Raw genomic sequence first — 115,343 nt, 5'->3', positions numbered from 1 at the left:
TTGACCTTTTTCCTCTTAATCGCATCCGCAATAGCTATTAACAAGGCGCTAAAGATTAAGGAAAAATACCTAGACAAGGTTATAGGCCTTGATGAGGATTCTAAAAAAGAAGGTGCTAAAGATGAAACTAAAAATTGACAATCCCATACCTGTCAAAACTCGTCTGAAAGAGCTGATTGGAGACTGGCTCTTCATCTCAGGCTACCTCATTTCTCTTTTTTTACTAGCTATGGGCTTTTACAATCTGGTTCTAGGAGGCATTCCTGTATTCACTGAAGCTCAGAGCCAGCTTCTGGCTTTTTCTAGCTCAGTCCTGCCTCTAACTATCATCTTTGCTTGGCTAGACTATAGAAAAGGCAGTTTTGGCAAGCGTTGGGCAGGTTTACAATTGGTTTACAAACATAGGAGCCTTTCCCACAGCCTTTTGCGCTCTACTATCAAGCTTTTCCCTTGGCAGCTGGGGCATATGGGAGCTATCCGTAGTGCTTATCAAGCAGATGCTTTGTCAATTTTCTTGTCAACTTCAGCAGGGATTCTCTTCTTGATCTTTCTGCTGATGGGACTACTTCGCAAGGACAAACGCCATCCAGCTGATTTGCTTGCTGGAACGCAAGTTCAGCTCAAAAATTCAAAACAGCTCTAGTTCTATGACTAGGGCTGTTTGATCTTCTATAGAGTTTAGTATTTCCCCAACTCCCGCAGGCTAGTATGATTTTCCTGAATGCGGCGGAACATTTTTTCCATATCCGACTTGGTAAAGTTGACTAAGACCGGTCGGCCGTGTGGGCAGTTGTAGGGATTGTCACACTGGGACAGCTGAAAGAGCAAGTCACGCGCAGAGTAGTCATCCAGACTGTGATTGGCCTTGATGGAGCGTTTGCAGCTCATCATAATAGCTAGCTCTGCTCGATATTTCTTGATGGAAACTTCCTTGGTCAGGAGAAGCATATCACACATCTCATAGATGCCTGCCTCAATCTCCTCTTCCTTGAACCAAATGGGATGCTCACGGAGGATAAACTGATTGGCTCCATACTCTTCTAAAAAGATGCCAGCGTCTTCTAACAGCTCTATCCGCTGCTTGATCCGCAGCATATCGTCCGCTGGAAATTCAAAAATATAGGGCACTAAGAGCTGCTGCTGGCTATTGTCCACATCTCCAATCTTCTCCCGATAATACTCATACTTGACCCGCTCTTGGGCAGCATGCTGGTCAATAATGTAAAGACCACCCTTGCCCTGAGCAAAGAGATAAGTGCCATGCATCTGGCCGAAATATTCTAACTCTGGGAAGCTTGACTTCTCTTCCTGCTTCAACTTATCCACAGCCCGCTCCAGACTGGCCTGGTCTAGCTCTGGATGGTCTAGTTGGTCATAGCTAACTGGCTTTCTCTCTGCAAATTTGACCGAAGTTGATTGCGGTTCTACCTTTTCATCTGTCGCTTCATGAACAGGCTTTGCTGACTCTTCGAAGGATAACTGCTGCTCGGCCACCTGTGGCTTGAGGAAGAAGTCATTCTGCTCCTTATCGTAGTAGAGGCGATTTTCTTTCAGCGGGAGGCTGGTCTGTTCGGGCTTAGTCGCACGCTTAACAGTTGATTTGGCTAGATTTTCCAAAGCATCCGGGATAAGATCCTGCTCCTTGAGACTGGTTGCAATGGCTTGCGAAATCAAGGCCATGAGTTCCCGCTCTTTAGAAATCCGCACCTCTTGCTTGGTCGGATGGACATTGACATCGGCCAGATAGGGATCAATCTGAATATTGATGACCGCGAGTGGAAAGCGTCCTACCATCAGCTTGCTGCCGTAGCCATCCAAAATAGCACGATTGAGCAGGAAATTCTTAATATAGCGGCCATTAATGAGGATCGTAATATAATTCCGATTGGCGCGAGTCAGCTCAGGCAAGCTGACATAGCCGCTCACCTCAAAGTCCAGATCTGAAGCAGAAATTTCCACCATTTTCTTGGCTGTTGCCAGACCATAGATTCCTGCAATAGCCTGACGCAGATTGCCACTGCCGGCAGTCCGTGTCATTTCGCGGCCGTCACTGATAAGGGTGAAAGCCACTTCCGGATGAGCCAGACTGAGCCGATTAATCACATCAACGATATGGGACAGCTCTGCCTGCTGGCTCTTCATATACTTGAGACGAGCCGGAGTATTGAAGAAGAGATCTTCTATCTTGATTTTCGTTCCTAGCGGACTGCTAGTAGGCTCGTGCTCTTCTATCTCACCGCCTTGGGCAACCAGTAGAGTCCCGTGCTGGCCGGCTTCAGTCGCTGTCTCAATGGTAAAACGCGAGACAGAAGCAATGGAAGGAATGGCCTCACCACGAAAACCCAGTGTTCGAATCCGAAAGAGATCCGCCTGCTTCTTGATTTTACTGGTAGCATGGCGTCGAAGGGCCAGAGGGACATCTTCGTGGTCTATGCCTTCACCATTATCTGTCACCTGAATACTCTTGAGTCCGGCCTCCTCGATTTCGATGGTAATCTGACTTGCACCCGCATCAATTGAATTTTCCACCAGCTCCTTGACCACGCTGCTAGGCCGCTCAATGACTTCACCGGCCGCAATCTGATTGGCCAGAATTTCTGGAAGTTCGATAATTTTTGACATCATTTTCTCCGTAGTTGTTCTGCTATCTATTATAACACATTGGGCTCTTTCTATCAGAGGGCAGCATTTTCTTGACCATTCTGTCCGCCAGCCAAACCATATAGACACAAATAGCTGCCACATAGGCAAAAGGGCTTGTTTTCTTTGCCTGGTTGCGGTTTAATAAAGGTGAAAGGAGGAAGTTATGAAAGTTAAGCTAAGAATCGATTCTCAAGTCACCGAAGACTCCGTCAGCATTGAGGCTCGCCTCATGACAGAAAGCATTCAGGAATTGGTCCACTTTGCTCAACATCTAGGCAAAGAAGACAAGATTCATGTCAAGAAAGAGGACGACATCTATCTGCTGGATGCTAAAGAAATCCAGCGAATCTATACAGAAAATCGCCAGATCCGAGTCCGAACAGCAAAAGACAGCTATCGAGCTCAACAACCTCTTTATCAATTGCTGCAGATCCTGCCGGACTATTTCCTGCAGATTTCTCAATCGGAGATTATCAATAGCCAACAAATCAGCCACCTCAAGCTGACTCCAAATGGTCTGATTCAAATATTTCTGAAAAACGGCGATCAGACATACTCGTCCCGCCGCTATCTCAAATCCATTAAAGAAAGGTTGCAATTATGAAAACTCGTCTTAAAGAACTCTTTTTCGGAGGGATTGGAGGGATTTTCATCGGTCTCTTCTTCTCCATGATTGTTTCTTATTTTTACAACCCAGCTTATCTACCGCTTCACCCTCGCTCTCCTATCGGCCACTTCTTTTTGAGCCAGCATGTTCATGTTTCCCTCATCATGCTCTACTGCCTGCTTATCTGGTTTATCATGGGAGCTATTTTCAGATGGAGTGGAAGCTTCTTCCAAAGAGACTGGAGCATCCTGCGCTCCATTGTCAGCCACTATGGTGTGATGATTCTGACCTTTGCACTTTTAGCTAACCTAGCTGGATTTTTCCCAAGAGAAAAAATACTCAGCCTGACACTGACCGCCGTCGGGGAATTCACCCTTATCTATCTAATCATTTCAGGCGTCATTTACTACCACACCTACCGCAACATTCAAAAAATCAATAGCGGTTTGTCTAGCAAATCGTGAGAAATAAAAAGAGCAGACTTGAGGCATTAACAAGTCTGTTCTTTATTTTTACAACTTCTTCTTGAGCTCGGCTACCGCCGCCATGACTTCCAGGGGAGTCATATTATAGATGTCCAAGTCTCGTAGTTCAGTCAGGACTGGATTTTCCGTTCCTTCTGCGAAAAGAGACATCTGCTCAGCCACTTGTGACTGCTTCGGTCTGGATGCAGCATGAAGCTCTGAGCCTAGTGCTGTATCCTGACTCTCCAAATGACTCAAAATGCTATCCGCCCGCTCCAGTAATTTCTCAGGAAGTCCGGCAATCTTAGCCACATGGATCCCGTAGGACTTGTCAGCCGGACCCGGCTCAATCTTATGCAGGAAAGTCACCTGTCCGTCCTTCTCCAAGGTTGCCACATGGACATTTTCCAAATGCTCCAAGCTATCCTCTAAGGCTGTCAGCTCATGATAGTGAGTGGCAAAGAGGGTCTTGGCTCCAGTATAATGATGAATGTGCTCGATAATAGCCTGAGCCAGCGCCATCCCATCATAAGTCGCCGTCCCACGGCCCAACTCATCAAAGAGAATGAGCGAACGCTCGCTGGCCTGCCGAATGGCACGATTGGCCTCCATCATCTCCACCATAAAAGTGGACTGGCCAGACACCAGATCATCCGCTGCACCGATGCGAGTGAAAATCGCATCGAATAAAGGCAGACTGGCAGACTGAGCAGGCACATAAGAACCCATCTGTGCCATAATGACGATGATAGCCAGCTGGCGCATATAAGTCGATTTCCCGCTCATATTCGGCCCGGTAATCAGCTGGATGTCCGTTTCCTGGTCCAGCAGAATACTATTTGGAATGTAACTCTGGGCTCCCATGACCTTTTCCACAACAGCATGCCGACCTTTTTCAATCTGCAGACGGCGCTCCCCAGTAAAGATAGGGCGCACCAAATGCTGCTGTTCTGCCACCGCAGCAAAGCTCTGCAACACATCTACAGCTGCCAACGTTTGTGCCAAGGCCTGCAAGCGCTGGATGTATTTGCCAGCTTCCTCGCGAATCCGCATGAAAATTTCGTATTCCAGATTAGCAGATTTTTCACGCGCCTCCAACATCTCTCCCTCAATCCGAGCTAGCTCCTCCGTTCCAAAACGCTCCGAATTTTTCAGGGTCGCCTTGCGGAAGAAATGACTAGGCACATGAGCCAGCTGGGAATTGGTCACGTGGAAGTAGTAACCATCTTTTTTGTTGTAATCAATCTTTAAATTGCTGATGCCGCAATTGGCACGTTCTTTAACTTCCAGCTCCGCAATCCATCCGGTCCCCTCCCTCAGCACAAGCCGATACTGATCTAAAGTCTCATCAAAACCTGTCTGAATGATATTGCCCTCAGTGATGATATGGGGTGCATCCGGCGAAATAGCTGAGCTAATCAAGCCCGCCAACTCTGGAATAGGATCCAAGCCCTCAATCAAACGAGCTAGATGCGGACTGCCAATTCCTTGCAAAATAGCCTTAATCTGAGGCACATTGCCCAATGTAGCTGCCAGCTGCAGCAGATCCTTGGGATTGGTCTTGCCAAAAGAAACCCGACTAGCAAGCCGCTCGATATCGTAGACTCCCTTGAGGCTCTCCGTCAAATCACTACGCTCAAAGAAATAATCCAGAAAAACCTCGACGACATTCTGCCGCTGGCTAATTCGCGCTTCATCAATCAGCGGACGCTGAATCCAAGAGCGCAGCATACGGCCGCCCATGGCTGTCTTGGTCTCGTCCATCAGCCAATAAAGACTGCCGTGCTTCTTGCCCGAGCGAGCATTTTCTGTCAAATCCAGACTCGCCTTGGTGGCATAATCCATTTGCAGAAAGTCCTTGATTTCATAATGATGGGCCTTCTTCAAATGGCTGAGCTCCCTCATCTGGGTCCGGTGCACATACTCCAGCAATTTCCCCGCTGCCTGACGCTCCATAGGAGACAGTTCCTCTCCCAGCAGCTGTACATCTTCCAAAGCCGTCTGTACATAGGACAGCAAAAGGTTCATCTGTCCAGCCAAGACCTGCTCCTCAGCTTCTGGTAAGGCATAGCCCAGCACCACTTCCCTAGCTTTCAAATTGCGGATTTCCCCGCAGACCAAGGCAAAGTCCTCTAGACTGGTCACCTGAAACTCACCGGTCACCAAGTCCATATAAGCCAGACCATAGAGGCCGTCTGAGTAATCCAAAGCCACCAGAAAGTTATTCGCAGAGTCCGGCTTACTGGAATCCACCACCGTCCCCGGTGTGATAACCTGAACGACCTCCCGCTTAACAACGCCCTTGGCTTCCTTGGGATCTTCCATCTGCTCCGCAATCGCTACCTTATAGCCTGACTCGACCAAAACATCAATATACTGCTGTGCCGAATGATAGGGAACTCCAGCCATGGGAATGGGATTTTCTGCATTTTTATTGCGGCTGGTGAGGGAAATCTCTAAAATCTGGGCGGCATTGACCGCATCATCATAAAACAACTCATAGAAATCCCCCATCCGAAAGAGCAAGAAAGCATCTGGATAGTCCTTTTTGATATCCAAATACTGCTGCATGCCTGGCGATAACTTTTCTACTGCCATCTCTATCCTTTCTAAAAACAAACGAGGTCAGGACTTCCGTCTCAAACCTCTCCATTTTTTTCCTGAAAAAACTGTGATTCTTACATTACTTCCTGTATTTGCTCCTCAATCTCCTGAGCAGCTGCCTGATCTCGGCAAACCACTAAAAGAGTATTAGCACCCGCAACGGTTCCCAGAATGCGGCTATCGAACGAGCTATCCACGACATTGGCCAGCACTGTTGCCTCTCCCAGGCCTGTACGAAGAACCAGACTAAACTCTGCCCTGGCTACACTCTCCACATGCTTGGCTAAAAACTCTATAAAATCAATCTCTTCAGTCTCATGCGCCAAAACATAATAAGTCAGCCCCTTCTTCTTAACTTTAGTCAGGCCGATTTCACGGAGGTCACGCGACAGGGTAGTCTGTGTTACATAAACCCCTTGCGCTTCCAGACGATCCTGAATCTCCTTTTGCGTTCCTAGCTTTTCTTCCTTAATCATCGTTTTGACTAACTGATGACGGTCATTCTTTCTCATTTTTACCTCATTATTGAATAATTAGAAGCTGCATTCATGAAGGGCACTTCATCCGATCAAAGGCTGCTTCTCCATCAATCTAGGCAAAGATTTGCAGGAATACTGAGAATAAACAAAAAACTTTAACCAAGAGTGTCAGGGAAGGAAGCATTTAGATGGAAAACTCATCTATAAATACAGGTTCTTATCCCTCTTATTATATCAGAAAAATTCCTATTAGCCCAAAAATTATTCCCAAAAAAATTGAAGATTCCTTGAAAAATGTGATAAAATAATAACAAAAGACACAAAGGAGCAAATATGGATAACAAACAGTTGATTGCCGGCGAATTGGCCAAGGTTATTGACAGCCTTGATCAAGACGCTATTTTAAATTTATTGGAGCAGCCAAAGAGCTCTGAACTTGGTGATATCGCCTTCCCAGCCTTTTCTCTGGCAAAGACTGAGCGCAAAGCTCCTCAAATCATCGCTGCTGATATCGCTGAAAAGATTGATACAGCGCATTTTGATAAAGTCGTTGCGACTGGTCCTTATGTCAACTTTTTCCTCAGCAAGGCTGAAATTTCTGGCCAAGTCATCAAAGAAGTCATCAAAGATGGAGCTGACTATGGCCAGCAAAACGAAGGAAATAATCAGAATATCACCATTGATCTATCAAGCCCAAACATTGCCAAGCCTTTCTCAGTCGGCCACTTGCGCTCTACTGTTATCGGTGATGCTCTTTCCAACATCTTCCGCAAGATTGGCTACAACACCATCAAAATCAACCACTTGGGAGACTGGGGCAAACAGTTTGGCCTCTTGATGGTAGCTTATAAGAAGTGGGGAAGCCAGGAAGCTGTTGAAGCTAACCCTATTGACGAGCTCCTCAAACTCTACGTGCGTATCAATGCCGAGATTGAAAACGACCCATCTCTGGATGAAGAAGGCCGCCTTTGGTTCAAGAAGCTGGAAGATGGCGACCCAGAAGCAACTGAGCTCTGGCAATGGTTCCGCGACGAAAGTCTGACAGAATTCAACCGTATCTACGAACTCCTAGGTGTCGAGTTTGACAGCCTAAATGGTGAAGCTTTCTACAATGACAAGATGGACGAAGGGATTCAAATCCTCGAAGAAAAAGGTCTTTTACAGGAATCAAAAGGAGCTAGCATTGTAGACTTGGAAGACTTTAACCTTCCGCCTGCTATGATTAAAAAATCAGACGGTGCTACCCTCTACATCACACGGGATATTGCAACAGCCATCTACAGGGCTCGCACATACAACTTTGTCAAAAATGTCTATGTTGTAGGTCAAGAGCAGGCCAACCACTTTAGACAGCTTAAGGCCGTTCTGAAAAAGATGGGCTTTGACTGGAGCGACGACATGATTCATGTTGACTTCGGTCTAGTGACTAAGAACCGTCAAAAACTGTCTACACGTAAAGGAAACATCATCCTCCTCGAACCAACTCTGCTGGAAGCTATCAGCCGGGCTAAGAGCCAGATTGAAGCTAAAAACCCAGATTTGGAAAACAAGGAAGCTGTTGCTCGCGCAGTTGGGGTCGGAGCAGTTAAGTTCTACGACCTCAAAACTGACCGCCGCAATGGTTACGACTTTGATCTGGAAGCTATGGTTTCCTTCGAGGGAGAAACAGGCCCTTACATCCAGTATGCCTATGCTCGTGTCCAGTCTATCCTGCGCAAGGCGAACTTCCAGCCAGATGCAGAGGCTACGTACAGCCTGAACGATCCAGAAAGCTGGGAAATTATCAAGCTGCTCCAAGACTTCGGTCGCGTTGTCAAGCGTGCTGCTGATAACTATGAGCCATCTCTGATTGCCAAATACGCTATCAGCTTGGCTCAAGCCTTTAACAAATACTATGCACACACACGGATTCTGGACGAAAGCCCTGAGCGTGACAGCCGTCTGGCTCTCAGCTACTCAACAGCTGTTGTCCTCAAAGAAGCTCTGCGTTTGCTGGGAGTAGAAGCACCAGAAAAGATGTAAGCTTGATTTAGAACATCAAAAAAACGAAAACCTCACTGGTTTTCGTTTTTTTCAATGTGATAGAGCTCCTCAATAATTCCTGCAACCTTCTTAATGTCTCCCAACATGCCGCGCATTTCAAAATCGGCCAAAACCGGAAATCCGAAGCGCTCTGAATATTGCTTGGCTGTCAGACAGTATTGGTTGTTAAAGTTACGATTGCCACTGCCAATGACGCCCAGGCACTTGCTGGCATTCTGACCATAGGCAATAAAGTCCCCCACATCGGTTGTCAGAATTTCTACATCGCCATTGTCCACACCATTGCCGCCCTCCAAATAAGTCGGCAGAAAAGCTACGAAAGGATTGTCCATTTCAAAAAAGGGCTGCCCTTCCTTTACCATGTCTTTGATATGAATCTTCTCCACTTCTAGGCTTGGATGCTGCTCCAGCAAATAGTCTGTCAGCCGACGGACGAAACTCTCTGTATTGCCGCTCAGGCTGATGTAAACCAAGGAAACCTTTGTCATTTTACTCTCCATTCTAAAAAATAACAGATATTGCTTCTTAAAATTGTAAGCACTTATCTGTTATTTGTCAAATTTTATTCCTTTGCAGCTAGTTCCGCTTTTTCAGCCTCTTTTTGCTGCTGGATTAGCTTAAAGACGACGATGGAAAGATAAATTAAACTGATAATAAAGCCCAGCACTGTTCCTAAAAGAAGACTGTTTGAATGCGTTGCAATGTTCTCAGGGCTTGTAAATACCTTGCCAACAATCCCTTTCGATGAAATATAGACGTAAACTTGAGATAACAAACTGACTAGTATATAAACGATATAGCTAATATTAGCCATCTGCAGATTTTTTCTAACCAAAAAGACGATAGATGCTATTAACAGAGCCGTCATAACGAAAAAAATCATCATATTCATTCCATTACGAAGAAATTCAAAATAAAGTTTATTAAACTGATTTGTCTGATCACTCAATTCTTTTGAGAAACCGATTTGTGTATAATCTACCTCAGAAAACTTTGAGAAAAAACGGCTCCATACTCCCAGTAAAGTTCCGATTGCTGACAAGACCAGCAAAACATAAAGATAAATTGGTTTCTTTTTCATGAACGCCTCCTGTAAAGAAATATTTTCACTTATTATACACCGAAAAGAAAAAGCTGACAAGACCAAGAAGCTTTCACCTTTTCAGAAGCCCGCACAACAGCTAAATCCTCATTCATTTCTTCGACTAAAAAATCAAAGCCGAAACACTGCTGTCTCGGCTTTTTTGATTCAAAGAATATTAGCTATTCAAGTGCCATACTTCTTCTTCGTATTGAGCGATAGTACGGTCGGATGAGAAGAAGCCAGCTTTGGCGATATTGACGATGACTTTGTCCATCCAAGCATCGCGGTCTTCATAGTCAGCCAGCATACGCTCTTTCACTTGGATATAGTCTTCCAGATCCAGCAAGGTCATGAACCAGTCCTTGGTGATCAGTTCATTGTAAAGACGTTTCAAGCGTTCAGCTTTACCAACTGCCAATACTTCATCGCTGACGATAAAGTCAACCAATGGCTTGATAGCTTCGCGCGCATAGTACTCACTAGACTTGTAAGCAGATTTTGCGTAGAGGTCAATAACAGTCTCAGAATCTTCACCGAAGATGTAGATGTTGTCTTCGCCGACCAACTCTGCAATCTCAACGTTCGCTCCGTCCATAGTACCAAGAGTCAAGGCACCGTTAAGCATGAACTTCATGTTACCAGTACCAGATGCTTCCTTAGAGGCCAGGGAAATCTGCTCAGAAATATCACCCGCCGCAATCAAGAAGCTAGATGCTGTAACATTGTAGTTTTCTACCATAACTACTTGCAGGTGTGGAGCCACTTGAGGGTCATTAGCAATCACTTCTGACAAGCAAAGGATAAGGTGAATGATGTCCTGTGCAATTGTATAAGCAGGAGCAGCCTTACCACCGAAGAAGACAGTGATTGGACGAGCAGGGATGTTACCAGCCTTGATGTCCAGATACTTGTGGATAACGTACAAAGCGTTCATTTGTTGGCGCTTATACTCATGCAGACGCTTGATTTGGATATCAAAGATAGAGTCTGGATTGATTTCCACACCTTGTGCTTCCTTCAAGTGACGAGCCAATTTACGCTTGTTGTGAGCCTTGATACCTTCCAATTTTTCTTTAACATTTGCAGCGCCAGTGAATTCCAACAAGCCTTCGAGCTTAGTTGCGTCATGGTGCCAGTCGCGGCCCAGCAACTCATCCAGATAATGAGACAGACGCGGGTTGGCATGCATGAGCCAGCGGCGGAAAGTAATACCGTTGGTCTTGTTATTGAATTTTTCAGGGTAGATATCGTAGAAGGCTTTAAGCTCAGAGTTTTTCAGGATTTCTGTATGCAGAGCAGCAACCCCATTGACACTGTATCCGTAGTGGATATCCATGTGAGCCATGTGCACACGATCGTGCTCATCAATGATTTGCACTGCTGGATCTGCGTATTTAGCTTTCACGCGCTTGTCAAGCTCTTTGATGATTGGTACCAGATGCGGCACTACTTCTTTCAAGAATTCCAGAGGCCATTTTTCAAGAGCTTCTGCCAGAATCGTGTGATTTGTATAAGCAGTCATCTTCTGTACGATGGCAATTGCTTCATCCAGATCCAAACCACGCTCTGTCAAGAGACGAATCATTTCTGGGATAACCAGAGATGGGTGGGTATCATTGATTTGGATGACAGCGTAGTCTGCCAAATCATGCAGGTTGCTGCCTTTTTCAATCGCTTCGTCAATAATCAGCTGAGCACCATTTGAAACCATGAAATACTGTTGGAAGATACGGAGCAATTCCCCTTGCTTGTCACTATCATCTGGATAGAGGAAGAGGGTCAAGTTGCGGGCAATATCTGTCTTATCAAAGTCAATACCGTCTGTGATGATATCCGCATCCACTGAGTCCAAATCAAAGAGACGAAGACGGTTCTTAGTTTCTGTCTTGTAGCCTGGCACATCAATATCATAAAGAGTAGATGTCAAAGTGAAGTGAGCAAATGGCACTTGGTAGCTGCGGCTAGAGCGAACCAACCAGTTTTGCTCAGTCAGCCAGAAGTTAGGAATTGTTGTCTGTTCGTTGTTTTTCAAAACCTGTTGGAAGAGACCAAAGTGGTAGTTCAGTCCTACACCATCACCATTAAGACCCAAGGTCGCAATAGAGTCTAAGAAGCAGGCAGCCAAACGTCCCAAACCTCCGTTACCCAGAGACGGCTCCAACTCAACTTCTTCTACCTCGATCAAGTCTTTACCAGCATCTGCCAATTCTTGCTTCACATCATCGTAAAGTCCAAGGTTGATCAAGTTGTTAGACAAGAGTTTACCAATCAGGAATTCAGCTGAGATGTAGTAGAGTTTTTTCTTACCAGTGTTGACCGGCTTTTGAGCGCTGGCTAATTTAGTGTAGTTTAAAAGAGCCAGATAGAGTTCTTCGTTGCTGCAATCAGCAAGATTTTTTGAATAAGTATTTTTGATATAAGTTTGTAAGTTTGACATGATTAATCCCTTCAAGCCTGATTCGGCTGTTCTTTATTCGTTAATTAAATCGGTATTCATACGACGGTATGTCTTGGTCAAGCTGTAAAGCTCACCTTCGACGATTGGATTCAGCTCTTCAGCTGTCATCCGCCAAGTCCAGTTGCCACCAATTGTGGATGGATAGTTCATCCGTGCTGCACTATCTAATTCCAGCAGGTCTTGCATAGTCGCAATGGCCATAAAGCTGACTGAAGCAAAGATTGTGCGCAGCATTGCATGAGGTACTGTTTCGTACTCCTTACGGTTGGTGTACTGAGCCATGTACTGGCGAGTAGCGTCGTCAATCTCATCCTTGTACCAGCCCAGAACAGTATTGTTATCATGGGTTCCGGTATACATGACTGAGTTGTTTGGCGCCAGATGCGGGCTATCGATGCTTTCATCATCAGGATTGAAGGCGAATTGCAAGATCTTCATTCCTGGGAAACCAGTGCGCTCGCGCAGCTCGATCACTTCGTCCGTCATAAAGCCTAGGTCTTCTGCGATGATATTCAAATCACCCAAGGCTTCCTTAACCGCTGCAAAGAGCTTGTAGTCAGGACCTTTGACCCACTTACCAGAAGCAGATGTTTCTGAGCCAGCAGGTACTTCCCAGTAAGACTCAAAGCCGCGGAAGTGGTCGATACGGACAATGTCGTAAATCTTGAAGCTTTCACGCAGACGCTCAATCCACCAAGCATAACCATCCTTATCCATAGCTTCCCAGTCATAGATAGGATTGCCCCAAAGCTGGCCAGTTTCTGAAAATTCATCTGGCGGACAGCCTGCCACACAAGTTGGCTTGCCAACAGCATCTGTCTTAAAGAAGTGCGGCTGTGCCCACACATCAGCACTGTCAGCTGCCACATAGATTGGCATATCACCGACAATCTCGATGTGATGTTCATTAGCATAGGCTTTTAATCTTAACCACTGCTTAAAGAAGAGATACTGGGTCACACGATGGTAGGTCAGCTTGTCAGCCAGATTCTCACGGTATGAAGCGAGACTAGCAGCCTCACGGCGACGAATAGCTTCATCCGGCCACTCTGTCCAAGCTAGATTATCAAAATGTTCCTTGATAGCCATGTACTCAGCGAAAACTTCCAACCAAGCTGCATTTTGCTCTACAAAGCTCTCATAGTCAGACAGATCGTCTGCTTTCAAGAAGCGAGCTACTGCTTTTTCCATGATTGGACGGCGAGCGTCAAAAATCTTTGCATAATCCACTTTTCTAGGATCATCTCCAAAATCAGCTCCCTTGACATCTGCCTCGTTCAGCAGTCCTTCTTCTATCAGAATATCAAAATCGATAAAGTAGGTATTCCCCGCGAAAGCAGAGAAAGACTGATAAGGAGAATCACCATAACTGGTCGTTCCCAGTGGCAAAATCTGCCAATAGCGCTGCTTGGTGCGAACCAAGAAGTCTACAAAATCATAAGCACTTTGGCCAAAAGATCCGATACCGTACTTGCCCGGAAGGGATGAAATGTGCATGAGCACACCGCTTTGACGTTTTTTCATTTTGTCACCTCGTTATTTTTCCTCTACGCCTTTTCATTTTTACTTAATGCAAACGTTTGCGTCGACTTGATTATAACCTATTTTTTTTTTTAGTGCAAGGGGTTTTTGAGATTTTTTTCAATTTATTGATTAATGGATATAATGCTCTTTTAGGACTCTCCTACTGCCCCAATTGTTTACCGTTTTTCTCTTCTTGCAAGCGTTCTCTTTTTGTGTTAAAATGTTCTTACAAACAGAAAACGTTTGCGTTTGTGGAGAATCCGCCTCATACTTGCTTTTTTGACCACAATAGTTAGGCAAAATCACTGTCGCTGCCAGCTATTTTCGGCACAGGTTTGCATTCCTTATAGAAAGCGAGTGGCTCTACTAGTTTTCAAATAGTTCATGTTATCGTAAGGATTTCCAGCAAATGCAGGCCTTTAGGAGGTTTTTATGCGAGTTACTATCAAAGAAGTCGCAAAACTAGCAGGCGTGTCGCCCTCTACTGTGACCCGTGTCGTGCAAAACAAATCAACCATTAGTGAAGAAACCAAAAAACGGGTCCGTGCTGCTATGAAGGAACTGGACTATCATCCCAATCTCAATGCCAGAAGTCTGGTCAGTCAATCCAGCCAGGTCATCGGCTTGGTCCTACCGGACGACTCAGATGTCTTCTATCAAAACCCTTTTTTCCCAACTGTATTGCGGGGGATTTCTCAGATTGCTTCTGACTATGACTATGCCATCCAGATCAGCACTGGGCAAGATGAAGAGCATCGCTTGGAAAATCTGAAGCAAATGATTTTAGGAAAACGAGTAGATGGACTGATTTTCCTTTATTCTAAGCAGGACGATCCTTTGGTCGACTTTGCAGTCAGGAACAACTTCCCTTTCCTTATCCTAGGGAAAGCTGTCTCACCTTTCATCTCTCTGGTGGACAATGACAATATTAAGGCTGGTTACGACGCGACCAGATATTTCTTAGACAAAGGCTATCGGAAAATCGCCTTTCTAGCCGGGAATAAGGAGCTGGTCGTTTCTCAAGATCGTTACACAGGCTACAAGCAAGCTCTGAATGAAGCAGAACGGCCTTTGGATGAACGCATTATCAAATTTGCCTTCGGTTTCCTTCTGGAAGATAACAGTTACAAGATTATGGAGGAGCTGCCGCTGGATGAGATTGAAGCTATCGTGACATCTGATACCTTGGTAGCAGAAGGAGCCCTGCACTATCTCAAAGATCAGGACTACCAGATTCCCATTATCACCTTTGATTCTCTCAAACCGCGCATTGATGTGGATGCCTATATCGATATCAATGCCCTCGAGCTTGGGAAAGAGTCTTTCCGGACCCTCTTCCAAATCATCAAGGACAATAAAGAAGATAAGCAGATCTGCTATCGCCAGCTGATTCCGCATAGCATCAGTACTCGCTAATCCGAGTGCTTTTACTCATTTATCAAAGATTCACAGAACGGCCTTTTCCTAAACCAGAGAAGAGCCTGAACTTAAAAGCAATTACCCGAAGAGAAAATGACAAAGAAAGAGGAAAAACATGGCCTTTCGTATTTTTCAAGCCTATTTAGATGACGAAAATATCATCACCATCGAACTGGAAAAGAGCTTTGAAGCCTACTCCATCCACTTTACACTGGAAGACAAGCACAGCTCTAGCCCCTTAACCATCAAAAATATCAACAATCAGGAAGAGCGGATCATCTACACCGTGTCAGCTAATGAGCCCATTGACCTGACGCAGTCCTACAAGGTCTATGACCAAGATCGCAATCATACCGACCTGCAGTACCGCCATATCGTGAAAAAGCCTATTTTCGATGAGATTTTTGACTATGTAGGCGACGATTTGGGAGCTCAGTACAACCCCCAAGCCACCGACTTCAGACTCTGGGCACCTATTTCTGAAAAAGTCCTCCTGCATCTGAAAGACCAGGTTCACCATCTCAAACGTCTGGATAAGGGAGTCTGGCATACCCGGATTGAGGGAGATTTAGAGGGAGCGCCCTATTCTTATCTCCATAAGATCAATGGCAAGTGGGTAGAAGTCCATGATCCCTACGCCCTATCCTCAGATGTCAATTCAGGCAACAGCTATGTCATCGATCTAGACAAGATTAAAAAGCCTATCAAACGAGCGAAAACACAGTTGAATCCGACAGAAGCCGTCATTTATGAAATGAGCGTCCGTGATTTCTCTATGCAGAAAGAAGCTGGCTTCTCCTGTCCTGGGAAGTTTGCCTCGTTGAGCGAATCTCCAGTCGTCCACGGTCAGAAGTTCGGTCTGGACTATCTGAAAGAGCTAGGTATCAGCCACGTACAGCTCATGCCTGTCTACGACTTTGGCAGCGTTGATGAAAAGCATCCTGAGCTCGTCTACAACTGGGGCTACGACCCTGTCCAGTATAATGTCCCAGATGGCAGTTTTGCCAGCAATCCACGAAACCCTTATGCCCGCATCTTAGAGCTGCAGGCAGCCATTACTGCCTACCACAATGCTGATATCAGCGTTATCATGGACGTGGTCTACAATCATGTCTATGATGCCAACAGCTATGCTTTTGAAAAAATCGTGCCCGGCTATTTTTTCCGACTCAATGACATGGGTTACCGGACCAACGGAACCTTCTGCGGCAATGATGTGGCCAGTGAGAAGGCCATGGTTCGCCGCTATATCAAGCAGTCGGTCAAGCAATGGGTCAGCCTCTATGGTTTTGACGGTTTCCGCTTTGATCTGATGGGGATTTTAGATATCCAAACCATGCAGCAGATAGCTGACGAACTCAAGACGCTCTATCCTAACATCTACCTCTACGGCGAAGGCTGGCAGATGGATACTGGACTGGCAAGTGAACGTTTGGCTCATCAGTACAATGCTGCCCAGCTTCCGGATTATGGATTTTTCAGCGACCATTTCCGTGACAGTCTCAAGCAGACCATCGCCCAAGGCCGGCAAATCGAGAGCAAGACTCCTGCCAGTCAGCTTGAAAATGTCCTGACGGCCAATGTCGGTCTAAAAGGTGAGGCTCACTTCATAGCGCCTCAGCAAGCTATTAATTATGTCGAGTGCCATGATAATGCAACGGTTTTTGATTACTTTGATATCGTCAATCCTGCTATCACCCTGCGGGATCGGCTGACCAATTCACGGCTGGCTCTCCATCTCGTACTGCTGGCCCAGGGTGTGCCCTTTATCCACAGCGGTCAGGAATTTTTCCGGACTAAAAATCTGATTGACAACACCTACAATATGCCTGATGAGATTAACAAACTAGACTGGCTGCGCTCCCTGCATTACACAGAGGATATTGATTTTGTTAAACAACTGATTGCTTTTCGCAGGGCACATCCGCTGTTGCATCTAAAGACCAGCACCGCTATCAAGCAAGCCTGTCAGGTCAACTGGCTGACAGACAGTCTATTGGAGTACAAAATTCAAGACAGCAAAGAGAGTATGACCATCGTCATCAACTTTGGCAACCAAGAGGCTTTCTACGAAAACAAAAACAAGCAAAGATTGCATCTCCAGTATCCAGACATTGATGCCAAAAAACCAATTTCACTGCTAGCTGACAGTTACAGCCTAGCTGGTAAGCAGTTGATTGTTTTGAAATAGATTATAAAACATCAGCCAATGAATAAGCTGATGTTTTTGTTTTTTATAATCCCAAATAATCTTCGACTGCTGCCTGCATTTGGTCTGCAGCAACCGTCGTTTTGTGGCGCACTGGGGCTGTTTCTAAGCCGTCCACAGCTGGTGGCAGAGCTACGCCAGAAAGTTCGTGCAGTTGCTCCAAAGCCTCGAAGTCACTAAGTCCTGACTGACCAGTCACAGCCTCAACAGCCACGACTGGGAATTTATAAGGACTAGCGGTAGACGCGATAACAGTCTTACGCTGATCACCTGTCTCTGCCAGATATTTTTGATAGACAGCAGACGCAACGGCAGTATGAGGGTCTTCGATGTAGTCAGATTCTTGATAGACCCGCTTGATTTCAGCTGCTGTTTCTTGCTCTGTCGCATAATCAGCCGCAAAGAGCTCTAAAATCTCAGCGTCAAAGTCCGTCAGTTCATACTGTCCATGCTCATTCAGGGCCGCCATCAAGGCAGCTGTTTTCTCAGCGCTGTTACCAGACAGGTGGAAAATCAAACGCTCCAAGTTAGAGGAAACCAGAATATCCATGGATGGACTAGATGTCACCTTGAAGCTCCGCTTCTTGTCATAAACCTGAGTCTTGAAGAAGTCCGTCAGGACATTGTTCTCATTCGATGCGCAGATCAGCTTGCCAACTGGCAGACCGATTTGCTTGGCATAGTAGGCTGCCAAGATATTACCAAAGTTCCCTGTCGGAACGGTAAAGTTGACCTTGTCTCCTGCTGTGATTTCTCCCGTCTTCACTAGCTGAGCATAAGCATAGACATAGTAGACAATCTGAGGCACCAAACGGCCGATATTCATGGAATTAGCTGATGAAAACTGGAGTTTGTGCTCCAAGAGACGAGCTCGTAGGTCTGTGTCATTGAACATGTGCTTGACATTAGTCTGGGCATCGTCAAAGTTGCCGTCAATGGCAACAACATGCGTATTGGCACCTGTCTGCGTCGTCATTTGCAGCTCTTGGACCTTGCTGACACCGTCTTTCGGATAGAAGACGATGATTTCAGTCCCAGGAACATCCGCAAAACCTGCCATAGCCGCCTTGCCTGTGTCACCAGAAGTCGCTGTCAAAATGACAATTTTGTTTTCCAAGCCGTGCTTTTTAGCTGCAGTTGTCATCAAGTGAGGCAGGATAGACAAAGCCATGTCCTTGAAGGCAATGGTCGCTCCGTGGAAAAGCTCTAGATTGTACTGACCATCCAGCTTGACCAAGGGAGCAATAGCCGCATTATCAAACTTGCTGTCATAGGCATGGTTGATACAGTAGTCCAGCTCTGCTTCAGAAAAATCGTCCAAAAATGCAGACAAAACCAGCTTGGCTACTTCCTGATAAGAAGCGTCTTTGAGCTTGGCAAAGTCCAAATCGACCTGCGGATAGGTAATGGGCGTAAAGAGCCCGCCGTCTGTCGCCAAACCTTGCAGAATCGCCTGGCTGGCTGTTACTCTATTCTTTTCGTCGCGTGTTGATTGATAAACTAAGGTCATTCTCTCTCATCCTTTATCTGTAGTTCGCTTTATTATACCAAAATTTATCAGAAAATTCTCGCTTTTTCACAGAGAATATCAGAAAAAGCCCATTTCTGGGCTTGTATTCATCTTATTCATTCATAGATACGTGAACGTGGTCGTAGTGATTTTCAGTTACACTACCACGGTCTGGCATTTGGTTCCAAGTATTAGCTGGTCCATAGATGCTTTCAAATGGTGCATAGAACTGTTGCTGCCAGATAACGTAAGAGATTCCTCTTTCAGTCATGTTAGAAGTAACATCGGCAGCAACCCGGTTTCCTAATTCAGTATTGTCACCAACGATAAAGTCAGCTGCCAAGCCCTTACCATGATCTCCGCTATCACCTGGACGGTAAAGACTAAATTCTGTAATGCCATATTTAGCTGCTATCTCTTCTTTCAGAGCAGCAGTCTGTGGCTGAAGACCTTCATTAGCAGGATTGTTAGTTGTCACGCTAGCAGCGTCTGTTACAGCTGGAGCATTGTAAGTTGTTGGCTCAACAGCGGCAGTTGCTTGACTAACTTGGTCTTGGCCTAATTCAGTCACTTCTGGAGCTGCCTCTGCTGGTGCTTCTGGACTTGCAGCAACTACTGGTTGTGGAGCTGCCTCTACTGGAGCTGCTGCATTTTCTTCCGCAGCTGGCACTGCTTCACTTGCAACTTCTGCTACTGGGGCAGGAGCTTCTTCAACAGGCGCTGGTGCTTGGTCTGCTGGAGCTGCAACAGCTTCCTCAACAGCCGGAGCTGGAGTTTCTGCTGCTTGAGCCGGTGCCGCTGGAGCGGCTTGTTCAGTACCAAAAATCTCGCTAGCCGTATAATCTTCCGTTACCAATCCTGCATTATTTCCTGCTTGGTAGCTTTGGATTTCTACAGAGGTAATTTCGTTATGTCCATTTGTTGTAATAGTCAAAACAGTTCCTGGGAAAATCAAGTCTGCATTGGCAATTTGGTTGATTTTAGCCAATTCAACAAGGTCAATGTTCATCGCTTGAGCGATATTGCCTAAAGTGTCTCCATATTGAACAGTGTAAGTTTGTTGGTTTTCATTGCTCGTAATATCCGCTTTAATTTGCTCAACTGTTCTGGCAGTCCAGTTTTGTGGCTGCTCCTCAGCTTTTGTTGTAAACAAAGGCAATGCTGACAAAGCAACAGTTGAAGCCAAAAGTAATTTCTTATTCATTTTCATATGCAAAATGCACCTTCCTAATCATTCATGATACGAAAACCATCTTACCATAAATCTTCTAAGAAAAAAGCCTTTTTCGACCTATTTAACAAAACTGTCTGCCCCCTGTAATATGGAGATTTGTTTGTAACATATAAAAACAGGCAACAAGCAAAAGAACCCCATTTGGAGAGGTTCTGTTTTTTCTTTTGGGCTTATTTGAATTTTTTCTACTCTGGTAAACTAAACCCGACCTAAGCTCTTGGCAAAAAAGAGAAAATCCCTAGAAGCTATCGCTTCTTCGTCTATTTTGGCTATGAATAAATCTATTCAGTCTAGGTTAGCCTAGCTAAATCGAGCTTCGGCTAAAAACTCGGAAAAAAGAGAACTGGGCTTGAATTCATCGAATCCATCGTCCAGTTCCTATTTTTCATTCGTTTTTTAACGCCTACACATCTTATTTCACCTTCATCATTCGGACGAGGCTGGCCCGTTCGGCTTCTTCCAGCTTCATCTCGATGTAGTAGATGGTTTCTTTGAGGTCAGGGATGGTAGCATACTCTAGTCCGTTGACCCGGCGGCGGGTTTTCTCGATTTCATCCGCCATGAGCTGGCAGCTTTTCTCAATTTCAGCCAGTCGCAGCAGGTCAGGGAGCAGATCGCTCATGCTTTCAATGGTTTCATCCATCTGGCTATTAGACGCCACATAGCTATAAACCACGTCTCCCTCGTCATCAGTATGCGGATTGTCAATATGGGCGTACATCTTGGGCACGCGCACACTCATGATATTATCAGTCTCCACATGCAGATTGACCTCCCGCGTGGGCACAGCAAAAATCTCCTCGACCATGAGGTCGCTCTCCAGCGCCTTGGCCATGACAAAATCCTGCAGATGACCAACCAGAGCGGATTCGACCTTTTGGCGGAGCTGATTGTTCTCACGGACAGACTCAATGAAGCGCCGCATCAGCTCATCCCGCTTGTCCTTGAGCAGTTTATGCCCGCGGACAGCCGTTTTGAGACGGGCTTTTAAGTTATTCAGCTCCATCCGAGTCGGCTTGACATTGAGTCGCGTCATCTTTCTTCCTCCTTGGTCTGCGGCAGGTATTGGTCAATCATATCGTCCTTGATCCGCTTAAGTTCTGTTCTTGGCAAGATGGACAGGAGTTCCCAGCCCAGATCCAAGCTTTCCTCAATGGTTCGATTGGTCTGGAAACCTTGATTGATGTATTCCTGCTCAAAGCGGTCGGTAAAGCGCACATAAAGCTTGTCCGTTTCGGACAGGGCGGATTCCCCCAGAACGACAGCCAGCTCCTTGGCCTGCTTGCCTTGCGCATAGGCGGCAAATAGCTGGTTCATGGTTGCAGCATGGTCTCCTCTGGTCTTGCCCTCACCTGAACCCTTGTCCTTGAGACGAGACAGGGATGGGAGGACATTAATGGGCGGACGATAGCCACTGTTGTAAAGGTCGCGCGAAAGGATAATCTGACCTTCCGTAATATAACCTGTCAAGTCTGGAATCGGATGGGTAATGTCATCCTCTGGCATGGACAGAATCGGAATTTGCGTCACCGAGCCTTTCTTACCGACCAGACGACCAGCCCGCTCATAGAGGGTGGATAGGTTAGTATAGAGGTAACCCGGATACCCACGGCGGCCCGGCACCTCACGACGAGCTGCGGAAACTTCCCGCAGGGCTTCACAGTAGTTGGTCATGTCAGTCATGATAACCAGAACGTGCATATCCTTTTCATAAGCCAGGTACTCAGCTGCTGTCAGGGCAATCCGTGGCGTCGCAATCCGCTCGATAGCCGGATCATTAGCCAGATTGATAAAGAGCACCGAACGGTCAATGGCTCCTGTCTCCCGGAGGTCATTCATGAAGAACTCGGCTTCTTCAAAGGTAATCCCCATAGCCGCAAAGACCACGGCGAAGTTTTCATCAGAATTAAGCACGGTAGCCTGACGGGCGATTTGAGCAGCTAATTCCTTGTGGGGCAGACCAGATCCGGAAAACACTGGCAGTTTTTGCCCCCTAACCAAGGTATTGAGGTGGTCGATGGCCGAAATACCGGTCTGGATAAATTCATCCGGATAGTCGCGAGCTACTGGATTGATAGCTTGACCGTCAATATCCAGATATTTTTCTGGCAAGATAGCTGGGCCGCCATCAATTGGCTTGCCCATGCCATTGAAAATCCGTCCCACCATGTCTTCTGACACTGGCAGCTCTAACGGACGGCCGGTAAAGCGGACCTTGGCTTTTTCCAGATTGATTCCGCTAGATCCCTCAAAAAGCTGGACCATAGCCTTGTCTTCTTGGACTTCCAGAACCTGGCCCTGACGCTTGCTGCCGTCATGAAGCTGGATTTCTACCAATTCATTGAAATGCACACCAGCGACTTGGTCGACAATCATTAGAGGGCCGACGACTTCACTGACGGTGCGGTATTCTTTAATGACGCTCATTGTCTAGTCCTCCTTGGGCAAGAATCTGGTGCAGGGTTTCCTCGATAGTCTGACTCAGGGCCTGAATGTTTTCTAACTGGTCTTCATCAATAAACTTACTGCGGGCAATTCGGTCACGCAACTCCACCGTTCCTTCCATGATTTCCCGGAAATAAGCTCCCAGCTCCAAGGCACGATTGGCCTCCGCATCAAAGGTCAGGATATTGCTCAATAAAGCTACCTGTTTTTTGAAAGAAGTATAGGTGTCAACATCATCAAAGGCATTCTGCTGCAGGTAGTCCTCGCGGATCATCTTGGCTGCATTCATAGTCAGCCGGTCCTTTTCAGACAAGGAATCCAAGCCAACCAAACGCACGATTTCCTGCAGTTCGCTTTCCTTTTGCAGGATATTCATGGCCTTGGTGACTTTCTCAGCCCAAGGAATCTTCTCATGCTGGTCGATATATGCTCCCACTTCGTCTAGGTAGAGCGAGTAGGAGCTCAGCCAGTTGATAGCTGGAAAATGTCGGCGTTGAGCCAGCTGGGCATCCAAGCCCCAGAAGACCTTGACAATCCGCAGGGTATTTTGCGTCACCGGCTCAGAAATATCGCCACCCGGAGGTGATACGGCTCCGATAGCAGTAATAGAGCCTTCACGCGCAGTCGAACCGAGTGTCTTGACCCGGCCAGCTCGCTCGTAATACTCAGCAATCCGGCTGCCAAGATAGGCTGGATAGCCTTCGTCACCCGGCATTTCTTCCAGACGGCCAGACATTTCCCGCAGGGCTTCTGCCCAGCGAGAGGTTGAGTCCGCCATGATGGCCACGGAATAACCCATGTCACGGAAGTATTCTGCGATCGTAATCCCTGTGTAAATCGACGCTTCCCGAGCTGCTACTGGCATATTGGAGGTGTTGGCAATCAGCACCGTCCGCTGCATGATGGACTGGCCAGTTGCTGGGTCAATTAGTTCTGGAAATTCATTGAGTACGTCGGTCATCTCATTGCCACGCTCACCACAGCCGACATAGATAACGATGTCAACATTGGCAAACTTGGCCACCTGGTGCTGAACGACAGTCTTACCAGCCCCGAATGGTCCTGGTACGGCTGCTGCTCCGCCCTTGGTTACTGGGAAGAAAGTATCGATGACCCGCTGACCTGTCACCAAAGGCTCAACCGGAATCAGCTTCTGAGCAAAAGGACGCCCACGACGGACCGGCCATTTTTGCATCAAAGTCCCTTTAAAGACAGACCCGTCCGCCTGCTCAATCTCGTAAACAGTCTCTTCAACAGTGAAACTACCCGCTGAGATGTTGGCCAAGCGTCCACTGACGCCGACTGGCACCATGATGCGGTGCTCCACCAGATTGGTCTCCTGAACCGTTCCCAGAATATCGCCAGCCTCAACTGCATCGCCAACAGACAGACTTGGAACAAAATCCCACTTAGTCTCTCGGTCTAGATTTGGCAATTGGACACCGCGGACGAGGAAGTCGCTCTCCGTGATGGTCTGGAAACGCTCCAAAGGCCGCTGAATCCCGTCAAACATCTGGGAAATCAGACCTGGCCCCAGTTCAACGGAAAGAGGACTTCCAGTCGTGATGACCGGCTCTCCCGGACCCAAGCCAGAAGTTTCTTCATAAACCTGAATAGAAGCTTGGTCCCGCCGCATTTCAATAATTTCACCGATTAGCCCCAAATCGCCAACCCGGCAGATATCCTGAATATTCGCTTCCTGCATCCCTGATGCCAGCACCAGAGGACCAGAAACTTTGATAATCTTTCCTTGACTCACAATCTTCCTCCATTCTTGGGAGATTTTTGTTGTTTCTCAATGAAAATCAAAGAGCAAACTAAGTAACAGTTTGAATTCCATTTCCAAAGAGTATTTTTTGATTCTTGCCGCGAGTTTGAAATCTTTCTTAGCTAACTCTAGGGCAAGTATTGTTTCTTTTTATTTTAACAATCAGATAAGGCTTTTATTTGCTGCCCCTTTTCGTCGAAATTGTCTGGGCTTAGCCATTTTTCTAGACGGCTCTTGACGGCCGGCCAATCCTTGTCAATCATAGACAGCCAGTCAGTATCTCGGTTGCGCCCCTTATATACAACAGCCTGACGAAACCTGCCTTCGTAGGTGAAACCAAGCCGCTCTGCTGCCCGCCTTGAAGGCTGATTGAGGGCATCGCATTTCCATTCATAGCGGCGATACTCCAGCTCTTCAAAGACATAGCGTGCCAGCAAGTACTGAGCTTCAGTAGCCAGTCTGGTGCGCTTCAGCTCGGGCGAATAGGTCACAGCTCCCACTTCGATAACGCGGTTATTTCGGTCAATCCTCATCAAGGCAAAAGTTCCTAGAGCCTTACCGCTCTCCTTGTCCACAATGGCATAGTGGAAACGATCCTGTGCTACCAGCATCTGATCTAGCTTCTGGGACCATTCTTCCTGACTTTGGGCAGGATTTTGAAAAAGATAGGTCCACATATCCGCAGGAGAATCCGGACCATACACTTCATATAAATCCGCCCCATGCTTGTCCTTGGACAAACGCTCGATAATAACATACTGACCTTCGATTCGCTCCAGATTGGGCAAGTCTCCCGGTTGATAATCCGGCAGAGCATCCCCAATGGGTTGACCTAGTTGATTGATTCGCATAAAAACCTCACAATATATCTTGTCCTACAGCCTTTTCGACATTTTCATGGATCCGTGAAAGAGCCAGACCCGTGCTCCCCTTATGGGTAGGAATGAGCACAAGAGCAGGAATCTCCAGCTGGTCATAGTAGGCCAGGGTTTCTGGAATATCCGCAGCCATATCCTCCGTCAGATAGATAATGCCAAAATCTTCGCGGGCGAGCCGACGCAGGGTATTGATCGTCTCCTGAGCTTCCTTCACTGGAAAGGTCTGAAAACCAATCAGCTTAAAAGGGAGAATGGTATCGCGATTCCCCACGACCGCAATCTTGTAGCTAGTCTTGTCCATAAATCGGTCGCATCCTTTCTCTGATAAGCTCTACGGGCAGCTGATTGTCCATTCCGGTCAAAATCAACCGCAGATTCTTGACTTCCAGCTCCTTACCCAGCAGATAGCGGGCGAGAGGGAGCGGACCATCTGTCTCAAACTGACCAGCCGCAAGCAACTTAGCCTGCAAGAGGTCCGCCAGATATTCTAGCTCTACTGTCGTCAAGGTCTGGTTCCGCATTTTCTCCTCATAGGAGCGCAGATCCAGATCGTAGCCACAGGGATTGACCTGGCTAAACCAAGTCAAGAAATCCTCCTGCTCTGCCATGGCAATCCAGTTGGCAGCAGAAAGACTTCCTTCATCAGACAGGAGCTGCCTCATAAAGCTGTGCGGTTTGCCCAAACCAACAGCCCGCTTGACGGTGATGGCATTGTAAAAATCAATAGTCAGATTCACCAGCTGCAGCAGGCTCTCATCTTCCAACTCCTGTGTCAGGCGCTTGAGATGCTGGAAATAAGCCATATCCATGCCAATCTCCAGCACGCGCACATCCTGATAATCCTGATATTCCTGCCAGGTCGCAAGCACCTCGTCCAGCATGAAATCTGGACAATACTCAGCTGAAAAGGCCATGACTAGGTGCTCTAAAACCTCCAGCGAATAGGTCCCCACCGGCATCAGCAAATGCTCCAAGGACTGACCTGTCGCCCGGCCCTTGAGAAAAACCTTGAGATTATGGTAAGTGTAGCGGAGTGTGAAAATCTCCACCAGCTCCTTACTAGGACTAATCTCAAGCGCCCAATTATAGACGGAATACAAATGCTTCATCAGTACTTGCTCAATGGCATTGAGATCCTTGATAGCTTCAGCATCCATGGCATAGACCGTTCCCTGCAGAAGAGCCGAACGGCTGGCAGCATCGTCAGTCTGCAGCAACTGTTCATATTGCTGGGGCGTCAAAAAGGAAGCCTCTTGCACACTAATGGCTGTATTGACTTGAGAGAAGCTTGTTTCACTCATGGTCCGCCTCCTATTCTGCCTGGTCTTTGAAAATATCCTGAGCCAGTCTGTAGCTTTCCTCCTGCCAGACAGAGTCCAGCAAGTCACGATAGAGATAACTATCATCCACTCGTCCTTGGCTCAGCACAAAACCTGCCTGACCGACTATGGACTGGTCTGAAAAGTGCACTTGCGGAAAGGCTTTTTTCAAGTCTTCTAACTGGCTGAAGCTGAATTTCTCAGCTGATAGAGCACCGAAAACCAGTGTCATCTCTTCCTCTGGATATTTAGCCAGGACACTCTTCAGAAAATGTTCCTCTTCAGCTGATGACCATGCCGCCATCTGAGCATAAGCCTCTTCAAAAAGCTCTCTGAGAACCCGCTGCTTGATAACCAAAGTAGACTGGCGCTTTTGATTTTCCAGCTGCTGAATATCGCGCTGACTGCGCCGGCTGATTTCTTTCAGCTGCTGCTCCCGCTGTCCAAGCTTTTGCCGAACCAGCTGGGTCTCACGTTCTTTGGCTTCCTGCTCTATTTTCTCAGTAGCCTCGGCCAAAAGCAGACGCCCCTTTTCGTGAGCCTGCTCCAAGACAGAAGCTTTGAGATCTGATATGTCAGACATAAAAGCCTCCTTACTTCACATTCAGAACCATGATGAAGGATACAACGAAGGCCAAGATGGCGTAGGTTTCAACCATGGCCGCTAGGATAACCCCTTTCATGACCTCTTCCGGACGCTTGGCCAAAATCTGAATACCAGCGGTCGCTACTCGCCCTTGATGCTTGGCTGAAAAGTAACCAACAATCGCAACTGGCAAAGCAGCTAGGAAATAAGCTACGCCTGATTGCAGAGCCAATTCTGGCTTGATATTAAAGAAGACGGTAATCCCGATAACAAAGCCGTAGAGACCTTGGGTACCTGGCAAAAGTTGTAAAATCAGAGCTTGAGCGAATTTTTCTGGTTGCTCTTTCAAGAGGGCTGCCGCTGCCTGACCAGTGCTTCCAACACCCAGAGCTGAGCCCATTCCGCTGAGAAAGACTGCCAATGCTACTCCCAGACCTGCAAAAAAGGCGCCGCCGTAAGTTCCAAAATATGATGCTAAATGTTCCATGATTTACTCCTATGAAAATGCTGTAATCGTCGTAAAACCAACAGCTAGTTGAATGAATGTTGCTTGTTTTGATGTTCTAGAAAATGTATTTCAAAAGATGAGTTTCTCATCTCTTACCATAGTCCCTAATCCTTATTTCTTACTTTGCTGAACGTATTTCTCACTAGGCTTGAGCGGAGTGAAAGGCTTGCCGCCACCGTCGTAGAATTTCCCGAAGAATTCCACGAAAATCAAACGCGCTCCGTGCACATAACCGGACAGAAAAGATAGAAACATATTGACCAAATGCAGGGCAATAAAGAGCAGAATGCCAATGCTAAAGCGAGCGACAGGTGGAAAGAGGCTAACAATCAAGTTAAAAGCCGAGCCAATGCTGGCTCCCGAAAGCCCCAAAGCCATCAGACGCGTAAAGCTGACAAGGTCTCCTACATAGCCGCTGACATTGTAGAGATTAAAGAGACCTGACCCTAATCCTGCCAAGCTCTTAGCACTGACAATGGATACTGCCAGTATGCCCAGAGCATTGATGATGGCCAGCCACTGACCAATCGTTGCTGCCAAGGCCAAGGATGGGAAGAAATTTCCCAGTGCCAAGAGTAGCAGCCCCAGCAAAATCAACACCCAAGCAAAGCCTGCATTATAAGCTTCTGCATAATCCTTGATGCGGATATTTTTCAAACCGCTGAGGAAGAGGCCTGCCAGCACCGTAACAAAACCAAAGACGACCGAAATAACCAGAATCGTCATGGCATCAGAGCTGGTACTGATCAGAGCAAAGGGCAGTTCAAAGCCAAAGAAAGAGCCATAAACCAGCCCCCAGATGATGACTGCCACACCCAACAGGCGGAAGAATCGCAGATTCTTAGCCAGTCCCGACTTGACATGCAAGAAGTGCAGCGCCAGACTGGTGCCTACAAAGAGCAAGAGACCGTAGCCGATGTCAGCGACCATCATCCCAAAGAATACAAAATAAAATAGGGAAACGACAGGGGTTGGATCCTTATCACCATATTTAGGCAGGGAATACATCTCCGTCACTAGCTCGAAGGGCTCCACCAAGGCATTGTTTTTAAGCTTGGTCGGAACCTTATCTTCCTCATCCTGTCTAATCTCTCTGGTCTGGATGAGAATGCTCTGGCCAAACTGCTCTGTCAAGCAAGCCTCAAGAGCTTGAACTTGATTGCTTTCGATCCAGCCTTCCAAGGCCGCCAGATTTTTCGTGCTGGCTAACTGGTTCTTACTTTCTTGACGAGAGGAGAGATTGCAGAGATAGTCCAGCTGAACCTTGAGCTGATCCAGTTCATTCTTGGAAGCTGCCAGACTCTTGGTCATAGCATCGGCCACAGCCTCCTGCTGTCGGATATTGGCCTTGAGCTGGGCTATCCGCTCAGCAGGCAACTCTGCATGGTCATACTCAAAAGGCTTAAAGCCATACTCTTTCAAGATTTTGCGAATTTCTTCCAGAGAGCCTGCCTTGTAAAAAATAAGAACCCCATGCTCGGTATCATCGGTAAAGACTTCCTGAAACTTCAGGTCATGATGTGCTCCCAGAGTCAGGCGCAGAGCATCGTCGTCGGTATTGGGAATCGTCCCAATCAACGCTCCCAGATGACTGAAAGTCGCAGCTGCTTGCGGTGTTAGCTCCAGCGGCTCCCACTTCTCCAGCGCAGCCACTTCCAAGCGGTCAGCTTCTATCTGAGCTTTGGCCTCTTGCAAGACCTTAAGCTGCTTACTGATTCCTTCCAGCAGCGCCTCCTCATCTCGGGCCTTCCCTGCCTGCTCCAAAGCAGCAAAGGACAGCTCCAAAGGCTCTTCTTTTAAGGATTCCAGCAGTTTCTTTTTCGGCATAAAAGGCTCCAGCTCTGCAATCAGTCTCTCGAGCTTTTCCTGACGACTGAGCAAATCCTGCTGAGATAACTGCCAATCCGGCTGGCCGACTAAAGCCTGCTCAAAGGCTGCCTGCCAGTCCTCTTCCTGCCGCAAGTCATGAATCTGAACCGACTCTAAACCCTGTAGGTAAAAGAGAAGCTGATCCAGCAGTTCCTTGGGCAGAAGCAGAGACAACTGCCGCATTTGACTAATGGCCATAGGCTTCTACCACCTTCTCTACAATGGCTCGCGCCAAGTCTGCTTTTTTGTCTGTCAGCGCAGCCGCAACCTTGTCCTCATTTTGCTGGGTTGTCTGCTCCAAGTCTTGCTGCAGGAGCACCAACTTTTGCTGGGAACTCGCGGTTAATTCCTCTGCCAGCTTCTGCGTTTCATCGTCATAGGTCTGACCCAGCTGCCTGAGATCTTCATCTACTTGCTGTCGCAGCTCCTGAGCCTGCGTCCTGTAGCCCATCAAAACTTCTTCTGCAGCAGTTTCAATTTCCTGCATTTTTTCAAGTGTTTCATTGGCCATCTATTCACCCCCTCGTTTTCAAAAACCTTCGAAAACGGATTTTAAAATCTGCATTCCTGGCTGACTAGCCAACCATCTGGCAAGGTTATCTTCAGGAATACAGCTTCGTACTTGCATAAATTATATCATATTCTTTCTGAAAACATCTTTTTCAAACAGAGTTTTTCTCCTGATTCAGAAAATGTCGAACAGCGCCTAATCGCCCGGCTTCATTCCCTAGGGCTGCTACCACCAACTCTCTAGGCAAAAAGCGCGAATCTACTACTTGCTGCTTCATCAGACTTTCAAGACGTGGCAGAATAAGCTCAGAACGAGCTAATATGCCGCCACCGACAATCAACACCTCTGGATTTAGAATATAGGACAGGGTTAAAAGACCTTTAGCTAGGCGACCCAAGAATATATCAAGTGTTTCCTGCGCCAGCTTATCTCCTTGGTCTACCGCCGCAAAAAAGCTACGCCCAGTATGGCCTTGCTCACCTGTCTTTTGGCTGTATAATGCTAACAAGGCACTTGTTGAGGCCAAGGATTGCCAGTCCTGTCCATCTTCCATGGGCAGATAGCCTACCTCACCAGCAGTATAAGTGGATCCATTGACAATTTTTCCATCATAGATAATGCCGCCGCCAATGCCTGTACCGACAGTAATCATAACTGCAGAAGCATGACCTTTGGCAGCGCCTAGCCAAGCTTCACCAAGAGCAGCACAATTAACATCATTTTCAATCGCAATCGGCAAACCAAATTCTTTTAAAATCCGACTACGGAAATCTGTCCCAATATAGCCTGGAATGGTATAGCCTGCGTAACTAATTTTCCCTGCTTGACTGTCAACTACACCAGCAGATGAAATCGCTACTCCATCTAGCTCAAACTTCTCCTTATAAAATGCTATTAGCTGGCAAACCTGCTCTAAAATCTGATTCGTTTTCTTTTCAAAGTCAATCTCAGTGGCGACTTCTCGAAATTGATTTAGACTACGTCCATCAGACTGATAGAGATCTGCTTTAATCGTTGTCCCACCGATATCTATTCCCACAATATTCACGATTCATGCTCCTTCTCTTCTTGATTTTCTTCTAAAGCTGAAAGTGTATTTGTAAAGATTTGGCTGCGATGATCTCGGTCTAAATCCATATAATAGGCATAGAAAATGTCCATCACGACTAAAACCGGAAACTGAGGAGAGATATTATTGCCCTGTGCTAAGTGCTTCTTGACAGCTACTAGGACCAGTTCATCACACTGCTGCCTCAAGTCGTCGCTGTTATTGGAAGTTACCAGCACAGTCTTGGCTCCGACTTTCTTGGCATTCTGAATAGCCTGCGTGATAATTTTAGTCTCGCCAGATATGGAAATGCCAATAACCAGACAGTCCGGATCCAGCATGACTCTATTCACCCGAATCATATGGTCGTCCGTAATGGCCTTACAAACCATTCCCAACCGCATGAAGCGAAACTCCATTTCCCGAGCCACTAAGCCTGAACTCCCCTGCCCGTAGATATAGACTCGCCCAGCATTGTTGAGCATATCCCCCACGCGCAGGAACTGTTCTTCGTCAATCAAGGAAAAAGTCTTATTAAGCAATTCGCCATAATCAGACAAGACATTTCTGGTCAAATCCCGACTGACATTTTTACTTTCTGAGCTGGATTCCTGAAATTCAAAGATAAACTGCCGATAGCCTGAAAAGCCACATTTTTTAGCGAAGCGAGTCAGAGAAGGCACAGAGACATAGAGCTTCTGAGACACAGCCTGAGCCGATAGATCAGCTGTCAGCGCCTCATCAGACAGAAAATAATCTGCAATCTTCTTTTCCAGGTGTGTCAGACTGCCGTATACAGACTCAATCACTGGCAAAATGTTTTTTTCCAAAGAAACCATCAGACGCTTTCCTCCTGCAACTATTTTCTTTATTCTACCACTTTCGCAAAAGCAATTCCAACCCTTCCTTGCTAGAATTCTCCAGCAGAAAATAAAGTTCAAAACTGACTAAAAAAGCTGGGGCAGCATGTTAAGAACAATCCGTCTTTCTCATCCCGCCCGCAGCCTTTTATACAATTTTTACTTTAAAGACAACCTTACGGATGGGGCCGGCTTCTTCAGCTATCAGTCCAGTCTTATGGGCGTCATTAGGATCCAGCAAGAGCAGGCTGCCAGGAGTGAATATCAGGTCAAACAAAGCCTGACCGGACATCTGCTGCCAGTCTCCTTCCGCATCATAATCACCTTCTTCCATATTGGACAAAAAGTTATAGTGGATGCGCTCCCTTCCTTCAAAAATCAGATGCACATCATAAAATTCCCTATGACTTTCCCAGACCCGCTCCTCATCGGTCGTGGTCGTCATTTCAATGACATTGTAAAAGAAATCATCAGACACAGGGTGATTGCCCTTTTCATCTTGGCTGACATCATGTGTCCTTAAAAATTCTAAGACTTTTTTTAAGGCAGGATGCTGAATGTCTCTCTCAACAGCTGCTCCTTTATATTGAACTAGTTCCATTAGTGCCGTACCTCCCAGGATTTATCTGCATGAATACTTGCAATATCGTAAACTGTTGTATTCTCTGGCGCAGCCTTGCCGCCAGTTAAGACGGAAACTACATAGCCTACAATCAAGGAAACAACAATTGAAATCAATGAATAAGCCCAAATACTAACTGCTTCTGCTGGCAGAGCGTACTTGATGACTAGCAGGACAATACTGGAAGCAATCATAGCTGCATAAGCTCCCTTGAGGTTGGCACGCTTGGTGAAGATTCCCAGAATAAAGATTCCTCCCAAGACACCTAGCACCAAGCCCATAAAGCCATTAAACCAAACATAAGCCGATGTAATACCTGTATGAGCCATCACGATTGAAACTACTGTGGAGAAGACTCCTACACCTAGAGAAACATATTGAGCAATTTTAGTCCGTTTCTTGTCGTCCAGATTGCTAGATACAACATCTTGAATATCCAGAGTCCAAGAAGTCGCTACAGAATTAAGACCCGTAGAAATAGTAGACTGAGCCGCTGCGTAAATTGCCGCAATCAGAACACCGGTCACTCCAACTGGAAGACCATAGGCGATAAAGTAAGTGAAGATCTGGTCTTGAGGAATAGAGCTGCCCTCGCTGCCTGGATGCTGTACTTGATAATAGACGTATAAGCCTGTACCAATCAGATAAAAGACAGAAGCGATAAAGATTGACAAAACTCCATTCGTAAACATCATTTTATTGAGTTTCTTCACATTCTGAGTTGTCGTAAAGCGCTGAACGATATCTTGCGAAGATACATAAGAGGACAGGGTGTTGATACCAGATCCCAAGATAATCAGGAAAATAGAATCTTTCAGCAAGTTAGGATTGAAAATAGTTTCTTTCCCTGAGATAAATTTACCACTGGCCAGCTCACTAGCAATATCGCCAAAGCCACCCTTGAGATTAGCAATCAGGAAGAAAAGCCCTACAACTGTACCAATCAAGAGTACTGAACCTTGGATAAAGTCTGTCCACAGAACTGACTTGACTCCACCGGTATAGGAGTAAACAATGGCAATCGCACCCATCGCGATAATCAGGATATTGACATCAATCTTCGTCAAAGTAGCCAGGGCCACTGAAGGTAGATACATAATGATGGACATGCGGCCGATTTGATAGATGATGAAGAAGACAGCTGACAAAGCCCGCAAGGCTTTAGAACCAAAACGTTTTTGCAGGTAGTCATAGGCTGTATCAATATCCAGACGTGCATAAATCGGCAAGAAGAAACGAATAGCCACTGGAATGGCAAAAATCATACCCAGCTGGGCAAACCAGAGCAGCCAAGTCCCTGCATAAGAGTTCCCCGCCAGTGTCATAAAGGAAATCGGACTTAGCAATGTAGCAAAAATGGAAACAGATGTTACATACCAAGGCACCGTTCCATCACCTTTAAAAAACTCTTTACCCTGCATCTCCTTTTTCGAGAAGAGCAAACCTGCTACCAGAACAACTAGTAAATACACAATCAGAATAATCATATCGATTGTAGTAAAACCAACATTTCCCATAGAATTTCTCCATTATTATTCATCGTCAAAGCCTAGGACGGGCAGGTTTAGCCTGCCCTAAACTCTGGTGTTACACTCTTTATATTACAAGAAGTCTTCTCTTACCTGCTTAATCATAGCAGCCGCTTCTTTGGCAATCGCATAGTCTCCCTCAGATAGAGGCTCTAACGGTGCTCGAACAGAACCAATATCCAAGTCCTCATTGAGACGAAGAATTTCTTTCATAACAGCGTAGAGATTTGCTCGACCGCTGACCATCTTGTAAATCACACTATTAATCGCATGTTGCAGTTCTTTAGCACGATCCAGTTCTTTGTCAATGATGAGTTGGTTGAGCTTCAGGAAGAGGTCCGGCATCACAGCATAGGTTCCGCCAATTCCGGCCTTAGCACCAATAACTCGACCGCTGATAAACTGTTCGTCTGGACCATTAAAGACAATATGATCTTCCCCGCCTTCTGCGACAAAGATTTGAATGTCTTGAGTCGGCATAGAAGAGTTTTTAACCCCAATAACTCGTGGATTTTTACGCATTTCCGCATAGAGTGCTGGTGTCAAGGTCGTTCCAGACAGCTGCGGAATATTGTAGATGACAAAGTCAGTATTCGGAGCCGCTGCACTCATATCGTTCCAGTACTTAGCGATAGAATAGTCCGGCAAACGGAAGTAAATAGGAGGAATAGCAGCGATGGCATCGACACCCAAACTTTCAGCATGCTTAGCCAGTTCTACACTGTCTTTAGTGTTGTTGCAAGCCACATGAGCGATAACTGTCAGTTTGCCCTTAGCCACTTCCATGACATTTTCCAAAATTAATTTCCGGTCTGCTACACTGAGGTAAATACACTCACCAGAAGAACCATTAACATAGACACCCTTAACACCCTTATCAATAAAGTACTGAGTCAAAGCACGAACACGTTCTGGGCTTACTTCTCCTGCTTCATCATAACAAGCATAAAAAGCTGGAATGACACCTTCATATTTTTCTAATTTTGACATATTCTTCCTCTTTTCTATTCTTTCGTTGCGTCTGCAAACTTCCTTGTAATCAGCTGCGGCCGTGTAATGGCAGATCCAACTACCACACTAAAGGCTCCCAGCTCTAGAACCCTTTTCACCTTTTCAGGGCTATCAATATTCCCCTCAGCAATCAGAGGGTGCTGAATCTCAGCTAAAGCTTTTCGGATGATTTCAAAGTCATTGGCTTCAATCTTATCTCCCTGGCTCTGATTAGTATAGCCCACCAAGGTTGTTCCAATAAAATCAAATCCCATTCGATCAGCTTCCAGCATCTCGTCAAGAGTTGAACAATCAGCCATCAAAAGCTGCTGAGGATATTTTGCTTTCACTTTCTGCAAAAATACTTTTAAACTCTCTCCTTGAGGTCTGCTGGAATTTGTCGCATCTAAAGCGATAATCTCCGGATGGGCTTCCATCAGCTCATCCACTTCTATCATAGTTGGTGTAATAAAAGCTTGGGCATCTGGATAATCTCTCTTGATAATCCCAATTACTGGCAAATCCACCGCTTCTTTAATCGCCTTGATGTCTATAACCGAGTTAGCCCGAATTCCGCTAGCACCTCCTTCTCTGGCCGCCACTGCCATACGAGCCATGATAAAGTCGCTATGTAATGGTTCGTTTGGTAGAGCCTGACACGACACAATTAACTTATGTCTCAACTCTTCCATTTGATTCCTATCCTCCTTACTCATTTATTGTAAGCCTTTACATTTATTATCTTAACATTTATTGCAATTAGTTTCAATATGATTTTACTTTTAGAAAGTACTTTCTTTTTATCTCAGTTTGAAACTTATACAGACGAATATAGCTAAAATATTTATTTTTTTCGTGGCTATTCCAACATTTTTCTACAACTAAAAAGAACTAGGCGAATGCCTAGTCCTAGGGGGAAGCAGTTTTGTAGAATTCCAGTCTTAAAGGAATAAAAGTTAACAAACACTATGCTCAACCAGCTTATTTGAAAGCCCATATTTGAAATTTAAATCAGCAGAATGCCAATTAGCAAAACTCTGCCACTTGTTTATTCCAAAAGGTATCAAAATCGTCGGGCATTTCATCTCTTCCGCGATAATGTAACATTTCTTTAAGTAAAGTAGGGTTTTTCATGTCTTATCCTCCCAACGATTCTTGAGACCTCTTTCATCATACCATAGAAAGAGGAAGTTTTCAATAGGTTAATATATAGATTTTCTGTTTTTCTGAAATTTTGCCGATTCACTGCCTAAGAACCTATATGAAGCAGGAGCAGTAAATAGAACAAACTAAATCCTATATTTAGGCCAGCTCCGTTAAGGTAGGGGCGTCCGATTCTCAGCTTTTCTACCAGTAAGATAGTCAAGAGACTGAGAGGTAAAGGAGTCAGCAGCCCCAGATAAGCAGGCAATATTGTCTGACCGGTAACTATTAGCAGTGAGTAAACGAGCCAGCCTAGACCGGTCAGAGCGATGGCTGTTCGCCAGGTTATATCTAGAAAGAGCACTGCTTCATTGATAAGCCCGCTGTCTTCGTCTGAGCAGACCTGTCCGCCACTTCGTTTATAAGCCTTTTTGCTGATGATTCCAACGTAGTAAAAGGCCACATGTGCCACTGGCGACAGAGCAAATCCAATTCCTAACAAGGCTATTGACAGATAGGCCCACAAATCTTTATTTGTCAAACCAAAGAGAGCATAAAGCGAGACTAACATAAGAGGGATTGAAAAGTTAGCCACCAGAGCACCTAGACGCAGCCGACCGACAGAGCCAGAAAGCATCAGCATAGCCAGATTCTTATTGCCAATCCGACTCTGCTCCGTAAAAGAGGCATAACTTTCCTTGTCTACCTCAAAGCCAACCAGCAGAATATCCCCCAATAACCAGCAAAGACCACTCAACAGACCAGCCCATAAAGATAAAAAAATCACATTACTCTCCTTTTTCCATTGTCCCCTTATCTTAGCACAAAAGCTCACTCAATCACAAGTAGTCAGATGGTTTACATCTTTTTATCCCAGCAAGCTCCTTTCGTTAAGAGGCCTAGCGCTCACGTCGCTCCGCTCCTCAGCATCAATGTCTCTAAGCTCAGCTGCGACCTGCGGTCTTGCCTTGCTATGTGTTTCTTCAAGGTGTACAGCTTTTGTCCTAACGGACAAAACTGCATCCACTACTCAACTTTGTCCTACGGCCGCGTTTCGTTAAGAAACCTAGCGCTCACGTTAATCCGCTCCTCAGCATCAATGTCTCTAAGCTCAGCTGCGACCTGCGGTCTTGCCTTGCTAAGAGACCTAGAAAAATCCCCTGCCAAAGGGCAGGGGATGACCGACAAAACTGTCTTTTTTTAATTGAGGAATCTGTCCGCTTATTTGCGACGTCCTGGGCGTTCCTTGTAGCCATAGTAAGCGTCTTCGATGATTTCCTGCATGTGGTCAACCATTGGAAGGCGTGGGTTGGCTGGAGAACATTGGTCTTCATAGGCAAGGAAGGCTAATTCGCGTGAATGTTCTTTCCATTCTTTTTCGTCAATACCTTGAGCCTTGAAGTTCATTTCGATACCGACACGTTCTCCCAGTTCATAAACAGCTTTTGCGTAAGATTCAACACCTTCTTCTGGAGTAGAAGCTGGCAAGCCAAGCATACGAGCGATGTCTTGGTATTTCTCATCCGCACGGTAGTAATTGTACTTAGGCCATGTCGCTGTCTTAGCTGGACGTGTACCGTTGTAGCGGATTACATATGGCAGCAAGATCGCATTGGTACGACCGTGGATTGTGTGGAATTGTGCACCAATCTTATGAGCCATAGAGTGGGAAATTCCCAGGAAGGCATTGGCAAAGGCCATACCAGCGATAGTAGAGGCATTGTGCATCTTTTCGCGAGAGTGGAAGTCAGCATTCTTAACAGAGCTTTCCAGATTTTCAAAGACGAGTTTGATAGCTTGGAGAGCCAAACCATCTGTAAAGTCGCTGGCCATCTGAGATACATAAGCTTCTGTTGCGTGAGTCAGCACGTCCATACCAGTGTCCGCTGCGACAAATCCTGGAACAGTCAGTACCAGAGCTGGGTCTACAATGGCTACAGTTGGAGTCAGAGAGTAGTCAGCGATTGGGTACTTGCGGTTATTAGCCTTATCAGAGATAACGGCAAACGGTGTTACTTCTGAACCTGTACCAGATGTTGTAGGGATTGCTATAAACTTAGTCTTCTTACCAAGCAATGGGAATTTGAAGGCACGTTTACGGATATCCATGAATTTTTGCACAAGGTCACGGAAATCCACTTCTGGTTGCTCATAGAAGAGCCACATTACTTTAGCTGCGTCCATTGGCGAACCACCACCAAGCGCGATGATTGTATCAGGTTTGAAGGTACGCATAATCTCTGTACCACGTTCAACTGTTGTGATATCTGGATCTGGCTCTACATCTGCAAAGATTTGGTAAACAACCTTATTACGACGAAGATCGAGTTGTTCGATGATACGATCTAGGAAACCAAGCTCTACCATAGCATGGTCTGTTACGATCATGACACGTTCCACATCGCGACATTTTTGCAGATATTGGATAGAGTCACGCTCGAAGTAAGTTTTTGAAGGGAGTTTCATCCATTGCATATTATTTCTACGTCTTCCTACTTTTTTGATGTTCAAGAGATTCACAGCACTAACGTTATCACCAACTGAGTTGCGACCATAAGATCCACAGCCCAGAGTCAGTGAAGGCAGGAAGGCATTATAAACATCCCCAATACCGCCGAAAGTAGAAGGTGAGTTGCAAATAACACGGATAGCACGGACAGCCTTACCAAATTCCTTGGTCAACTCTTCGTCCGCTGTATGGATAGCAGCTGAGTGACCAAGACCATGGAATTCTACCATTTGACGGGCCTTTTCAACACCGTCTTCACGGGATTCAGACTTGAGAACAGCGATGACAGGTGACAGTTTTTCGCGTGTCAATGGCTCCTTTTCACCAACTTCTTTACACTCTGCAGCCAAGATATTTGTATCTTCTGGCACGCTGAAGCCTGCCTGCTCTGCAATCCAAGTAGCTGGCTTACCAACGATATCCGGATTGAGCTTAGCACCGGCACAGTTTTTGCTGTTTGCCTTAGCACCGAAGCAGAATTCTTCCAACAGAGCTTTTTCTTTCTTATTTACAAAGTAAGTATGATAAGATTTGAACTCTTCTACAAATTCATCATAAACTTCCTTATCAATGATAACCGCTTGCTCAGAGGCACAGACCATACCATTGTCAAAGGACTTAGACATAACGATATCGTGCGCTGCTTGACGGATATTAGCGGATTTTTCCACATAAGCTGGTACGTTTCCAGCACCAACCCCCAGAGCTGGCTTACCACATGAGTAAGCTGCCTTCACCATTGCATTACCACCTGTCGCAAGGATTGTTGCAATCCCTTCGTGGTTCATAAGCGCAGAAGTTGCTTCCATAGATGGCGCTGTAATCCACTGCACACAGTTTTCAGGCGCACCTGCTGCAATCGCAGCATCACGAACGATTTGCGCTGCATGGGCAGATGATTCTTGAGCAGATGGGTGGAAAGCAAAGATGATTGGATTACGAGTCTTCAAGGAAATCAAAGCCTTAAAAATAGCTGTTGAAGTTGGATTGGTTGTTGGAGTAATTCCACAGACAACACCCACTGGCTCCGCAATCAGGGTCAAACCAGTTACATCATCTTCTTCAATAACGCCAACTGTCTTCGTATGGCGCATATTATTCACAACGTGTTCACAGGCGAAAAGGTTTTTCGTTGCCTTGTCTTCAAAAACTCCGCGACCCGTTTCTTCATAAGCGTGCAGGGCCAACTCACCGTGAGCATCCAAAGCTGCTACAGAGGCCTTGGCTACGATGTAGTCCACCTGTTCCTGATTCAGCTTTCTCATTTCCTCGAGTGCAACCAGACCTTTTTGCACCAATTCATCGACATGCTTTTGCGCTGCCAAAGCCTTGTCTTCTTGTTCTACCGTTTTCTTCTTTTCAGCCATTCTATTCCTCCAATGGTTTTGCCTTAGGTTAGACGAAGAACACTAACCTTTGTTAAATATTTCACAATTTAATTATAACCTATTTAATGATTTTTGTAAACACTTTCACTTAACATTCACAAACTTTTCTCTATTAGTTTGTGAATTGTATAACAAAACTACTGATTTTACTGCCTATTCTTTTAGTTTTTGTGAAAAAATTTTTTATTTTTTAGAGATTTCACATACTTTTACTTTCACATAAAATTTGAAAGCGCTTTCTTATCTTAGATATAAAAAGCTCGGACGAACCGAGCTGATTATTTATGGTTTCACATTACCAGAATTTGCTTCATCTATGGCTTGCTTAATGGTATTGGCATAGAGAGTTCCCCCTTCAATGATGGACTCTGAGTTTGAGCCAAAGTGGACATAGTCTGTCCCTTCCCAAATCTGCGGATTTTCGATAGCAGTTTGATGCCAGTCGGCCACAAAGACATAGTCATACTTCTTGGCTAATTCTAGCTCATACTCCCGCTGCTGGGCCAAGACGCCGCCCTCTGAGCGACCGTCATAAGGGGTCACGAGGATCAGTTGATGACCCTTAGGCAGGCTGGAAACATACTCATCCAAAAGTTCATTCGAATAACCAGACGAATTGGTTCCAAGAGCCAGGACAACCTGCTTCTTCAGCACTCTATTAGCAATATCTGTCTTGTAGACCTCCAAGCCTGTACTCAGACTGCGACTAACGACAGTGTCTAGCTCGATTCCTGGCAAGATCTGCTGCAATTGTTCGCTTGAGCGTAGGGCAACGGAGTCACCAATCATGGTAATCCCGTCCGCCACATTGTACTCTGTCGCCTTGGACTGATCAACCTGACTTCGAGTTGTCTGCATCTTAGTGTCAGCTTGATTCAGAGCATTGACAATCAAACTTTCCTCAAAAGCTCCGACCTTTGGTGCTGTCACCGAGATAAAGAACATAATCAAAGTCAGCGGAATCATGCTGTAAAAGATTGGTCTGGTAAGAGACGATAGATCCATCTTGGTTCCCATGATAACCGGCTGACGACCAGCCAGAGTTGGCTCCAAGATATAGAAAGACAAGGCTGCAAAAATAAAAGACAGCAGCGTGGTCAGGAGAACAGCCAAGCCATTACTCATCAGCTGGGTAAAGATAATATAGAATGGCCAGTGGAAGAGATAAACACCATAGCTGGTATCCGCGATAAAGTTGATAAGGCTAGGTTCCTTCACATCAGGAAGCTTGTCATGCAGCATCCTAGCAGCAAAAATCATCAGACAGGCCAAGATAGTTGAAATCAAGAATCCTACCAGGTAGGTCCAAAGATTGTCAAACTTGAGCAGGAAGCTGAGCAAAAGCAAAACAGCAGCGCTGCCCCCCATGATTCCTAGCACTTGCTTGAGATCCAGCTTTTCCTCCAGCATCTTAAAGCGACTGCTGACATGGCCGACGCCAGATAAGGTTGCTAGGATGCTTCCTGCAAAGAAAGGAAAGACGTGGGTCAAACTTGAGAAATAAATGTCAGAGTAATTCTTAGTGGTCAAAGCACCAGCAAACATTGATACAAAGCTGACTAAAAAGAGACCTGCAGAAACCAGCGCAATCAGGCCGCGATAGCGGGCGGTTGACTTGGCAACCTTGCCCAAGCCCCAAGCAGCCAAGCCCCAAAGAACATAATAGTGCACTTCTAAAGCCAGACTCCAAGTATGGATTAGGATATGCGGCACAAACTGACTCTCATAACTGCCGCCAGATAGCATTTCATAAAAGTTGGTCACAAAGCCCAAGGCAGCCGCAATCTGCGTCCCAATCCCAGCCACAAAATCCTTACGGATTAAGAAAGTAAAGGGCATAACGACCAAAATCATAAAGACCAGAGGTGGTACAATCCGATAAAAACGCCGTCTGAAAAAGCCTTGGATATCGATTTCTTTCTTCTTGGCAAACTCGTCAATAAGCAGAGCGGTAATCAAGAAGCCAGAAAAGGTAAAGAAGATATCCACGCCAATAAAACCGCCAGGGAAAACGCCCTGGAAGTAATGATAAAGCAGAACTAGAAGCAGCCCCGTGATTCTGACGAGCGAAAACCATTTAATGCGCATTTTGATAAATTCCTTGTTTAAACGTTCCTTCATAAACAACATTGCCTTCTGTCGTTAGCTTTCCTTGTCCATCGGCCTGACCCTTGCTGAAGTCCCCTTCATATTTCCAGCCAGCCTGCGAGGTAAAGGTTCCTTTGCCGTCAAAGATGCCATTGCGAAATTGACCGCTATAACTATCCCCATTTTGAAAAGTCATAGTCCCCTGACCGTTCATCTTCCCGCGAACCAAAGTCCCGTCATACTTGATCTTCCCTTGATCCAGCGTTAAAACGCCCTTACCAGGAATCCCCGAGGTAAAGACCAGAATAGCTGACAGCACAATGACCGTGACAGCCAAGAGTTCTAAATTCTGCCGGGTCAGATAGACCTTGTATTTATCGTAAAATTCTTTTACTTTATCCATATTCCTATCCATCCAAACGCTCTAGCCACTTCTTGCAGCCAGCCAAGACCAAATCATAGGTTTGGTCAAAATCTCCTGTGTACCAAGGATCTGGTACACCTTCTTCTTCAAACTGATAAATTTTATGCTGAAAATCCTTAGGCGCCATCCGCTTCAAATCTCGGACATTGCTTTCATCCATACCGATGACGTAGTCAAAATCCGCAAAATCCGCTGCCGAAATCTGCTGAGAAGTCTTGTTCCTATCATAAGCAATGGCATATTTCTTAAAAATAGCCTGTGTCCCTTGATGAATGGGATTGCCGTGCTCCCAGCTTGAGGTTGCCCGGCTCTCGATTTTCAGCTGGTCTGTTAAACTCTTCATGACGAATTCTGCCATCGGACTACGGCAGATATTGCCCAAACATACAAATACAATTTTCTTCATAGAATACCTCGCTATCTATTATAACAAAATAATGGCAAAAACTAGCCCTGAATCGTTTACAGTTTCCTGATTCTCGTTGAAAACTGGCAAGCCCTGCCCCTCTCATGTCTGAAAATAGCAAAAAACCACCGTTTGGTGGCTTTTTGTAGGGAGATTATTTTTTAAAAAGAAAAAAGTTTTAGGAGTTAAGTTAATTTCTTAACTTGATTATAGTATAATATCCATTCCTTAAAACTTCCTTAAAATAACTTAAACATTTTACTCTTAGCTTATACCTATTTATCAGGATAGTGATATTCCAGCTGGGGCCAGCGTTCCTGCCAATTCTTCTTAGCCAAACGCTCAGAATAGACATGCTGGCGCTCCTTATTTTCAAGAAAATGAGGAGTCGGTCTAACCTGAAAGTTTAAGATATCCTCCAAACCATAGGGAGCAAAAAGTTCCAGTTTGTCACTTGCCAGCAAGCGCAGGCCGATAGCCGTGCAGCGCTCAGGATACTTACTCATAGCTTCGCAAGCATTTTTATAAGGCGCTGTTCCAGGACTATGGCGGTGCATATAGGCTTGATTTCTCAGCTCCCATCGATACTGTGGCCAGTCTGCCTTGAGCTTGACTTCCAGATCTACCGTCTCTGCCTCAGCATAACTCGGATCAAAGAAAATGACATCTACATCCGTATCTGAATCAAAACCTGGTCGCTCTGATAGTATATTCCAGATAAAATTCCTCACACATCCAGCCGCTAGCCAAGAATCCTTGAGCTCCAGACTACGAATAATTTCCAAAATCGATCGGATGTCTGAATCTTGACCTAGTCGGTCTAAAATCTCCTTTTCTGTCATCATTCCTTCATATACTCATATCCTAGATGCTCATAAGCTTTACGGGTAGCCACGCGCCCAGTCCGAGTTCGCATGACAAAGCCTTTCTGAATCAGGTAAGGCTCATACATGTCCTCCACTGTTTCACGCTCCTCAGCAATATTGACTGAGAGGGTTCCAAGCCCTACTGGACCGCCACCATAGACCTCAATCATAGTCTTCAAAATCTTCTGGTCCACGTAGTCCAGCCCCTCTTGGTCCACATCCAGCATGGAGAGAGCCTGGTCGGTTATCTTATCATCAATCAGGCCATTGCTCATAATCTGCGCGTAGTCCCGCACCCGTTTGAGCAAACGGTTGGCAATCCGCGGCGTGCCTCGGCTACGCATAGCCAGCTCCTTCGCAGCCTCGTGGGTGATATCCATCTCAAAAATCTCTGCAGTCCGCTCGACAATTTCCGTCAAGTCGCCAGCTTCATAATACTCCATGTGACCGGTAATCCCAAAGCGAGCCCGCAGAGGATTGGACAGCATGCCTGCCCGAGTAGTCGCCCCAATCAGAGTAAAAGGCGGCAAATCCAGATGGACGCTGCGACTGGTCTCACCCGAGCCAATCATAATGTCGATGTAAAAGTCTTCCATAGCGCTGTAAAGCACTTCCTCTACTGCCATTGGCAAGCGGTGAATCTCATCTATGAAGAGGACATCCCCCGGCTCAAGGTCATTTAAGATCGCAACCAAATCACCAGATTTCTCAATCACCGGACCTGAAGTCTGCTTGAGATTTACGCCTAGTTCATTGGCAATGACAAAGGCCATGGTCGTCTTCCCCAGACCTGGAGGGCCAAAAAGCAGGGTGTGGTCGAGCGCCTCATCCCTCAGCTTGGCCGCTTCAATAAAAATCTTCAGTTGGTCCTTGACCTTGTCCTGGCCGATATACTCCTGCAAATACTGGGGACGCAAGGTGCGCTCCACCAATTCCTCATCACCCATTAATTCATTGTCTAAAATTCTACTCATAGAACTATTATAGCAGAAAATAAAGCAGAGGAAGCAAATCTAATCAACGTCTGAACACAAAAAAAGACCACCGGATTGGGTGGCCTTTATGGGAGATTATTATGAAAAAGTTTAGGATTTCTATCAAATAAAGTTAGGAGGTCTTCATTTGATACTCATAGTATACTGCCCCTAACTTAAAGAAACCTTAACTTTGTATAACGTATCCTTTAAAATTTAACATTTGAGTTACAATCCGATAAACTTCCCGTCTTATTCTAAAATTTGAGCAAAAAAAGACCACCGGATTGGGTGGCCTTTATGGGAGATTATTATGAAAAAGTTTAGGATTATCAAACAAAGTTAGGGGGCTTCATTTGATAAAAATAAGTATAGCAGCCTTAGCTTAAGAAAAACTTAAAGTAAAATTCAGTTAGCAAAAAAGATTTTGCTTTTGATTGTGGAGGCTTTTCCCTTGCTTAAGATTAGCCACTTATGAAAACATAGTCTCTGAAAACTGGACAAAGAAAAACGGCAGAAGGAGGTACTGCCGTTTTCTGTGCTCTTTCGCGATTGTTTCTTTATAAAGTTGCTGGTACATCAGCAAAATACACCGTCCTGCTGGTGAAAATCTGACCGGCCTTAAGAATGACATCTGACTGCTGGCTGCTGTGAATGGCATCCGGCAGGGCCTGGGCTTCCAGAGCCAAGCCATTATGCTGAATCATAGGCTGTCCGTCAAACCGAATAGAATCATCCACGCAATTCGCTGAATAAATCACTAGGCAGGGCGCCTGAGTCTGAATGGTCAGGCGGCGGCCCGATGCTGGATGATAGAGCGTGCCTGCCTGATTTCGGCTTGGGTTTAGAGCAAACGGATGATCCAAGCCAGATACCAGCCGAATTTGCTCATCGGTAGCAGCGAAAATTTCTTTAAGGGCAGCGCCCTTGGTCAGCTTCTTGACAAAGTCACGCTCTGCATCAGCCTTTTTTTCAGGAAGGCCGTCAGCTGCGATAGGATAGACACCATCAGTATTGAGCTGAAGGATATGGTCATCAATGGGCTGATTGAAACGACCAGACAGGTTGAAATAGCTATGATTGGTCGGATTGACCAAGGTATCTTGATCTGTCTGGACCTGATAGGAGATTTCCAGCTCACCCTTCTCTGTCAGGGTATAGGAAATCCAGATTTTCAGATTTCCCGGAAAGCCGCCAGTTCCGTCAGTCCGCTCTGTATAAAAGGTGAGCCCGTCATTGCTGACTTCCTCTACTTCAAAAACGCTACTATCCCAGCCGCTGGATCCACTATGGTTGCAGTTTAAGCCATTATTGGCCTCTAGCTGAAAGGTCTGACCATTCAGATCAAATATTGCACCAGCAATACGTCCAGCAACTGGACCAATGCTGGCTCCGTGCTTAGGGCTGTTCCCAATATAGTCCTCAAACTGATCAAAGCCAACGACGATATTGTCAAAGTGATTATCCTTATCAGGAGTGACATACTGGACGACGGTTGCTCCGTAGTTCATGACTGTCAGACGATAGCCTCGATCGTTTTCAAAAGTATAAGCCAGAATCTCCTGACCGCCCAGCTTCCCAAAAATGGATTCTCGGTAAGATTTCATACAAAACCTCTTTTATCTATCCTGTTAAAAATCACGAACTTGCCAAGTCCTGTCTTCAAAAGGCAGGTCAAGTTTGTCCACCCACGACACCGCTGTTTGGCGCAAGACTTGATTAAGATCCTCGATATTCTGACGGCCCGTCTCGTCCAGCCATACTTGAGCTGCTGCAGGTCCCTCTTGGGCGAAGACCGAGACCGCATCCTTCCAGGTAGCCCGTCCGCACAGAACTCCGTTAAACTGTGAGCCCGCTTCATGGGCTAGCCGCAGCGTTTCTTGGAAAAGTTCGGCGCTGACACCAGCGCTGAGAAAGATAAAAGGCAAGTGCGTCGCATCTGACTGTTCTTTAAAGAAAGCTTGGGCTTCCGTCACGCTGTAGACTGGCTCAATTCCTTCTTTGGTGAAACCCTCGACAAAGTTCATATTAACCGGCACTTCAACCTTTAAGACGTCTACATGATAACGGGGATTTGAAAAGAGCTTGACTGCCTCGTTGACCTTATGCGGCTTAAGCTTAGCATAGTTAGCGTCCAAGACACTGTCACTCTTAGCATCATAGGCCAGAATCTCCAGAAAATAGGGAATATCCTCAGCTAAGCATTCACTGCCCACGCGCTCAACCCAGGCCTGCTTGATGTCGTTGATTTCCGGCTTGTCGTCTACATCATAGTAAATCAAGACCTTGACGGCATCTGCGTCCATGTCTCGGATGCGACTAGCTGACCAGTTAGGTAGCAAGTCCGGCAGGCGGCCCTCGGCTGTCGCATCATAGCCAGTCTTCTCGTAGGCCACTATTAGCCCGCAGGAAGCATCCCGCAGCTTGGCTGCCGGCAGACCGAACTCTGGATCCAACAGGATGGAGCTAGCATAGGGCGTCAGCTGACTAGAGATTAATTCTTTAAACTGAACCAGAGCTTGGTCACCAGATGGCGCATCTTCTCCGCTGGCCAGCATTTTCTTGAGCGAACCACGCTGGTCAATGGCCAAAGCCCCGATAATCCCCTGTTCGTCTGATAATTTTTTCAGATGGCTCACTTTTTTGTGGCTGATTTGTAATTTCTCCATAACTTTTCCTTTTCTTATTCCCCAAGAGGGTGAATGATAACTCCTTGTACTACACGATTGACTGTTCCTGTCGGAGACGGTGTATCTGGACGGTTCTTGACCTTGAGCGAGGTCAAGAGAGCAAAGAGCTGAGCATAGACAATGTAAGGGAAGATGCGATAGCTATCTCCCAGAGGCTCTTGGGTACTTAGCACTACTTGCTCGACTCCTTCCAACTGCTCCTCCCGGTCAGTCAGCAAGACCAGTCTGCGGACAATCCCGTCACCAGCCACTTCCCGCACCAAGTCCAAATCATAAGCCTTGGTATAAGCATCTGCCGAACCAAAGACCAGAACGACTGTATCTTGGTTAATCAGCGACTTTGGTCCATGCCGGAAACCGACTGGGCTTTCGTACATGGTCGCAATTTGGCCGGCTGTCAGCTCTAAAATCTTGAGCTGGGCTTCATGCGCCAGACCAAAGAAAGGCCCTGCCCCCAGATAAATGACCCGACTGAAATCCAAATCAACCAGCTGCTGCACATCTGCAACGCGTTCTAAAACATCCTGACTGAGCTGAATCAAAGCCGCAACCTTGGCTTCCTTTTGGACTAGTTCAGCCCGGTCAAAAACCAAAAGAGCTGTCAGCATCATAGAGCTGAAACTAGAGGTCATGGCAAACCCAGCATCATTAGAAGCTTCTGGCTGCAGGAGCAAAAGATTCTTTTCATCACCTTGGGCCTGCTGGGCTAGCTTGCCTTGGGCAGCACAAGTAATGGTAATCTGGTACAAGTCATCTACCAGCTGCTTGGCCAAGTCCACAGTCGCTACACTTTCTGGGGAATTTCCGCTGCGGGCAAAGGAAACCAGCACTGTCGGTACTTCTCTCTTCAGATGCACCAAGGGATTGGCCACGATATCTGTCGTCGCAATGGCATTGAAATTCCATTTGCGCTCATCATAAATCTGCCTGAAATAAGGCGTTAAGGTATCTCCGACATAGGCTGATGAGCCGGCTCCGGCAAAAATGACCTTGATGTAGTCATGTTTGTCCTCGATTTTTTTCAGAAAAGCAGCGATATCTGCGGCCTGAGCCTTGTAACTGTCAAAGGCTTCCTGCCAAACCCCAGGCTGCTGATAGATTTCTCTCGTTGTGATGTCAGCCCCCAGACGCTGCAATTCTTCCTGTGAATAATCTAACATTCTCTTTCTCATTCCTTTCCATCATTTGAAAAAAGGGGGAGCGAGACAGAGTCCAGAAAATCAAAAATTTTCGGCTCGCTGTCCCACCCCCGCAACGATGGCTAGACTTGAAATATGCTTTTAACAAGCTTTTTCAAATCAGACAGCAACTGCATTTTGCAATGCTGAACCATCCATTTCCCTAGGCTAAGAGGCAATCTCCCAAATTCCTCTTAGACCAATATGCCTGAATCATCCACTGTGGTCAATCCTCACCTATCATCAGTCTCCCATCTGCTGACAGCGCAAGGACTTGACCTAACTAGAAGTGGCTGTTCAAGCTTTTATTCATCTTCATCATCCATTAGACCAGCTAGAACATCATTAACCTTAACAATATTCTCTGCTGCCTTGGATGGATAACTGACTTCTGCGCCTGTCAAAGAAGCGTTAATAAACTCAATGACCATGGGCAGATTGACCCCCGCATAAAGCTCGATATCCTGTCCTTCCATAATGAAGCGGCTGACCACATTACAAGGAGTGCCCCCCAAGAGATCCGCAAAGACCAAGTAATCCTCAAAATCTTTGACCGTCTCTAAGAATTTAGCTGCGAAGTCTTCTGGACCTTCTTCCGGAAGCAGGGCTACTGCATGGATGTCTTCCTGAGGTCCCATAATCATTTCCGTAGTTGTTTTCAGCTCTTCACAAAAGCGGCCGTGGCTGACTAAAACTAATTTCTTGCTCATAAATTACTCCATTACTCTGGTACTTGTCCCAGCAGGAAGTAGCCGATAGCAGAGAAGCTTACTGCCATGATAATGATAATGAAGATAGCCTTAGTAGAGTTCATTCCTTTCTTGCCCAAGAGCCAGAAGATAAAGCCTGTAAAGACTGCTGGAATCAAACGTGGGAAAATCAGATTCATCATGTCTTGGAAATCAATAGCTTTTTTACCGATGTTCCATACCCAGGATACTTCAAAGTTGATCATAGTAGCAATCAAACCACCCACCATAAAGATACCCAATACAGAAGCCGCTTCAACAAGAGCTGTCAAAGTGCTTTGCATGTTGGTGATGAGATTGACCCCTTCTTTGTAGGCGAATTCTAACTGTTTCCAACGGAAAATGTCATAAGCAACTGCTACAGCAATCCAAAGGAAAATTCCCCAAGGCTGACCTGCTATAGCCATGGTAGCAGCGATAGATCCCATGATAGCTGGTACAAGTGAGCCAAAGATGGAGTCTCCAAGAGGAGCAAACGGCCCCATAAGACCTGTCTTGATACCATTGACCGCATCTTTTGATTTAACACCGTCTTTTTCTTCCATAGCTAGGTCAAAACCTGCAATAATGGTGTGGAAGAAAGGTGATGTATTGAAGAATTGCGTATGCAATTTCATCATTTCTTTCAATTCTGGAGTGCCATCTCCGTACATTTTGCGCAGCTGAGGCAGGAGCATATAGAGGTAACCAGAACCTTGCATCCGCTCGTAGTTCCAGCCTAATTGGAAAGTGAACAAGCTGCGTTTATTGATTTGTTTAAAATCTTCTTTTGTTAATTTATAATTAGAGTTCGTCATCTTCAATTTCCTCACTTTCTGATTTTGTGCTAGCAGCTGGAGCTGCAGCTACTGTTCTTTGGCTGTATTTGAAATGCTGTACAGCAAGGAAGATACCAAAGATAGCTACACCAATCATAGACAAACCTTTGAAGTTGTTGGCAAATGTGATCGCAGCATCTTTTGGAAGAGTTCCAACAATACTAGATACAGCCCCACCCAAAGTTTGAATGTTTGAGTAAAGCACAGTCAGCATAGCCGTCAAGCCAAAACCAAGAGCTAAGTAGTGAAGATTACGTTTAACTGGAAGATAACGAAGCAAGATAGCAAATCCAAGTCCTGGTAACATACGACCAGCCAGCGTCAAACCTGCAGCCAGCCATTTCACACCAGCAACACCATCTACTATCGCTTGAACAAATGCTCCACCAAATGCCAGAGCCAGAAAGACTGGGAGGGCACGAGACAGAGCCCAAGGAAGTGCACCTAAGAGATAGTTGCGTTCAATACCTTTATAGTCGAAGCGTTCAACTGCTGCATCCACACGGTGTGCGAAATAAGTCGTTGTCATACGACCCAAGATATCGAAGTAGGTCAACAAAGTTGCTACTGGTACTGCGATTGTCGCAATAGCCAACTCTGGCTTAATGCCTTGTGCTACAGAGAAGGCTGTCGCCAAAACGGCACCTGATGTTGCATCAATACGAGAAGCTCCACCAAATGTTCCTACACCAAGAACGAACAATTGAAGGCTACCACCAATAAACAAACCAGTCGTCAAATCACCCATAATCAAGCCAGTAATGAACCCAGCAAATACAGGGGATCCTGCTGACGAAACGATGGTCAACTCATCACAGATTTGATAAGCTGAGTACAAAGTGAGTAGTAAAATTTGCCACCATTGTATCATAACAATGTCCTCCTAAAATTTTGTCTTATTTTAATAACTTCATGAAGTCCTCAACCGGATCGTTGGGAACCATTTGCGCTGTCAGTTTTACTCCTTTTTCATGAAGCTTGTGAAAGGCTTCAACATCTGCATCTACCACATTGATAGAGCGAGTAATAGAGCGAGTTTCGTCTGACTGAGACATATTGCCGACGTTCAGCGTTTCCAGCGGAACACCAGCTTCGACCAACCGCAGGAAGCGGTCTGGCTTGCGAGCAACAATCAAGAGTCGCTGCGAATCATACTTGCCGGCCAAGATATTTTCTGCTGCCTTAGCAATCGGCAAGACACTGAGTTTCACGCCAGCTGGCGTTGCAAGCTTGAGCCCGCTCTTTTCGATAGCATTTTCAGCTACCTCATCGTCAATCACCATAATGCGTGAAATGTTGAGCTTGGTAGTCCAAAGATTGGCTACCTGTCCATGGATCAAACGTCCATCGATACGTGCACCTACTATTGTCATAGATTTTCCCCCTTTATTGTTTTAAATGTAGGTTGGTTAACTAAGTGAATGGTTTCGCTGTAGATCCCTTCTGTCTCAAAGATAATGATGCGATTGTCACCTTCTCTGAGCAGGCTGTGCGGGATATAGAGCGATAAGGTCGGTCCGACATTCCAGAAACGGCCAATGCTGACACCATTGACAAAGACGACGCCCTTGCCAAAGTCGGACAGATCCAGATAAGTATCTTTAAGCGCTTTCATTTTAAAGTCAAAAGCGTAGAAAGCTGGTTGATTTTCCTGCCACCCTTTTGAAAAGTCTATCTTTTCTGGATGGTCCAGCGGTAGCGGATAATGCTGCCAGTCAATCAGGAAGTGCAGATCCTTGCAGACACCGGTACGAATGCCCTTCTGCTGGGTATCTGCCAGTAGCTTGTGCCCATAATTAACCCGGCCCATATTTTCCATCAGAATGTCAAGCTGGTGCTCCGCCTTTTTCTGGCCGTCCACCATGATATCCTGACCGATTTCTGTCTGGTACTGGGTTGCTATGTGCTGACCGTCCACATAGAGCTGCATACGGTCGCGGCCGTCAATGACACGGAGCCTTTCCTGATCAGCATCCCAACTAGCCCAAGTCCGATAGAGCAGGTAGCCGACATTTTGCCCCAGCTCCTCCATCTTCATCGGATAGAGACTTTCGATAGGCTCTGCCAAGTCAGGCAGGGTCTCAAAGAGACTGACTTTCTGACTGAGCGGAATATTCCTAAGCTCAAAAGACTCTTTCACCAGTGGCTCCATCTGTGGATGCTCTGGATAATGCTCTTTCAGCATCCTCTGGACTGCATAGTACTTGTCCGTCGGATTGCCACGCTCATCGAGTAGAGCATCATAGTCATAGGAAGTCACCTGTGGCAGGTCAATGACACCTCTGGCCGAACAGCCATTCATAAAGCCAAAATTAGTACCGCCATGAAACATATAGAGATTGATTGAGCCCTGCTGGAGCACTTCGTGAACAGCTTGAGCCAGTTCGTCTGGATCTCGCTTGATGATAGGCTCTTTCCAGCGATTGAACCAGCCGTCCCAGAACTCCATACACATGAGCGGCCACTTTTTGCCATGCTCGTCAAAGAATTCCTGCATCTGGGCAAAATTGTAATCTGCCTTAGAGCCGAAATTTCCTGTCACAAAGACATCGTCATCAATCAGTGTACCAGCTTGAAGCGTAGCCCGCCAAGGTCCGTCTGAAGTAAAGAGCGGACAGGTTACACCTCGTTCTTCCATGAGCCGTCTGATTGCTCTCAGGTAGGCCTTGTCTTCCCCATAGGAACCGTACTCATTTTCCACCTGCATCATGAGGATGTTTCCCCCATTGTCCAGAAGCCTTGGAGTCAGTCGCGGCAGCAGCTCGTCATAATAACTGGCTACAGCCCGCAGAAAGGCCTCGTCTGATGAGCGGATGCGCATATTTTCATTGAGCAGCCAGGCCGGCAGACCACCGAACTCCCACTCCGCGCAGATAAAAGGCGAAGGGCGAATAATGGCATAAAGTCCCAAATCCTGAGCTGTCTGTAAAAATGCCTCAATATCTAAAATCCCTTGGAAGTTAAAGACACCTTTTTGGGGTTCGTGCATATTCCAGGGAAGATAGGTCTCCACTGTATTAAAGCCCAGAGCTTTGAGATTATAAAGGGAATGATACCAATCCTCAGGCTGTACCCGAAAATAGTGAATGGCTCCCGATAAAATCTTAAACTCCCGATCATCCAAACAGAAGGAATGACCAATTTTGAATCTTGCCATCTGATGTTCCCCCAGGTATAAAACCGCTTTCATCTCTTATTAATATTAATATAATAAATTTTTGCATAAATGTCAACATTTTTTTTAAAAATATGTTAAAATCTTAAGTAAGAGAAGTAAAAAAAGAGAGGTGAACAAAATGGCTATTCCAAAATACCAACAAATCAAAGATGAGCTCAAGCAGCAAATCATTTCTGGCAAATTTGAAAATGGCGATAAGTTTTACACAGAAGCTGAGCTGATTCAGATGTTTAATGTCAGCTCCATTACCGTTGTCCGCGCTTTGAATGAACTGGCCAATGATGGTTACATCATCCGCCAACAAGGCAAGGGAACCTTCGTTTCACGTGCAAGAAAGCACAAGCTAGTGGAATTTTCTGACGTTGAGACCTTCCCTATCCAAAAAGATAAGGTGACTGTTCTCTCCATCAAGCGTGGGAATGACCTGAAAATCTTGGATAAGCTAGAACTGGCACCAACGCAGTTCTACTATAAGATTGACCGGATCAGACGGACTGGCGACAAAGTCTATATCTATCACCAAACCTATATCCCTGAGCAGTACATCAATCCTAACTATCCAGATATGGACTACTACAGCTCTATCTACAATCGCTTCAAAACTGACTACCACATTCACATGAATGATGAGCATTTTGAAGAAACCAATGAAATTGTCTTCCCAACACCAAAAGATGTTGCGAAAGTACTGGAAGTTGATACCAACTTCCCGACCGTTCATCAGGTGAAGATTACCCAGCTGGAAAGCACTGGACAGATCTTAGAGTACAGCGAAACTTACAAACGCGGTGACTTCTTCAAGATTAAGTTCATTTCCTGCAATCGGGACCACTAAGATTAAAAACGATGGCTTCTAATCGGCTGTCGTTTTTTCATCTTGTGTACTTATATCTATTATAAGTCTATCTATACCAATTTGCAATCCATTCTAGTAATTTTTGTTCATTAAAAAGTGAATTGTGTCAAAAAGTAAACATAGCCTACGTATTTGTCCTATTTTTAATCAATTTAAAGAAGAAAAAATAAGAAACACTGGCTCTTCCCCTGAAAATTGGTACAAGGATAAAGCAAAAAAGCTGGGATTAAATCCCAGCTTTTTGATATAAAATGTTCTTCATTTTGCAAATAAAGTCGTTTATTAAGTCTCTAGAAAACCTGCTATTTCTTTATTTCTAATTCACGGACCTGAAGCAAAACATTAGGCAAATCTGCCCCGGCTTGAAGAAGAGCAGCAGCCGTATAGGCTCCTTCTACTAAGGGAACATTATTGATAATGATTTCCTTGTCAGAAAAGTCTGCGACCATTTCTAGATTCATGCGAGCTGATCCCAAATCGAAAAAGGCCAAAATAGTGTCTTTGTCATTGGCATCTAAAGCTGCCTGAATACCTTCAAAACTGGTACCAATGCTACCGTCGTCCAACCCGCCCACATAGCTGATGGCCACATCTGCCGCCACCTGCGAAATGAGATCAAACAAGCCTTGGGCCAGATTTTTGGAATGGGAAACGATAAGAATGCCAGTATCTGCCATCAGCCTGCCTCCGTTTCTAGAAGAGCCTCAAAGAGGAGACAAGATGAAGCCGAACCGGGATCGATATGACCGATAGAGCGCTCACCGACATAGGAAGCCCGCCCCTTGGTCGCCTTCAAATCCTTAGTCGCTTCCACTAGGGAACCAATCTTTTCATGCGTCAAGCCTCCAGACTGCAGAGAAAGAGGAAGCCCCGACCAGACATCCACCATGGTCTTCTCACCAGGCACAGCCTTGCCCCGCTTCTGAATCATGTCCAGCCCAGCTTGGATGACCTCTGGCAAGTCTTTGCCGTCTTTTTCAGCCTTGGCCATGCCCATGAAGGCCGAGCCATAGAGAGGTCCGGAAGCACCGCCGACCTTGCTAATCAGTTGCATGGAAACAGCCTGAAAAACCTCAGCCGCACTGGCAAAGTCCTTAGCAGCTAGACTCTCTACTGCTGCCGCCATTCCCCTGGCCATATTGCCACCGTGATCGCCGTCACCGATAGGAGTATCGAGATCAGACAGATAGGCTTTCTGCTCCTGGATCTTCTCGTTGAACAACTTCATCCATTTTTTTGCTCTTGCTGCGTCCATAAGCACCTCCTTACCAAGCGGCTGTCGTGACAGGACTGTTGAGAGCTGTCAGCCAGTCTGGCTGATCCAGCTGGATAAAGGTCAGAGAAATCCCTGCCATATCAATGGAGGTCATGTAATTGCCCAGTTTTTTATAGACAACTTCGACTCCAACATCTGCCAGAAGATTTGCTACATCGGCCGCGAAGACATACTGCTCCATGAGCGGTGTTGCACCCATACCATTGATAAGAATGCCGATTTTCTTACCAGATTTGAGCTCAACAGACTGACTGAGCTTTTCGACCAATTCCTTGGCTAAGTCCTTAGACGGCTGCATCTTTTCCTTGCGATAGCCGGGCTCACCATGGATACCAATGCCAAACTCTATCTCATCATCAGCCAGAACAAAACCAGGCTTGCCGACTTCCGGAACGGTTGCCCCGCTCAGAGCTAAGCCGACTGTGTGAATATGTTTGACCATCTCATCAGCCAGAGCCTTGATTTCAGTCAGAGATTTGCCTGCACGCGCCGCATTCCCTAGAATCTTATGGACAAGAATGGTGCCAGCCACTCCGCGGCGACCTTGGGTATAGAGGCTGTCTTCCACTGCGATATCATCATCTACGACGACACTAGCCACCTCAATCCCTTCCATCTCAGCCATTTCCTGAGCCATTTCAAAGTTCATGATGTCACCGGAGTAATTCTTGATCACCATGAAGACCCCAGCTCCCTCATCTGCTTCCTTGATAGCCTGCAAGACCTGGTCTGGTGTTGGTGATGTAAAGACCGCTCCGCAAATAGCAGCTGACAGCATGCCCTCACCGACAAAACCCGCGTGGGAAGGCTCATGACCACTGCCACCGCCAGAAATCAGGCCAACCTTACCTGTCTTCTCACTCTTGCGGGCAATGATGTCGAAACCTTCCATCCGATAAACCAAATCGCTGTGAATATAGGCCAAGCCGTCCAGCATCTCGTCCACAACCGCTGTTGGATTATTGATAATTTTCTTCATAGGTGTCCTCCGTTTCTCAGCGTTTCTTTACAATGAGCAATCCACTCTAAAAAGAAAGCGCTATCATTTTAATGTTATTTTAACATTTTATCTTACCGAAAGCAAATTCCGCCACATCCTAGACTAGAAGAAAGCATCAAATTAGTTGACAAGAAAAAGTAGACAGTGTATACTAAAGGTAGATAAGTAGACAGTGTATACTTTAGGAGAAAATGAATGAAACGCAATACTGCCCAGCTGAAAGAACAGCTCATTCAAACAGGGATTGAAGAAATCGGAAAACATGGAATTGAACAGCTCTCGCTCAGGACTGTTGCCAAGGCCTGCGGTGTAACTCACGGCACTCCATACCGCCATTTTGAGAGCAAGGAAGGCTACCTCAAGGTGGTTTTGGCCAGGCTTTCGCTGTTTCTCAACCAGGAAATCAATGAAAAGATTGATGCGACAGGTTCTGCGCGTGCTCAGCTGACCCAGCTTGGTCTTAATTTCATTATTTTTGCTAAGACCTACCCTCATTTTTTCGAAGCTCTCTTTATCAAATTTCCTTTTAAATATATGAAAGTGACCCAGGACACCATACTCTTGGAGTCTGACCTGCCTGGATTTGATAAATTTAAGGAGCTTGTTTTAAAGCTTCGCAAGGAGGAAAATTTTAGCAATAGCGAAGCAGAAAGCCTTTTTCACTTTTGGAGCTTTATCACAGGTCTGGCCGTTCTGACCAACAGTCCTATCGGACAAGACCTGGATCCTCAAGCCATCCAAAGCACGATCGAGCACATGCTTGACATTTATATCAAAGGAGAACGATCATGAAAACCTTGATTATTTACACCTACCCCAGTCCAACTGGCTTCAATGCTGCTATTCTCAAAGAAGTTCAAAGAAACCTTTCGAAGAAGCATGAGGTAAAAACCTTGGACTTGTATGCTGAAAATTTTGACCCTATCTTACGCTTTGACCAAGAACACAGACGCCGTGATCTGCATAAAGACCCTGAAATGGCCAAATACCGAGATTTAATCACTTGGGCAGACCATCTGATTTTCATTTTCCCTATCTGGTGGAGCGGTATGCCGGCCATTCTCAAAGGCTTTATCGACCGCGTCTTTGCAGCTGACTTTGCCTACTCTTATAAGAAAGTCGGACTCCAAGGCCACCTGCAAGGGAAATCCGGCTGGATTATCACCAGCCATAATACTCCAGGTTTTGCCCTGCCTTTCGTTCAAGACTACGGTAAGGTGCTTAAAAATCAAATCCTGAAACTTTGTGGAATTTCTCCAGTCAAACTGACCGAGCTCAACGGAGTAGAACGCAAAACAGACCAACAACGCCAAGAAATGCTCAAGAAAATCGGGCAACTGGCTAGTCAAATTTAAGAAAAAGAAAATGGGAGTGGGAAAGAACTTCAAACAAGTTAAAAAGTTCGTCTTCCCACCCCCGCACAGTTCATTAGGTCATCTTTAGAGCTAACAAAGCGAAGGAAGATGCCAATCAACCACTGCGTCATCTATTTTTTCTAATTTAGATTCAAAAGCCTGGACTTTTTGCCCAGGCTCGTTTTTATGTTTAATCCAGCCCCACGCGCTTGAAGATTTCATCTACGCGCTTGGTGTAGTAAACTGGGTTGAAGATTTCATCAATCTCTTCTTGAGTCAGACGGGAAGTGACTTCTGGGTCCGCTTCGAGCAGAGGCTTGAAGTCCACTTGATTGTCCCAAGACTGGGCAGTCTTTGGCTGCACCAAGTCATAAGCCTGCTCCCGCGTCATACCTTTTTCAATCAAGGTCAACATAGCCCGCTGACTAAAGATAAGACCAAAGGTGGAGTTCATGTTGCGCTTCATGTTTTCTGGGAAGACGGTCAAGTTCTTGACGATATTACCAAAGCGGTTGAGCATGTAGTCGATAAGAATAGTCGTGTCCGGAGCGATAATCCGCTCAGCTGATGAGTGGGAAATGTCACGCTCATGCCAGAGAGAGACATTCTCAAAGGCTGTCACCATGTGACCGCGAATGACACGCGCCAGACCAGTCATATTTTCAGAGCCGATTGGATTGCGCTTATGCGGCATAGCTGAGCTACCTTTTTGACCCTTGGCAAAGAACTCTTCAACTTCGCGCTGCTCAGATTTTTGCAGACCACGAATTTCAGTCGCCATGCGCTCGATAGACGTCGCAATCAAGGCTAGAGCTGAGAAGTATTCAGCGTGGAGGTCACGTGGTAGGACTTGGGTCGAAATCTCCTGCGGACGGATTCCTAATTTCTCACAGACATAGCTTTCCACGAATGGCGGAATGTTGGCAAAGTTCCCAACCGCACCAGAGATTTTCCCAGCTTCCACACCCGCAGCCGCAATCTCGAAACGCTCAATGTTGCGCTTCATTTCGCTGTACCAGGTTGCGAGTTTGAGACCAAAAGTCGTAGGCTCCGCATGAACCCCGTGGGTCCGCCCCATCATGATGGTGAACTTGTGCTCCCGCGCCCGCTCTGCAATGATGTCAGTGAAGCGACGCAAATCCTCGCGGATGATGTCATTGGCCTGCTTGTAGAGGTAGCCGTAGGCCGTATCCACCACATCGGTCGAGGTCAAGCCATAGTGCACCCACTTGCGCTCCTCGCCCAACGTCTCAGAAACCGCCCGAGTAAAGGCCACCACATCGTGGCGCGTCTCCTGCTCAATCTCCAAGATGCGGTCAATGTCAAAGCCTGCTTTCTCACGAATCAAGGCCACATCTTCCTTGGGAATCTCACCCAACTCAGCCCAGGCCTCATCAGCCAGAATCTCTACCTCCAGCCAGGCCTTATACTTATTTTCCTCAGTCCAAATGTTCGCCATTTCGGGGCGAGAGTAACGGTTGATCATTGTTAGTTCTCCTTTTGTTATTTAAATATTGTGTTGTTTAAAACAAGTTCATTTTTACTTTCTTCGAAAGGTAGTGACCAATCTTCAAATCGTCCCATTATATTAACTTCAATATTGTAACCATTAGGTGGGATAAAGTTATAGTTAGGACTGATATAATATCCATACTGTGCTATCTCACTAGCTTGAATAGAACGTATAGTTTCAATTCCAGATGTCCTATAAGATATATAATCAAATATCTTTTCTATTCCACTATGCCAGATTATCTTTTGGAAATCAAAATAATTTACAATCCATGTGTCAATCAAATCATTCCTATTCCTATCTTTAAAATAATCTATTGCCATTTCAGATAATTTATAGTAATCATCTAATGTTACGACTACCTTATAAATTTTTTTAGATTTTATATTTTCAATTCTAAGTCGCTCATTACTTCCCTTTTTATCAGTAAATATTGCAATTTCATTATTAAGGATATATTGTTTAGCTCTCTCAGCTTGTTCAGAAGCTGCCAATACCACTTTTTTAAACAGCTGCTGGCGACGCTCCTCTGACATTTTTTGATTAAACGGAATCTCTTTAAAATCCCTAGCCTTGCATTCTATTAATAGGATATTGTTGCTTGAAATAACAATGAAATCTTGTTCCTCTTTTTTACTAGTTTTTAAATATAAAGATTGATAAACATTATCAACACCAAAATTATTTTTCAAAATATTTTTTAATTCCTTCTCTAATATGTCTCCTTTATTTTTTGAAGAAGAAATTAGTTTTTGTTCAATACTAGATAGAATATGTTCTGATGCAGGTAAAAAATATGTCAAATTCCTTTTAATTCCAATTGAACCTCCTAATATTTGTATAGAAGAGGTCAAATATCTTACTTCCATGTTTTTTGAAGTATTCATAAATAATTTGCTATAATTAATATCCCCAAAGATTTCATCTAACTCTCTATCTGAAAATTGGCTACAACTACACACTAATCCATCTGGGCAAGATTTAACATTACAGATTATATATAATAACTTGTCAAAATTTTTGTAAATTGAAAATCCATATTGTTTCCGTGCCTCATTGTCAAACATCCTACATATTTCATAGTACTCCCAAAGTTCTTTTCGAAAAGTAAAATGATAGCTTAGATAACTTTGTAAATTATCGCTCCTTCCATCTTGTATTGACTGTTCCACTTGGTTATTAGATATATTATTTTGAAGGACATTTATGAATAAAAAGAAAATTTTAATTTCATCTGAAGTAACTACATCCTTCTTTGACTCTCCGTTATACTTCAATAATATATATACATATAACTGAACCATAAGTTTCAGTGAAAATTGTGAATTCGATTCTTGCTTTCTTTGAATAATAGCTAAATTCATCACAGTATTTAATTTATTTATTGAATAATAAATATTATAGTATTTTAAAATATAATTCAGAATATCATCAATATCACTAAGTTGGTATATCTCTTTCTCTATATCCTCTAGACTTTTAGGATACCTTTCTTGACTCCTAATCCTTCTTTTAAAGTTTTCAAATATCTTTAAGATGCTTTTATAAGGCATTTTCACTATCTCATAAAACTTACTATATTTCATTCAAAAACTCTTCTATCTCATCAACCTCATCACCAAACACTGTCACATGCCCTACCTTACGGTTGTGCTTGTCTTCTATAATCATTTATTTACCGCCCACTCCGCTGCTTTCTCTGCATGGATCACTGTTGTGTCGTAAAGAGGCAGGTCAGTGTCGGATTGCTTGACGAGGAGACCAATCTCGGTACAACCCAAGATAACAGCTTCTGCGCCAGCCTTTTTCAAATCATCTATAATGGTAAGATAAGTCTGCTTTGAGCTTTCTTTGATATCCCCTAGACAGAGTTCGTCATAAATGATCCGATTGACCTCTGTAATACCAGCTTGGTCTGGAATCAGCACTTCTAACCCAGACTCTATTAATTTCTCCTTGTAAAAATCTTGAGTCATGGTGTACTTGGTTCCTAGGAGGCCGACTTTTTGAATACCGTCAGCCAACAAGGCCTGCGCGGTTGCCTGCGCAATATGCAAGATTGGAATCGTAATCTGCTCTTGTATCTGCGGAGCAACCTTGTGCATGGTGTTGGTACAAATAACGATGAAATCCGCACCAGCTTGCTCTAAGCGCTGAGCAACATCTGCCAACAGTTGACCGCTTTTCTCCCAGTCTCCGACTGCCTGATAATGCTCAATCTCTGCAAAATCAACACTGTAAAGCAGAATTTTAGCAGAATGCAGACCACCCAGCTCTTTTTTGATGGTTTCGTTAATGATTTGGTAGTAAGATGTGGTGCTTTCCCAACTCATACCACCAATCAGGCCAATAGTTTTCATAGGCTAATCAAACTCCTCCTTGCTTATCGCTACCGACGGATAGTGTGGCAAGCTACTTAGATCTGTATCCAATGGCAAGTCATAGATAGCCAGATAATTGTTTGGATATTGAATCTTTAATTCCTGATATTTGGCTTTTACTTTTTCATGGTCAGCGCTGGCAAAAAGCACTTCTACAACGGCAGTTTCTTTGCCTTCTTCCACAAAAGCATTGACGATGATTTGAATCATAGAAACCTCCTATATCTTCGTAACTAAATCCAGCTTCTCAGCCTATTATTTATCCAATTCCACAATTTTTTAAGCAAATTTATAAAACAATTATGCCTTATAGTATGTTTTGTTTTAGAAAATTCTACCTTATCTATTAGCTCTCTATACTTTAGATTATCAATAATCCGATTTTTATAACTCTCACCACCATAGAAAATGCAGTCTCGTATTTTAGAGTAAGTTTGACTATCATCGCTTTTAGATGTTTTTTCTTGTGCAATTAACTCAGAATATATCTCTTTTGCTTTTGAATCCCCTAATTTTAATTTCATATTTATAATAAAACTACCAAGAGAATATGAAGAAATACACAAAAAATTCATTGTTCCCAAAATTGAAGATGTTTCGTTTGTTGTCCACTTATCTATAATAGTGTTAAACATTTTAAATGTTTCAGGTGTTTTATATATATAATCAACTATAGCTTTGGGAATTTTATATTGGTGAATCATTTGCTTATATATATCTATATCAGACCTTGACTGATTTATATATTCCATAATATATTTCACTAAGAGATGGTTAAATACTATGGGAATTATAACAGATATAAAAATACTCAACAAAATAATATTATTTGTTATTTTTCTAAGGATATAGATAGGTAATGACATAGCAAATATAAGATAAGCAACTGCTATCCATAGAAAAAACATTAAAATATTTGATTTTTTCACTACATCCTGTCTACAAATTACAATAAATATAAACGGAATTATATAATAATACAAACTAGTCCAATAATATCTAAGATTATTTAGAACACTAACCAAAAAAATAACGAGCATAATTCCTAGAACTACCAACACTATATTCTTAAAATATAGCTCTGTTTTCGGAAAAACCTTCATTATAAGCGAATACCCTAAAAGAATAGCAACAAAAGATAGCCCTACTATTTCCAAAACAATATCGCCTATTTCTCGCCTTCTTACAATATCTGATGTATGATTACTCTCAGTAATTAAAAAGTATTTCTTTTGCTTAACATCTTTAAAAATATTAATTTTTTCTTTTATCTTAGATACAAGTTCTTTACGCCACCAAAAAATCATTAAAGGGATTAAAATAAATAAGAATAATGACACAAGATATTTTCCTTGACCTGCTGCAACTACAAATGCGATAATCCAAATTATAGTAAAGAGTCGTTTTTTTCTTAACCTATCCATTAAAAATCAATCCCTTTCCCTAATTCAACCACGCTATCCGGCTCATCACTAAACAAAGTTACATGTCCCATTTTACGGTTGTGCTTCGCTTCTATTTTACCATACAGGTGGAGGTGGGCGCTTGGATTTTCTGTGACATATTTTTCAGCGGCCTCAACATGCTGGCCGAGAACATTGAGCATGACAGCTGGTGCATGCAGGTGGATATCTGGCAATGGTGCTCCAAGGACGCCCAGAATATGGGTGTCAAACTGCGAGAAGTCGCAGACTTCGATAGAGTAGTGGCCAGAGTTGTGTGGCCGTGGGGCAATCTCATTGACGATGATGTCGTCAGCTGTCGCAAACATTTCCACACAGAGAGTTCCAGATAGGTTAAGCTGTTCTGCGATTCGTACTGCCATGGCTTTAGCTTTTTCAGCTAGACTTTCTGAAATGCGAGCTGGCACAATCGTTTTAGAGAGAATGTTGTTGCGGTGAATATTTTCCTGAACTGGGAAAACTGTCACGTCCTTGCCATTACCAGACACGATGACAGAAATTTCAAGGTCAAAGTTGACAAATTCTTCCAAAACGCAGGCTGCTGAATCAGCTAACGCATAGGCTTCTTCCAAGTCTGCTTCCGAGCGGATAACCTTTTGTCCATGTCCGTCATAGCCACCTGTCGCAGTCTTGAGGACATAGTTTTTCGACAGGTCGATATTCGCCAAGTCTTGGCTAGAAGTCACGACCTTGTAGGGTGCAACGGTGACTTGGGCCTTGTTTGAGAGAAAGTCCTTTTCAAAAATCCGATTTTGAGAAATGCGGAGCAGGTCCGTCCCTTGAGGGAGCTGACCATCCTTGATAACGGCATCCAAACCGTCCGCATCGACATTTTCAAACTCATAGGTCAGGACATCGCAACGCTCAGCCAGCTGACGCAGAGCATCCACATCGTTATAAGGCGCCACGATAATCTCTGCCACGCGAGAGGCTGGGCAGTCCGCCGCAGGATCCAGCGCGATGACCTTATGCCCCATGTAGATAGCAGAAATGGCCATCATCTGTCCCAGCTGACCGCCACCGATGATTCCGATTGTTTTAGATGAGCTCATTCGTAGACTCCTCAGCGATTTTTCCTTGTTCTTCAGCAAAATCTGCTAGCGCGGCTGCTAGGCCTTGATCTTCAATGGCCAAGATCCGAAGGGCAGTCAGGGCAGCGTTTGTCGCTCCCGCTTCACCGATTGCCATAGTCGCCACAGGCACACCACCCGGCATCTGAACAATCGAATAAAGCGAGTCCAGACCGCTGAGCGCGCGTGATTTGACCGGTACACCGATGACAGGCAAAGTCGTTTTAGCCGCTACCATTCCTGGCAAATGGGCGGCACCACCAGCACCTGCAATAATGACTTTGATACCGCGACTGCGGGCTTCTTCGGCATGCTGAAACATGAGGTCTGGCGTGCGGTGGGCTGAGACGACTTTCTTTTCGTAGGCTACACCGAAGCGATCTAAAACTTGGGCAGTTTTTTGCATGGTGGCCCAGTCGGATTTGGAGCCCATGATGATGGAAATAATTGGTTTCATTGTTAATATCCTTTTTCTTTTTGATAATGGTCTTAGGTGGTAGGTCGGAAGCAAACCTTCGGTTTCATTCCTAAAATTTGAGCCCAAAGTCTCAAATTTTCCCTAGACCAGAACATACACTGTTCTGGTCTTTTCACCACGGCGACCATATCGTATTTAGCGACTGCGTCGCCTAAGCTAGCGCTAGTATTGCAAATGCTCGAATAAATTCTCAGAATGACTGGGCAAAGCGATAAAGTTCGAACTGAAGTTCTTCAAGGAACTTTAACACAGTCAATCGTAGATTTTCGAAGAGTTTTATTTCACCGCCTTGCTTCCGATATCCGTTCGGTAAAAGAGGCCTGTTGTGTTCTGTTTTTTTAGTTGGTCGTAGATTTTTTCCTGCGCAGCTGAGACGGTATCTGCTGTGGTGACCAGCATGTACACTCGGCCGCCATTTGACAGCAGTGCTCTGCTATTTTCCGCAAACTTAGCCCCAGCATAGTAGGTGATGATGTCGCCAGCTGTCTTCTCTGGCAGAGGCAGGCCTTTCTCATAGTCCAGCGGGTAGCCATTTGATGCGACAACCACGCCAAGTGTCACCCCCTCATCCAGCCAAGTGATAGCAGGCTCTTTCTTGTCCAAAATGTCCGTGATGTTCTGCGCAAAATCAGACGTAAGGCGCGGCAGGATAATCTGGGTCTCTGGGTCGCCAAAGCGCGAGTTGAACTCGATAACCTTGGGGCCATCGGCTGTCAGAATCAGCCCAGCGTAGAGCACGCCAAGATAAGGTCGGCCCTCAGCTATCATGCCTTTGAGAACCGGCTTGATAATCGTCTCAACTGACTGATCCACCACGCTTTGTGGCAGGTGAGGAACTGGCGCATAGGCTCCCATACCGCCTGTATTGGGCCCCTTGTCCCCATCATAGGCCCGCTTGTGGTCTTGTGCTGTCGGAAGGATGTAAAACTTGTCGCCATTGACAAAGGCAAATAGGGAGAACTCCTCGCCGTCCAGGAACTCTTCGATCACCACACGTGCACCGCTGTCGCCAAACTTATTATCCAAGAGCATATCGTGAGCTGCTTCGACTGCCTGCTCCACGGTCTCTGCGACGACCACACCCTTCCCCAGAGCTAGGCCGTCCGCCTTGACCACGATAGGTGCTCCCTGCTTTTCGATGTAAGCTTTGGCTTCCTCAAAGTCGGAAAATGTGCCATAAGCTGCTGTCGGAACACCGTATTTAACCATGATTTCCTTGGCAAAATCCTTGGACCACTCCAGCTCCGCTGCTAAACGAGATGGGCCGAAAGCCTTGAGTCCAGCTTGGTTAAAATCATCTACAATTCCAGCTGCTAGGGCATCATCCGGACCGATAAAAGACCAAGCAATATCATTCTCCTTGGCAAATTCGATTAGTTTGGAATGTTCGGAAATTCCAATGTTTACTAAATCCAACCCATCCAAGGTCATGCCATCATTTCCAGGAGCGACAAACACCTGCTCCACACCCTGAGATTCCAATAACTTCTTGGCAATCGCATGCTCACGACCGCCTGAACCAACAACTAAAAGCTTCATAGCCAAGATACCTCAATATCCAATATCACAGGCGCTTACGCACCAAACTAACACATCACGTAAAAATTATTGCCATTTTTACGAATTATTTATCTAAATTATATCATAATCGTTCGTTTTATTCCATTTTTATTCCATTCTAATGAGAAAAATAGGGAGAATAAGATGAATTTTAGGGAAACGAAATAGATTGCGGCTCCAGAAATCTTTACAAAACAAAAACGCCTCATCATGAAGATAGGCGAAGTAGAGCAAAAATTCCTCAAACAAAAGATAGTTAATTTTTTCAGGTAGAAAATCTACCATTCATATGAAACACGGCTTATTTGTTTTGTCTTTATATCAATTACATCAAAACACTCTGGTGTGAATATAGCTAAATTGAAACCTTCTGGATTCATAACACTACGGAATTCAATTCCTTGAAAGGCATATTGTTCAGGATATTCTTCTGAGACTATAGATCTGACAAAATCAGCTATATATTGAGTTGGGAGATAATCTAAAACATCATCAGACTTTCTCATTACTCTCCCCATCTCATAATCAATTTGTTTTAGATGCTTTTTATTAATTGCCAACTCGGCAATATCATCAATAATCCCATCTTGAAAGGGACTAATTTCATTGATTTTTTTAAAATCAATAACTATTATAGGAGACTTTAATTCAAAAGTCCCAATGCAGACATGGTCATATAAACCTGTTCTAGTTTCATGTATCGCTGTTTTTTCTGTATCACCCAAATATAACGTCACAATCCCTCTTGCATTCGCTCTTCCATCAGCAGATTTACCTTTAGGAGGTGCATCTATTTCTTTCGGCTCAAATTGTTTTCTATCTTTTGAAATTCTACATCTAAAGAATTGTTCTCCTCCTGAATAAGTCTTTTGGATAGCTTCACAATACTTTGCTAAAATAGCCCTATTTATCTGGTTAGAATGAAAGCGGTTGTTATATTTAATATCTTCAACAAAACATTCCCAACCCTTACTGAATAACGAATGCTCCTGTAAATAGATAGGATCATACATTTTATCTACTCCAACAGGTGAGTTTAACAAGTTTGGAATTTCTTCAAACAGTTCTTTACAAATTTCTAAAAGCATTTGATAAACATTATACTCATCATTAGTAGTAAATATGTTCCAATTTGTTGCTACTTCAGTTTTTAATAGCGTGTCTGCCCAGATTGGAAATTTTCTATTTTTTCTATTGGAGAAAAAATAGAAATAAATGAACTAAAATAATCAATTAAATAATTATCTTTCTGCGTATCATAAACAAAGTCATTCGCATTACTACATAAATCACAGCTAGACTGTCTTCCAGCTATGATTACTTGAGATTTAAGAATTTCATCTGCAAAGCATTTTTGACAAAACTTCATTAACTATCTGTCTCCATTTATTTGATCAAGATATTTACCAACCAATTCAATATGATGCATCATGGTTAATTTTTTAATGGTGCCAAGCCCTGGATATGTTTTGGTATCGGACAATCGTTGAAACTCTTTGATCGCCATTGTCTGTGATATTTTACCTTCTTCAATAGCGTTTAATAACTTTTCAAGAGCCTCCTCAAACTTACCCGCCTGGTTTCTCAAATTTTCATTTGTATCAGATACAAAATGATGAATTCTTAAATCTTGTTTTTCATTAAAATAAACGATATGAATGGCTATGGCAGTAGGAGCAAATCCTGAATCACTGTAGCTCTCGCCAACGATAGAGTAATCCGAAAACCCCTTATACCCTTCCTTTAAAAAATATTTATGATCTTTTGAGAAAAATTCATCTGTTTTTTTAGCATAATCTACATTTCTTGGCGCTTTCTTAAATCTGTCACTAATCTTGACTTTGCTCCCGCTTACCTCTCTGTTTAACTTACTGTCTTCCCCAATAAGATTGTAGGCTATTAGTTCTGTACTATAATTACCTTCATATCCATTTAAATCATCAGGATCTTTACATATTATGATTTGCCTGCTCATGTCATCATTCTGCTTGAAATTATCATCTTTTTGATAACCCCTGCTCATCAGTGAGGCATAGTACAAATGCTCACTCTGCTCAATCACTTCGTCTAAGCGGTTTGCTCGATTTTTCTCGTTTTTGCTGTATTCCTCATTAAAGGACCCTACCGCTGGATTCATGATGAGAGCGCACGGTTGCTTCTTCGTTTCAAATGCTTCCAAAGTGCTGACTAGAGTTGGGGACAATTTCACTGGTTCAATAATTGGAATCACATTATTGCCCAATTTATTATTGGCTAACAACTCTCTGAGTGCTATTAGCTCATACTGCCGACCTCTTAGATATGGAAAGTACATACCCTACTCCTCCTATTTTTGTAAAAATTGTGCAAGTGCATCATAATCTTTTGGTTTAAAATTCATGAAATACACTAAAAATTTGAGTTCGTACGGGACTGCTGTAAATAATTCCTTATTGATTGGATTCCTTTTTTTCAGTTCAATTAAAAAATCTGAATAAAATCGCCCCAGTGGAATATCTTCAGTTAGTTGCCTACAAACATCGTAATAATCAAATTGAGAGACTTGAGGTAAGGAACCAAAACGCTTCTCAATAATACTTTCGTATTCGTATTTCCGAAGAATACTAAAAATAACGTCTCTATCTAAATCATTGTTGTATTCCTTGGGTTCCATCACTGTTTTAATTTTTACGTTTTTTTGTAGAATATATAGACCAATAGGTTTATTAATCTCAGCAATTTTTCTTTTTGCCGTTTCAATGTTCTTTTCGTATGTCATAATGGCAACATGGTTAAAAGCTTTATAATATTCATTGATTTGATTTTCAAGCCTGTCAAAATTGTCTAATTCTGTTTTTATTTCATATACAACTGCTTTCCCATTAATTAAAATAAAATCCGGTTTCGCTCTACCGACAGGTATTTCTGTTAAAGCTGTTGTAGTATTGACGCTATGTATTCCTAATAAACGTTTATTCAAAAGAGTATTCTTATAAAAATATTCGTTCCGATATGTTTTAGATAATTCTTGATAAACGCTTTGGATTGTTTCTAAATGACTCGTCTCTTCTTTTGATATTCTTTCAAAAACTTCGTCTTTATTATATTTAAGAAGATTACTTATAGTAGCCCTTGAAAAAAATCTATTTAATAAATAGTTTGTTTTAACATTCACTATAGTTACCTCCTCTCATTTCTTACAAAGATTATACCATAATTCAACTTACTAAAGAAACTATCTTATGTGGTTATTCTCAATTCTTTTAACAATCTTTCTTTCAATGGTTCATAAAATGCAGGTTTATCAAAAACTATTACCCATGCCCAACCGCAAAGACTTCAATGATGATTTCATCATCCAGGATATTGGCCAGGATGCGGTAGTTTCCAACACGATAGCGCCATTCACCTACGCGATTGGCGGTCAGGCCTTTACCGTGCTGGCGGGGATTGTCGGTGTCTTGCAAATGATTGTCAATCCAAGTCAAAATGGAAGTTCGAGTATAAGGATCTAGTTTTTTTAACTGTTTTAAAGCCTTTTTCGTATAGATTACATCATAGGTAAATTTCTTCAGTATGGCCTGTTTATTTTCTCCTTTTTGAGTGGATTATGCCTATTTTAGACAGAAAATATTCAGGGCTTTTCAAATTTACTATCATTTTCAAATAAGTTTTCCGAATAATACAGGTGGGCCCATCCAAAACCATTCTCACAAAGGAGTTTTATGAAGAAATATCAAAAACTGTTTTTATTATCCGGAGCTGTCCTAGGTCTCTTTGCGAGCCACTCAACAGTTCATGCGACCGAAACGCCTGAATCTGAAGTCAAAATTCTAGGCCCTACTGATCGTGCCAGCAATGTCGATGTGACTGTGAACGATCGTACAGCCTCTATTAGTTATACCCGTTCCCAAGCTCAAGAACCTCATCGTATTCTACATGCTGTTTGGTCTGACGAGAACGGACAGGATGATATCAAATGGTATGAAGCACCGTCAACAACAACTACTAACACTGACATTGACCTGAGTAACCATCCAGGTTACGGAACCTTTCATGTTCATACCTATATTGATCTCTATGGAAAATTAATTGGGCTGAATGGAACAACCTTTACTCTCGATAAACCAGCCATTAATGTCACTTCTAATATCCTAGGGAAAACCGCTCAAATTCACTTTAATCGCAACAAAGACCAACTAAATTCTAATATTTTACATGCTGTTTGGTCTGATGAAAATGGACAAGATGATATCAAATGGTACAATGCAGGACAAGATATTACTGAATTTGAACTTTCAAATCACAAAGGCTATGGAACTTATCACATTCATACTTATGAAAATAAAGATGGTAAGATGATTGGCTTAAACGGAACCACTTTCAATTTAGAAAAACCTAATCCTAATGTTGAGACCAGCTTCCCTCAGACCGGTATCATGGAAATTACTGTCAAAAACGTACCTGACACCATGCATCGAATTGTTCTTCCAACTTGGTCTGATAAGAAAGGGCAAGATGATTTACAATGGTACGAAGCAAGCAAAAATCCAGATGGCAGCTACAGCGCTCGGGTGGAACTCAGAAAGCATAACTACGACACTGGGACTTACAATATCCACCTTTACGGTGAAAGTTATGTTAAGTCAGACTTAACAGGTCTCTCAGGGACTACTGCACAAATTGATAGTGGAAAATTGCCTTCTGAAGAGGAGCAAAAGCCGCTTTTTACTATAGAAAATATCAACCCCAAACAAGGAACCTATACTGTAAAAATCACTGAAACAGCTTTATCTAAACCCATAAAGTCTGTCCAAGTTCCCATTTGGAGCACTAGCAATCAGAGCAATCTTAAATGGTATAAGGCAACGCCTAACGGAGATGGCTCCTTCAGCGCAACCTTTGATATCCGTAATCATCAGGCTTTGTCTGGAACCTATAACAACCATGTGTATGTCACCTATAAGGACGGCAGTGAGCGTAGCTACGCAGCAGATACAGTCTCAATGTCTACCGACCAAATTCAAGCCAAGGTTGCAGTCAGGAAAACTGAGGCTAATCGTTATGAGGTGACAGTGACAGACGCCTACGGAGATGGCGATATTATTCTGCCAACTTGGTCAGAAGTCAATGGGCAAGATGATATCAAATGGTATACTGCAAATAAGGTCGGCAATGGAACTTACAAGTTTACCGTAGATACTCAGAATCACAAGGGGAGCGGTCTATTTAACACCCATGTCTATCGTAGAAAAGCGGGACAACTGACTGGTCTGACTGGAACTAGCTATCAGGTTGAAAAATCAAGCGTTCAATCAGCTAATATTCAACCTAACTATGCTGCTGCTAACGCGACAACCTATCCTGTCGGTCAATGCACTTGGGGAGCCAAGGCTCTAGCTCCTTGGGCAGGAAATTACTGGGGCAACGGAGGTCAATGGGCGGCTAGCGCCAGAAGAGCTGGATTCCGTACCGGCAGTAGGCCTGAGGTTGGCGCCATCGCCTGCTGGGATGACGGCGGCTACGGCCACGTCGGTGTTGTGACTCATGTCGAATCCAATACCCGCATCCAGATCCAAGAGTCTAACTACCTCGGCAAGCAGTACATCAGCAACTTCCGTGGCTGGTTTGACCCAACTGCTTCCTACTGGGGCCGCCTGACCTATATCTATCCTAAATAAGTCGCTTTCGCACTCCTCAAAACCACTTCAAACCAGTACTTTGAGCAGACTGCTACTGCTTAGTTTGTTCATGATTTTCATTGAGTATAAGACTACTCAAAAATCCTCGGTTCATAACGAACCGAGGATTTTTAAAATTATTGAATGTTTAATCTGGATTCTTCCTCTGCTAATTGAACTAAATTTAAATGATTATACTTTTGAACATGTTTTATTGGATATGTATCATAGACATACTCAATAAATCCGTTCCAATAAAGATTCTTTGTTTTATCAATTACATCATTAATTATCGCTTGTGTTTCTCTGTCTAAATCAGGATATTCTAGCCGTTCCCTATCATTTTTAGATTGAACTATGTACTTTGTTGTACCGAACGCTGATGTTTTTTTTACAATGCTCAATTCCTTATCTTTATCAGCCGCATCATAAACATCTGAAACAAAAGGCCCAAAATGATCAAATTTCCATTCAATATCAGTTAACTGCCTGTGTTTTCTCTTAGCCATTTCCCAATCAACCAAGTACACTAACTTCGTTGTTCTTGTTTTAGTTAAATCTTCAGGAATGGGATAGTTTTTTACTATATAGCGTAATACTTGGTCTACCATATTTTTCATTATTAATTTCCTCTCAATTTATTATCCATAAGTTGATACAGATACTCCATAGTATCAGAATCTAATTTATTTTTCAATTGTTTCTCATTTAAATTCGCGATTTTAGAATTTATAGATTCGATAACAATAACACCTATAGACTTATCCCTATTCTTGTCCTTCACATTTTTTATATAAAATGCGCGGCTTTGCATTTTTAAATGTCTTAGTGTTTCAGGATCCATATTCATTTCACCAGCAAAATAATCAATGTTTACAGTATAGCTTTCTTCAGGAATATCATCCACATAAAAATCATCATCCTTTGTCTCCCAACATTTAGAAATATATCCCTGATCATGTGGATACGAAGGGCGACTATGCTCTTTAAAACGATTTGATGTACTATATCGAGCTACAATTTCAAAGTCTTTATCAATACTGTTTCTATAATATAATGATATTCTATCTGATTCCGTTAACCCTAATTTTCTATAAAGCATGATTAAAAAATACTTTTGATTATCTTCAATTGTTAAGGCATAAAATTCATTTTCATTTTCAAGACGCCTTTTTTCTTGTCTAGCTCTTTCGATTTCTTCTTCTAATTGTTGAATTTTTTGAACATGCTCTATATCATTTTTATATTCCAAAAAAGTTTGAAAAGCAATTAAAACGAAAAATATAATTATTAAAAAGGTTATTCCCCAAAAATTGGCTATCCAATTTGGCAAAGATAATAATATTGGTATTATAATTAAAACATATTGAGGAACTAGTTGCTTTATATAATTTTTTACCCCTACCTCTTCTTTCACATAATTCAACCACTTAAACCAATTACTATTATTTTGTTGCTCAGGCATAATTTTTCCAATCTACATCATTACACTTGTTCAAAGCAATTATACCAGAATCTATTCAAAATTTCATAATTGAACGATAAATTTACAAAATAAAAAACAATCAACCTTTTGCTGATTGCCTTTCGCTATTTATTAACTTTTTAATGCCTAAAATGTCTGACTCCAGTAAAAATCATAGTCAGGCCGTGCTTGTCAGCCGCTTCGATAGACTCCTGGTCCCGGACGGAGCCGCCAGGCTGGATGATGGCCTTGATACCGGCTGCGGCGATTTCTTCGATGTTGTCGGCGAAGGGGAAGAAGGCGTCAGAAGCCAGGGCTGCGCCTTCCAGCCGGTCCTTGGCCTGGTCGATGGCAATCTTGACCGATGCCACCCGGTTGGTCTGACCAGGACCGACTCCCAGCACCTGACGGTCATTGGTAATGATAATACCGTTGGATTTGACATATTTGACGGACTTCCAAGCAAATTCCAAAGCCACACGCTCCTGCTCGCTGGGCTGGCGCTTGGTGACCACCTGCCAGTCGGCTGGATTTTCCTCGACCACGTCCTGGTTCTGCACTAGGAGACCGCCCAGAACACCGGTCACTTCCGCTTCTGCTCCAGATGCAGCTTGGGCCTCAAAGGCCAGCTCCAGGATCCGCAGGTTTTTCTTTTTATTGGTCAAAATCGCCAGTGCTTCACCCGTGTAACTCGGTGCGATGATGATTTCCAGGAAAATGCCGTGCATCTTCTCAGCTGTCGCTGCATCCACCTGGCGGTTGAGAACAACAATGCCGCCAAAGATGGAAACAGGATCAGACTCGTAAGCATAATCCCAGGCCTGCTCAATGGTCTCACCCTGGCCGATACCGCAGGGATTCATATGCTTGAGGGCCACCACCGTCGGCTGATCCTGAAAGTCCCGAATGATACGAATAGCCGCATCCGCATCGCGGATATTGTTAAAGGACAGTTCCTTACCGTTGAGCTGCTTGGCAGAGGCGATAGAGTAGCCCAGAGGCAGGGCCGTTTGATAGAAGTCCGCATCCTGCTGGGGATTTTCCCCGTAGCGCATAGGCTGTTTGAGCTCATAGGTCAGGGTTAGTTTTTCAGGCTTGCTTTCACCCACCTGAGCCGTGAAATAATCTGCAATCAAAGTATCATAAGCAGCTGTGTGACGGAAAACCTTGGCGGCTAAGCGTTGCCGCGTTTCATAGGTCGTTTGGCCATTTGCTGCCAACTCTTCCAGAACAAGGGCATAATCAGCCGGATCTACAACAACTGTCACGCTGGCATGATTTTTAGCCGCAGAGCGCAGCATAGAGGGCCCACCGATGTCAATATTTTCCACTGCGTCCGCATACTCCACACCTGGCTTGAGAATGGTTTCCTTAAAAGGATAGAGGTTCACCACGACCAGGTCAATAAGGTCAATCTGATTCTCCTTGGCCGCTTGCAGGTGGCTATCTAAATCCCGACGAGCCAAGAGACCGCCGTGAATGTTTGGGTGGAGGGTCTTGACACGGCCATCCATCATCTCTGGAAAACCAGTCACATCATCTATAGCAATGGTGCCCACCCCTTCATTGTCTAGGGCCACCTTGGTCCCACCGGTTGAGATGATATCCCAACCAAGTTTTTTAAGTTCTTGGGCAAATTCTACAATGCCTGTCTTGTCTGAGACACTGATCAAGGCTTTTTTCGTCATTCTATTCCTCTTTCTCTAGATCCAAGCGCATAGCAACTTCGTTATTCTCTTCTATAAATCCTGTTTCCTGAAAACCCAGACTAGTCAGCAGGCGCTTCATTTTTTCATTTCCAACCACATAATCTGCGATAATATGACTACAAGCTCTATCCATCTGAGCCTTTTTGATCAGAACTTCCAAGGCTTTTCGACCATAGCCTCTTCCTTGGTACTGCTGACCAATCATTATCCGCCAGATAAAGTATTCCGCTTCATCCTTGTCTATTTCCAGTAGGAGAAAGCCAACCACTTGCTTATCCCAATAGATTGCCATCGGAAACACATCTTCATTTTTCCGGTAGAGCCATGCGTCAGCTAAAGAGCGCACATTTGGAGCCACGAAACATGCTCGTTCATCAGCTTCAGATATTTTCAAATCCAGCACTGCCTGAAAGCTGCTCTCATCTACTAATTTCAGCTCAATCATTTTTTCTCCTAGCAATATTGCACAATCAAAACTTGATTTACTTCTTACCTTCTCCCTACCCCTAAACTCTCCAGCACTTGAGGATAGAGTTGATACTCGGCGGCATGGATGCGTTCTTCAAAACTTTCCAACGTATCTTCGGCTAAACGCGGCACGCGCACTTGCTGGATAATTTTGCCTGTGTCAACGCCCGAATCCACCCAGTGAATGGTCACACCGCTCTCAGAGACGCCAGCCTGCCAAGCATCCTCAATGCCATGAGCTCCTGGAAATTCAGGCAGATAAGCAGGATGAATGTTGATAATCCGGCCTTCATAAGCTGCCAATAAGGTTGGTCCAACGATTTTCATATAGCCTGCCAGGCAAACCAAGTCAATCTGGTGCGCTTCTAGTAGGTCTACAATAGCTTGCTCGTAAGCCACCTTACTGTCAAATTCTCTGAGCTCAAAGGCATAGCTTTTGACACCTAGCTTATCCGCCCGCTCGAGCACATAGGCATCGCGATGGTCTGAAAAGACAAATTCAACAGGAAACTGCTCAGCAATCACTTGGAAATTTGATCCATTACCCGAAGCAAAAACGGCAATTTTTTTCATTTGATAAGGACACTTTCACTTTCTTTTTTGACAATCCGGCCAACTTCATAAACAGGCTCGTCAAGAAGTTCTTTGACACGATCCACATTTTCAGGAGCAACTGCCAAAATCATCCCTAACCCCATATTGAAGATTTCAAACATTTCTTGGTGCTTGATGTGACCATATTTTTCTAGGGCCTTAAAAATCGGCAAGACTGGAATCTTGTCTTCTTCAATCTCAGCAGCCAAGTCATCGGCAAACATGCGGGGCACATTTTCGATAAAACCGCCACCAGTAATATGGGCAATCCCATGAACTAGCTTTTCCTTAATCAGCGGCAGCAAAGCCTTGACATAGATACGAGTCGGCTCAAGCAACACTTCCTTGAGTTTTTTACCTTCCAATTCTGGCAGTTCTTCCTCACCCGTATAGTCCGCAAAAACACGACGCACAAGCGAATAACCATTTGAGTGGATACCGCTGGAAGCCAACCCCAGAAGGACATCGCCCTCTGCGACTTTAGAGCCGTCAATAATCTCTGACTTTTCAGCAACCCCGACAGCAAAACCAGCTAGGTCATAATCATCTTCACCGTACATGCCAGGCATTTCAGCGGTTTCCCCGCCAATCAAGGCAGCTCCAGACTGGACACAGCCTTCAGCTACACCAGCCACCACTTGCTCTAGTTTTGCTGGCTCATTTTTCCCAGTGGCAATATAGTCTAGGAAGTAAAGGGGCTCAGCTCCTGCAGCGATGATGTCATTGACACACATAGCCACACAGTCCTGCCCAATGGTATCGTGCTTGTCATACTGAATGGCCAACATGAGCTTGGTTCCGACCCCATCCGTACCAGAAATCAGCACTGGCTCCTTGACCCCAGTCTGAGACAGGTCAAACATACCGCCAAAGCCACCCAGCGCCCCCATGACGCCAGCCCGCTCTGTGCGTGCTACATGTTTTTTGATTCGCTCAACAACTTCGTAACCCGCTTCAACATCCACACCGGATTGAGCATATGCATTTTTATTTGTCATAATTTTCTTCCTTACTCTTATTTTTGAAAAAGATTGCGACAAGAACCGCTGACCTCGTTTCAATAAAAACTCGTCTTTTCCTTCAGGCTTTCCAGATAGCGCTCTTCATAGTCATAGAGCGGAGTTGGGTACTGACCGTCAAAGTAAGCCACACAAAGTCCGCCATTCGGAGCATCCGTCTCAATACCGACTGATTCAATGAGACCTTCCAGCGATAGGTAAGTCAAGCTGTCAGCTCCGATAATCTCACAGACCTCATCAACCGTATGGTTGGCCGAGATGAGCTCGCGCCGATTCTGAATATCAATGCCGTAGAAACATGGATATTTAAGTTCTGGACTGCCGATAGCTACATGGACTTCAGCTGCACCTGCATCTCGTAAGAGCTGGACGATGCGTCGGCTGGTTGTTCCCCGCACGATAGAGTCATCCACCATGACTACGCGCTTGCCCTTGACAATGCTGGAAACAGCTGATAATTTCATTCGAACTCCTTGCTCTCGCAACTCCTGCGTTGGTTGGATAAAAGTCCGTTGGATGTATTGATTTTTAATCAGACCCATTTCATTTGGCAGGCCAGACTCTTCGGAAAAGCCAGAGGCCGCTGACAGGGAAGAATTAGGCACACCGACAACGATATCTGCCTCATGTTGGAATTCTTGAGCCAGTCTGCGGCCCATCCGCTTGCGGGCTGCATGGACATTGACCCCGTGAATGACGCTGTCCGGCCGAGCAAAATAGACATATTCCATTGAGCAAATAGCCAGCTGGGTATCTGTCGTATAGCTGTCGTAGGTCACGCCTTCATCATCGATAATCACGATTTCCCCCGGCTCAAGGTCGCGCACCCATTCGGCACCCACCACTTCAAAAGCACAGGTTTCACTAGAAACGACCCAGGCCCCATTTTTCATGCGGCCGATGGACAAAGGACGAAAGCCATTAGGATCCAACGCGGCGTAGAGCTTGTCCTCTCTCATGATGAGATAGGCAAAGCCCCCCTGAACTCGTCTCAAGGATTCCTTAAGCTTGTCTAAGAAATTTTCCTGCTCGCTATGGCGAATCAAGTGCATGAGAATTTCCGTATCAGACGAGCTAGCAAAGATGGAGCCCTTCTTTTCCAACTCCCGTCTCAGTGAATGGGCATTGGTCAGATTGCCATTATGCGCCAAGCCCATCTGCATATCATAGAAACTGAAGAAGAAAGGTTGAACATTATTGATGGAGGCTCCGCCAGACGTTGCATAACGGACATGGCCGATGGCTGCTTCTCCTGTCAGATTATCCAAATCTGCTGGGTTTTTAAAGACCTCTGCAACCAATCCCAAATCGCGGTGGCGTTTGAGCTTTCCGTGGTCGTTTGACAGGATTCCTGCTCCTTCCTGACCGCGGTGCTGCAGGCTATGGAGTCCGAAATAGGTGACCTGAGCCGCCTGTGGATGACCCCAGATTCCAAAAATACCGCACTCTTCATTCAGTGACTTTACTTCGTATGTCATTGTTTTACCTAAATTCTTTTGTCTTGTAAAAGGGAGAAAACCTGGCCTAACAGGCCAAGCAGACTCCTTCTTTGATTGCTTGCTCTTGCAAGCCAGCTTTATTCGTGACTCGCTTGGAAATAACGAACGGCGCTTTCAAACAATTTCTGGTCTTTCTGACCTGGAATATTTTGGAAAAGGCCGTCTTCATAACGTTCTGAGTGACCCATCTTCCCAATGATTTGGCCGTTCTTACTCATAATTCCTTCGATAGCGTAGAGAGAGCCGTTTGGATTATACTTACTGTCCATGCTTGGCTGACAATCAAAGTCTACGTACTGACTCCAAATCTGACCATTATCGCGCAGCTCAGCAAATTCTTCAGCCGTCACAACAAATTTCCCTTCACCATGTGAAACCGGAATGGCATGGATATCTCCCACTTGCACACCAGCCAGCCAAGGCGAGTTGGTATTGGCAATGCGGGTTTCAACCATCTTGGCTACGTGCTGGTTAGCATCATTGTAAAAGAGGGTTGGGCTGCTAGCCCCTGCTTCTTCAAAGTTCCCGTAAGGAAGAAGACCGGATTTAACCAGAGCCTGGAATCCATTACAGATACCAATGATAAGACCGCCGCGAGCGATGAAAGCATTGATGGCTTTCTTGACCTTCTCGTTGAGAAGGATATTGACTATAAACTTAGCGGATCCATCTGGCTCATCTGCAGCAGAGAAGCCACCTGCAAAGAAGATGATATTTACCTTGTCAATGTTGTCAACCATGGTGTCAACGGACTTGACAATGGCTGCTTCATCCAAAGTAACGAAGGGAACTAGATTGACCTTGGCTCCAGCTGCTTCAAAGGCTTTGGCTGAGTCGTATTCTGAGTTGGTTCCAGGGAAGACTGGAATGTAAACCAGCGGCTCCGCTACTGTCTCTTTGGCTTTGATAACTGTATCAGCGACAAGAGCTGGCACTTCCTCAATAACTGTTTCCTGTTTAAATTCTGTCGGGTAGATAGGCTCTAGTCGGCCTTCAAAGCTTGCCAAAAGCTCGGCTCCCTCAAGCTGGACACCATTGACAATCAGTGTAAAGTCTGACTTGGTCTGACCGATCTTCACTGCACCTGGAATATCCTGCTCTGGACTGGTAAAGACAAATCCGCCCAGCTGCGCCTGCAAAACGGAAGGCAAGTCAGCAATATCCACTTGGGCGCCGATGCGATTACCAAAGCTCATCAAGGCCAGACTCTCTGCCAGACCACCGTATTTAACAGCGGCAGCGGCAGTAATCTGATACTTGGCCTGAATGGCCGCAAAATTTTCAAAGTTATTCTTGATTAAGTCAAAGTCAATATCCTGAGACAGGACATGTCCTGGCAGATAGTAGATAGACTCTCCTGCCGCCTTAAACTCTGGAGACAGGATGCGCCCAGCAGTTGAAGTAGTCACTCCAAAAGCTACCAAGGTTGGCGGTACGGTCAATTCTTCAAAAGTTCCGCTCATGGAATCCTTGCCACCGATAGACGGCAAACCTAGCTGAATCTGGGCTTCAATCGAACCAAGCAGAGCAGAGACCGGCTGTCCAAAACGCTCAGCCTGCTTATCCATCCGCTCAAAGTATTCCTGATAAGAGAAGCGAGCCTTGGACCAGTCCGAACCAGCAGCAACCAAGCGAGCTGTCGCTTCAATCACTGCATAAGCTGCTCCATGATAAGGTGACCAAGCTGCCACATAAGGATTGTAGCCCTGCGCCATCACAGAGACCGTCTCAGTCTTGCCATGCTCAACTGGCAGCTTCTGCACAGAAGCCTCAGTCGGCGTGATTTGGTAGCGCCCGCCAATTGGATGATTGACAGTAGAGCGGCCAACAGAACTGTCAAAGATGGTCTGTAGCCCCTTTTGACTGGTATGATTGAGGTCGCTGAGCAAGCTCTTGAGGTCCTGCTCCAAAGTCGCTTTAGAAGTTACAGCCTGCCCTGGTAATGCTGCTTGGGCATCCACAACCTTAGCATCCACAACCACGCGCACACCATTAGTGTCCAGAAAACTCCGCTCAATATCAACGATGGTTTCCCCGTTCCAGTGCATAACCAGATTTGGCTTTTCTGTCACTTTAGCCACAACGACTGCCAGCAGATTTTCCTTAGCTGCCGCAGCGATAAATTGTTCCACATCTTCTGGGCGGACCACCACAGCCATTCGCTCCTGCGATTCAGAAATCGTGATTTCTGTACCATTAAGTCCTTGGTATTTGAGCGGTACCTTGTCAAGGTCAATTTCCAGCCCGTCTGCCAATTCACCAATAGCTACGCAGACTCCGCCAGCCCCAAAGTCATTGGATTTCTTGATGAGGCGAGTTACATTGCCATCGCGGAAGAGGCGCTGAATCTTGCGCTCCTCTATAGCATTTCCTTTTTGTACTTCCGCACCAGCCGTCTCCACAGACGCAGCTGTCTGTACCTTGGACGAGCCAGTAGCTCCACCAACACCATCACGGCCCGTCTTGCCTCCCAGCAAGATGACCACATCACCTGCCGCTGGTTTTTCACGGACGACGTTTTCCTTAGGAGCCGCACCGACAACCGCACCCAGCTCCATCCGCTTAGCAACAAAGCCTGGATGGAAATACTCACGGACATAGGTCGTTGCTAGACCAATTTGATTCCCGTAAGAAGAATAGCCATGCGCTGCAGTTTTTGAAATGACCTGCTGAGGGAGCTTGCCAGCCCGCGTTTTAGAAATCGGCTGAGTAATATCGCCCGCACCAGAAATCCGCATAGCCTGATAAACATAAGAACGGCCAGAAAGCGGATCACGAATGGCTCCGCCGATACAGGTCGCAGCCCCACCAAAAGGTTCAATTTCTGTTGGGTGGTTGTGGGTTTCATTTTTGAACATCAGCAGCCAAGGCTCCTTGACACCATCCACATCCACTTCAATCTCTACGGAGCAGGCATTGATTTCATCAGACACTTCCATGTCATCCAGACGACCATTAGCTCGCTCATAGCGACCAAAAATAGTCGCCATATCCATGAGAGTCTGTGGTTTGTCACCACGTCCCAGCTCATCGCGCATAGCCAAGTATTTATCATAAGTAGCCTGCAGCTGCTTTTCAAACTTAGAAGCCGAAAAATCAATCTTCTTCAACTCTGTCTCAAAGGTCGTATGTCGGCAGTGGTCGGACCAGTAAGTATCTAAAACCTTGAGCTCGGTCTCCGTCGGGAAACGGCCAATCGACTTGAAATAGTCCTGAATGAAGAGCAAATCTGCCACTTCCATAGCCAGACCATGCTCCTGCTTGTAGGCTTTAAAGTCCGCTGCCGTATAGTCCTTAAAGAAGTCCAGAACCGGAATTGTCTTATCTGACTCGGAGAATTGCTCCAGCTGGATCGGTTGCTCAATATCTTTAAAGCGTGAATCAACTGGATTCAGCAAGTATTTCTTGATTTCTGCCAACTCGCTGTCTGAGATGTCTTTATTGACCAAATAAAGCTGCGCGGTCCTCACCAGAACATCAGTTCCAGCACCAAGCAAAAAGAGAGCCTCCTGAGAGCTGGCTGCCCGCTGGTCAAACTGACCCGGCAGCGCTTCGATGGCAAAAAACGCTGTCTCTGCAAGTGCAGCCTCTACTTCCTCCTCCGTCAGCAATCTATCTGTCACCTGCTCGGAGAAAATATGCTTTTCAGCACGATCAACCAAATCTTCTGCCAGATGAAAGACATCATAAACTTGAATCATCCGAAGATCTGACAATGTTTTCAACTGAAGATTATGCGTCAGCTCTCTCACCAAGCTCTGTGACTTCACACCGAAGTTACTCTTCTTCTCTACAAAAATACGCTTGTCCATGATTTTTCACACCCTGTCCTTACTTAATCGCCTGCAATTTTTCCCAAACAACCTGATAAACATCTGTCAGTTCACCAAGGCCACGCCGGAAAACATCCTTGTCCATATGATGGCCTTCCGCATCCCAGAGGCGGCAATTGTCTGGTGAAAATTCATCTGCCAGAATAATCTTGCCATCTTTGTCAAAGCCGAACTCTAACTTGAAATCAATCAATTTCAGTCCGATTTGGCGGAACCAGTCTGACAAGAGCTCATTGATTCGACGAGTTTCTTCTTTCAAAAAGGCAATTTCTTGATCGCTGGCAATCTTCAAGAATTTCACATGTTCGTCATTGATGAAAGGATCATCCAAATCGTCATTTTTGTAGTAAAATTCCACAATCGGAGTTTCAAGCGCGATGCCCTCTTCTACTCCAAAACGTTTGGAAAAAGAACCCGCTGTGTAGTTGCGCAGCACCACTTCCAAAGGAATAATCTCCACTTTTTTATTTAACTGGTCCGTATCCGAAACCTTCTCAATGAAATGCGTCGCCACACCAGCTGCATTGAGTTTCTCAAAAATAAAAGATGAAATCTGGTTGTTGAGCACTCCTTTACCAGCAATCTGCTCCTTCTTGACCCCATTAAAGGCCGTTGCCTGATCCTTGTAGCGTGCCAGAATGACTTGCTCATCATCTGTAGAGAAAATATCCTTAGCTTTTCCCGAATATAATAACTTATTAGACATTTTAATATTCGCCTTTCGTGGTTTTATACCCTAATTTTATCATCTTTGAATATATTTTACAAGAAATTCCCGTATAAACTTTATGTACCTAGTTAAAGAAATCGTTTCCTTTCTAAGATACGAAAAAAGACCGGAAGATACCGATCTTTGATTTTTAATGTTGCTTCTTCAGTTTTTCGTGGATATAAGCTACCACATCGGAAATCGTTTTGAAGTTATCCATATCCTCATCAGGAATCTCAATATCAAAAGCTTCTTCCAGATTGATGATAAATTCCATCAAATCAACAGAGTCCACTCCCAGCTCCTCTTTCAAGCTGAGTTCTGGAGTGACATGCAGCTTACTGCTGTCATGTTCTTGAATGATTTCGACAATTTTTGCATAAATTTCTTTTTCGCTCATGGTTACTCCTTTACATCTGAAAATTCAATGACTGATTTACCAACAACATCCGTTTCCAACATGGTCCGAATCTGACGAATCGTGCTATAAACAGCCTTAGCATCGCTAGAGCCATGCGTTTTGACAACAGGCGCTTTCAAGCCGAATAGAACTGCACCGCCTGCACTAGAATAGTCTAGACTATTTTTGAGCCCTCGCAAGCTGTCCTTGAGCAGCCAAGCTCCCAATTTAGACTTGAAACCACCGCCTAAAATAGACTTTTTCAGCTGACCCATGATACTGATAGCAGTTCCTTCGATTGATTTCAGAACGGCATTACCAGTAAAGCCATCTGCAACGACAACATCCGCCACATCATCCATCAAATCACGCGCTTCTACATTGCCGATAAAGTTAAGTGTCGAATCCCCAGCTAAAAGCTCATAGGCTTCCTTGCGTAGAGGATCGCCCTTACTGCTTTCCGTTCCGTTATTCAAGAGACCTACCCGCGGCTTCTTGATTCCTCGGACATTTTCAGCATAGAAAGAACCCAAAGTCGCATACTGGTGTAAATGATGGGCTGTGTTTTCAGCATTGGCTCCCAGATCCAGCATATCAAATCCCTGACCGCCAACCGTTGGCATAGTAGATAGAAGACCCGGTCGGTCAATGTTCTTGATACGCCCTACGATAAAGAAGCCGGCTGCCAAAAGTGCTCCAGTATTTCCAGCAGACAGCATAGCATCTGCTTCCCCTGCCTTCACAGCCTTAGCTGCCAGCACCATACTAGCCTCTTTCTTCTGACGGATGGCCTTGGTCGGCTCGTCGTCCGAGTCAATCTTCTCCTCCGTGTGGATGATGCGGACCCGCTCACCAGCAGTCAGATAAGGCTTGATTTTCGCCTCATCGCCATAAAGGAGAATTTCAATATCCGAAAACTCCTGTACTGCTTGATTGACTCCTTCGACTAGAGCCTGAGGGGCATTGTCCCCTCCCATAGCATCAACAGCTATTTTTTTCATTCGATTTATTCCTCGTTCTTATCTTTTAAAATGTTTCCCCAGTCACCTAGAGAATCTATAAATTTTTTGGATTTGAGATGGATGCCGACATATTCATCATAGAGCAGATTGATAAAATCCCGTAGCTGCTTTTTAATATCTGGCTTCAAAGAAATGGTCTCCAATTCGCTAAAGCGGACCGCCTGAAATTGGTCCAGCAGAAAAGGAAGATTAGGATTCAGATGACAACGCCGTTCATCCTGATGGTAATGATCAGGGCAAAGGACTCCGCTATATTTGAAAGAAAAGTCAAAAGGCAGACCCGTTCGATGACAAAAGGCACAGTCATGGAAGTTCAGCGAAACCCCAAAACGTGACAAAATCTGAATCTCAAAGATATTGGTCAGCACCTCATAATCCAGACCATTATTCATCAGCTCCAGAGTTTTCTGCAGAAAAGCAAAGAGCGCCGGATCCGGCTGATTGTCCTGAAGACTGGCATCTGCCAAGGCTGCCACATAGCTGGCATAGGCCATGATGAATAAGTCCTCATTGATGCGATGGTAGGTGACTACATCCTGATAATCCTCGATATAGCTAAGACCATCATCATTGATTTTCATCAGTAAGTTCGCCGCAGTCAAAGGCTGAATGACGGGTGCTAGCTTAGATTTCCCAGCATGCTTGACGAAAAACATACGCTTGCCAGCCTGTTCCGTAAAGATCTTGACCAGCTTATCATCCTCACGGAAATTGCGGTTATAGAGAACCAGACCTTGACTTGTTAGAGATTTAAGCATAGTCCTCCATGTAGTCCTTGAGGCGCTTCAGAGCTTCTCGAATCGTCTCTATACTAGCCGCATAGGACAGACGGATATAACCTTCCCCGTATTGACCAAAAGCCGCCCCCGGGATAAAGGCCACAGCCTTCTTCTCTGCAAAATCCTGCAGAAAGGCGAAAGAATCTTGATTATAACCGTCTGGTATCTTAGCAAAAATATAAAAAGCCCCATCTGGTTTGATAATCTTAAAGCCTAGCTCAGCCATTTTCTCTATGATATAATCGCGACGCTGAATATACTCAGCCTTCATTGGCTCCGCATCATCTTTCCCAACTGTCAGGGCTTCAATACCGGCAAACTGAGCCATAGTATTGGCCGCTGTTACGAGATACTGATGGCTCTTAATCAGCTGGGCAGTGAAAACTGCTGGAGCAAAGATAAAACCCAACCGCCAGCCAGTCATGGCATGAGACTTAGACAGGCCGTTGATGACAATGGTTTGGTCTGGCAGATACTCCGCGATGGAGACATGCCCCTGCTCCGTATAGGTCAGCTCAGAATAGACCTCATCGCAGACCACAAAGACTTGGTATTTTCCTAGGACATCAGCCAGAGCTTTTATCTGCTCCCGCGAATAAGTCACGCCGGTCGGATTGGCTGGATAATTGAGAATGACTGCTTTTAGCTGCTCGCCCTGTTCTAAAATAGCCGCTTCCAGCATCTCTGGAGTAAGGACAAAGTTATTGGCCGTTGTATCAATCTCGACAATCTCCGCCCCTACTAGATTGACAATGGGCTCATAGCCTGGATAAGCAGGAGCTGGCAGCAAGACCTTGTCACCTTCTTCTAGAATGGCTGTCAGTGTAGCCGACAAGGCCTCTGTCGCCCCAATCGTGACTAAGACCTCATCCTCTGGGCGATAGTGCAGATTGTACTTTTCTTTCACAAAGCTGCTAGCCGCCTGACGCAGCTCCAAGAGACCGCTCATGCCAGTGTAGTGACTTTGATTAGCATCAATCGCTGCCTTGGCCGCTTCTTTGATATGATCCGGTGTTGTAAAGTCTGGCTCCCCTAAGGTTAGCCGAAGAACTCCCGGAATAGCAGAAATTGATTGGTCAAACTGACGAATCAGCGAAATTTCTATTTTTCCTAAGTTTTTATTAAATTTCTTACTTAAATCCATACATACCTCCAGCCGCTCAATAGAACTATTATACTATAAATGCAGAAGCATAGCAAAAGCTATTACATGATTTCTTATGCAGAAAAAGGACTAAGCTTGCACTCAGTCCCTTTTTTCCTTGCCTTAAAATTCTTCTCTGGCAGATAATGGATATAGCCACATCTCACGTGACTGGCCAATTAACGAGTCGGAGTATAAATTAATTCCTTGCCATGCTTGACCAGAAAATCTGTCAATTCCGAATCAGGAATCTGCCGCAAATAAAGGTTAGAACGAATCGTGTCGTCTTCTTCACGGCAAGTTGAAAGAACCACATACCGGTCACTCGACTTAATCTTTATCTTGGGATCTTTTGTCCGAGCAGCCTCATAGATATTTCTAAGCTGAGTCGTAAAGTCCTCGTCATCCTTAAACTCCGTCCGATAAAAAGCAGTCTCTTCCGGCACAATGACCAGTCCCATAGCTTGATAATAATACTTACGCTCAGGAGTCTCAATCACGACATATCTATGTTTGTCAAAATAATCCTGACGATCATAGTAGTTGACATCATTAAACATGCGATGATCTCCCGCCTTGCTGCCCCGAGCATGCCCGAAAAGCCAAGTCAGACGATCACTGAAATCTTTATGATTATCTTTATCCATGAAGACCGCACCCATATAAGGCTCATGATTGCCTTCAAAAGTCTTCAGCAGATAAGTCGCATTATCTTTCGTTTGCACCACCGGCTCATCCAACTGTGTACCAGGAGCATAGACATAGCCTATCGTTTCTGAATTCACAGCCTTCAGTTTAGCAAAACGCTCTGCTAAATAATCCTTTTCTGTCTGACTGGAATCTGCTGTAGAAGAGCTTGACGTTTCAATCCTGCTGGGAGGCGAAACTCGAGACTTACTGCCTGATCCTGAAGAACGGAAAGCATAAAGAACAGAAAAAATAACCAGAACAATCAACAGGAGGCAGATGCCAACAACAAGGAGCTGTTTCTTATTCGAAGCTTGACTCCTATCTTTTTCTTGCATAATCTAAAAATCCTTTATTTTTCATTTTTTACAAAAAATATCACCGAACGAAGGCTCAGTGATATTTAGGCGTTAGCACAAATTAAAGACAAAATTATTTGACTGCACTTGTCTTAGGAAGTGACTTTTCTTCAGAATTCTCCTCATTTTCTTTGTTCTCTTCTTTTGCTTCCGGAGCTTTTTTTGCTTTATTTTCTGATTTTTTAGCCTTCTTTTTACCTGCTGATGAAGAGGACGCCGCCGAAGATTGAGACGGTGCTGGAAAAGTCGGAACTGATGAAGAGGCTGTGGAGTAAGGTGCTGCCGAATAAGCCGGTGTAGATGGATCTGTAGTAGATGGTGCCACTGAAGGCTGATCCGCATTAGCCGACTCTCCCTCACCAATAACAAGAACTTTGTTACCAGCTTGATCCTCCATCACAGCACTTTTGCCAACCGGAGCTTTCTTAGCTTCAGCAACTTGCTGATCCAAAGCTGATTGTGCATCTCTATAGGCCTGCAATTCATCCATAACTTTATTAGATTCTGAGTCCGTACTGCCTTGGGGAACTTCATTATTATCAATGTCATTAACCCAAAGACTGGCTGTACCCTCAGCAAATACTGGTGCAGCAGCCGCGAAAAGTGAAAGGGCCACAGCACTTGAAAGCAAAACCTTTTTCATTATCTCATCTCCTCGTTACTTTTCAAAAATAATTGTAACTCCCCGTTACCTAATATTACCTACTATTAAGTATAGTTCGAACTCTAAAAAAAGTCAAGAATTTTACTACATAAAAATTTCTAAAATCAAAGAATACCAAGGGATGAGACAAATTGTCAATTTACCAACTATTTAAATGGTCATTTATTTATATTTGAAACATCAAGTAATTTGAGTTTTCTTTCAAAGTGAATGTTGGACTTTTTTAAAAAAGATAGTAGGAATAAAATAAAAAAGAGGCCAGAAATCAAGTATCCCAGCCATATATCTCAGATTATTTTTTACCTATTTCAAACAAGGGTGACAGCGGCCGTTTTTCATGAATACGGACAATGGCTTCCCCTAAAAGATGCGCAATTGAAATCTGCTCAATCTTATCAATCAAGCGCTCTTGAGGCAGATAAATTGTATCCAGCACAACCAATTTTTTAATCGCCGACTTTTGGATATTATCCATAGCTGGACCAGACAAGACTGGATGCGTACAGCTAGCATAGACTTCTACAGCCCCTGCTTCAGCGAGAGCGTCAGCTGCATGGCAGATAGTCCCTGCTGTATCAATCATATCATCAATTAAGATACAAGTTTTTCCTTCCACCTTACCAATGATGTTCATAACTTCACTGCTATTCATCTTGTCCACACTGCGACGCTTATCAATAATCGCAATCGGGGTTTTCAGAAACTCTGCTAACTTACGAGCCCGACTCACACCACCATGGTCAGGACTGACTACCACATAGTCTCCTCCTGTCATATTACGGCGCTCAAAGTAATCAGCAATCAAAGGTGCACCCATCAAGTGATCCACTGGAATGTCAAAGAAGCCCTGGATTTGCGCTGCGTGCAAGTCAATAGTCAGCATCCGATCCACACCAGCAATTTCCAACATATTAGCAACTAATTTAGATGTAATTGGCTCACGAGCTCTAGCCTTGCGATCCTGCCGAGCATAGCCATAGTAAGGCATGACAACATTAATGGATTCAGCACTAGCCCGTTTCAAAGCATCTACCATAATTAAGATTTCCATCAAATTATCATTGACTGGCGAGCTGGTAGACTGCAAAATAAAGACGTGTTTCCCGCGAATAGATTCTTCAATATTCACTTGAATCTCTCCATCAGAGAACTGACGAACAGTTGATTTCCCAAGTGGCAATCCAATCTCTTGAGCAACACGCTGCGCTAATTCTTGATTAGAAGAAAGAGCAAAGAGTTTTAAATCAGAAAAAGACATGATTCCCTCCAGATTCTAAATCGTCTTTCATTGTCCAATTACAACTTTTCCCAACTACCATTGTAACTTTTTTCAGTTGATTTTTCAATTAAAAATAAAAAACGCCAGAGGCGCTTTTTACTGATTAGTTCGGATAGATATATGAAACTGTACCTTGTGCAGTTGTTGGATTAAACCATCCACGGTAGTTACCGATTGATTGTTGTCCAAGATAGTTTGCTTCTGATACTTGGATGCTTGTAGTAGATTGAACAGCTGTTACTACTGCAACGTGTCCGTATCCACCGTCAGTCCAACATGCAATCGCTCCAACTTCTGGCTGTGAACCAACACGGAAGCCTGCTGCTGCTGCACTTGCAGACCATTGTCCACCATTACCCCAGTAATCGCCAGCCCAAGGAGCTAATGTCTTAGCACCCCATGTACATTGACCTACTGGATAAGAAGAGGCAGATGAGCTATAAACTGGTCTATTTGCACGGGCAACAGATTGAGTTACTGCAGGTGCTGCTGGAGCCGCTGCTTCAGCTGCTGGAGCTGAATTAACAACTGCTTGAACTTGAGCTTGCAGGGTAGTATTTCCTGAAGCTTCAATTGCTTGGCGTTTTGATTCTTGCTCTGCTTTATAAGCTGCTTCACGAGCTGCTGCTTCAGCTGCTGCTTTTTCAGCTGCTGCTTTTTCTTCAAGAAGAGAATTCTTTTCGTTTTCAGCAGTTGCTTTTTCAGCTGCAAGACTTGCCTGAGCTGCTTTCAGTTCAGCTTGTTTTGTTGCCAAAGCTTGCTCATCATCAGCTAACTTCTCTTGGTTAGCAATTACAGTATTGATAGCTTCATTATTCGCAACTTGCTTTTCAGCAATTACTTCTTTATCTTTCTTTTGTTGTTCCAACATTTTATTATTTGCTGAAACAATTTCGCTCATAGCTGCTACACGAGAGATAGCTTCTGTGATAGAGCTAGAATTTACAACTGTATTGATGTAGCTAGTAGCAGTTCCATTTGTTTGAGTACTGCGTGCTTGATTTGCAAGTGACTCATTGCGAGCTACAATATTTTTAGACAGTTCGTCAATCTCTGCAGAAAGCTTTGCAGATTCAGCAGACAATTTTTCATTTTCTGCTTTAAGCTCTTCTTGTTGCTTTTGAATAGCAGATACTTGTCCTTGAATCTCGTTAACTTGTGCTTGAGCTGATTGTTGTTGCTCTGTCAAACTGTTAATCTTGCTGTCTTGTGCAGCAATCTTTTCATCAGTTGTCTCCGCTTTAACGCTCACAAGTGCAGCTCCTTGTGAAAGGATAACCGTACTCAATAAAATTGATGTGAGTAGTTTTTTCTTCATAAAAATAATACACTCCTTCTTATAAGACATTAACTAGTATACCAGAAAATGCTGTATCATATGTTACGCCTTTATTACATTTTTATTTCTTGTTTATCATAAATACATTTTTTCGAAAATAGGCTGAAAAATGAGGAATATCAGGCCATTGAGAAGGATAGTCGGTACTAAACTGCTAAGGACAAAATCCTGCAAATTCAGACTAGAAAGATTCAAAAATACTGCAAAAGCAAAACTGGTTAATTCAAATAAAAATACAAGAATCAGAACAGATAAAAAGCGAGTAAATTTATTTAAAAGCATAGTCGAACTAGACTGACAAACCAAGAGACTTAAAAGAGGAAAAAGAATAAGAGCAATACCGATGGTATGAAAATAATAAACATCGTAAATCAGCCCCAGACAGCAAAATAATAGAATATTATAGTTTTTAGAGAGGTTGATGGAAACAAAAAGCATGAAAATAAAGATAAAATGACTGACTAGGTGCCATTGCAAAGGCAGAATATTAGCCAGAAAAGTCGAAATTTGTCCGTCTATCAATAAGACAAAAAATAAAATAATAGGAGTCAAAAGATGTTCTTTAATATCTCTCATATCAGTTCCCTACCAACATTACAGCACGGATATCCGACAAATCCGCAGCTGGCTTAACCAGAACAATCTTGTTTAACTGATCCTTAGCCTCTGACACGGAAAGTACCTTACCGACAGGAATATTTTCTGCATTATAAGCACCCAAGCCACTGGTTGCCACCTCATCTCCCTCTTTTATATCTTCAGCACTATTTAACTGACTGATGATATAAGCAGAGTTTTTTGCATCATAACCCGTAATAATCCCATAAATTGGACCAGACTTCGTTTGAATTCTAACAGAAATTTTAGTTGAGTTTTCCTCGTTAGTCAGTAGAGAAACTAAGCTAGACTGACTACTAGTTTCAGAAACACTTCCTACTAGACCACCATTAGCGACTACTAGCATAGCATCTGTCACATTATCAGATGTCCCCTTGTCAATAGTCAGCTCATTTTTCCAGGATGCTGGCGTACGGGCAATCACTTCGCTGGCAATTTGAACTTGATTTTTATCAGTCTCTTTAAATTCCAAAAGTTTTCGCAACTGCTCATTTTCATCTTCTAAGGAATCTGCCTTCCCAGCCTTTTCCTCAACCTTATAAAGATTCTTCTTGAGCTGTTGATTCTCTCTATAAGTAGACATCAAATCTGACATTTCTTCTTTTTTATCAGCTACAAAAGCAAAAGGAGAGCCAACAAGTCTATCTACCAATGAAATAATATTTGAAGTAGTTGATACAAACCAACTTGAAGAGGTAGATAAGATAAGTATCGTCATTGCAACAACTAATACAAAAAAAGAAAGCAGAAACTTAGACTTTTTAAATCGATTCATCAGAAAAACCTCACTAAACAGGACAAGAAAGTATAAGAAAAGGAGATAGCAAATGCTAAACTCCTTATTCATACGGAGAATGGGGGATTCGAACCCCCGCGCCGGTTACCCGACCTAACGATTTAGCAAACCGTCCTCTTCAGCCTCTTGAGTAATTCTCCAATATTTAATGGGCACGAGTGGACTCGAACCACCGACCTCACGCTTATCAGGCGTGCGCTCTAACCACCTGAGCTACGCGCCCAAGTTCAAAAACTTGGTATGAACTTTCGTTCAAAGCGGGTGACGAGAATCGAACTCGCGACAACAGCTTGGAAGGCTGTAGTTTTACCACTAAACTACACCCGCATCACCACTATGATAATGTATGGCGCGAGACGGAATCGAACCGCCGACACATGGAGCTTCAATCCATTGCTCTACCAACTGAGCTACCGAGCCAATTATTGCGGGAGCAGGATTTGAACCTACGACCTTCGGGTTATGAGCCCGACGAGCTACCTAGCTGCTCCATCCCGCGTCAATACTATTCGTCCCTAAGGAGGATGTGGGATTCGAACCCACGCACGCTTTTACACGCCTGACGGTTTTCAAGACCGTTCCCTTCAGCCGGACTTGGGTAATCCTCCAAGATAACTATGGACCTTGTAGGACTTGAACCTACGACCACTCGGTTATGAGCCGAGAGCTCTAACCAGCTGAGCTAAAGGTCCGACAAGATCATTATAGCGGCGAAGGGGATCGAACCCCCGACCTCCCGGGTATGAACCGGACGCTCTAGCCAGCTGAGCTACACCGCCATCTATCGGGAAGACAGGATTCGAACCTGCGACACCTTGGTCCCAAACCAAGTACTCTACCAAGCTGAGCTACTTCCCGAACTTAAGTTATTACTTAATGCACCCTAGAGGAGTCGAACCTCTAACCGCCTGATTCGTAGTCAGGTACTCTATCCAGTTGAGCTAAGGGTGCTCATCTTCTTCTACTGCCTCTTACAAGTCTATGCCGAGGACCGGAATCGAACCGGTACGATCGTTACCAATCGCAGGATTTTAAGTCCTGTGCGTCTGCCAGTTCCGCCACCCCGGCCGCCTCAAGCGAACGACGGGATTCGAACCCGCGACCCCCACCTTGGCAAGGTGATGTTCTACCACTGAACTACGTTCGCATCCTATTCAAAAATGCCGGCTACATGACTTGAACACGCGACCCTCTGATTACAAATCAGATGCTCTACCAACTGAGCTAAGCCGGCTCATTATTATCTTATATGCGGGTTAAGGGACTTGAACCCCCACGCCCTAAAGCGCCAGATCCTAAATCTGGTGCGTCTGCCAATTTCGCCAAACCCGCTCTTATGACCCGTACTGGGCTCGAACCAGTGACCCTTTGATTAAAAGTCAAATGCTCTACCAACTGAGCTAACGAGTCTCTTACTTTTATTGAAATCTTCTCGACTTCAACGGTCCCGACGGGAATCGAACCCGCGATCTTCGCCGTGACAGGGCGACGTGATAACCGCTACACTACGGGACCTATTCTTTTCAGAATATGGGAGTTAACGGGATCGAACCGCTGACCCTCTGCTTGTAAGGCAGATGCTCTCCCAGCTGAGCTAAACTCCCTTCGCTAAGCGACTACCATATCTCACAGGGGGCAACCCCCAACTACTTCCGGCGTTCTAGGGCTTAACTGCTGTGTTCGGCATGGGTACAGGTGTATCTCCTAGGCTATCGTCACTTAACTATTGAATTAACTGTCCTGTCCTCTCAGACAAGCCTTGTCAACTCAAAATTGAATACAATATCAAATCTCACATTTCTCTAAACCATTCGCTGCACTCTGATGAATTTCTTATTCTAGGATAAGTCCTCGAGCGATTAGTATTAGTCCGCTCCATGTGTCACCACACTTCCACTCCTAACCTATCAACCTGATCTTCTCTCAGGGCTCTTACTAACTTGCGTTATGGGAAATCTCATCTTGAGGTGGGTTTCACACTTAGATGCTTTCAGCGTTTATCCCTTCCCTACATAGCTACCCAGCGATGCTCTTGGCAGAACAACTGGTACACCAGCGGTAAGTCCACTCTGGTCCTCTCGTACTAGGAGCAGATCCTCTCAAATTTCCTACGCCCGCGACGGATAGGGACCGAACTGTCTCACGACGTTCTGAACCCAGCTCGCGTGCCGCTTTAATGGGCGAACAGCCCAACCCTTGGGACCGACTACAGCCCCAGGATGCGACGAGCCGACATCGAGGTGCCAAACCTCCCCGTCGATGTGAACTCTTGGGGGAGATAAGCCTGTTATCCCCAGGGTAGCTTTTATCCGTTGAGCGATGGCCCTTCCATGCGGAACCACCGGATCACTAAGCCCGACTTTCGTCCCTGCTCGAGTTGTAGCTCTCGCAGTCAAGCTCCCTTATACCTTTACACTCTGCGACTGATTTCCAACCAGTCTGAGGGAACCTTTGGGCGCCTCCGTTACCTTTTAGGAGGCGACCGCCCCAGTCAAACTGCCCGTCAGACACTGTCTCCGTAGATGATAAACCTACCGGGTTAGAGTGGCCATAACACAAGGGTAGTATCCCAACAACGCCTCCATCGAAACTGGCGTCCCGATCTCATAGGCTCCTACCTATCCTGTACATGTGGCACAGACACTCAATATCAAACTGCAGTAAAGCTCCATGGGGTCTTTCCGTCCTGTCGCGGGTAACCTGCATCTTCACAGGTACTAAAATTTCACCGAGTCTCTCGTTGAGACAGTGCCCAAATCATTACGCCTTTCGTGCGGGTCGGAACTTACCCGACAAGGAATTTCGCTACCTTAGGACCGTTATAGTTACGGCCGCCGTTTACTGGGGCTTCAATTCATACCTTCGCGTTACCGCTAAGCACTCCTCTTAACCTTCCAGCACCGGGCAGGCGTCACCCCCTATACATCATCTTACGATTTAGCAGAGAGCTGTGTTTTTGATAAACAGTTGCTTGGGCCTATTCACTGCGGCTGACCAAAGTCAGCACCCCTTCTCCCGAAGTTACGGGGTCATTTTGCCGAGTTCCTTAACGAGAGTTCTCTCGCTCACCTGAGGCTACTCGCCTCGACTACCTGTGTCGGTTTGCGGTACGGGTAGAGTATGATACAACGCTAGAAGCTTTTCTTGGCAGTGTGACATCACTCACTCGCTACTAAACTTCGCTCCCCATCACAGCTCAACGTTATAGGTATAAGCATTTGACTCATACCACGCCTCACTGCTTAGACGTACATCCAATCGTACGCACGAGTTAGCCTACTGCGTCCCTCCATCACTTCATACTCTAGTACAGGAATCTCAACCTGTTGGCCATCGGATACACCTTTCGGTCTCTCCTTAGGTCCCGACTAACCCAGGGCGGACGAGCCTTCCCCTGGAAACCTTAGTCTTACGGTGGACAGGATTCTCACCTGTCTTGCGCTACTCATACCGGCATTCTCACTTCTATGCGTTCCAGCGCTCCTCACGGTACACCTTCTCCACACATAGAACGCTCTCCTACCATACCTATAAAAGGTATCCACAGCTTCGGTAAATTGTTTTAGCCCCGGTACATTTTCGGCGCAGGGTCACTCGACTAGTGAGCTATTACGCACTCTTTGAATGAATAGCTGCTTCTAAGCTAACATCCTAGTTGTCTGTGCAACCCCACATCCTTTTCCACTTAACAATTATTTTGGGACCTTAGCTGGTGGTCTGGGCTGTTTCCCTTTCGACTACGGATCTTAGCACTCGCAGTCTGACTGCCGACCATAATTCATTGGCATTCGGAGTTTATCTGAGATTGGTAATCCGGGATGGACCCCTCACCCAAACAGTGCTCTACCTCCAAGAATCTTCATGTCGACGCTAGCCCTAAAGCTATTTCGGAGAGAACCAGCTATCTCCAAGTTCGTTTGGAATTTCTCCGCTACCCACAAGTCATCCAAGCACTTTTCAACGTGCCCTGGTTCGGTCCTCCAGTGCGTTTTACCGCACCTTCAACCTGCTCATGGGTAGGTCACATGGTTTCGGGTCTACATCATGATACTAAAACGCCCTATTCAGACTCGGTTTCCCTACGGCTCCGTCTCTTCAACTTAACCTCGCATCATAACGTAACTCGCCGGTTCATTCTACAAAAGGCACGCTCTCACCCATGAACGGGCTCGAACTTGTTGTAGGCACACGGTTTCAGGTTCTATTTCACTCCCCTCCCGGGGTGCTTTTCACCTTTCCCTCACGGTACTGGTTCACTATCGGTCACTAGGGAGTATTTAGGGTTGGGAGATGGTCCTCCCAGATTCCGACGGGATTTCACGTGTCCCGCCGTACTCAGGATACTGCTAGGTACAGAATCTATTTAAAATACGAGGCTCTTACTCTCTTTGGCAGACTTTCCCAAGTCATTCTTCTATAAATTCTGAGTCCACATTGCAGTCCTACAACCCCGAAGAGTAAACTCTTCGGTTTGCCCTCCTGCCTCTTCGCTCGCCGCTACTAAGGCAATCGCTTTTGCTTTCTCTTCCTGCAGCTACTTAGATGTTTCAGTTCACTGCGTCTTCCTCCTCATTCCCTTAACAGAAATGGGTAACAGGCATCAACCTGTTGGGTTCCCCCATTCGGACATCCCCGGATCAAGTGCTTACTTACAGCTCCCCGAGGCATTTCGTCGTTTGTCACGTCCTTCATCGGCTCCTAGTGCCAAGGCATCCACCGTGCGCCCTTACTAACTTAACCTTATTTTTGACCTTTCAGTCTTAAACTCATTAATATTCACAGCGTTTTCGGTTTATTTTCTTGTTACTATTTGATATCGGTATTCAATTTTCAATGGACAAGTTCTTTATCTAGTCAAACTAGATAATGGAGCCTAGCGGGATCGAACCGCTGACCTCCTGCGTGCAAAGCAGGCGCTCTCCCAGCTGAGCTAAGGCCCCACATAGCCCTCTCAAAACTAAACAAGACTCAAGTGCATTCCGTGTGTCCTTACGGACTCCTTAGAAAGGAGGTGATCCAGCCGCACCTTCCGATACGGCTACCTTGTTACGACTTCACCCCAATCATCTATCCCACCTTAGGCGGCTGGCTCCTTACGGTTACCTCACCGACTTCGGGTGTTACAAACTCTCGTGGTGTGACGGGCGGTGTGTACAAGGCCCGGGAACGTATTCACCGCGGCGTGCTGATCCGCGATTACTAGCGATTCCGACTTCATGTAGGCGAGTTGCAGCCTACAATCCGAACTGAGACTGGCTTTCAGAGATTAGCTTGCCGTCACCGGCTTGCGACTCGTTGTACCAGCCATTGTAGCACGTGTGTAGCCCAGGTCATAAGGGGCATGATGATTTGACGTCATCCCCACCTTCCTCCGGTTTATTACCGGCAGTCTCGCTAGAGTGCCCAACTCAATGATGGCAACTAACAATAGGGGTTGCGCTCGTTGCGGGACTTAACCCAACATCTCACGACACGAGCTGACGACAACCATGCACCACCTGTCACCTCTGTCCCGAAGGAAAACTCTATCTCTAGAGCGGTCAGAGGGATGTCAAGACCTGGTAAGGTTCTTCGCGTTGCTTCGAATTAAACCACATGCTCCACCGCTTGTGCGGGCCCCCGTCAATTCCTTTGAGTTTCAACCTTGCGGTCGTACTCCCCAGGCGGAGTGCTTAATGCGTTAGCTGCGGCACTAAGCCCCGGAAAGGGCCTAACACCTAGCACTCATCGTTTACGGCGTGGACTACCAGGGTATCTAATCCTGTTTGCTCCCCACGCTTTCGAGCCTCAGCGTCAGTTACAGACCAGAGAGCCGCTTTCGCCACCGGTGTTCCTCCATATATCTACGCATTTCACCGCTACACATGGAATTCCACTCTCCCCTTCTGCACTCAAGTTAAACAGTTTCCAAAGCATACTATGGTTAAGCCACAGCCTTTAACTTCAGACTTATCTAACCGCCTGCGCTCGCTTTACGCCCAATAAATCCGGACAACGCTCGGGACCTACGTATTACCGCGGCTGCTGGCACGTAGTTAGCCGTCCCTTTCTGGTAAGATACCGTCACAGTGTGAACTTTCCACTCTCACACCCGTTCTTCTCTTACAACAGAGCTTTACGATCCGAAAACCTTCTTCACTCACGCGGCGTTGCTCGGTCAGGGTTCCCCCCATTGCCGAAGATTCCCTACTGCTGCCTCCCGTAGGAGTCTGGGCCGTGTCTCAGTCCCAGTGTGGCCGATCACCCTCTCAGGTCGGCTATGTATCGTCGCCTTGGTGAGCCGTTACCTCACCAACTAGCTAATACAACGCAGGTCCATCTGGTAGTGATGCAATTGCATCTTTCAATTAATTATCATGCGATAATTAATATCATGCGGTATTAGCTATCGTTTCCAATAGTTATCCCCCGCTACCAGGCAGGTTACCTACGCGTTACTCACCCGTTCGCAACTCATCCAAGAAGAGCAAGCTCCTCTCTTCAGCGTTCTACTTGCATGTATTAGGCACGCCGCCAGCGTTCGTCCTGAGCCAGGATCAAACTCTCATTAAAAAGTTTGAGTTCGCACTCATTACTGTCCACTGACAGATTTATTTTCTCGTTTTTTTGACAGGTTACATATCTCTATGTCACCCTGCACTTGGTTCGTCTTGTTCAGTTTTCAAAGGGCTTTGTCTTTCGCGACAACTATATTAGTATATCACCTATACCCTAACCCTGTCAATACCTTTTTTAATCTTTTTTCGTTTTTTTCTTGATAAAAAAACTTGATAGTCGAACCTGTTCTATTAAAACAGATTGTGACTCATCAAGTTTGATCATTATAAAATCGTATTATCTTGAAAATCTTTTAAGTGATTTTTCAAATCTTTGAGCATAGCTCTTCTTCCTTTAAAACGCTCATTGCTCATCAATCTCTGGTAGTTATCCAATCCGACATCATCAAGAGTTCTTTTATAATTGTCAATCGCTTCTCTGAAGGCAACTAACTCATCCAGAAACAATTCTTTTGATTTCAAACGATGTCCAATCTCACTCACTTCTTCATAAGGCTGGCGGTCCAATTTTCGCTTTTGGCTTTCTTGTTTACGAATTTTATCATGTATATGATTTCTGAATTTTGTTTTGAAATAACGATAGAGTTTTTCCTCATCGTTTTCAATTCCTTTTTCTTTAAGCAGAAGTTCGTATAAAACCAACATTCCTTCTTGCTCCCAATCACTATGTTCCCACAAATGAATATAATAGTCTTTCTTACACTTCCAAACTATCCATTTCACCTTCTCATAAGTAGTTCTAAAATCCATAGTTCCTCCTTAAATTTTACTTGGCTTTATTCTACTGTAAATAGAAAGCAAGATGGTCTCTTTCTTCTAAAAAGCATATTTTAGGAGCTCTTCTGACTCGAATAACTATTTTTAAGTCATTTCAGGCACATATTTAGTCATTTGGGAGGATTGCGCGAAGTATAAAAGCAAGAAAAAAATCAAATGCTTACACATTTGATTTTTTAAACCTAGCTCCGCCAGTAGGACTCGAACCTACGACATCATGATTAACAGTCATGCGCTACTACCAACTGAGCTATGGCGGATTATATAGTCCGTACGGGATTCGAACCCGTGTTACCGCCGTGAAAAGGCGGTGTCTTAACCCCTTGACCAACGGACCATTTTTTGTCCCTCTGCAGAACATATTCCATTATATCAGCTTTTCTTCCTTTGTCAATAATTATTTCAGAAAAAGAGAAAAAAGTTGGAATTTCTCCAACTTCTTCTACTCGGAACTTTTTTCTTCCATTTTCGTTTTAATTTCATCATAAGAAAGTGCATGAGCTTCTTTATCTAATTCAAGTTCAGACTCTTCTGGCATTTTGCCAGTTTCATACAATGATTTAATCTGATTGCTATCCAAAGTTTCATATTTAAGAAGCGCTTCGGCAATCAATTTATGAGTTTCACGATGGGACTGAATAATCTCTGCAGCTTTGTTACGTGCTTCATTAAGAAGTTCTCTTACTTCTTCGTCAATCTCATATGCTGTCTGTTCTGAAATTGATTTTTGAGGACTGGCTGCACCAAACATAGCATGGTTTCCTTCGTATTGAACCGGACCAAGTTTTTCGCTCATTCCATACTCTGTTACCATACTGCGGGCCATCTGAGTTGCCTGTTCAAAGTCATTAGAAGCACCCGTTGTCTGCACATTAAATATAATTTCTTCAGCCACACGACCACCCATAAGACCAGCTAATTGCTCTTTCATATCTTCTTTAGATAGAAGCATTTGGTCTTCCTTGGGTAGGGCAATCATATATCCGCCAGCGCGCCCACGAGGTACGATGGTTACCTTATGTACGACACGCGCATTTGACAATACCAAACCAACAATAGTATGTCCAGCTTCATGATAAGCAACCATCTGACGATCACGTTCAGACACCATCTTATCTTTCTTAGAAGGTCCTGCGATTACCCGGTCTTCTGCTTCATCAATATCATCTGCATCAATGACTTTCTTGTTACGACGAGCAGCAACCAAAGCAGCTTCATTCAAGACATTTTCCAAATCAGCACCAACAAAACCTGGTGTCTGCTGAGCGACTAATTTCAAATCAACATTTTTAGCCAGCGGCTTATTCTTAGCATGAACACGAAGAATAGCTTCCCGACCTTTAACATCAGGACGGCCGACCAAGACTTTTCTGTCAAAACGGCCAGCACGCAGCAAGGCTGGATCCAATACATCTGAACGGTTAGTAGCCGCAATGATAATGATTCCTTCATTGCCTTCGAAACCATCCATTTCAATCAAGAGCTGATTGAGAGTTTGCTCCCGCTCATCGTTACCACCGCCAAGGCCAACACCACGCTGACGACCGACTGCATCGATTTCATCGATGAAGATAATAGCAGGAGCTGCTTTTTTCGCATCTTCAAACAAAGAACGGACACGGCTTGCTCCGACCCCAACAAACATTTCTACAAAGTCGGAACCTGAGATACTGAAGAAAGGAACACCTGCTTCTCCAGCAACTGCCTTAGCAAGCAAGGTTTTACCAGTTCCTGGAGGGCCTTCCAGAAGGACACCGGCAGGAATACGAGCACCTAGTTTGGTGTAACGTTTCCGATCTTTCAAAAACTCAACAACTTCTACTAGCTCTTGTTTTTCTTCTTCGGCACCAGCTACATCCGAGAAACGAACTTTAATATCTTCTTTGTTAGCAGCACGCGCTTTATTGCGCCCGAAATTCATGGCACCGCGGGCACCACTGCCTCCACCTTGATTCATCATGGACATAAAGAAGAAGATGACAATCACAAAAGGAACGATGGAAGTGAGGATTGTAATCCACATTCCGCTTGAACTTTCGCGCTTTATGCTGATTTCAGTGTTATGCTCAGAGGCTAATTTTTGTAAATCAGAAATTGTAATATCTGACGGTAAAATAATACTTGTGAATTTTTCTACTTTAGAAATGTTTGGAGTGAAAAATAAAATCCCTGTATCTTCTTTCGATTCCTGAGGTGTTTTGTAAGTACCTGAAATCTCGACGACACTGCCATTTGGCTGGTAGCTCATCTCTGTGACATTATTTTCCTTAATTTCCTTCACTAATTCTGTGTAATTTATTTGCTGGCTGCGACCGCCAGTATCTCCTGAGAAGAAATACTGAAACCCTGTCACTAGGACAACAATAATCAGAATATAGAGAAATGGATTTTTTATAAAACCATTGTTTTGCTTATTTTTCATCTATTAATAGTAAACCTTTATTTTGTATAAACTTCTTCTTTCAAAATACCAATATATGGAATATTACGATAGTTCTCATTGTAATCTAATCCATATCCAACAACAAATTCATTTGGAATTGTGAAACATGTATAATCTGCATCAATTTCAACAACACGGCCTTCTGGTTTATCCAAAAGTGTAGCAATTTTTACTGATGCAGCATTTCTTTCCTTAAACAAATTGCATAGATTTTTTAAAGTCTGACCAGTATCAATAATATCCTCAACAAATAAAATATCACGTCCTGTGATATCTTGATCAATGTCTTTAATAACATTAATCACACCTGAGCTGGCAGTACCACCATGGTAGCTGGAGACCAACATAAAATCAAGCTCAATATGTGTGTCAATATGCTTGATTAGCTCAGCCATAAAAGGCACGGAACCTTTTAAAATTCCAACAAAAATTGGATTTTTACCTTGGTAGTCTTTGGTTAATTGCTGACCAAGCTTTTTTGCAGCATCCACGATTTCATCATGGGAAATCAATATTTTTTTGATATCTTGTTCTAGCATAATTTTACCCATCTATTTTCTGAATATAAAGTACAGTACTCATTATATCACTTTTTAATGCCTTACTCAAATCACTGATAGCAATATTTAAGATCGCTAAAATTTGATGATTTTGTTCAACTACTACAGATGAATTCCGTTCTTCAAAAGAAACCTTCTTATCAATAAAAAGACGACGAAGTTTCTTGTGATGATCATTCAGCAAAATACTGTCTCCCTCTTTTCGGAAACGAAGTGTCAGCGAAGTTTCACGCGAAACAAAAATTTTCTGGATATTTTCACCATTCAAAGGAATCCCAAATGAAAATCGATAATGCCCAAACTCAATCAGATTCTCAAATTCTAACAAAATTGAATCCATTTTTAAATCGGGCTTACGACTGATTTTTTTAATTTCAAAACGCTGGTAATCTTTAACAAGCTCATAGTCTTTTTTCAAAGTGTGCTGATAATTGGCCTTAGTCCGCAGGATGTTCAAAACCTCCTCAAACTGCTGCTTGCTCAGATTCATCCCAGGAAAATTTTCGAGATAGTTCTGCAATAGAAAACGTTGAACCTGGGGGATTTGCTGATGAAAGACTTGTACATTTTCTATATCTAAATCTCTGGTCAAGTGAGACAAAGCGGTCTGCCAATCTTCGATTTCCTTTCCCAGATACCGCAAAGAATCCTTAAATTGCGGATTTTCTTTTTCTAGATCCGGCAGATAAAGATTGCGAATTCGATTTCTGAGATAGTCATTTTGAAAATTACTGCTATCTTCAAAATGCTGAATATCTGGAAAGTCTGACTTATGAAAAGTAAACAAAGGACGAATCAGCTCCCCGCAAGCAAAAGACTGGACAGCTTTCATACCAGACAGATGGCGAAGTCTAGCTCCACGCAATAGCCGCATAAAAACAGTCTCAGCTTGGTCATCTGCGTGGTGGGCAGTTACCAAAGCTGTATAGTGTTCCTCTTGCATCACTTTCTCGAAAAAATCATAACGAAATTGCCGAGCAGCATTTTCTGAAAAATTACCAGAAAAACTTGATGTAAAAATCTTTACACCAAGCTGTTCCGCAATCTTTACTAATGCCTTTTCTTCTTGATCTGACTCTGGCCGCTGTTTGTGATTGACATGAGCAATCGCAAGCTCGATAGCTAGTTCTTTTTGAGAATCAATCAACAGCTGTAGCAACGTCATAGAATCCAGTCCACCTGATACAGCAACCAAAACTTTTTGATGGTCTTGGAAATACTTTTTCTCCTGCATTTTTTTAAGAAATTCTTGCTTAATCATTTCAGGACTCCATAGACATCGTCTGCTATCTGAGAAATGTTATCGTAGTTTGAATTATTAGTAAAAATGACAATGATAAAAGGAGAATCTGCATAGACAATCGCAGCATCATGCTTGAAATCATAGGCGTCACCAATTTTATGAGCCACTTTAGCATCAATATTTTTAGAAATCCGCTGATTATCATAATTTGTCTGAGACAAGGCATCGATAATCATGCCATTTTGCTCATAGATAGCTTCCAAAACATTTCCAGCCATACGTGAAGATGCTTGTCTTTCTTCCACATCCCATTTCTTTCCAGCTATTTTGTTGATAGTCTGTTGAAAATTTTTATCAGATTGATTGGTTGCATAATAGCCTAAAATATTGTGGGCGACATTATCTGATTCTTTGGCCACTCGATTTATCAAATCCTGAACTGAATATTCCTTGTCATCAGCTGACTTAGCAATACTGCCACTTCCTTCTGGTTCGTAAGCACCTGCAAAATCATTGACTGCTCCAATATACTTGAACTTCTGATCTAACGAAAGTTTTTTCTGATCCAGCTGTTCCTGCACATAGTAAAGATAAGGCAGTTTGGTCACACTGGCCGAATACATCTCTTGATTTTGATTGATACCTGCTTCTTTGCCTGTGTCCAGCTGTTTGACATAGATAGAGTAGTCCGCCTTGTTATACTTACTGCTCAAAATTTCTTGAACTTTGTCCATTCGATTATCAGTCTCATCCAGAAATTCCATAGAAACCCAGCCCTGTCCTTCAATCTGGGCATAAGTTCCTTTGACTGTCTGGACAATTTGAATAATGTTTACTTTTGTATATGGAGCTACCGTTGTATTGATTTTTTTAGCTCCGTTGATATTGGCTTTATCATAGAGAATGAAACCAGGTTTCAACCACATTTCTTGATGGATATCTTCGATTGACTGGACAGTATCTTCGTAAATTGTGTTTTTGTCCGCTATCACAAACTGCCCATTTTTCAGTTTGAAAATCGGGACTTCTTCTTCATTTACATAAAATCCTGTTATCTGGATTGGCTGGTCTGGAACTAGCTTTCCAGCAGTCTTACTCAGAGTAGAATCTGTAAATGTAGGAGTTTCTTCGTAAACATTAGGATTTGTCGGGATACTATCATAATAGCGTCCATACGCAGTGCTTGTAAAATGATATTTTTCTTCCTCGTCTAATACGAAATCTTTTTCGGTACTAATAACTGTGATACTGCTAAATAAAGCTGGCAGCAAAAATATCAGTAACAAAAACTTACGCATGTTTTCCCCTTTCCTCTTGATTTTCTTGAAGTTTCAAAGCTTGATTTTTTTCAGACAGTCCTTCTAGTTTTTCATCAGAAAATTCCAAGAACTGCTCAATTGTTTTTAATAAATCTTCCATAACTACTGTGGTAATAAATCTGGGATAGTATAAATGTACTCACCCTCTTTTGAAAAAGAGTATTTAGCGCGTGCATACTTAGCAGCATAGCTATCATCTTTTAACTTTGTTGCTATATCTGATTGATAGACCTTTTCTTCGCTGAGCGTCTGATATTTCTCCTTCAGTTTAGAATACTGTTCACGACGCTGCAGCAAGGTTTGATAACTCTGGTACAAATTATAGGTAGGTAGAATAAATAAGAGAATCACCAAAATTAGAACCCAGCCCATAAAACGGTTGCGTTTCCGCCGTTCCTGATCCACATATCTACGGCGTTGATTTTCATCTTGAATAAAACGATTATTGAGTTGGACGATATTTTTAGGCATCTTCTTCTATCCTTGTTTCACTGACGATTTCGTACATTTTAGCTGCATCTTCTTTTTTGGTACTGTCTTTCATCTCCAGAACCTTTACAGTCAAGAGTTTATTACCAAAGCGTACTTCAACCAAGTCATCTACTTTCAAATCTGTTGAGCTCTTAGCCAAGATACCGTTCACTTTTATTCGGCCCTTGTCAGCTACTTCTTTAGCCACTGGACGTCGCTTGATAATCCGTGACACTTTCAAATATTTATCTAATCTCATCCTATTACCTCATTTTCTCTTAATTTATTATTCTACCATTTTTTGAGAAAAATAGAGCTTAAAAAGCCAAACTTCACTGAATTGTAACCTTTATTCTGCCTTGCGCTGTTTAATTTCCAGCATCTTTTCTCCAAAATTAACCAGACCTTCTAAAATCTCATAATCTTTTTTGTTCCTCACATCAAAAATCACTTCAATCAAGCCATTTTTTTCACCAATTCTAGCCTTTAAATTCGTCATCGAAAGTGCTTCAAAATAGTCCTGCGTCAGATAAAGCTGCTGAGAAATTTTCTCAAAATGAATAATTACTGCATTCTGCTGGCGTTCCACTGACTTTACAAAAGCCTGATCTAAATAAGACTTAGCAAGTCCAATCTCCAACAGATAGGCTACAACATCAGGATACTCCCCAAAGCGATCAATCAATTCATTCTGTAGATTTTCATAATTTACACGGCTGTCAATCTCACGAATCCTCTTGTAAATTTCAATTTTCTGTCTTTCATCAGAAATATAGTCATTAGGAAGATAGGCATCAATCTGCAGATTAATCTCTGCATTGCTTTTTTGACGCTTGTTTTCTCTGCCCTGCTTTTTAGCAATGGCTTCTTCTAGAAGCTGTGAGTACATCTCAAAACCAACAGAATCAATAAAGCCAGATTGCATACTTCCTAGAATATTGCCAGCACCCCGAATAGACAAATCTCGCATAGCAATCTTAAATCCAGAACCTAACTCTGTAAATCCTTTAATAGCCTCTAGACGCTTTTCAGAAACTTCTGTTAGAATCTTATCTGGCCTGTAAATTAGATAAGCGTAGGCAATCCGATTGCTGCGGCCAACCCGTCCACGAAGTTGATACAAGGTTGACAGCCCCATATGGTCAGCATTTTCTACAAACAAAGTATTGGCATTGGGGATATCAACCCCAGTTTCAATAATTGTTGTAGTCACTAAAATATCGTATTCTCCATTGATGAAATCCAATAAAGTATTTTCTAAACGAATCTCACTCATTTGACCATGAACATAGCCTATAGAAGCTTCTGGGATTAACTCTCTTAACTCTGAAACTTTCTGTTCGATTGTGTCAACCTTGTTGTAAAGGTAGTAAACCTGTCCACCTCGGTCTATTTCACGTAAGACAGCTTCTCGAATCACTGTAGGATTGCTTTCTAAAACATAGGTCTGAACAGGATAGCGATTAGTTGGTGGGGTCTCAATGACTGACAAATCTCGGATACCCAGCATAGACATATGAAGAGTTCGAGGAATAGGAGTTGCTGTCAAGGTCAGGACATCAACTTTCTTTTTCAATTCCTTTAATGTTTCCTTGTGCTTAACTCCAAAACGCTGCTCTTCATCAATGATGATCAAACCTAAATCCGCAAATTCTACATCTTTGGATAAGAGTCGGTGGGTCCCAATGATAATGTCAACTTGTCCCCTCTGCAGCTTATCCAAAGTCTGTTTTTGTTCTGCCTTACTCCTGAAACGGCTGAGTACCTCAACATTGACCGCAAAATCATTAAAGCGTTCTTTAAAGTTAGTATAGTGCTGCTGAGCTAAAACCGTTGTTGGCACTAATACAGCTACTTGTTTATGATCATTGACAGCCTTAAAAGCAGCCCGCATAGCTACTTCTGTTTTCCCAAAGCCTACATCACCAACTAAGAGGCGGTCCATCGGACGACTGCTTTCCATATCCTTCTTCACTTCCTGAATACTTCTTAGCTGGTCCTCTGTTTCAACATAGGGAAAATCATTGTCAAATTCCTCTTGATTAGAATCATCCGCTGAGAAAGCAAAACCTTTTAGCTGGCTGCGTTCAGCATATAGTTTAATCAAATCATCCGCAATATCCTGAACCTGATGCTGAACTTTTTGCTTACTCTTCTGGAAACGACCGTCATTAAGCTTATTTACCTTAGGTGTTTTTCCATCGCTGGCAACATACTTTGATAGGAGATCAATCTGGTCAACTGGAATCGAAATACGATCAGAATTTTGATATTGAATCGTCAGATAATCACGGTGGACACCAGAGATTTCAATCGTTTCTATTCCCAGATAACGTCCTATCCCATGAATATTATGGACAACATAGTCCCCTTTTTCTAACTCATTATAATCTTTCAGTCGTTCAGCATTTGAGATATTCTGACGCCGGATTTTTCGTTTTATTTTCTTGTGAATAATTTCGTACTCTGTAATAAGAACAATTTTCTCATCTACGAAATTAAAGCCTTGAACAAGATTTCCTTCTATAAGCTGAACTGCATTTTTGTGAATCTCAGCCTCTTTTATATAGTCTAAATGAATACCATATTCCTGTAAATTTTTATGTAAACTTTGTAAACCTGACGAAGAATTTGCTTGTAAGATTGTTGTATAGCCAGATTTTTTATAACGATTAATTTCTTCCTTGAGCAAGGGAAACTGACTGAAAAATTCTTGCATTGGGTACTGATTGAATTGATACAAAGCATCAAATTTCAGATTTCCCAAACCTTTTTGAAAGCTTGAAAAGAAGGTTGCTGGTTTATATTGACGATAATCTTGGTACTTATCTGCAAAATATTTTTGGCTTGACAAAGCTTTACACTTTTGTAAATCATCTGTCAATAAGCCAGCTGTTTCCAATTCAAATTGAGCATGCCGATCCACAATTTTTTGAAAATCATCAAAAAATACAGGACTATGAACAGGCAAATAGTCTAAAATAGTCCATTCTTTCTGATAAAAATAAGAAAGGAATTTACGAATATCTGCATGATGGAACTCCTCTTTGGCACTTATTAGTAGCTCTTCTAAGTAAGATTTCAAAGCAGGATCAACAGCTTTTTCTAAAATAGCTTCCAGATTTTCCCGTCCTCGAGCATAATCTTTCTCAGAAAGCAGGATATCAGAAGCAGGTTTAATCAAAATACTTTCTATATTCTGGATTGAAGTTTGATTTTCTGGATTGAAAATCCGAATACCATCAATTTCATCGCCAAAAAACTCCAGGCGATAAGGTGCCTCTGCTGAGCGCTCAAAAATGTCTAAGATGTCTCCTCTTAGACTATATTCTCCCTGACTTAAAACTTGAGACACCTTCTTGTATCCTGATCTTGACAACATCTTTACAAGATTATTTAGGTCATATTCTTGTCCAACTGTCAAATTTATATTGGTATTTTTAAAATCAATAGAATCAGGCAAGAGTAATTTGCTGGCTGCGACATTAGTAACTAGAATTCCAGACTTTTGATGGTCTATTAAAAAGTTTAGAGCATCTAATCTAGAAAATATTTTTTCCTGTGAAGCAAAAACAAATTCTGCTATAGGAGTATCATCTGCTAAGAACGTATAGACCTTGTCTTCTCCCAACAAAGAAATCAAATCACTAGCCAAACGATCTGCTTCATTTTGACTAGAAGTCAGCACAAGGATTTTATCCGCTTCTTCTAATCCAGCCGCTATAGTAATCGCTTTTGTTGATGCAGACAATCCCATTATCAACTGTCTGCTGCTTTTATGGAGATTTTTCTTCCAATCTGAAATTTGCTGGTTTTGACAAAATAAATCAATCAAGTTCATTTTATTATCCATTATACTTCTGCATTGCTTGTTCAAAATTGCCTGACTGTAAATAATAATTTACAGCATTGTCAACCTTATCAAGAGTATTCAGAATCATTATATAATCATCTGTATCAAATTTTCCTAGAACATGGTGAACCACTGTCATGCCTTCTTTTGGACGGCCAATCCCTATCTTTATCCGTTTAAACTCTTGACTTCCAATGTGTTTGATAATAGACTTAATACCGTTATGGCCACCAGCTGAACCCTTGCTGCGCAAACGAATCTTACCAACTTCCATATCCAAATCATCATAGATGACCAATAAATCCTCTATATCTAAACCATAATATGCTAGTAAAGCTTGAACGGCCTTTCCGCTCTCATTCATAAATGTAGTTGGTTTGACAAAATAAACTTTTTCACCATTTAGAAAAGTAGAGGCAATATCTGCTTGAAATATTTTATCAGCTGTAAACTTTAAATCAAGATCTTTACAAATCTTGTCAATCAGCATAAAACCAACATTATGCTTGGTTTCGATATATTTTTCTCCTGGATTTCCCAGACCGACTATTAACTTTACCATTTTTCTCCTTTATAAAAGCCAAAAGGGCTGGAAAAAAATTTCCAACCTAGAATTTTTAAACTTTACAAATACTTTACACATTAAATCTAAATTCCATAATATCGCCATCTTGAACGATATATTCTTTTCCTTCTTCGCGCAAACGTCCAGCCTCTTTAACTGCTTTTTCGCTGCCATAGTGCACTAGGTCATCATAAGACATAGTCACTGCTCGAATAAAGCCTTTTTCAAAGTCTGAGTGAATAATACCAGCCGCTTGAGGAGCTTTCATTCCACGCTTAAAGGTCCAGGCACGCACTTCTTTTTCACCAGCTGTAAAGTAGGTTCCAAGTCCCAACAGATGATAAGCTGCTCTGGTCAGTTTATCCACACCTGATTCTGTCAAGCCGATAGCTTCCAGAAATTCTGACTTATCTTCATCGTCCAATTCAGAAATCTCTTCCTCTGCACGCGCTGAAATGACAACAACTTCAGCATTTTCTGTAGCTGCAAATTCACGAATCTGCTTCACATAGTCAATATTATCTGGATCTGCTACCTCATCTTCACTGACATTGGCCACATAGAGAACCGGCTTAGTCGTTAAAAGAAAGAGTCCTTTAACGATTTTTTGTTCTTCTTCTGTGAATTCAATTGTGCGAGCTGACAGACCATCTTCCAGGACAGGCTTAATTTTCTGTAAGACATTAAATTCTGCCACTGAATCCTTATCTTTTTGAGTACGAGCCATCTTCTCTACGCGCGCATAACGTTTGTTAATACTTTCCAGGTCTGCTAAAATCAATTCGAGATTAATGGTCTCAATATCAGCCATTGGATCTACAAATTCAGACTCACGGCCTTGTTCCCGCATGACATTTTCATCATCAAAGGCACGTACTACATGGACGATAGCATCTACTTCGCGAATATTGGCTAAGAATTTATTCCCTAGTCCTTCTCCTTTTGAAGCACCTTTCACAATTCCAGCAATATCAGTAAATTCGAAAGTTGTTGGGACTTTCTTCTGTGGTTTGATGAGTTCTGTTAATTTATCTAAACGAGCATCCGGAACTTCTACCCGCCCGACATTTGGATCAATTGTCGCAAAAGGGTAATTAGCTGCTTCTGCACCTGCTTTTGTAATTGCATTAAATAAAGTTGACTTACCAACATTGGGTAAACCAACGATTCCTGCTGTCAAAGCCATTCTTATCTTCTCCATTCATCTTTTCAATCCAAACCATTATACCATAAATCCTTATCCTAAACAGCGGATTTAAGTTATTTTTTCTAGCTTTCTTTACAAAAATGTAAAATAAATTGAAGAAAAAAATGGTATAATATAGCTAATATTCTTATTAAAGGAGTCCCTAATGAAAAAGAATACTTTCAAAACACTTTTTCTTTCCTTCCTTGCGGTTTCCGCTTTGTTTGTTTTAGCTGCCTGCAGCAGTCCTAAAAAAGCTTATTTCCAGCTGATTGACCAAAATACTAAACAAGATAGCCGCATCACTGTTGAATATAAAGGTGATGAGCTTCTTATAAACGAAACAAACAACACCTTCTACTATAAACCAGTTGGCTTGACAAAAGACACTGCTAAAGAGCAGACAGAAGCCTATGCTAAATCTATTGAGGGTATCAAAGGATTAACTCATAAAATCGAGTACAAAGATGATTATTTAACTGAAAAACTGACAATTGATTTCAGTAAAGCTGATATTGAAGAACTACAAAGTAAACAGCTTCTTCAAACATCTGGTAATCAAAAAGCGGATTATATCAGCTATAAAGAAACTGCTAAATTACTTGAAAAAGCAGGTTATAAAGAAGTTAAAGACGGTAAATTTGAAGATCTTAAATAAAAGCAAAATGGATAGGACTTTTTAAGTTCTATCCATTTTTGATTGAAAAATCAGAAAAAAATCTAAATCTAATCTTCAGCAATGCAAATTAGTTTTCTACAATAGCATTTACGATGATTTTTTAGTTCAATCTATTATTTTCTTCATTTTTCTTTCAAAATCGTGACGACTCATCATTACAAGATGTTCACAATTAGTACAACGAATTTTGATATCTGCACCAACCCTTGTGATTTCCCAGCGATTCGCCTTTTTCCCAGTCGCTTTAATGGTGCAGGCATGTGGCTTTTTCATCTCTACAAAATGACCAATTTCATACATTTTTTTCTCCTTTCAAGGAACTATCATTGTCGTCCAGGAAGAAAACTTAAGCATCTATCGTACTTTGTAAATGAAAAGACCTTAGGACCAAGAAGTAAAAATCTTTAACTTGGCTCACTGCTTTTCATCTTAATTAGTTCTGACAGGTGTAATCAGCTGAATAAAGTTTTCTGTGTCTTCACTCGGTACCAAGGTGAAAGGACGAACGGATGAGATAAAACTAATCGTTACTTTTTCACTGTCAATGGCCTTCAAAGCATCAATCAGATAAGTTGGATTAAAGCTAATGGTCAAATCTTCGCCAGTTACACTTTCTGTATCAATTTCTTCGTTAACACGGCCGACCTCTGGTGAATTTACATGGGCACTGACAACACCGCCTGCAATCTCCAGTTTAACTGTTCCATTCTGTGTGGCATTAGACAAGAGACGAGCGCGTTCCATAGCTGCACGTAAATCAGAAGTATTAAAAGTAAGGACACTCGTAAATTCAGTTGGAATCAAACGATCTGTATCTGGATAATTTCCTTCTAAGAGGCGGGTGTAGAAGCTGATATTTTCGCTTCTGAAAAGAATTTGATTGTTAGCAAAGAAAACCTCTACCGTTTCAATTTCATCGGTAAAAACAGCCGTAAATTCACGTAAAGAGCGACTTGGAATGACTACGTCGAAATTATCTCCGTTTTTCTCCAGAGTAATTTTCTTTTGACTCATTCTGTGAGAGTCTGTCGCAACTGTTTTCAAAGAACGGTTATCTGTCAAAACAAAGTGAACACCAGTCAAAATTGGACGGCTTTCCTGAACACTGGCTGCAAAAGCTGTTTCGTTAATGACATCTTTGAGAATTTTTGTTTCAAGAACCAAGGGATTGCTGGCAGAAATTTCCTGGATTCGTGGGTACTGGTCAGCGTCTTTTCCTTTCAGGGTAATCTCTGATTTGCCGCTAGTCAAGACGATTTGTTTTTGTTCAATTTCTTTAAAATCCAAAATAATATCTGGCAAGCTGGAAACAACATTAATAAAGAAAGTCGCTTCTAATAAAATTGAGCCTGTTGAGTTGACAAGCAAGCCTGCATTTTCATTTTGAGTAGAAATAAAGTTTTCAATCGACACTTGACCATTCGAGCCGATTAAGGTGATTCCTTCTTTGGTAACATCGATTTTTACAGTAGAAAGAATAGGAATTGCATTTTTATGGCTGATAGCCCTTTTAGTAGTATTTAACGCTTGTAAGAAGAGATTTTTATTAATAGAAAAATGAATCATGGGATCTCCTTTTTATTTATGATTATAATATTAATAGTAATAGTAGTTTGTGTGAATTATGTGGAAAAATAGCTTCATCCTTATTCTAACAAGTTTTGAGACTTGTTCACAAAGTGTGGATAAGTTTTGAAAAAATTCTGTAGTTTTCCACAAACTATTTAATTTTATTCTTGATGCTTTCAATTTCTAAACGTAAATTGTCGTCTGATTCAATCATGGTTTTGATTTTTCCATGTGCATGGATAACAGTCGTATGGTCTTTCCCGCCAAACTCACGACCAATTTTAGGTAGACTGTTGTCAGTCAGCTCACGAGTCAGATACATAGCTACCTGTCTAGCTAAAACGATATTTTGCACTCGACGGCTGCCTTTCATCTCTTTGACACTAACACCATAGAATTTCCCAACTTCAGACTGAATCTTGTCAATCGGGATAACTGTTACCTGGCTTGAATCTTGTTTGCGTGCTCGAATAGCCTCTGCAGCGATATCAATAGTGATTTCCTTCAGATGACGAACTCTAGCGATGAGACTGATATCATTCAAAGCACCTTCCAAGTCGCGGACATTGGAGTCGAACTGTCCTGCAAGGTATTCCAAGGTATCATTCGGGAAAATATAATCCAAATTTTCTATTTTGTTTCGCAGAATTGCAATTCGTGTTTCAAAATCTGGCGGTGTAATATTTTGAGTTAATCCCCATTTGAAACGTGTTACCAAGCGTTCTTCCAAATTGTCCAGATGATCAGGACTGCGGTCGCTGGTTAAAACAATCTGTTTATTTTCACCATGAAGAGCATTGAAAGTGTTGAAAAATTCTTCCTGAGTTGAAACCTTTTTTCCTCCTAAAGATTGAATGTCATCAATCAGCAGAAGATCCAGACTACGATAGATTTTTTTAAAGCTATCCATTTCTCCCAATCTTAAATGTTCAAGGAAGTCGTTAATAAAGGTTTCAGCCGGTATATACTTGACACGCGCATCTGGAATATTTTCTAAAATTTGATTGCCAATAGCATTTAATAAATGAGTTTTACCCAGGCCAGGTCCTCCATAGATAAAAAGAGGATTATAGGTTGTGGCTAGATTCTCAGATACCGCTAAGGCAGCAGCTTTAGCCCAGATATTTCCGTCTCCCTGAACAAAATTATCAAAGGTATATTTTGACTTTAAGCCAGTATCAATAGGTGGCAAGCTTGGCTGAACAGTGCTGATTTGAGGACTGGTTACTGCAGATTTCGGAGTTTCAGTGTTAGTTTCTTCTTCAAAAATATATTTTCCAGCAATCTGATCATTAAAAATCTCAAATCCTGCAGTAAGAATAACTCCTACTAAGTTTTGCTCCCAAAATAGTTGTTTTACTGGACTATCTAGGAAAATAACAGCTTGCTTTTCTTCAACTTTGACAAGCTTGGCTTCAGCAACAAAGAAATCATAAGTTGTCTGTTTTAGCTGAGCATGAGCCAATTCTAAAATACGATTCCAAAAGTCCTGTTCTTTGGTCAT

General features: G+C 43.8%; 104 protein-coding genes, 20 tRNA genes and 3 rRNA genes (1 of these 127 running past the window's edge). 12 read left to right on the top strand and 115 right to left on the bottom strand.

Going from position 1 to position 115,343, the window contains the following annotated elements; translation table 11 throughout:
- Together MFP28_RS00635 and MFP28_RS00630 are read left to right on the top strand one after the other, a co-directional pair.
- Positions 1-138, top strand: partial view of a helix-turn-helix domain-containing protein gene (locus MFP28_RS00635; protein ID WP_002907724.1) — the end only. It extends 369 nt beyond the left edge of the window; only the last 138 of its 507 coding nucleotides appear in the window; its start codon lies beyond the left edge, outside the window; its stop codon occupies positions 136-138.
- Positions 122-643 carry an RDD family protein gene (locus MFP28_RS00630; RefSeq protein WP_002907723.1) on the top strand — a complete coding sequence of 174 codons (522 nt, stop codon included), beginning with the start codon at positions 122-124 and terminating at the stop codon, positions 641-643. The genes MFP28_RS00635 and MFP28_RS00630 overlap by 17 nt, the downstream gene beginning before the upstream one ends.
- 35 nt (positions 644-678) lie before the next feature.
- On the opposite strand, the gene mutL is transcribed toward MFP28_RS00630, so the two are convergent.
- Positions 679-2,622, bottom strand: a complete 1,944-nt coding sequence (gene mutL, locus MFP28_RS00625) for a DNA mismatch repair endonuclease MutL (protein WP_032916160.1) — start codon at positions 2,620-2,622, stop codon at positions 679-681.
- Positions 2,623-2,806: 184 nt separating this feature from the next.
- Here mutL and MFP28_RS00620 point away from each other — a divergent pair, with 184 nt between their 5' ends.
- Positions 2,807-3,247 carry a LytTR family DNA-binding domain-containing protein gene (locus MFP28_RS00620; protein WP_002907721.1) on the top strand — a complete coding sequence of 147 codons (441 nt, stop codon included), beginning with the start codon at positions 2,807-2,809 and terminating at the stop codon, positions 3,245-3,247.
- Positions 3,244-3,714 carry a DUF3021 family protein gene (locus MFP28_RS00615; protein WP_002907720.1) on the top strand — a complete coding sequence of 157 codons (471 nt, stop codon included), beginning with the start codon at positions 3,244-3,246 and terminating at the stop codon, positions 3,712-3,714. The genes MFP28_RS00620 and MFP28_RS00615 overlap by 4 nt, the downstream gene beginning before the upstream one ends.
- A gap of 48 nt (positions 3,715-3,762) precedes the next feature.
- Here the strand turns inward: MFP28_RS00615 and mutS are convergent, their stop codons facing one another.
- The gene (gene mutS, locus MFP28_RS00610) at positions 3,763-6,312 is read right to left on the bottom strand and encodes a DNA mismatch repair protein MutS (RefSeq protein WP_002907719.1); all 2,550 of its coding nucleotides are present in this window, start codon (positions 6,310-6,312) and stop codon (positions 3,763-3,765) included.
- Between the two features lie 80 nt (positions 6,313-6,392).
- Positions 6,393-6,830: an arginine repressor gene (argR, locus tag MFP28_RS00605; protein ID WP_002907718.1), complete on the bottom strand. Its 438-nt coding sequence runs from the start codon at positions 6,828-6,830 to the stop codon at positions 6,393-6,395.
- Between the two features lie 300 nt (positions 6,831-7,130).
- On the opposite strand from argR, the gene argS reads away from it, so the two are divergent.
- Complete coding sequence (gene argS / locus MFP28_RS00600; protein WP_002907717.1) at positions 7,131-8,819, top strand: arginine--tRNA ligase; 1,689 nt, start codon at positions 7,131-7,133, stop codon at positions 8,817-8,819.
- A gap of 32 nt (positions 8,820-8,851) precedes the next feature.
- Here the strand turns inward: argS and nrdI are convergent, their stop codons facing one another.
- The 4 genes from nrdI to malQ form a co-directional block, all read right to left on the bottom strand.
- The gene (nrdI, locus tag MFP28_RS00595; protein ID WP_002899301.1) at positions 8,852-9,340 is read right to left on the bottom strand and encodes a class Ib ribonucleoside-diphosphate reductase assembly flavoprotein NrdI; all 489 of its coding nucleotides are present in this window, start codon (positions 9,338-9,340) and stop codon (positions 8,852-8,854) included.
- A gap of 62 nt (positions 9,341-9,402) precedes the next feature.
- Positions 9,403-9,921 (bottom strand): ABC transporter permease, encoded by a 519-nt coding sequence (locus MFP28_RS00590; RefSeq protein WP_002907716.1) that lies wholly within the window; start codon positions 9,919-9,921, stop codon positions 9,403-9,405.
- A 178-nt stretch (positions 9,922-10,099) separates the two neighbouring features.
- A complete protein-coding gene (gene glgP / locus MFP28_RS00585; protein WP_002907715.1) occupies positions 10,100-12,361 on the bottom strand; it encodes a glycogen/starch/alpha-glucan family phosphorylase in 2,262 nt (753 codons plus the stop codon).
- A gap of 33 nt (positions 12,362-12,394) precedes the next feature.
- On the bottom strand, positions 12,395-13,906 hold the full coding sequence (gene malQ, locus MFP28_RS00580; RefSeq protein ID WP_002907714.1) for a 4-alpha-glucanotransferase: 1,512 nt from the start codon (positions 13,904-13,906) through the stop codon (positions 12,395-12,397).
- Between the two features lie 432 nt (positions 13,907-14,338).
- Here malQ and MFP28_RS00575 point away from each other — a divergent pair, with 432 nt between their 5' ends.
- A complete protein-coding gene (locus MFP28_RS00575; protein ID WP_002907713.1) occupies positions 14,339-15,322 on the top strand; it encodes a LacI family DNA-binding transcriptional regulator in 984 nt (327 codons plus the stop codon).
- A 118-nt stretch (positions 15,323-15,440) separates the two neighbouring features.
- A complete protein-coding gene (pulA, locus tag MFP28_RS00570; protein WP_002907712.1) occupies positions 15,441-17,516 on the top strand; it encodes a type I pullulanase in 2,076 nt (691 codons plus the stop codon).
- 43 nt (positions 17,517-17,559) lie between these two features.
- Here the strand turns inward: pulA and thrC are convergent, their stop codons facing one another.
- The 35 genes from thrC to MFP28_RS00395 all read right to left on the bottom strand — a co-directional run bounded on the left by thrC (position 17,560) and on the right by MFP28_RS00395 (position 53,634).
- A complete protein-coding gene (thrC, locus tag MFP28_RS00565) occupies positions 17,560-19,044 on the bottom strand; it encodes a threonine synthase (protein WP_002907711.1) in 1,485 nt (494 codons plus the stop codon).
- A 112-nt stretch (positions 19,045-19,156) separates the two neighbouring features.
- Entirely contained in the window at positions 19,157-20,254 is a 1,098-nt protein-coding gene (locus tag MFP28_RS00560; RefSeq protein WP_002907710.1) for a LysM peptidoglycan-binding domain-containing protein, read from the bottom strand.
- Between the two features lie 436 nt (positions 20,255-20,690).
- Positions 20,691-21,314, bottom strand: coding sequence for a V-type ATP synthase subunit D (locus MFP28_RS00555; protein ID WP_002907709.1), 624 nt, complete (start codon positions 21,312-21,314; stop codon positions 20,691-20,693).
- Positions 21,311-22,705, bottom strand: coding sequence for a V-type ATP synthase subunit B (locus MFP28_RS00550; protein WP_002902006.1), 1,395 nt, complete (start codon positions 22,703-22,705; stop codon positions 21,311-21,313). The genes MFP28_RS00555 and MFP28_RS00550 overlap by 4 nt, the downstream gene beginning before the upstream one ends.
- Positions 22,692-24,482, bottom strand: coding sequence for a V-type ATP synthase subunit A (locus MFP28_RS00545; protein WP_002907708.1), 1,791 nt, complete (start codon positions 24,480-24,482; stop codon positions 22,692-22,694). Before MFP28_RS00545 ends, MFP28_RS00550 begins: the two co-directional genes overlap by 14 nt.
- Before the next feature lie 164 nt (positions 24,483-24,646).
- Positions 24,647-25,342 carry a GNAT family N-acetyltransferase gene (locus tag MFP28_RS00540; protein ID WP_002907707.1) on the bottom strand — a complete coding sequence of 232 codons (696 nt, stop codon included), beginning with the start codon at positions 25,340-25,342 and terminating at the stop codon, positions 24,647-24,649.
- A gap of 7 nt (positions 25,343-25,349) precedes the next feature.
- The gene (locus MFP28_RS00535) at positions 25,350-25,670 is read right to left on the bottom strand and encodes a V-type ATP synthase subunit F (protein WP_002898763.1); all 321 of its coding nucleotides are present in this window, start codon (positions 25,668-25,670) and stop codon (positions 25,350-25,352) included.
- A complete protein-coding gene (locus tag MFP28_RS00530) occupies positions 25,657-26,670 on the bottom strand; it encodes a V-type ATPase subunit (RefSeq protein ID WP_002907706.1) in 1,014 nt (337 codons plus the stop codon). The genes MFP28_RS00535 and MFP28_RS00530 overlap by 14 nt, the downstream gene beginning before the upstream one ends.
- Positions 26,671-26,680: 10 nt before the next feature.
- Positions 26,681-27,271: a hypothetical protein gene (locus MFP28_RS00525; protein ID WP_002907705.1), complete on the bottom strand. Its 591-nt coding sequence runs from the start codon at positions 27,269-27,271 to the stop codon at positions 26,681-26,683.
- 10 nt (positions 27,272-27,281) lie between these two features.
- Complete coding sequence (locus MFP28_RS00520) at positions 27,282-27,761, bottom strand: V-type ATP synthase subunit K (protein ID WP_002898768.1); 480 nt, start codon at positions 27,759-27,761, stop codon at positions 27,282-27,284.
- A gap of 132 nt (positions 27,762-27,893) precedes the next feature.
- Positions 27,894-29,849 (bottom strand): V-type ATP synthase subunit I, encoded by a 1,956-nt coding sequence (locus tag MFP28_RS00515; protein WP_002907704.1) that lies wholly within the window; start codon positions 29,847-29,849, stop codon positions 27,894-27,896.
- Positions 29,839-30,162 (bottom strand): hypothetical protein, encoded by a 324-nt coding sequence (locus tag MFP28_RS00510; RefSeq protein WP_002907703.1) that lies wholly within the window; start codon positions 30,160-30,162, stop codon positions 29,839-29,841. The genes MFP28_RS00515 and MFP28_RS00510 overlap by 11 nt, the downstream gene beginning before the upstream one ends.
- Before the next feature lie 151 nt (positions 30,163-30,313).
- The gene (locus MFP28_RS00505; protein ID WP_002907702.1) at positions 30,314-31,210 is read right to left on the bottom strand and encodes an ROK family protein; all 897 of its coding nucleotides are present in this window, start codon (positions 31,208-31,210) and stop codon (positions 30,314-30,316) included.
- Positions 31,207-32,049 (bottom strand): MurR/RpiR family transcriptional regulator, encoded by an 843-nt coding sequence (locus MFP28_RS00500; RefSeq protein WP_002907701.1) that lies wholly within the window; start codon positions 32,047-32,049, stop codon positions 31,207-31,209. Before MFP28_RS00500 ends, MFP28_RS00505 begins: the two co-directional genes overlap by 4 nt.
- 169 nt (positions 32,050-32,218) lie before the next feature.
- Positions 32,219-32,671 carry a YhcH/YjgK/YiaL family protein gene (locus tag MFP28_RS00495; RefSeq protein ID WP_002907700.1) on the bottom strand — a complete coding sequence of 151 codons (453 nt, stop codon included), beginning with the start codon at positions 32,669-32,671 and terminating at the stop codon, positions 32,219-32,221.
- Positions 32,671-34,209 (bottom strand): sodium:solute symporter, encoded by a 1,539-nt coding sequence (locus MFP28_RS00490; RefSeq protein ID WP_002901990.1) that lies wholly within the window; start codon positions 34,207-34,209, stop codon positions 32,671-32,673. Before MFP28_RS00490 ends, MFP28_RS00495 begins: the two co-directional genes overlap by 1 nt.
- Positions 34,210-34,293: 84 nt before the next feature.
- The gene (locus MFP28_RS00485) at positions 34,294-35,211 is read right to left on the bottom strand and encodes a dihydrodipicolinate synthase family protein (RefSeq protein ID WP_002907698.1); all 918 of its coding nucleotides are present in this window, start codon (positions 35,209-35,211) and stop codon (positions 34,294-34,296) included.
- Positions 35,212-35,225: 14 nt separating this feature from the next.
- Entirely contained in the window at positions 35,226-35,927 is a 702-nt protein-coding gene (locus MFP28_RS00480; RefSeq protein ID WP_002907697.1) for an N-acetylmannosamine-6-phosphate 2-epimerase, read from the bottom strand.
- Positions 35,928-36,237: 310 nt separating this feature from the next.
- The gene (locus MFP28_RS00475; RefSeq protein ID WP_223331441.1) at positions 36,238-36,345 is read right to left on the bottom strand and encodes an acetylxylan esterase; all 108 of its coding nucleotides are present in this window, start codon (positions 36,343-36,345) and stop codon (positions 36,238-36,240) included.
- 115 nt (positions 36,346-36,460) lie between these two features.
- Positions 36,461-37,141 carry a DUF6796 family protein gene (locus MFP28_RS00470; protein WP_032916156.1) on the bottom strand — a complete coding sequence of 227 codons (681 nt, stop codon included), beginning with the start codon at positions 37,139-37,141 and terminating at the stop codon, positions 36,461-36,463.
- Positions 37,142-37,222: 81 nt separating this feature from the next.
- On the bottom strand, positions 37,223-37,381 hold the full coding sequence (locus MFP28_RS00465) for a hypothetical protein (RefSeq protein WP_002907695.1): 159 nt from the start codon (positions 37,379-37,381) through the stop codon (positions 37,223-37,225).
- A 194-nt stretch (positions 37,382-37,575) separates the two neighbouring features.
- The gene (gene adhE, locus MFP28_RS00460) at positions 37,576-40,230 is read right to left on the bottom strand and encodes a bifunctional acetaldehyde-CoA/alcohol dehydrogenase (protein WP_002907694.1); all 2,655 of its coding nucleotides are present in this window, start codon (positions 40,228-40,230) and stop codon (positions 37,576-37,578) included.
- Positions 40,231-40,533: 303 nt separating this feature from the next.
- The gene (locus MFP28_RS00455; RefSeq protein WP_032916153.1) at positions 40,534-42,339 is read right to left on the bottom strand and encodes an acyltransferase family protein; all 1,806 of its coding nucleotides are present in this window, start codon (positions 42,337-42,339) and stop codon (positions 40,534-40,536) included.
- Positions 42,329-42,754 carry an MORN repeat-containing protein gene (locus tag MFP28_RS00450; protein ID WP_002907692.1) on the bottom strand — a complete coding sequence of 142 codons (426 nt, stop codon included), beginning with the start codon at positions 42,752-42,754 and terminating at the stop codon, positions 42,329-42,331. The genes MFP28_RS00455 and MFP28_RS00450 overlap by 11 nt, the downstream gene beginning before the upstream one ends.
- A complete protein-coding gene (locus tag MFP28_RS00445) occupies positions 42,747-43,169 on the bottom strand; it encodes a low molecular weight protein-tyrosine-phosphatase (RefSeq protein ID WP_002907691.1) in 423 nt (140 codons plus the stop codon). The genes MFP28_RS00450 and MFP28_RS00445 overlap by 8 nt, the downstream gene beginning before the upstream one ends.
- Before the next feature lie 275 nt (positions 43,170-43,444).
- Complete coding sequence (locus MFP28_RS00440; protein ID WP_002907690.1) at positions 43,445-44,014, bottom strand: nucleotidyltransferase family protein; 570 nt, start codon at positions 44,012-44,014, stop codon at positions 43,445-43,447.
- Positions 44,011-45,009, bottom strand: a complete 999-nt coding sequence (gene ruvB, locus MFP28_RS00435; protein ID WP_002907689.1) for a Holliday junction branch migration DNA helicase RuvB — start codon at positions 45,007-45,009, stop codon at positions 44,011-44,013. The genes MFP28_RS00440 and ruvB overlap by 4 nt, the downstream gene beginning before the upstream one ends.
- 560 nt (positions 45,010-45,569) lie before the next feature.
- On the bottom strand, positions 45,570-46,616 hold the full coding sequence (locus MFP28_RS00430) for an aldose epimerase family protein (protein WP_002907688.1): 1,047 nt from the start codon (positions 46,614-46,616) through the stop codon (positions 45,570-45,572).
- A gap of 24 nt (positions 46,617-46,640) precedes the next feature.
- Positions 46,641-47,678 carry a tagatose-bisphosphate aldolase gene (gene lacD / locus MFP28_RS00425; RefSeq protein ID WP_002907687.1) on the bottom strand — a complete coding sequence of 346 codons (1,038 nt, stop codon included), beginning with the start codon at positions 47,676-47,678 and terminating at the stop codon, positions 46,641-46,643.
- Positions 47,679-47,692: 14 nt separating this feature from the next.
- Positions 47,693-48,871, bottom strand: a complete 1,179-nt coding sequence (locus MFP28_RS00420; protein WP_002907686.1) for an SIS domain-containing protein — start codon at positions 48,869-48,871, stop codon at positions 47,693-47,695.
- A gap of 311 nt (positions 48,872-49,182) precedes the next feature.
- Positions 49,183-49,587 (bottom strand): PTS sugar transporter subunit IIA, encoded by a 405-nt coding sequence (locus MFP28_RS00415; RefSeq protein ID WP_002894390.1) that lies wholly within the window; start codon positions 49,585-49,587, stop codon positions 49,183-49,185.
- Positions 49,588-49,598: 11 nt separating this feature from the next.
- Positions 49,599-50,423 carry a PTS system mannose/fructose/sorbose family transporter subunit IID gene (locus tag MFP28_RS00410; RefSeq protein ID WP_002907685.1) on the bottom strand — a complete coding sequence of 275 codons (825 nt, stop codon included), beginning with the start codon at positions 50,421-50,423 and terminating at the stop codon, positions 49,599-49,601.
- Entirely contained in the window at positions 50,410-51,315 is a 906-nt protein-coding gene (locus MFP28_RS00405) for a PTS mannose/fructose/sorbose/N-acetylgalactosamine transporter subunit IIC (protein ID WP_002898808.1), read from the bottom strand. The genes MFP28_RS00410 and MFP28_RS00405 overlap by 14 nt, the downstream gene beginning before the upstream one ends.
- 25 nt (positions 51,316-51,340) lie before the next feature.
- Positions 51,341-51,817: a PTS system mannose/fructose/N-acetylgalactosamine-transporter subunit IIB gene (locus tag MFP28_RS00400; protein WP_002898809.1), complete on the bottom strand. Its 477-nt coding sequence runs from the start codon at positions 51,815-51,817 to the stop codon at positions 51,341-51,343.
- Positions 51,814-53,634 carry a glycoside hydrolase family 35 protein gene (locus tag MFP28_RS00395; RefSeq protein ID WP_002907684.1) on the bottom strand — a complete coding sequence of 607 codons (1,821 nt, stop codon included), beginning with the start codon at positions 53,632-53,634 and terminating at the stop codon, positions 51,814-51,816. The genes MFP28_RS00400 and MFP28_RS00395 overlap by 4 nt, the downstream gene beginning before the upstream one ends.
- Before the next feature lie 106 nt (positions 53,635-53,740).
- On the opposite strand from MFP28_RS00395, the gene MFP28_RS00390 reads away from it, so the two are divergent.
- Entirely contained in the window at positions 53,741-54,457 is a 717-nt protein-coding gene (locus MFP28_RS00390; protein WP_002907683.1) for a GntR family transcriptional regulator, read from the top strand.
- Between the two features lie 323 nt (positions 54,458-54,780).
- Here MFP28_RS00390 and dhaM read toward each other — a convergent pair whose 3' ends face one another.
- The 3 genes from dhaM to dhaK are packed head-to-tail and all read right to left on the bottom strand — an operon-like array spanning position 54,781 to position 56,733.
- The gene (gene dhaM / locus MFP28_RS00385) at positions 54,781-55,155 is read right to left on the bottom strand and encodes a dihydroxyacetone kinase phosphoryl donor subunit DhaM (RefSeq protein WP_002898815.1); all 375 of its coding nucleotides are present in this window, start codon (positions 55,153-55,155) and stop codon (positions 54,781-54,783) included.
- Positions 55,155-55,733 carry a dihydroxyacetone kinase subunit DhaL gene (gene dhaL / locus MFP28_RS00380; protein ID WP_002907682.1) on the bottom strand — a complete coding sequence of 193 codons (579 nt, stop codon included), beginning with the start codon at positions 55,731-55,733 and terminating at the stop codon, positions 55,155-55,157. The genes dhaM and dhaL overlap by 1 nt, the downstream gene beginning before the upstream one ends.
- 10 nt (positions 55,734-55,743) lie before the next feature.
- Complete coding sequence (gene dhaK, locus MFP28_RS00375) at positions 55,744-56,733, bottom strand: dihydroxyacetone kinase subunit DhaK (protein WP_002907681.1); 990 nt, start codon at positions 56,731-56,733, stop codon at positions 55,744-55,746.
- A gap of 216 nt (positions 56,734-56,949) precedes the next feature.
- Between dhaK and MFP28_RS00370 the strand changes: the two genes are divergently transcribed.
- Positions 56,950-57,546 (top strand): TetR/AcrR family transcriptional regulator, encoded by a 597-nt coding sequence (locus tag MFP28_RS00370; RefSeq protein ID WP_002907680.1) that lies wholly within the window; start codon positions 56,950-56,952, stop codon positions 57,544-57,546.
- Entirely contained in the window at positions 57,543-58,109 is a 567-nt protein-coding gene (locus tag MFP28_RS00365; protein WP_002907679.1) for an NAD(P)H-dependent oxidoreductase, read from the top strand. Before MFP28_RS00370 ends, MFP28_RS00365 begins: the two co-directional genes overlap by 4 nt.
- A 190-nt stretch (positions 58,110-58,299) precedes the next feature.
- Here the strand turns inward: MFP28_RS00365 and purB are convergent, their stop codons facing one another.
- The 14 genes from purB to MFP28_RS00295 form a co-directional block, all read right to left on the bottom strand.
- Positions 58,300-59,595 carry an adenylosuccinate lyase gene (purB, locus tag MFP28_RS00360; RefSeq protein WP_002907678.1) on the bottom strand — a complete coding sequence of 432 codons (1,296 nt, stop codon included), beginning with the start codon at positions 59,593-59,595 and terminating at the stop codon, positions 58,300-58,302.
- Positions 59,596-59,612: 17 nt separating this feature from the next.
- Positions 59,613-61,151, bottom strand: a complete 1,539-nt coding sequence (locus tag MFP28_RS00355) for a nuclease-related domain-containing protein (RefSeq protein WP_314865652.1) — start codon at positions 61,149-61,151, stop codon at positions 59,613-59,615.
- 46 nt (positions 61,152-61,197) lie between these two features.
- Positions 61,198-61,293: a hypothetical protein gene (locus tag MFP28_RS00350; RefSeq protein WP_032916144.1), complete on the bottom strand. Its 96-nt coding sequence runs from the start codon at positions 61,291-61,293 to the stop codon at positions 61,198-61,200.
- Positions 61,290-61,982: an aspartate/glutamate racemase family protein gene (locus tag MFP28_RS00345; protein ID WP_002907675.1), complete on the bottom strand. Its 693-nt coding sequence runs from the start codon at positions 61,980-61,982 to the stop codon at positions 61,290-61,292. The genes MFP28_RS00350 and MFP28_RS00345 overlap by 4 nt, the downstream gene beginning before the upstream one ends.
- A gap of 3 nt (positions 61,983-61,985) precedes the next feature.
- Positions 61,986-62,213, bottom strand: coding sequence for a hypothetical protein (locus MFP28_RS00340; RefSeq protein ID WP_000614688.1), 228 nt, complete (start codon positions 62,211-62,213; stop codon positions 61,986-61,988).
- Between the two features lie 23 nt (positions 62,214-62,236).
- On the bottom strand, positions 62,237-63,427 hold the full coding sequence (locus MFP28_RS00335) for a hypothetical protein (protein WP_002907674.1): 1,191 nt from the start codon (positions 63,425-63,427) through the stop codon (positions 62,237-62,239).
- On the bottom strand, positions 63,427-64,518 hold the full coding sequence (gene purK / locus MFP28_RS00330; protein WP_002907673.1) for a 5-(carboxyamino)imidazole ribonucleotide synthase: 1,092 nt from the start codon (positions 64,516-64,518) through the stop codon (positions 63,427-63,429). The genes MFP28_RS00335 and purK overlap by 1 nt, the downstream gene beginning before the upstream one ends.
- On the bottom strand, positions 64,505-64,993 hold the full coding sequence (gene purE, locus MFP28_RS00325; protein ID WP_002907672.1) for a 5-(carboxyamino)imidazole ribonucleotide mutase: 489 nt from the start codon (positions 64,991-64,993) through the stop codon (positions 64,505-64,507). The genes purK and purE overlap by 14 nt, the downstream gene beginning before the upstream one ends.
- Positions 64,994-65,290: 297 nt before the next feature.
- Positions 65,291-66,553 (bottom strand): phosphoribosylamine--glycine ligase, encoded by a 1,263-nt coding sequence (gene purD, locus MFP28_RS00320; protein WP_002907671.1) that lies wholly within the window; start codon positions 66,551-66,553, stop codon positions 65,291-65,293.
- Positions 66,554-66,852: 299 nt separating this feature from the next.
- Entirely contained in the window at positions 66,853-67,662 is an 810-nt protein-coding gene (locus MFP28_RS00315; protein WP_002907669.1) for an RES domain-containing protein, read from the bottom strand.
- 62 nt (positions 67,663-67,724) lie between these two features.
- Positions 67,725-67,943: a hypothetical protein gene (locus MFP28_RS00310; protein WP_002907668.1), complete on the bottom strand. Its 219-nt coding sequence runs from the start codon at positions 67,941-67,943 to the stop codon at positions 67,725-67,727.
- Between the two features lie 3 nt (positions 67,944-67,946).
- The gene (locus MFP28_RS00305) at positions 67,947-68,888 is read right to left on the bottom strand and encodes a sce7725 family protein (protein WP_002907667.1); all 942 of its coding nucleotides are present in this window, start codon (positions 68,886-68,888) and stop codon (positions 67,947-67,949) included.
- 12 nt (positions 68,889-68,900) lie between these two features.
- Positions 68,901-69,728, bottom strand: coding sequence for a sce7726 family protein (locus MFP28_RS00300; RefSeq protein ID WP_002907666.1), 828 nt, complete (start codon positions 69,726-69,728; stop codon positions 68,901-68,903).
- 139 nt (positions 69,729-69,867) lie between these two features.
- Positions 69,868-70,128 carry a type II toxin-antitoxin system RelE family toxin gene (locus MFP28_RS00295; RefSeq protein WP_080556496.1) on the bottom strand — a complete coding sequence of 87 codons (261 nt, stop codon included), beginning with the start codon at positions 70,126-70,128 and terminating at the stop codon, positions 69,868-69,870.
- 150 nt (positions 70,129-70,278) lie between these two features.
- Here MFP28_RS00295 and MFP28_RS00290 point away from each other — a divergent pair, with 150 nt between their 5' ends.
- Positions 70,279-72,234 carry a GBS Bsp-like repeat-containing protein gene (locus MFP28_RS00290; protein WP_002907663.1) on the top strand — a complete coding sequence of 652 codons (1,956 nt, stop codon included), beginning with the start codon at positions 70,279-70,281 and terminating at the stop codon, positions 72,232-72,234.
- Between the two features lie 137 nt (positions 72,235-72,371).
- Here MFP28_RS00290 and MFP28_RS00285 read toward each other — a convergent pair whose 3' ends face one another.
- The 53 genes from MFP28_RS00285 to ychF form a co-directional block, all read right to left on the bottom strand.
- Positions 72,372-72,854, bottom strand: coding sequence for a Panacea domain-containing protein (locus tag MFP28_RS00285; protein ID WP_002907661.1), 483 nt, complete (start codon positions 72,852-72,854; stop codon positions 72,372-72,374).
- Positions 72,855-72,856: 2 nt separating this feature from the next.
- Complete coding sequence (locus MFP28_RS00280; protein WP_002907659.1) at positions 72,857-73,699, bottom strand: hypothetical protein; 843 nt, start codon at positions 73,697-73,699, stop codon at positions 72,857-72,859.
- A 140-nt stretch (positions 73,700-73,839) separates the two neighbouring features.
- Positions 73,840-75,387, bottom strand: coding sequence for a bifunctional phosphoribosylaminoimidazolecarboxamide formyltransferase/IMP cyclohydrolase (purH, locus tag MFP28_RS00275; protein ID WP_002907657.1), 1,548 nt, complete (start codon positions 75,385-75,387; stop codon positions 73,840-73,842).
- Position 75,388: 1 nt separating this feature from the next.
- Positions 75,389-75,853 carry a GNAT family N-acetyltransferase gene (locus tag MFP28_RS00270; RefSeq protein ID WP_002907656.1) on the bottom strand — a complete coding sequence of 155 codons (465 nt, stop codon included), beginning with the start codon at positions 75,851-75,853 and terminating at the stop codon, positions 75,389-75,391.
- 44 nt (positions 75,854-75,897) lie between these two features.
- The gene (purN, locus tag MFP28_RS00265) at positions 75,898-76,449 is read right to left on the bottom strand and encodes a phosphoribosylglycinamide formyltransferase (protein ID WP_002894333.1); all 552 of its coding nucleotides are present in this window, start codon (positions 76,447-76,449) and stop codon (positions 75,898-75,900) included.
- Positions 76,446-77,468, bottom strand: a complete 1,023-nt coding sequence (purM, locus tag MFP28_RS00260) for a phosphoribosylformylglycinamidine cyclo-ligase (RefSeq protein ID WP_002907655.1) — start codon at positions 77,466-77,468, stop codon at positions 76,446-76,448. Before purM ends, purN begins: the two co-directional genes overlap by 4 nt.
- A 59-nt stretch (positions 77,469-77,527) precedes the next feature.
- Positions 77,528-78,967, bottom strand: coding sequence for an amidophosphoribosyltransferase (gene purF / locus MFP28_RS00255; protein WP_002907653.1), 1,440 nt, complete (start codon positions 78,965-78,967; stop codon positions 77,528-77,530).
- Positions 78,968-79,065: 98 nt separating this feature from the next.
- The gene (locus MFP28_RS00250) at positions 79,066-82,800 is read right to left on the bottom strand and encodes a phosphoribosylformylglycinamidine synthase (protein WP_223331437.1); all 3,735 of its coding nucleotides are present in this window, start codon (positions 82,798-82,800) and stop codon (positions 79,066-79,068) included.
- Positions 82,801-82,819: 19 nt separating this feature from the next.
- A complete protein-coding gene (purC, locus tag MFP28_RS00245) occupies positions 82,820-83,527 on the bottom strand; it encodes a phosphoribosylaminoimidazolesuccinocarboxamide synthase (protein WP_002905710.1) in 708 nt (235 codons plus the stop codon).
- A 154-nt stretch (positions 83,528-83,681) separates the two neighbouring features.
- Positions 83,682-83,930, bottom strand: coding sequence for an acyl carrier protein (locus MFP28_RS00240; RefSeq protein WP_002907649.1), 249 nt, complete (start codon positions 83,928-83,930; stop codon positions 83,682-83,684).
- Between the two features lie 2 nt (positions 83,931-83,932).
- On the bottom strand, positions 83,933-84,931 hold the full coding sequence (gene plsX / locus MFP28_RS00235) for a phosphate acyltransferase PlsX (protein ID WP_002907647.1): 999 nt from the start codon (positions 84,929-84,931) through the stop codon (positions 83,933-83,935).
- 5 nt (positions 84,932-84,936) lie between these two features.
- Entirely contained in the window at positions 84,937-85,710 is a 774-nt protein-coding gene (recO, locus tag MFP28_RS00230; protein ID WP_002907645.1) for a DNA repair protein RecO, read from the bottom strand.
- Positions 85,703-86,875, bottom strand: a complete 1,173-nt coding sequence (locus tag MFP28_RS00225) for a pyridoxal phosphate-dependent aminotransferase (RefSeq protein ID WP_002907643.1) — start codon at positions 86,873-86,875, stop codon at positions 85,703-85,705. Before MFP28_RS00225 ends, recO begins: the two co-directional genes overlap by 8 nt.
- A gap of 179 nt (positions 86,876-87,054) precedes the next feature.
- The gene (srtB, locus tag MFP28_RS00220; protein ID WP_002907641.1) at positions 87,055-87,900 is read right to left on the bottom strand and encodes a class B sortase, LPKTxAVK-specific; all 846 of its coding nucleotides are present in this window, start codon (positions 87,898-87,900) and stop codon (positions 87,055-87,057) included.
- A 94-nt stretch (positions 87,901-87,994) separates the two neighbouring features.
- Positions 87,995-88,564: an LPKTxAVK-anchored surface protein gene (locus tag MFP28_RS00215; RefSeq protein WP_002907639.1), complete on the bottom strand. Its 570-nt coding sequence runs from the start codon at positions 88,562-88,564 to the stop codon at positions 87,995-87,997.
- A gap of 313 nt (positions 88,565-88,877) precedes the next feature.
- Positions 88,878-89,843, bottom strand: coding sequence for a ribose-phosphate diphosphokinase (locus MFP28_RS00210; protein WP_002894321.1), 966 nt, complete (start codon positions 89,841-89,843; stop codon positions 88,878-88,880).
- Between the two features lie 124 nt (positions 89,844-89,967).
- Positions 89,968-91,182, bottom strand: coding sequence for a peptidoglycan hydrolase PcsB (gene pcsB / locus MFP28_RS00205; protein ID WP_009660204.1), 1,215 nt, complete (start codon positions 91,180-91,182; stop codon positions 89,968-89,970).
- 96 nt (positions 91,183-91,278) lie between these two features.
- Positions 91,279-91,779: a rod shape-determining protein MreD gene (gene mreD / locus MFP28_RS00200; protein WP_002907638.1), complete on the bottom strand. Its 501-nt coding sequence runs from the start codon at positions 91,777-91,779 to the stop codon at positions 91,279-91,281.
- Between the two features lies 1 nt (position 91,780).
- The gene (gene mreC / locus MFP28_RS00195) at positions 91,781-92,596 is read right to left on the bottom strand and encodes a rod shape-determining protein MreC (protein ID WP_032916309.1); all 816 of its coding nucleotides are present in this window, start codon (positions 92,594-92,596) and stop codon (positions 91,781-91,783) included.
- Positions 92,597-92,669: 73 nt separating this feature from the next.
- Positions 92,670-92,757, bottom strand: a tRNA-Ser gene (locus MFP28_RS00190).
- A 9-nt stretch (positions 92,758-92,766) separates the two neighbouring features.
- A tRNA-Ile gene (locus tag MFP28_RS00185) sits at positions 92,767-92,840 on the bottom strand.
- A gap of 33 nt (positions 92,841-92,873) precedes the next feature.
- A tRNA-Gly gene (locus MFP28_RS00180) sits at positions 92,874-92,944 on the bottom strand.
- Positions 92,945-92,964: 20 nt separating this feature from the next.
- A tRNA-Phe gene (locus tag MFP28_RS00175) sits at positions 92,965-93,037 on the bottom strand.
- Positions 93,038-93,042: 5 nt separating this feature from the next.
- Positions 93,043-93,116, bottom strand: a tRNA-Met gene (locus tag MFP28_RS00170).
- Between the two features lie 19 nt (positions 93,117-93,135).
- Positions 93,136-93,225: transfer RNA gene (locus MFP28_RS00165), tRNA-Ser, on the bottom strand.
- A 10-nt stretch (positions 93,226-93,235) separates the two neighbouring features.
- Positions 93,236-93,309 (bottom strand) — tRNA-Ile (locus tag MFP28_RS00160).
- 13 nt (positions 93,310-93,322) lie between these two features.
- Positions 93,323-93,396 (bottom strand) — tRNA-Met (locus MFP28_RS00155).
- A 5-nt stretch (positions 93,397-93,401) separates the two neighbouring features.
- Positions 93,402-93,475: transfer RNA gene (locus tag MFP28_RS00150), tRNA-Pro, on the bottom strand.
- A 19-nt stretch (positions 93,476-93,494) separates the two neighbouring features.
- Positions 93,495-93,568 (bottom strand) — tRNA-Arg (locus tag MFP28_RS00145).
- Between the two features lie 31 nt (positions 93,569-93,599).
- Positions 93,600-93,685 (bottom strand) — tRNA-Leu (locus MFP28_RS00140).
- Positions 93,686-93,692: 7 nt separating this feature from the next.
- Positions 93,693-93,764: transfer RNA gene (locus MFP28_RS00135), tRNA-Gly, on the bottom strand.
- A 14-nt stretch (positions 93,765-93,778) separates the two neighbouring features.
- Positions 93,779-93,851 (bottom strand) — tRNA-Thr (locus MFP28_RS00130).
- A 16-nt stretch (positions 93,852-93,867) separates the two neighbouring features.
- A tRNA-Leu gene (locus MFP28_RS00125) sits at positions 93,868-93,949 on the bottom strand.
- A gap of 5 nt (positions 93,950-93,954) precedes the next feature.
- Positions 93,955-94,027: transfer RNA gene (locus MFP28_RS00120), tRNA-Lys, on the bottom strand.
- A 32-nt stretch (positions 94,028-94,059) separates the two neighbouring features.
- A tRNA-Asp gene (locus tag MFP28_RS00115) sits at positions 94,060-94,132 on the bottom strand.
- A 16-nt stretch (positions 94,133-94,148) separates the two neighbouring features.
- Positions 94,149-94,221 (bottom strand) — tRNA-Val (locus tag MFP28_RS00110).
- Between the two features lie 3 nt (positions 94,222-94,224).
- Positions 94,225-94,340 (bottom strand): 5S ribosomal RNA (gene rrf / locus MFP28_RS00105).
- A gap of 116 nt (positions 94,341-94,456) precedes the next feature.
- Positions 94,457-97,357, bottom strand: a 23S ribosomal RNA gene (locus MFP28_RS00100).
- 127 nt (positions 97,358-97,484) lie between these two features.
- Positions 97,485-97,557, bottom strand: a tRNA-Ala gene (locus tag MFP28_RS00095).
- 64 nt (positions 97,558-97,621) lie between these two features.
- Positions 97,622-99,169, bottom strand: a 16S ribosomal RNA gene (locus tag MFP28_RS00090).
- Together the 16S, 23S and 5S rRNA genes with 18 tRNA genes alongside form the textbook arrangement of a ribosomal RNA operon.
- Positions 99,170-99,438: 269 nt before the next feature.
- Positions 99,439-99,924, bottom strand: coding sequence for a sigma-70 family RNA polymerase sigma factor (locus tag MFP28_RS00085; protein ID WP_002894314.1), 486 nt, complete (start codon positions 99,922-99,924; stop codon positions 99,439-99,441).
- 213 nt (positions 99,925-100,137) lie between these two features.
- Positions 100,138-100,211, bottom strand: a tRNA-Asn gene (locus MFP28_RS00080).
- A gap of 5 nt (positions 100,212-100,216) precedes the next feature.
- A tRNA-Glu gene (locus MFP28_RS00075) sits at positions 100,217-100,288 on the bottom strand.
- A gap of 105 nt (positions 100,289-100,393) precedes the next feature.
- Complete coding sequence (gene ftsH, locus MFP28_RS00070; protein ID WP_002907636.1) at positions 100,394-102,373, bottom strand: ATP-dependent zinc metalloprotease FtsH; 1,980 nt, start codon at positions 102,371-102,373, stop codon at positions 100,394-100,396.
- A gap of 17 nt (positions 102,374-102,390) precedes the next feature.
- Positions 102,391-102,933, bottom strand: a complete 543-nt coding sequence (hpt, locus tag MFP28_RS00065; protein ID WP_032908267.1) for a hypoxanthine phosphoribosyltransferase — start codon at positions 102,931-102,933, stop codon at positions 102,391-102,393.
- 4 nt (positions 102,934-102,937) lie between these two features.
- Positions 102,938-104,215, bottom strand: a complete 1,278-nt coding sequence (gene tilS, locus MFP28_RS00060; RefSeq protein WP_002907634.1) for a tRNA lysidine(34) synthetase TilS — start codon at positions 104,213-104,215, stop codon at positions 102,938-102,940.
- The gene (locus MFP28_RS00055; protein WP_002907633.1) at positions 104,212-105,495 is read right to left on the bottom strand and encodes a serine hydrolase; all 1,284 of its coding nucleotides are present in this window, start codon (positions 105,493-105,495) and stop codon (positions 104,212-104,214) included. Before MFP28_RS00055 ends, tilS begins: the two co-directional genes overlap by 4 nt.
- Positions 105,488-105,616, bottom strand: coding sequence for an SP_0009 family protein (locus MFP28_RS00050; RefSeq protein WP_002894304.1), 129 nt, complete (start codon positions 105,614-105,616; stop codon positions 105,488-105,490). The genes MFP28_RS00055 and MFP28_RS00050 overlap by 8 nt, the downstream gene beginning before the upstream one ends.
- A gap of 2 nt (positions 105,617-105,618) precedes the next feature.
- Positions 105,619-105,987, bottom strand: a complete 369-nt coding sequence (locus MFP28_RS00045) for a septum formation initiator family protein (protein WP_002894303.1) — start codon at positions 105,985-105,987, stop codon at positions 105,619-105,621.
- A complete protein-coding gene (locus tag MFP28_RS00040; protein WP_002894302.1) occupies positions 105,980-106,246 on the bottom strand; it encodes an RNA-binding S4 domain-containing protein in 267 nt (88 codons plus the stop codon). Before MFP28_RS00040 ends, MFP28_RS00045 begins: the two co-directional genes overlap by 8 nt.
- A 90-nt stretch (positions 106,247-106,336) precedes the next feature.
- On the bottom strand, positions 106,337-109,840 hold the full coding sequence (mfd, locus tag MFP28_RS00035; protein WP_002907632.1) for a transcription-repair coupling factor: 3,504 nt from the start codon (positions 109,838-109,840) through the stop codon (positions 106,337-106,339).
- Entirely contained in the window at positions 109,833-110,402 is a 570-nt protein-coding gene (pth, locus tag MFP28_RS00030) for an aminoacyl-tRNA hydrolase (RefSeq protein WP_002907631.1), read from the bottom strand. Before pth ends, mfd begins: the two co-directional genes overlap by 8 nt.
- 73 nt (positions 110,403-110,475) lie before the next feature.
- Positions 110,476-111,591, bottom strand: a complete 1,116-nt coding sequence (ychF, locus tag MFP28_RS00025; RefSeq protein ID WP_032907115.1) for a redox-regulated ATPase YchF — start codon at positions 111,589-111,591, stop codon at positions 110,476-110,478.
- A 166-nt stretch (positions 111,592-111,757) separates the two neighbouring features.
- On the opposite strand from ychF, the gene MFP28_RS00020 reads away from it, so the two are divergent.
- Positions 111,758-112,249, top strand: a complete 492-nt coding sequence (locus tag MFP28_RS00020) for a DUF1307 domain-containing protein (protein WP_002894297.1) — start codon at positions 111,758-111,760, stop codon at positions 112,247-112,249.
- A 126-nt stretch (positions 112,250-112,375) separates the two neighbouring features.
- Here MFP28_RS00020 and MFP28_RS00015 read toward each other — a convergent pair whose 3' ends face one another.
- The 3 genes from MFP28_RS00015 to dnaA form a co-directional block, all read right to left on the bottom strand.
- Entirely contained in the window at positions 112,376-112,570 is a 195-nt protein-coding gene (locus MFP28_RS00015) for a DUF951 domain-containing protein (RefSeq protein ID WP_002894296.1), read from the bottom strand.
- A gap of 129 nt (positions 112,571-112,699) precedes the next feature.
- Positions 112,700-113,836 (bottom strand): DNA polymerase III subunit beta, encoded by a 1,137-nt coding sequence (dnaN, locus tag MFP28_RS00010; RefSeq protein WP_002907629.1) that lies wholly within the window; start codon positions 113,834-113,836, stop codon positions 112,700-112,702.
- A 154-nt stretch (positions 113,837-113,990) separates the two neighbouring features.
- Positions 113,991-115,343, bottom strand: coding sequence for a chromosomal replication initiator protein DnaA (gene dnaA, locus MFP28_RS00005; RefSeq protein WP_002907628.1), 1,353 nt, complete (start codon positions 115,341-115,343; stop codon positions 113,991-113,993).

Origin of the sequence: Streptococcus sanguinis (assembly GCF_050234405.1) — a bacterium.
In the GTDB taxonomy this organism is placed as follows: Bacteria; Bacillota; Bacilli; order Lactobacillales; family Streptococcaceae; genus Streptococcus; species Streptococcus sanguinis_W.
This window is presented reverse-complemented; position numbering and strand designations above follow the sequence as displayed.

Bases quoted from the DNA above. Each gene is read 5' to 3' on its own strand.
- MFP28_RS00400 (WP_002898809.1), bottom strand. From the start codon at position 51,817: ATGACAATAGTAGGTGCACGTATCGATGGACGTTTGATCCATGGACAG.
- MFP28_RS00020 (WP_002894297.1), top strand. From the start codon at position 111,758: ATGAAAAAGAATACTTTCAAAACACTTTTTCTTTCCTTCCTTGCGGTT.
- MFP28_RS00315 (WP_002907669.1), bottom strand. From the start codon at position 67,662: ATGCTTTTAGAAATTTGTAAAGAACTGTTTGAAGAAATTCCAAACTTG.
- MFP28_RS00555 (WP_002907709.1), bottom strand. From the start codon at position 21,314: ATGACGCGACTCAATGTCAAGCCGACTCGGATGGAGCTGAATAACTTA.
- MFP28_RS00525 (WP_002907705.1), bottom strand. From the start codon at position 27,271: ATGTCTGACATATCAGATCTCAAAGCTTCTGTCTTGGAGCAGGCTCAC.
- MFP28_RS00590 (WP_002907716.1), bottom strand. From the start codon at position 9,921: ATGAAAAAGAAACCAATTTATCTTTATGTTTTGCTGGTCTTGTCAGCA.
- MFP28_RS00420 (WP_002907686.1), bottom strand. From the start codon at position 48,871: ATGAGAAAGAGAATGTTAGATTATTCACAGGAAGAATTGCAGCGTCTG.
- mutS (WP_002907719.1), bottom strand. From the start codon at position 6,312: ATGGCAGTAGAAAAGTTATCGCCAGGCATGCAGCAGTATTTGGATATC.
- purC (WP_002905710.1), bottom strand. From the start codon at position 83,527: ATGTCTAATAAGTTATTATATTCGGGAAAAGCTAAGGATATTTTCTCT.
- MFP28_RS00620 (WP_002907721.1), top strand. From the start codon at position 2,807: ATGAAAGTTAAGCTAAGAATCGATTCTCAAGTCACCGAAGACTCCGTC.
- plsX (WP_002907647.1), bottom strand. From the start codon at position 84,931: ATGAAAAAAATAGCTGTTGATGCTATGGGAGGGGACAATGCCCCTCAG.
- hpt (WP_032908267.1), bottom strand. From the start codon at position 102,933: ATGCTAGAACAAGATATCAAAAAAATATTGATTTCCCATGATGAAATC.
- mreD (WP_002907638.1), bottom strand. From the start codon at position 91,779: ATGAGAGATATTAAAGAACATCTTTTGACTCCTATTATTTTATTTTTT.
- MFP28_RS00440 (WP_002907690.1), bottom strand. From the start codon at position 44,014: ATGATGACAGAAAAGGAGATTTTAGACCGACTAGGTCAAGATTCAGAC.
- MFP28_RS00575 (WP_002907713.1), top strand. From the start codon at position 14,339: ATGCGAGTTACTATCAAAGAAGTCGCAAAACTAGCAGGCGTGTCGCCC.
- MFP28_RS00415 (WP_002894390.1), bottom strand. From the start codon at position 49,587: ATGAGCAAGAAATTAGTTTTAGTCAGCCACGGCCGCTTTTGTGAAGAG.
- MFP28_RS00495 (WP_002907700.1), bottom strand. From the start codon at position 32,671: ATGGAACTAGTTCAATATAAAGGAGCAGCTGTTGAGAGAGACATTCAG.
- MFP28_RS00050 (WP_002894304.1), bottom strand. From the start codon at position 105,616: ATGGAAGATTTATTAAAAACAATTGAGCAGTTCTTGGAATTTTCTGAT.
- MFP28_RS00405 (WP_002898808.1), bottom strand. From the start codon at position 51,315: ATGATACAATGGTGGCAAATTTTACTACTCACTTTGTACTCAGCTTAT.
- purE (WP_002907672.1), bottom strand. From the start codon at position 64,993: ATGAAACCAATTATTTCCATCATCATGGGCTCCAAATCCGACTGGGCC.
- pth (WP_002907631.1), bottom strand. From the start codon at position 110,402: ATGGTAAAGTTAATAGTCGGTCTGGGAAATCCAGGAGAAAAATATATC.
- purF (WP_002907653.1), bottom strand. From the start codon at position 78,967: ATGACATACGAAGTAAAGTCACTGAATGAAGAGTGCGGTATTTTTGGA.
- srtB (WP_002907641.1), bottom strand. From the start codon at position 87,900: ATGCAAGAAAAAGATAGGAGTCAAGCTTCGAATAAGAAACAGCTCCTT.
- MFP28_RS00350 (WP_032916144.1), bottom strand. From the start codon at position 61,293: ATGATTATAGAAGACAAGCACAACCGTAAGGTAGGGCATGTGACAGTG.
- MFP28_RS00250 (WP_223331437.1), bottom strand. From the start codon at position 82,800: ATGGACAAGCGTATTTTTGTAGAGAAGAAGAGTAACTTCGGTGTGAAG.
- MFP28_RS00510 (WP_002907703.1), bottom strand. From the start codon at position 30,162: ATGGCCAATGAAACACTTGAAAAAATGCAGGAAATTGAAACTGCTGCA.
- dnaA (WP_002907628.1), bottom strand. From the start codon at position 115,343: ATGACCAAAGAACAGGACTTTTGGAATCGTATTTTAGAATTGGCTCAT.
- dhaK (WP_002907681.1), bottom strand. From the start codon at position 56,733: ATGAAGAAAATTATCAATAATCCAACAGCGGTTGTGGACGAGATGCTG.
- ftsH (WP_002907636.1), bottom strand. From the start codon at position 102,373: ATGAAAAATAAGCAAAACAATGGTTTTATAAAAAATCCATTTCTCTAT.
- dhaM (WP_002898815.1), bottom strand. From the start codon at position 55,155: ATGGCAGATACTGGCATTCTTATCGTTTCCCATTCCAAAAATCTGGCC.
- lacD (WP_002907687.1), bottom strand. From the start codon at position 47,678: ATGGAGAAATTACAAATCAGCCACAAAAAAGTGAGCCATCTGAAAAAA.
- purK (WP_002907673.1), bottom strand. From the start codon at position 64,518: ATGAGCTCATCTAAAACAATCGGAATCATCGGTGGCGGTCAGCTGGGA.
- purN (WP_002894333.1), bottom strand. From the start codon at position 76,449: ATGAAAAAAATTGCCGTTTTTGCTTCGGGTAATGGATCAAATTTCCAA.
- MFP28_RS00520 (WP_002898768.1), bottom strand. From the start codon at position 27,761: ATGGAACATTTAGCATCATATTTTGGAACTTACGGCGGCGCCTTTTTT.
- MFP28_RS00045 (WP_002894303.1), bottom strand. From the start codon at position 105,987: ATGCCTAAAAATATCGTCCAACTCAATAATCGTTTTATTCAAGATGAA.
- MFP28_RS00615 (WP_002907720.1), top strand. From the start codon at position 3,244: ATGAAAACTCGTCTTAAAGAACTCTTTTTCGGAGGGATTGGAGGGATT.
- MFP28_RS00335 (WP_002907674.1), bottom strand. From the start codon at position 63,427: ATGGATAGGTTAAGAAAAAAACGACTCTTTACTATAATTTGGATTATC.
- MFP28_RS00345 (WP_002907675.1), bottom strand. From the start codon at position 61,982: ATGAAAACTATTGGCCTGATTGGTGGTATGAGTTGGGAAAGCACCACA.
- purD (WP_002907671.1), bottom strand. From the start codon at position 66,553: ATGAAGCTTTTAGTTGTTGGTTCAGGCGGTCGTGAGCATGCGATTGCC.
- MFP28_RS00500 (WP_002907701.1), bottom strand. From the start codon at position 32,049: ATGGTTTCTTTGGAAAAAAACATTTTGCCAGTGATTGAGTCTGTATAC.
- MFP28_RS00530 (WP_002907706.1), bottom strand. From the start codon at position 26,670: ATGAGTGAAACAAGCTTCTCTCAAGTCAATACAGCCATTAGTGTGCAA.
- MFP28_RS00055 (WP_002907633.1), bottom strand. From the start codon at position 105,495: ATGCGTAAGTTTTTGTTACTGATATTTTTGCTGCCAGCTTTATTTAGC.
- MFP28_RS00215 (WP_002907639.1), bottom strand. From the start codon at position 88,564: ATGAAAAAGGTTTTGCTTTCAAGTGCTGTGGCCCTTTCACTTTTCGCG.
- thrC (WP_002907711.1), bottom strand. From the start codon at position 19,044: ATGACCTTAGTTTATCAATCAACACGCGACGAAAAGAATAGAGTAACA.
- mreC (WP_032916309.1), bottom strand. From the start codon at position 92,596: ATGAATCGATTTAAAAAGTCTAAGTTTCTGCTTTCTTTTTTTGTATTA.
- MFP28_RS00340 (WP_000614688.1), bottom strand. From the start codon at position 62,213: ATGATTCAAATCATCGTCAATGCTTTTGTGGAAGAAGGCAAAGAAACT.
- MFP28_RS00225 (WP_002907643.1), bottom strand. From the start codon at position 86,875: ATGGATTTAAGTAAGAAATTTAATAAAAACTTAGGAAAAATAGAAATT.
- MFP28_RS00390 (WP_002907683.1), top strand. From the start codon at position 53,741: ATGGCTATTCCAAAATACCAACAAATCAAAGATGAGCTCAAGCAGCAA.
- MFP28_RS00085 (WP_002894314.1), bottom strand. From the start codon at position 99,924: ATGGATTTTAGAACTACTTATGAGAAGGTGAAATGGATAGTTTGGAAG.
- MFP28_RS00015 (WP_002894296.1), bottom strand. From the start codon at position 112,570: ATGTATGAAATTGGTCATTTTGTAGAGATGAAAAAGCCACATGCCTGC.
- MFP28_RS00305 (WP_002907667.1), bottom strand. From the start codon at position 68,888: ATGTACTTTCCATATCTAAGAGGTCGGCAGTATGAGCTAATAGCACTC.
- MFP28_RS00370 (WP_002907680.1), top strand. From the start codon at position 56,950: ATGAAACGCAATACTGCCCAGCTGAAAGAACAGCTCATTCAAACAGGG.
- MFP28_RS00280 (WP_002907659.1), bottom strand. From the start codon at position 73,699: ATGCCTGAGCAACAAAATAATAGTAATTGGTTTAAGTGGTTGAATTAT.
- MFP28_RS00535 (WP_002898763.1), bottom strand. From the start codon at position 25,670: ATGGACAAGACTAGCTACAAGATTGCGGTCGTGGGGAATCGCGATACC.
- argS (WP_002907717.1), top strand. From the start codon at position 7,131: ATGGATAACAAACAGTTGATTGCCGGCGAATTGGCCAAGGTTATTGAC.
- MFP28_RS00270 (WP_002907656.1), bottom strand. From the start codon at position 75,853: ATGATTGAGCTGAAATTAGTAGATGAGAGCAGCTTTCAGGCAGTGCTG.
- MFP28_RS00475 (WP_223331441.1), bottom strand. From the start codon at position 36,345: ATGAAAAACCCTACTTTACTTAAAGAAATGTTACATTATCGCGGAAGA.
- dnaN (WP_002907629.1), bottom strand. From the start codon at position 113,836: ATGATTCATTTTTCTATTAATAAAAATCTCTTCTTACAAGCGTTAAAT.
- purM (WP_002907655.1), bottom strand. From the start codon at position 77,468: ATGACAAATAAAAATGCATATGCTCAATCCGGTGTGGATGTTGAAGCG.
- purH (WP_002907657.1), bottom strand. From the start codon at position 75,387: ATGACGAAAAAAGCCTTGATCAGTGTCTCAGACAAGACAGGCATTGTA.
- MFP28_RS00480 (WP_002907697.1), bottom strand. From the start codon at position 35,927: ATGAGTAAGGAGGATAGGAATCAAATGGAAGAGTTGAGACATAAGTTA.
- recO (WP_002907645.1), bottom strand. From the start codon at position 85,710: ATGCTTAAATCTCTAACAAGTCAAGGTCTGGTTCTCTATAACCGCAAT.
- MFP28_RS00410 (WP_002907685.1), bottom strand. From the start codon at position 50,423: ATGACGAACTCTAATTATAAATTAACAAAAGAAGATTTTAAACAAATC.
- malQ (WP_002907714.1), bottom strand. From the start codon at position 13,906: ATGAAAAAACGTCAAAGCGGTGTGCTCATGCACATTTCATCCCTTCCG.
- dhaL (WP_002907682.1), bottom strand. From the start codon at position 55,733: ATGGACGCAGCAAGAGCAAAAAAATGGATGAAGTTGTTCAACGAGAAG.
- MFP28_RS00285 (WP_002907661.1), bottom strand. From the start codon at position 72,854: ATGAAAAATATGGTAGACCAAGTATTACGCTATATAGTAAAAAACTAT.
- MFP28_RS00485 (WP_002907698.1), bottom strand. From the start codon at position 35,211: ATGTCAAAATTAGAAAAATATGAAGGTGTCATTCCAGCTTTTTATGCT.
- mfd (WP_002907632.1), bottom strand. From the start codon at position 109,840: ATGGATAATAAAATGAACTTGATTGATTTATTTTGTCAAAACCAGCAA.
- MFP28_RS00550 (WP_002902006.1), bottom strand. From the start codon at position 22,705: ATGAGCGTCATTAAAGAATACCGCACCGTCAGTGAAGTCGTCGGCCCT.
- MFP28_RS00310 (WP_002907668.1), bottom strand. From the start codon at position 67,943: ATGAAGTTTTGTCAAAAATGCTTTGCAGATGAAATTCTTAAATCTCAA.
- MFP28_RS00515 (WP_002907704.1), bottom strand. From the start codon at position 29,849: ATGGCCATTAGTCAAATGCGGCAGTTGTCTCTGCTTCTGCCCAAGGAA.
- nrdI (WP_002899301.1), bottom strand. From the start codon at position 9,340: ATGGAGAGTAAAATGACAAAGGTTTCCTTGGTTTACATCAGCCTGAGC.
- pcsB (WP_009660204.1), bottom strand. From the start codon at position 91,182: ATGAAGAAAAAACTACTCACATCAATTTTATTGAGTACGGTTATCCTT.
- MFP28_RS00630 (WP_002907723.1), top strand. From the start codon at position 122: ATGAAACTAAAAATTGACAATCCCATACCTGTCAAAACTCGTCTGAAA.
- MFP28_RS00040 (WP_002894302.1), bottom strand. From the start codon at position 106,246: ATGAGATTAGATAAATATTTGAAAGTGTCACGGATTATCAAGCGACGT.
- MFP28_RS00365 (WP_002907679.1), top strand. From the start codon at position 57,543: ATGAAAACCTTGATTATTTACACCTACCCCAGTCCAACTGGCTTCAAT.
- MFP28_RS00430 (WP_002907688.1), bottom strand. From the start codon at position 46,616: ATGAAATCTTACCGAGAATCCATTTTTGGGAAGCTGGGCGGTCAGGAG.
- mutL (WP_032916160.1), bottom strand. From the start codon at position 2,622: ATGTCAAAAATTATCGAACTTCCAGAAATTCTGGCCAATCAGATTGCG.
- MFP28_RS00450 (WP_002907692.1), bottom strand. From the start codon at position 42,754: ATGGATAGGAATATGGATAAAGTAAAAGAATTTTACGATAAATACAAG.
- purB (WP_002907678.1), bottom strand. From the start codon at position 59,595: ATGATCAACCGTTACTCTCGCCCCGAAATGGCGAACATTTGGACTGAG.
- MFP28_RS00395 (WP_002907684.1), bottom strand. From the start codon at position 53,634: ATGAAAGCGGTTTTATACCTGGGGGAACATCAGATGGCAAGATTCAAA.
- argR (WP_002907718.1), bottom strand. From the start codon at position 6,830: ATGAGAAAGAATGACCGTCATCAGTTAGTCAAAACGATGATTAAGGAA.
- MFP28_RS00445 (WP_002907691.1), bottom strand. From the start codon at position 43,169: ATGAAGAAAATTGTATTTGTATGTTTGGGCAATATCTGCCGTAGTCCG.
- MFP28_RS00560 (WP_002907710.1), bottom strand. From the start codon at position 20,254: ATGAAAATGAATAAGAAATTACTTTTGGCTTCAACTGTTGCTTTGTCA.
- MFP28_RS00540 (WP_002907707.1), bottom strand. From the start codon at position 25,342: ATGCGAATCAATCAACTAGGTCAACCCATTGGGGATGCTCTGCCGGAT.
- tilS (WP_002907634.1), bottom strand. From the start codon at position 104,215: ATGATTAAGCAAGAATTTCTTAAAAAAATGCAGGAGAAAAAGTATTTC.
- glgP (WP_002907715.1), bottom strand. From the start codon at position 12,361: ATGTCAAACTTACAAACTTATATCAAAAATACTTATTCAAAAAATCTT.
- pulA (WP_002907712.1), top strand. From the start codon at position 15,441: ATGGCCTTTCGTATTTTTCAAGCCTATTTAGATGACGAAAATATCATC.
- ruvB (WP_002907689.1), bottom strand. From the start codon at position 45,009: ATGAGTAGAATTTTAGACAATGAATTAATGGGTGATGAGGAATTGGTG.
- ychF (WP_032907115.1), bottom strand. From the start codon at position 111,591: ATGGCTTTGACAGCAGGAATCGTTGGTTTACCCAATGTTGGTAAGTCA.
- MFP28_RS00240 (WP_002907649.1), bottom strand. From the start codon at position 83,930: ATGAGCGAAAAAGAAATTTATGCAAAAATTGTCGAAATCATTCAAGAA.
- MFP28_RS00290 (WP_002907663.1), top strand. From the start codon at position 70,279: ATGAAGAAATATCAAAAACTGTTTTTATTATCCGGAGCTGTCCTAGGT.
- MFP28_RS00490 (WP_002901990.1), bottom strand. From the start codon at position 34,209: ATGGGAAATGTTGGTTTTACTACAATCGATATGATTATTCTGATTGTG.
- MFP28_RS00210 (WP_002894321.1), bottom strand. From the start codon at position 89,843: ATGTCTTTTTCTGATTTAAAACTCTTTGCTCTTTCTTCTAATCAAGAA.
- MFP28_RS00455 (WP_032916153.1), bottom strand. From the start codon at position 42,339: ATGCGCATTAAATGGTTTTCGCTCGTCAGAATCACGGGGCTGCTTCTA.
- adhE (WP_002907694.1), bottom strand. From the start codon at position 40,230: ATGGCTGAAAAGAAGAAAACGGTAGAACAAGAAGACAAGGCTTTGGCA.